The 93541-nt window shown below is 60.1% G+C and carries 102 protein-coding genes and 1 tRNA gene; 35 read left to right on the top strand and 68 right to left on the bottom strand.

What is annotated here, in order from left to right; translation table 11 throughout:
* Positions 1 to 2032: 2032 nt before the first annotated feature.
* From CK218_RS27505 to CK218_RS30810, 3 genes are all read left to right on the top strand, one after another.
* The gene (locus CK218_RS27505; RefSeq protein WP_095829532.1) at positions 2033 to 2221 is read left to right on the top strand and encodes a DUF3606 domain-containing protein; all 189 of its coding nucleotides are present in this window, start codon (positions 2033 to 2035) and stop codon (positions 2219 to 2221) included.
* A 260-nt stretch (positions 2222 to 2481) separates the two neighbouring features.
* A complete protein-coding gene (locus CK218_RS27510) occupies positions 2482 to 2781 on the top strand; it encodes a helix-turn-helix transcriptional regulator (protein ID WP_095829533.1) in 300 nt (99 codons plus the stop codon).
* A 660-nt stretch (positions 2782 to 3441) separates the two neighbouring features.
* A complete protein-coding gene (locus CK218_RS30810; protein WP_179294611.1) occupies positions 3442 to 3600 on the top strand; it encodes a hypothetical protein in 159 nt (52 codons plus the stop codon).
* A gap of 99 nt (positions 3601 to 3699) precedes the next feature.
* Here CK218_RS30810 and CK218_RS30815 read toward each other — a convergent pair whose 3' ends face one another.
* Both CK218_RS30815 and CK218_RS27525 read right to left on the bottom strand, forming a co-directional pair.
* Positions 3700 to 3876, bottom strand: a complete 177-nt coding sequence (locus tag CK218_RS30815; RefSeq protein WP_179294612.1) for a hypothetical protein — start codon at positions 3874 to 3876, stop codon at positions 3700 to 3702.
* Positions 3877 to 4898: 1022 nt separating this feature from the next.
* Positions 4899 to 5465 (bottom strand): recombinase family protein, encoded by a 567-nt coding sequence (locus tag CK218_RS27525; protein ID WP_095829536.1) that lies wholly within the window; start codon positions 5463 to 5465, stop codon positions 4899 to 4901.
* A gap of 511 nt (positions 5466 to 5976) precedes the next feature.
* Here CK218_RS27525 and CK218_RS27530 point away from each other — a divergent pair.
* Positions 5977 to 9306: an adenylate/guanylate cyclase domain-containing protein gene (locus CK218_RS27530; RefSeq protein WP_179294613.1), complete on the top strand. Its 3330-nt coding sequence runs from the start codon at positions 5977 to 5979 to the stop codon at positions 9304 to 9306.
* A gap of 238 nt (positions 9307 to 9544) precedes the next feature.
* Here the strand turns inward: CK218_RS27530 and CK218_RS30975 are convergent, their stop codons facing one another.
* Together CK218_RS30975 and CK218_RS27545 are read right to left on the bottom strand one after the other, a co-directional pair.
* On the bottom strand, positions 9545 to 9829 hold the full coding sequence (locus CK218_RS30975; protein ID WP_095829538.1) for a hypothetical protein: 285 nt from the start codon (positions 9827 to 9829) through the stop codon (positions 9545 to 9547).
* 627 nt (positions 9830 to 10456) lie between these two features.
* On the bottom strand, positions 10457 to 10663 hold the full coding sequence (locus tag CK218_RS27545; RefSeq protein ID WP_095829540.1) for a hypothetical protein: 207 nt from the start codon (positions 10661 to 10663) through the stop codon (positions 10457 to 10459).
* A 228-nt stretch (positions 10664 to 10891) separates the two neighbouring features.
* Here CK218_RS27545 and CK218_RS27550 point away from each other — a divergent pair, with 228 nt between their 5' ends.
* Positions 10892 to 11149 (top strand): helix-turn-helix transcriptional regulator, encoded by a 258-nt coding sequence (locus tag CK218_RS27550; RefSeq protein ID WP_095829541.1) that lies wholly within the window; start codon positions 10892 to 10894, stop codon positions 11147 to 11149.
* A gap of 156 nt (positions 11150 to 11305) precedes the next feature.
* Here the strand turns inward: CK218_RS27550 and CK218_RS27555 are convergent, their stop codons facing one another.
* On the bottom strand, positions 11306 to 11638 hold the full coding sequence (locus CK218_RS27555; RefSeq protein WP_143749711.1) for a hypothetical protein: 333 nt from the start codon (positions 11636 to 11638) through the stop codon (positions 11306 to 11308).
* 728 nt (positions 11639 to 12366) lie between these two features.
* Between CK218_RS27555 and CK218_RS27565 the strand changes: the two genes are divergently transcribed.
* From CK218_RS27565 to CK218_RS31245, 3 genes are all read left to right on the top strand, one after another.
* Complete coding sequence (locus tag CK218_RS27565; protein WP_245435212.1) at positions 12367 to 13041, top strand: DNA ligase; 675 nt, start codon at positions 12367 to 12369, stop codon at positions 13039 to 13041.
* Positions 13042 to 13877: 836 nt separating this feature from the next.
* Positions 13878 to 14027: a hypothetical protein gene (locus CK218_RS30825; protein WP_095829545.1), complete on the top strand. Its 150-nt coding sequence runs from the start codon at positions 13878 to 13880 to the stop codon at positions 14025 to 14027.
* 670 nt (positions 14028 to 14697) lie between these two features.
* Complete coding sequence (locus CK218_RS31245; protein WP_245435213.1) at positions 14698 to 15192, top strand: hypothetical protein; 495 nt, start codon at positions 14698 to 14700, stop codon at positions 15190 to 15192.
* A 451-nt stretch (positions 15193 to 15643) separates the two neighbouring features.
* Here the strand turns inward: CK218_RS31245 and CK218_RS31520 are convergent, their stop codons facing one another.
* Positions 15644 to 15868, bottom strand: a complete 225-nt coding sequence (locus tag CK218_RS31520; RefSeq protein ID WP_095829548.1) for a hypothetical protein — start codon at positions 15866 to 15868, stop codon at positions 15644 to 15646.
* Between the two features lie 102 nt (positions 15869 to 15970).
* Complete coding sequence (locus CK218_RS27600) at positions 15971 to 16180, bottom strand: cold-shock protein (protein WP_095829549.1); 210 nt, start codon at positions 16178 to 16180, stop codon at positions 15971 to 15973.
* Positions 16181 to 17069: 889 nt separating this feature from the next.
* On the opposite strand from CK218_RS27600, the gene CK218_RS27615 reads away from it, so the two are divergent.
* A complete protein-coding gene (locus tag CK218_RS27615; RefSeq protein WP_095829611.1) occupies positions 17070 to 17438 on the top strand; it encodes a nuclear transport factor 2 family protein in 369 nt (122 codons plus the stop codon).
* Between the two features lie 21 nt (positions 17439 to 17459).
* On the opposite strand, the gene CK218_RS27620 is transcribed toward CK218_RS27615, so the two are convergent.
* The 4 genes from CK218_RS27620 to CK218_RS27640 form a co-directional block, all read right to left on the bottom strand.
* Entirely contained in the window at positions 17460 to 17912 is a 453-nt protein-coding gene (locus CK218_RS27620; protein ID WP_095829551.1) for a MucR family transcriptional regulator, read from the bottom strand.
* Positions 17913 to 18182: 270 nt separating this feature from the next.
* Complete coding sequence (locus CK218_RS30390) at positions 18183 to 18425, bottom strand: hypothetical protein (protein WP_143749713.1); 243 nt, start codon at positions 18423 to 18425, stop codon at positions 18183 to 18185.
* Positions 18426 to 19178: 753 nt separating this feature from the next.
* The gene (locus CK218_RS30395) at positions 19179 to 19757 is read right to left on the bottom strand and encodes a hypothetical protein (RefSeq protein WP_143749714.1); all 579 of its coding nucleotides are present in this window, start codon (positions 19755 to 19757) and stop codon (positions 19179 to 19181) included.
* Between the two features lie 271 nt (positions 19758 to 20028).
* Positions 20029 to 21168 (bottom strand): radical SAM protein, encoded by a 1140-nt coding sequence (locus CK218_RS27640; protein WP_245435214.1) that lies wholly within the window; start codon positions 21166 to 21168, stop codon positions 20029 to 20031.
* Between the two features lie 328 nt (positions 21169 to 21496).
* Between CK218_RS27640 and CK218_RS27645 the strand changes: the two genes are divergently transcribed.
* Both CK218_RS27645 and CK218_RS27655 read left to right on the top strand, forming a co-directional pair.
* Entirely contained in the window at positions 21497 to 24589 is a 3093-nt protein-coding gene (locus CK218_RS27645; protein ID WP_179294617.1) for an adenylate/guanylate cyclase domain-containing protein, read from the top strand.
* A gap of 977 nt (positions 24590 to 25566) precedes the next feature.
* Positions 25567 to 26217 carry a recombinase family protein gene (locus CK218_RS27655; protein ID WP_095829558.1) on the top strand — a complete coding sequence of 217 codons (651 nt, stop codon included), beginning with the start codon at positions 25567 to 25569 and terminating at the stop codon, positions 26215 to 26217.
* Between the two features lie 117 nt (positions 26218 to 26334).
* Here the strand turns inward: CK218_RS27655 and CK218_RS27660 are convergent, their stop codons facing one another.
* The 3 genes from CK218_RS27660 to CK218_RS27670 form a co-directional block, all read right to left on the bottom strand.
* Positions 26335 to 26904, bottom strand: coding sequence for a hypothetical protein (locus CK218_RS27660; RefSeq protein ID WP_095829559.1), 570 nt, complete (start codon positions 26902 to 26904; stop codon positions 26335 to 26337).
* The gene (locus tag CK218_RS27665) at positions 26901 to 27941 is read right to left on the bottom strand and encodes a hypothetical protein (protein ID WP_095829560.1); all 1041 of its coding nucleotides are present in this window, start codon (positions 27939 to 27941) and stop codon (positions 26901 to 26903) included. The genes CK218_RS27660 and CK218_RS27665 overlap by 4 nt, the downstream gene beginning before the upstream one ends.
* 209 nt (positions 27942 to 28150) lie before the next feature.
* Positions 28151 to 28432: a hypothetical protein gene (locus tag CK218_RS27670; protein WP_095829561.1), complete on the bottom strand. Its 282-nt coding sequence runs from the start codon at positions 28430 to 28432 to the stop codon at positions 28151 to 28153.
* Between the two features lie 161 nt (positions 28433 to 28593).
* Between CK218_RS27670 and CK218_RS30835 the strand changes: the two genes are divergently transcribed.
* On the top strand, positions 28594 to 28749 hold the full coding sequence (locus CK218_RS30835; RefSeq protein WP_179294619.1) for a hypothetical protein: 156 nt from the start codon (positions 28594 to 28596) through the stop codon (positions 28747 to 28749).
* A gap of 1650 nt (positions 28750 to 30399) precedes the next feature.
* Here CK218_RS30835 and CK218_RS27685 read toward each other — a convergent pair.
* The 11 genes from CK218_RS27685 to CK218_RS27725 form a co-directional block, all read right to left on the bottom strand.
* On the bottom strand, positions 30400 to 30741 hold the full coding sequence (locus CK218_RS27685) for a DUF6074 family protein (RefSeq protein WP_095829564.1): 342 nt from the start codon (positions 30739 to 30741) through the stop codon (positions 30400 to 30402).
* A gap of 142 nt (positions 30742 to 30883) precedes the next feature.
* Positions 30884 to 31615 (bottom strand): hypothetical protein, encoded by a 732-nt coding sequence (locus tag CK218_RS27690; protein ID WP_095829565.1) that lies wholly within the window; start codon positions 31613 to 31615, stop codon positions 30884 to 30886.
* Positions 31616 to 31786 carry a hypothetical protein gene (locus CK218_RS30840; RefSeq protein ID WP_179294620.1) on the bottom strand — a complete coding sequence of 57 codons (171 nt, stop codon included), beginning with the start codon at positions 31784 to 31786 and terminating at the stop codon, positions 31616 to 31618.
* On the bottom strand, positions 31783 to 31989 hold the full coding sequence (locus CK218_RS27695) for a hypothetical protein (RefSeq protein WP_143749718.1): 207 nt from the start codon (positions 31987 to 31989) through the stop codon (positions 31783 to 31785). Before CK218_RS27695 ends, CK218_RS30840 begins: the two co-directional genes overlap by 4 nt.
* A gap of 164 nt (positions 31990 to 32153) precedes the next feature.
* A complete protein-coding gene (locus CK218_RS27700) occupies positions 32154 to 32411 on the bottom strand; it encodes a helix-turn-helix domain-containing protein (protein WP_179294621.1) in 258 nt (85 codons plus the stop codon).
* A gap of 577 nt (positions 32412 to 32988) precedes the next feature.
* Positions 32989 to 34371 carry a tyrosine-type recombinase/integrase gene (locus tag CK218_RS27705; protein WP_095829567.1) on the bottom strand — a complete coding sequence of 461 codons (1383 nt, stop codon included), beginning with the start codon at positions 34369 to 34371 and terminating at the stop codon, positions 32989 to 32991.
* A gap of 462 nt (positions 34372 to 34833) precedes the next feature.
* The gene (locus CK218_RS30845; protein WP_179294622.1) at positions 34834 to 34992 is read right to left on the bottom strand and encodes a hypothetical protein; all 159 of its coding nucleotides are present in this window, start codon (positions 34990 to 34992) and stop codon (positions 34834 to 34836) included.
* Between the two features lies 1 nt (position 34993).
* Positions 34994 to 35368 (bottom strand): hypothetical protein, encoded by a 375-nt coding sequence (locus CK218_RS27710; RefSeq protein WP_095829568.1) that lies wholly within the window; start codon positions 35366 to 35368, stop codon positions 34994 to 34996.
* On the bottom strand, positions 35365 to 35760 hold the full coding sequence (locus CK218_RS27715) for a hypothetical protein (RefSeq protein WP_143749719.1): 396 nt from the start codon (positions 35758 to 35760) through the stop codon (positions 35365 to 35367). The genes CK218_RS27710 and CK218_RS27715 overlap by 4 nt, the downstream gene beginning before the upstream one ends.
* Positions 35761 to 36144: 384 nt before the next feature.
* Complete coding sequence (locus tag CK218_RS27720; RefSeq protein ID WP_143749720.1) at positions 36145 to 36675, bottom strand: hypothetical protein; 531 nt, start codon at positions 36673 to 36675, stop codon at positions 36145 to 36147.
* Between the two features lie 146 nt (positions 36676 to 36821).
* Positions 36822 to 37058 (bottom strand): hypothetical protein, encoded by a 237-nt coding sequence (locus CK218_RS27725; RefSeq protein ID WP_095829571.1) that lies wholly within the window; start codon positions 37056 to 37058, stop codon positions 36822 to 36824.
* Between the two features lie 283 nt (positions 37059 to 37341).
* Between CK218_RS27725 and CK218_RS27730 the strand changes: the two genes are divergently transcribed.
* Together CK218_RS27730 and CK218_RS30850 are read left to right on the top strand one after the other, a co-directional pair.
* Positions 37342 to 37650 (top strand): hypothetical protein, encoded by a 309-nt coding sequence (locus CK218_RS27730; protein ID WP_095829572.1) that lies wholly within the window; start codon positions 37342 to 37344, stop codon positions 37648 to 37650.
* Positions 37651 to 37716: 66 nt separating this feature from the next.
* Positions 37717 to 37875, top strand: a complete 159-nt coding sequence (locus tag CK218_RS30850) for a hypothetical protein (protein WP_179294623.1) — start codon at positions 37717 to 37719, stop codon at positions 37873 to 37875.
* 7 nt (positions 37876 to 37882) lie between these two features.
* Here CK218_RS30850 and CK218_RS27735 read toward each other — a convergent pair whose 3' ends face one another.
* From CK218_RS27735 to CK218_RS30400, 17 genes are all read right to left on the bottom strand, one after another.
* Positions 37883 to 38605 (bottom strand): hypothetical protein, encoded by a 723-nt coding sequence (locus tag CK218_RS27735; RefSeq protein WP_143749721.1) that lies wholly within the window; start codon positions 38603 to 38605, stop codon positions 37883 to 37885.
* Positions 38602 to 39495, bottom strand: coding sequence for a hypothetical protein (locus tag CK218_RS27740; RefSeq protein WP_095829574.1), 894 nt, complete (start codon positions 39493 to 39495; stop codon positions 38602 to 38604). The genes CK218_RS27735 and CK218_RS27740 overlap by 4 nt, the downstream gene beginning before the upstream one ends.
* Positions 39495 to 39743 carry a hypothetical protein gene (locus CK218_RS27745; protein ID WP_143749722.1) on the bottom strand — a complete coding sequence of 83 codons (249 nt, stop codon included), beginning with the start codon at positions 39741 to 39743 and terminating at the stop codon, positions 39495 to 39497. The genes CK218_RS27740 and CK218_RS27745 overlap by 1 nt, the downstream gene beginning before the upstream one ends.
* 17 nt (positions 39744 to 39760) lie before the next feature.
* On the bottom strand, positions 39761 to 40141 hold the full coding sequence (locus CK218_RS27750; RefSeq protein WP_095829576.1) for a head decoration protein: 381 nt from the start codon (positions 40139 to 40141) through the stop codon (positions 39761 to 39763).
* Positions 40142 to 40564 (bottom strand): hypothetical protein, encoded by a 423-nt coding sequence (locus tag CK218_RS27755; RefSeq protein WP_095829577.1) that lies wholly within the window; start codon positions 40562 to 40564, stop codon positions 40142 to 40144.
* On the bottom strand, positions 40565 to 41161 hold the full coding sequence (locus CK218_RS27760) for a hypothetical protein (RefSeq protein ID WP_143749723.1): 597 nt from the start codon (positions 41159 to 41161) through the stop codon (positions 40565 to 40567). It abuts the gene before it with no gap.
* Between the two features lie 361 nt (positions 41162 to 41522).
* The gene (locus CK218_RS27765) at positions 41523 to 42536 is read right to left on the bottom strand and encodes a hypothetical protein (RefSeq protein WP_143749724.1); all 1014 of its coding nucleotides are present in this window, start codon (positions 42534 to 42536) and stop codon (positions 41523 to 41525) included.
* 154 nt (positions 42537 to 42690) lie between these two features.
* The gene (locus CK218_RS27770) at positions 42691 to 43080 is read right to left on the bottom strand and encodes a hypothetical protein (protein ID WP_095829580.1); all 390 of its coding nucleotides are present in this window, start codon (positions 43078 to 43080) and stop codon (positions 42691 to 42693) included.
* Positions 43077 to 44234: a DUF3631 domain-containing protein gene (locus CK218_RS27775; protein ID WP_095829581.1), complete on the bottom strand. Its 1158-nt coding sequence runs from the start codon at positions 44232 to 44234 to the stop codon at positions 43077 to 43079. The genes CK218_RS27770 and CK218_RS27775 overlap by 4 nt, the downstream gene beginning before the upstream one ends.
* On the bottom strand, positions 44234 to 44509 hold the full coding sequence (locus CK218_RS27780; protein ID WP_095829582.1) for a hypothetical protein: 276 nt from the start codon (positions 44507 to 44509) through the stop codon (positions 44234 to 44236). The genes CK218_RS27775 and CK218_RS27780 overlap by 1 nt, the downstream gene beginning before the upstream one ends.
* Positions 44506 to 44709, bottom strand: a complete 204-nt coding sequence (locus CK218_RS27785; RefSeq protein ID WP_095829583.1) for a hypothetical protein — start codon at positions 44707 to 44709, stop codon at positions 44506 to 44508. Before CK218_RS27785 ends, CK218_RS27780 begins: the two co-directional genes overlap by 4 nt.
* Positions 44699 to 44884, bottom strand: a complete 186-nt coding sequence (locus tag CK218_RS27790; RefSeq protein ID WP_095829584.1) for a hypothetical protein — start codon at positions 44882 to 44884, stop codon at positions 44699 to 44701. Before CK218_RS27790 ends, CK218_RS27785 begins: the two co-directional genes overlap by 11 nt.
* Positions 44881 to 45084, bottom strand: a complete 204-nt coding sequence (locus CK218_RS27795) for a hypothetical protein (RefSeq protein WP_095829585.1) — start codon at positions 45082 to 45084, stop codon at positions 44881 to 44883. Before CK218_RS27795 ends, CK218_RS27790 begins: the two co-directional genes overlap by 4 nt.
* Positions 45085 to 45159: 75 nt before the next feature.
* Entirely contained in the window at positions 45160 to 45900 is a 741-nt protein-coding gene (locus CK218_RS27800) for a hypothetical protein (RefSeq protein ID WP_095829586.1), read from the bottom strand.
* Positions 45901 to 45903: 3 nt separating this feature from the next.
* The gene (locus tag CK218_RS27805) at positions 45904 to 47181 is read right to left on the bottom strand and encodes a site-specific integrase (RefSeq protein ID WP_095829587.1); all 1278 of its coding nucleotides are present in this window, start codon (positions 47179 to 47181) and stop codon (positions 45904 to 45906) included.
* A 1394-nt stretch (positions 47182 to 48575) separates the two neighbouring features.
* Positions 48576 to 48749: a hypothetical protein gene (locus CK218_RS30855; protein WP_095829589.1), complete on the bottom strand. Its 174-nt coding sequence runs from the start codon at positions 48747 to 48749 to the stop codon at positions 48576 to 48578.
* 161 nt (positions 48750 to 48910) lie between these two features.
* Positions 48911 to 49357 carry a hypothetical protein gene (locus CK218_RS30400; protein WP_143749725.1) on the bottom strand — a complete coding sequence of 149 codons (447 nt, stop codon included), beginning with the start codon at positions 49355 to 49357 and terminating at the stop codon, positions 48911 to 48913.
* Positions 49358 to 49705: 348 nt separating this feature from the next.
* On the opposite strand from CK218_RS30400, the gene CK218_RS27825 reads away from it, so the two are divergent.
* Positions 49706 to 50407 carry a GNAT family N-acetyltransferase gene (locus tag CK218_RS27825; protein ID WP_095829590.1) on the top strand — a complete coding sequence of 234 codons (702 nt, stop codon included), beginning with the start codon at positions 49706 to 49708 and terminating at the stop codon, positions 50405 to 50407.
* Positions 50408 to 50495: 88 nt separating this feature from the next.
* Here the strand turns inward: CK218_RS27825 and CK218_RS27830 are convergent, their stop codons facing one another.
* Positions 50496 to 51161 (bottom strand): outer membrane beta-barrel protein, encoded by a 666-nt coding sequence (locus CK218_RS27830; RefSeq protein ID WP_179294624.1) that lies wholly within the window; start codon positions 51159 to 51161, stop codon positions 50496 to 50498.
* A 357-nt stretch (positions 51162 to 51518) separates the two neighbouring features.
* On the opposite strand from CK218_RS27830, the gene CK218_RS27835 reads away from it, so the two are divergent.
* Positions 51519 to 52205: an aspartyl/asparaginyl beta-hydroxylase domain-containing protein gene (locus CK218_RS27835; RefSeq protein WP_095829592.1), complete on the top strand. Its 687-nt coding sequence runs from the start codon at positions 51519 to 51521 to the stop codon at positions 52203 to 52205.
* 4 nt (positions 52206 to 52209) lie between these two features.
* Here CK218_RS27835 and CK218_RS27840 read toward each other — a convergent pair whose 3' ends face one another.
* The 3 genes from CK218_RS27840 to CK218_RS27850 form a co-directional block, all read right to left on the bottom strand.
* Positions 52210 to 52515 carry a DUF982 domain-containing protein gene (locus CK218_RS27840; RefSeq protein WP_095779214.1) on the bottom strand — a complete coding sequence of 102 codons (306 nt, stop codon included), beginning with the start codon at positions 52513 to 52515 and terminating at the stop codon, positions 52210 to 52212.
* Positions 52516 to 52701: 186 nt separating this feature from the next.
* The gene (locus CK218_RS27845; RefSeq protein WP_095829593.1) at positions 52702 to 52938 is read right to left on the bottom strand and encodes a hypothetical protein; all 237 of its coding nucleotides are present in this window, start codon (positions 52936 to 52938) and stop codon (positions 52702 to 52704) included.
* Positions 52939 to 53048: 110 nt separating this feature from the next.
* Positions 53049 to 53444, bottom strand: a complete 396-nt coding sequence (locus CK218_RS27850) for a hypothetical protein (RefSeq protein ID WP_245435215.1) — start codon at positions 53442 to 53444, stop codon at positions 53049 to 53051.
* 210 nt (positions 53445 to 53654) lie between these two features.
* Here CK218_RS27850 and map point away from each other — a divergent pair, with 210 nt between their 5' ends.
* Positions 53655 to 54482, top strand: a complete 828-nt coding sequence (map, locus tag CK218_RS27855) for a type I methionyl aminopeptidase (protein ID WP_095829612.1) — start codon at positions 53655 to 53657, stop codon at positions 54480 to 54482.
* Between the two features lie 64 nt (positions 54483 to 54546).
* On the opposite strand, the gene CK218_RS27860 is transcribed toward map, so the two are convergent.
* Positions 54547 to 55476 (bottom strand): LysR family transcriptional regulator, encoded by a 930-nt coding sequence (locus tag CK218_RS27860; protein WP_095829595.1) that lies wholly within the window; start codon positions 55474 to 55476, stop codon positions 54547 to 54549.
* Between CK218_RS27860 and CK218_RS27865 the strand changes: the two genes are divergently transcribed.
* The 3 genes from CK218_RS27865 (at position 55475) to radC (ending at position 57986) form a co-directional block, all read left to right on the top strand.
* A complete protein-coding gene (locus CK218_RS27865; protein WP_245435216.1) occupies positions 55475 to 56143 on the top strand; it encodes an NAD(P)H-dependent oxidoreductase in 669 nt (222 codons plus the stop codon). The two genes, CK218_RS27860 and CK218_RS27865, sit on opposite strands and share 2 nt — an antisense overlap.
* Positions 56144 to 56146: 3 nt before the next feature.
* Positions 56147 to 57070 (top strand): DMT family transporter, encoded by a 924-nt coding sequence (locus CK218_RS27870; protein WP_095802154.1) that lies wholly within the window; start codon positions 56147 to 56149, stop codon positions 57068 to 57070.
* 163 nt (positions 57071 to 57233) lie between these two features.
* Positions 57234 to 57986: a DNA repair protein RadC gene (radC, locus tag CK218_RS27875; RefSeq protein WP_095779209.1), complete on the top strand. Its 753-nt coding sequence runs from the start codon at positions 57234 to 57236 to the stop codon at positions 57984 to 57986.
* An 88-nt stretch (positions 57987 to 58074) separates the two neighbouring features.
* On the opposite strand, the gene CK218_RS27880 is transcribed toward radC, so the two are convergent.
* From CK218_RS27880 to CK218_RS27915, 8 genes are all read right to left on the bottom strand, one after another.
* Entirely contained in the window at positions 58075 to 58413 is a 339-nt protein-coding gene (locus CK218_RS27880; protein WP_067000080.1) for a hypothetical protein, read from the bottom strand.
* Between the two features lie 17 nt (positions 58414 to 58430).
* Positions 58431 to 58991 (bottom strand): ATP-binding protein, encoded by a 561-nt coding sequence (locus CK218_RS27885; protein WP_170950193.1) that lies wholly within the window; start codon positions 58989 to 58991, stop codon positions 58431 to 58433.
* Position 58992: 1 nt separating this feature from the next.
* Positions 58993 to 61359, bottom strand: coding sequence for a SpoIIE family protein phosphatase (locus CK218_RS27890; protein WP_095829614.1), 2367 nt, complete (start codon positions 61357 to 61359; stop codon positions 58993 to 58995).
* Complete coding sequence (locus CK218_RS27895; RefSeq protein ID WP_067000076.1) at positions 61356 to 62534, bottom strand: class I SAM-dependent methyltransferase; 1179 nt, start codon at positions 62532 to 62534, stop codon at positions 61356 to 61358. Before CK218_RS27895 ends, CK218_RS27890 begins: the two co-directional genes overlap by 4 nt.
* Positions 62531 to 63049: a ubiquinone biosynthesis methyltransferase UbiE gene (locus tag CK218_RS27900; protein WP_179294625.1), complete on the bottom strand. Its 519-nt coding sequence runs from the start codon at positions 63047 to 63049 to the stop codon at positions 62531 to 62533. Before CK218_RS27900 ends, CK218_RS27895 begins: the two co-directional genes overlap by 4 nt.
* 155 nt (positions 63050 to 63204) lie before the next feature.
* Positions 63205 to 64854, bottom strand: coding sequence for a bifunctional diguanylate cyclase/phosphodiesterase (locus CK218_RS27905; protein WP_095829615.1), 1650 nt, complete (start codon positions 64852 to 64854; stop codon positions 63205 to 63207).
* A 375-nt stretch (positions 64855 to 65229) separates the two neighbouring features.
* Positions 65230 to 65844, bottom strand: coding sequence for a DNA ligase (locus tag CK218_RS27910; protein ID WP_095829597.1), 615 nt, complete (start codon positions 65842 to 65844; stop codon positions 65230 to 65232).
* 648 nt (positions 65845 to 66492) lie between these two features.
* The gene (locus tag CK218_RS27915) at positions 66493 to 67650 is read right to left on the bottom strand and encodes an AraC family transcriptional regulator (RefSeq protein ID WP_245299691.1); all 1158 of its coding nucleotides are present in this window, start codon (positions 67648 to 67650) and stop codon (positions 66493 to 66495) included.
* 204 nt (positions 67651 to 67854) lie between these two features.
* On the opposite strand from CK218_RS27915, the gene CK218_RS30410 reads away from it, so the two are divergent.
* The 8 genes from CK218_RS30410 to CK218_RS27945 all read left to right on the top strand — a co-directional run bounded on the left by CK218_RS30410 (position 67855) and on the right by CK218_RS27945 (position 73844).
* Entirely contained in the window at positions 67855 to 68157 is a 303-nt protein-coding gene (locus tag CK218_RS30410; RefSeq protein ID WP_127214219.1) for a hypothetical protein, read from the top strand.
* Between the two features lie 93 nt (positions 68158 to 68250).
* Entirely contained in the window at positions 68251 to 68496 is a 246-nt protein-coding gene (locus CK218_RS30415) for a hypothetical protein (protein WP_143749085.1), read from the top strand.
* 241 nt (positions 68497 to 68737) lie between these two features.
* Positions 68738 to 69622: a cytochrome c oxidase subunit II gene (locus CK218_RS27920; RefSeq protein ID WP_095829598.1), complete on the top strand. Its 885-nt coding sequence runs from the start codon at positions 68738 to 68740 to the stop codon at positions 69620 to 69622.
* Between the two features lie 16 nt (positions 69623 to 69638).
* Positions 69639 to 71408 (top strand): cbb3-type cytochrome c oxidase subunit I, encoded by a 1770-nt coding sequence (locus CK218_RS27925; RefSeq protein ID WP_095829599.1) that lies wholly within the window; start codon positions 69639 to 69641, stop codon positions 71406 to 71408.
* On the top strand, positions 71405 to 72109 hold the full coding sequence (locus tag CK218_RS27930) for a cytochrome c oxidase subunit 3 (RefSeq protein ID WP_095829600.1): 705 nt from the start codon (positions 71405 to 71407) through the stop codon (positions 72107 to 72109). The genes CK218_RS27925 and CK218_RS27930 overlap by 4 nt, the downstream gene beginning before the upstream one ends.
* A 10-nt stretch (positions 72110 to 72119) precedes the next feature.
* Complete coding sequence (locus CK218_RS27935) at positions 72120 to 72839, top strand: heme-copper oxidase subunit III family protein (protein WP_067000053.1); 720 nt, start codon at positions 72120 to 72122, stop codon at positions 72837 to 72839.
* A gap of 26 nt (positions 72840 to 72865) precedes the next feature.
* Positions 72866 to 73258 carry a cytochrome C oxidase subunit IV family protein gene (locus CK218_RS27940; protein WP_095829601.1) on the top strand — a complete coding sequence of 131 codons (393 nt, stop codon included), beginning with the start codon at positions 72866 to 72868 and terminating at the stop codon, positions 73256 to 73258.
* Positions 73259 to 73370: 112 nt separating this feature from the next.
* The gene (locus CK218_RS27945; RefSeq protein ID WP_067325364.1) at positions 73371 to 73844 is read left to right on the top strand and encodes an aminoacyl-tRNA deacylase; all 474 of its coding nucleotides are present in this window, start codon (positions 73371 to 73373) and stop codon (positions 73842 to 73844) included.
* Between the two features lie 34 nt (positions 73845 to 73878).
* Here CK218_RS27945 and CK218_RS27950 read toward each other — a convergent pair whose 3' ends face one another.
* The 4 genes from CK218_RS27950 to tig form a co-directional block, all read right to left on the bottom strand.
* Entirely contained in the window at positions 73879 to 74703 is an 825-nt protein-coding gene (locus tag CK218_RS27950; protein ID WP_095829602.1) for a DUF2189 domain-containing protein, read from the bottom strand.
* A gap of 482 nt (positions 74704 to 75185) precedes the next feature.
* Positions 75186 to 75566: a cytochrome c family protein gene (locus CK218_RS27955; RefSeq protein ID WP_067000047.1), complete on the bottom strand. Its 381-nt coding sequence runs from the start codon at positions 75564 to 75566 to the stop codon at positions 75186 to 75188.
* A gap of 288 nt (positions 75567 to 75854) precedes the next feature.
* The gene (locus CK218_RS27960) at positions 75855 to 76361 is read right to left on the bottom strand and encodes a hypothetical protein (RefSeq protein WP_095780726.1); all 507 of its coding nucleotides are present in this window, start codon (positions 76359 to 76361) and stop codon (positions 75855 to 75857) included.
* Positions 76362 to 76557: 196 nt separating this feature from the next.
* Positions 76558 to 78042: a trigger factor gene (gene tig / locus CK218_RS27965; protein ID WP_067329599.1), complete on the bottom strand. Its 1485-nt coding sequence runs from the start codon at positions 78040 to 78042 to the stop codon at positions 76558 to 76560.
* 342 nt (positions 78043 to 78384) lie between these two features.
* Between tig and CK218_RS27970 the strand changes: the two genes are divergently transcribed.
* Positions 78385 to 78469, top strand: a tRNA-Leu gene (locus tag CK218_RS27970).
* 325 nt (positions 78470 to 78794) lie between these two features.
* On the top strand, positions 78795 to 79727 hold the full coding sequence (locus CK218_RS27975; RefSeq protein WP_095829603.1) for a hypothetical protein: 933 nt from the start codon (positions 78795 to 78797) through the stop codon (positions 79725 to 79727).
* A gap of 52 nt (positions 79728 to 79779) precedes the next feature.
* On the opposite strand, the gene CK218_RS27980 is transcribed toward CK218_RS27975, so the two are convergent.
* The gene (locus tag CK218_RS27980) at positions 79780 to 80361 is read right to left on the bottom strand and encodes a GDYXXLXY domain-containing protein (protein ID WP_095778412.1); all 582 of its coding nucleotides are present in this window, start codon (positions 80359 to 80361) and stop codon (positions 79780 to 79782) included.
* Positions 80358 to 81473, bottom strand: a complete 1116-nt coding sequence (locus CK218_RS27985; RefSeq protein ID WP_095829604.1) for a DUF2157 domain-containing protein — start codon at positions 81471 to 81473, stop codon at positions 80358 to 80360. Before CK218_RS27985 ends, CK218_RS27980 begins: the two co-directional genes overlap by 4 nt.
* 234 nt (positions 81474 to 81707) lie before the next feature.
* On the opposite strand from CK218_RS27985, the gene CK218_RS27990 reads away from it, so the two are divergent.
* The 3 genes from CK218_RS27990 (at position 81708) to trmFO (ending at position 83798) form a co-directional block, all read left to right on the top strand.
* Positions 81708 to 81848, top strand: coding sequence for a DUF1127 domain-containing protein (locus CK218_RS27990; protein ID WP_006335194.1), 141 nt, complete (start codon positions 81708 to 81710; stop codon positions 81846 to 81848).
* Between the two features lie 51 nt (positions 81849 to 81899).
* Positions 81900 to 82040, top strand: coding sequence for a DUF1127 domain-containing protein (locus CK218_RS27995; RefSeq protein WP_067000031.1), 141 nt, complete (start codon positions 81900 to 81902; stop codon positions 82038 to 82040).
* 348 nt (positions 82041 to 82388) lie between these two features.
* On the top strand, positions 82389 to 83798 hold the full coding sequence (trmFO, locus tag CK218_RS28000; protein ID WP_095829605.1) for a methylenetetrahydrofolate--tRNA-(uracil(54)-C(5))-methyltransferase (FADH(2)-oxidizing) TrmFO: 1410 nt from the start codon (positions 82389 to 82391) through the stop codon (positions 83796 to 83798).
* On the opposite strand, the gene CK218_RS28005 is transcribed toward trmFO, so the two are convergent.
* The 6 genes from CK218_RS28005 to yajC all read right to left on the bottom strand — a co-directional run bounded on the left by CK218_RS28005 (position 83799) and on the right by yajC (position 89566).
* Entirely contained in the window at positions 83799 to 84749 is a 951-nt protein-coding gene (locus CK218_RS28005) for a sterol desaturase family protein (protein WP_176477710.1), read from the bottom strand. It abuts the gene before it with no gap.
* Complete coding sequence (locus CK218_RS28010) at positions 84749 to 85174, bottom strand: hypothetical protein (RefSeq protein WP_095829606.1); 426 nt, start codon at positions 85172 to 85174, stop codon at positions 84749 to 84751. The genes CK218_RS28005 and CK218_RS28010 overlap by 1 nt, the downstream gene beginning before the upstream one ends.
* 79 nt (positions 85175 to 85253) lie before the next feature.
* Entirely contained in the window at positions 85254 to 86093 is an 840-nt protein-coding gene (locus CK218_RS28015; protein WP_245435217.1) for a phytoene/squalene synthase family protein, read from the bottom strand.
* Positions 86094 to 86101: 8 nt separating this feature from the next.
* On the bottom strand, positions 86102 to 86491 hold the full coding sequence (locus CK218_RS28020; RefSeq protein ID WP_067000016.1) for an Mth938-like domain-containing protein: 390 nt from the start codon (positions 86489 to 86491) through the stop codon (positions 86102 to 86104).
* A gap of 125 nt (positions 86492 to 86616) precedes the next feature.
* Positions 86617 to 89172 carry a protein translocase subunit SecDF gene (gene secDF / locus CK218_RS28025; RefSeq protein ID WP_095829607.1) on the bottom strand — a complete coding sequence of 852 codons (2556 nt, stop codon included), beginning with the start codon at positions 89170 to 89172 and terminating at the stop codon, positions 86617 to 86619.
* Positions 89173 to 89227: 55 nt separating this feature from the next.
* On the bottom strand, positions 89228 to 89566 hold the full coding sequence (gene yajC, locus CK218_RS28030) for a preprotein translocase subunit YajC (RefSeq protein ID WP_067000009.1): 339 nt from the start codon (positions 89564 to 89566) through the stop codon (positions 89228 to 89230).
* A 265-nt stretch (positions 89567 to 89831) separates the two neighbouring features.
* On the opposite strand from yajC, the gene CK218_RS28035 reads away from it, so the two are divergent.
* A complete protein-coding gene (locus tag CK218_RS28035; RefSeq protein ID WP_095780734.1) occupies positions 89832 to 90704 on the top strand; it encodes an ATP-binding protein in 873 nt (290 codons plus the stop codon).
* Between the two features lie 102 nt (positions 90705 to 90806).
* On the opposite strand, the gene CK218_RS28040 is transcribed toward CK218_RS28035, so the two are convergent.
* On the bottom strand, positions 90807 to 92330 hold the full coding sequence (locus CK218_RS28040) for a LysM peptidoglycan-binding domain-containing M23 family metallopeptidase (protein WP_095829608.1): 1524 nt from the start codon (positions 92328 to 92330) through the stop codon (positions 90807 to 90809).
* 359 nt (positions 92331 to 92689) lie between these two features.
* Between CK218_RS28040 and CK218_RS28045 the strand changes: the two genes are divergently transcribed.
* Entirely contained in the window at positions 92690 to 93403 is a 714-nt protein-coding gene (locus CK218_RS28045; RefSeq protein WP_095829609.1) for an outer membrane beta-barrel protein, read from the top strand.
* Positions 93404 to 93541 lie beyond the last annotated feature (138 nt).

Genomic DNA, 93541 nt, shown 5'->3' on the forward strand with positions numbered 1-93541 from the left:
GCGCCGAGCAGTGACGATCCGAGCCACCAAATGAGCCTCTATGTCGTCGATCGCGGCGTGGACAACGACTCGAATCCAACCGAGAACGACGGCAAGATCTATGAATTCCATTTGAACGATTGGCTGCTCGCCTGATCCGGCGGGGCGCCCTTCTCAGGCTTTTGGCACACCGGGCGAATAGATCAGCGCTCGGCGACGGTCGAGACATCCGCTCGGGACCGACATGCCAGCGTCGATCACCCGTTGCAACGTCCACCCGCCATGTTGGTGGTTCAAGTCGGGTTCGACCTTTTGGCTGAATTTCAATTTATTAGCAGATGCGAATATATTCGGTCGCCGGCCATCTGTGTCTCCTGCCGGCCAAGGCCCGGTGGCCGCGCCCAAACGCCACACCCAAAGGCTACCGGGCCGCAACCCGTGCGATTCTCGCAATAGCGAACGCGCCAAGAGCCCGCTCGCTTTCGGGGGGACGAGCGGGGCTCCGGGGTCTCGCGCAACCCAGCCGCGCGCTATCGCGCCGCGAACCCAACCTGCCCACGGTGAAATGTTCCAGCCTCACGCGACCGAAGTCGCACCTGCTGAAGCTTTGGTCCGCACCGCTGAAACCTTCGCCTCGCTACGGCATTTGATAAAGCCGGCGAGCATGGGGTTCCTTCGTTCGACGGCTTGAGAGAGTGGATAGGTGCCCGCCGCCCCTGTTGCCTGGGTGACGGGCATCTCTCGTGAGTAGACTCGTACCCCGTAAATGGGCCAAGGGCCCCAGCCGCTGATCACCGCTCAGTGCTGGGGCCATTCAGTGACAACCGGCGCGCCCGATTCAACCTTGATCTTCATAATCGGGTGCCCGCCTACGTCGCGTATTGTGCAGAGCAGATCGCGGCTCTCGTCCTTGGGATGGTGCGTCCCGACAACGAGTCTGGTCACGATTTCGCAGCCTCGAAGCTTGGCCGTGTCCTCGTTCGGGAGGATCACCCCACGCGCATCGTGGTAGACTTCGCCACCGTCGGATACATCGAAGAAAAATTTGGGCATAGCGGGCTATAACCTCGCATATGCGAGAAAGGTCCACTCACATTTAATACGGTTTGGTAAACGCGGCTTACCGTGGAGCGCCGGCGCACGTCCTCAGAAGAGCCCCGCCGCACGCGGGCAATGGATGGGGTGACAAGAACCACATACATCTCGGCCCTCCGGGGAAGAAATAACTTCGTACATCGTCGCCGGCCGTTTGAGTGTGCGCGACACCCCGAAGAAAAGCCCGCTCTGCGTTAACCCGCGGCGGGCTTTCTTTATTGCCTCTTCCCGCAGCCGAGAAAGCCGTCGGTGTGCTCCGAAATCTGATCCGCTTGCCCGTCGGGATGTTTCCAGTGCGACATTAGTCGGACCGGCTGGCGCCTTGGTCCCTACGCTGAAATCAAATCCTCGCCACAGCATTTGATGGAGCCGGCGAGGAAATGCGTCACCTTCCTCGTCGGTGGCAGCTAAGATAGATGCCCGCCATCCGTTGCCTGGGATGTCGGGCATCTGTTTGGGCGGGCAACGGATGGGGCGACAAGAACCATGTTCATCTCGGTCCTCCCGGGTCTAAATAACAGAGAGTCGCCCCGCTGCGGCAGAACGAAACGCGTGTCTCAAAAGAGTGACGTGCGCATGTGGCGCGAGGCTGGGAAACTTGCCGCATCGGGCGACTGTGAAGGGTGGCAAGCCATCGAACGGGAGCTTCGTAGCAAAGGTTTCCTGCGCGCCAAGCTCCTGCTTGATAATGATCGCGGTCCGCGACAAATTAGATGATCTCTGTAAGAGCGCACAGGAGAAACGTGCCGATGCCGACCGGGGCCTGAGTCCAGAAGCTCCCAGCCGATGTGATTGGCAACGCCGTCCGCGTCATACGCATCGTTACCAGGTCAACGGGCCTGGCTCCGTGTCGGGCACCGTTGACTCGCCTGACAGGCCTTGAACACGCCCGTTCAACCGGATAGAAGAACATTCTCGTCTCGCGCGTCTTTCCTTAGCCAGGAGAGAGGAACGACACATTGCGGACGACAAAAGCAAACGCGATTCGCGCGACCGTGACCGCGTGTCTGGGGATCAGGAATATAAGGCTGGCTACTTCGCCAGCAAATTCGGGCTCTCGATCCCTCAGGTCCGGGAACTGATCGCCAAGCATGGAAACGACCGCGAGACTTTAGAGCGTGAGGCAAAAGCGTGGGGCACTCAATGAGCCGCTCGACACGTTCAACGGCTCATCTCGGTGACGCGCCATATTCCAAATTTTCGAGGTAACCTCGAAAATTTAGCCCTGCATAGTCGCCGCTCGTTCACCACATCGCGGCATCGACATTGAAGGCCCACCGTGGGCGCAATCTGATCCACGCCTAGGTTCACCCGCCCCGCCTGCGATCTGATCGCGGGCTCACGAATATTTGAGGACCCCTGACGAAGCCGACGGCATATTTTAGGGCCGTTGAATGTTCAACGCCCATGCGCAGACGAGCTCTACTGTCGGGGGAACAATCAAAAGCCGCACGAGCTCTGTTGAGCTGGTCGCGAGTGCGGCTCGCTGCCAAAGCGCATATTAGCGAACCAACCATCGTCGATTTTGAGAATGGGTCGAGGAACCCGAATCCACGCCATGTTGCCGCTATCCGCCAAGCCTTGGAGGATGCGGGAATTGTCTTTAGCCCCGAAGGTCCATTGCTAACTCGCTCTGAGATCCCGAACGGTGATCGACAGACGGACAATAGGATGTGGCGGCGGCGGCAGACGAAACGCACGCCCTAGAAGCCTCACACTCCTTTGCGGTGAAGGTCTTTCGGGCCGGTGTCTGGCGAATATGTTAGGGTAATGCGCTTGCCGCCGCAGACCGCGCATTTCATCTTGGGTCGAAGATCCCGATTCCATCGCCAGAGCATCAGCGCCGAAGCGGTCGCGGAGCGCCGGCAGATCCAGCTTCTGATGGCGATGGCAGTCGAGGCATCCGCCGGTGACGGACATGGCCGCGTCGATCAGTTTCCGAAGTGTCCAGCCATCGCTCATGCCGGCGATATAGGCAGCGGATATTGAGACCGCCAGAAGGGCTGGAGCCCACTCCTGAGGGAGGGTCGAGTGGGCTCCGTTGCTTGCCTTTTAGACGGCTCGGAAGAATCGGAGGACGAAACCGCGCCGTCTAATCTATAACCGCTTTCGTGTCGCCAAGTTCCGCCCTTAGGCGGCTGCTAAACAAACCGGACTTATGCGCGGGATCGTTAGAGACTTCAGTCGCAAATCTGTTAGTTGCGAGTCCGCTCATATGGATGCAGGATCAATGCCCCCCACCTTCAAGCGGTGGGGTGGCCCGACCCGCGATATCCTGTGTCACCTAGGTTAAGCGGGCCGGGCCGCAGAGGTTCCTGGGGGTGCCGGATGCGTTCTCAGCCAAACAGTATTCTCGGACCAGACGACATGGCGATGCTTGAAAGAGTGCTCCAGAAGCTATTACCCGCAACTGCAGACGCCGCCGAAAGGGAATGGCTGGGCAGTCTGTTGATCGCGGCCTTCCAGAACGGGGCGACAGACGAGGCGGCGCTGGTTGCCACGATGGATAGGAAAGGCAAACCGTAAGCCCCGTCGGTAGGTGATGCCGCCATCCTGGTGCCTGGGGCGACGGGCGTCTGTCTGCTAACCGACAGGCCTTCGCAGTGCTGCTGTCGGTGGTTCGCGCTACAGCTTTTTCAGCAATCGCGCCTCTCGAAGGAGCGAAGCCGGGGCATTGCCGATCATGTCTACGAGTTCGCGCGCTTGGGCTTCGGTGATGCCGGTTTCCCGGGTTAGGAACTGCACGATCAATTGCTTATGTGCCCGCGCGCGGTCGCTAAGCTCTTGCCCGGTTTCGGCCATAGGAAAAGTCCCCAGTCGTCCGCAACGCGACTTGACCGGTTTGGTTCCGACAAAAAGCCCGTCGCGGAGAATGAGCGTTGGCATGAACAGCCGGGCCACGAAGCGCTAGAGACAGACGCCTAGAAGCGTAGCGCTGCCTGTCTCACTTCGGGACCAAATTGTTAGCATCCGCCTTGCATCAAAGAAATTGCCGGTTCCTCCTGATCTAGGATCTTTGGTAAGGCCGCGATCTTCGATGATATGGCCACTGCCCTCAGAGAGCCCCGCGTTGAAATTTGGGCCAAGGTCCGCGTCATTACCGGCAAGTTCGCGGGCTAACCCCAAAACAACAATTGCCATAGCCCGCCGTGACGCTATGGTTAACGCGGGGTTTTGGCTACCCACTCCCGGACCACCTCGGCCCGGCGGCGCGTCGACCACTTCCCCCCGAAGCAAGATGACTGCCGGGCCGTTCTACAGCCTAGGCGCGTGAGGGCGGCAGGGTCTAGGCCATAGCCCTGGCTATGTAAGTTGCCTGCCATTTGAGAGTGCAGAACGAAAAGAGACCAAGAGCGTGGTGACCTCCCATATGCCGAGGAGAAAGACGGCTCTGGTGCCCGGCCGAGTTGAGGTTCCGACATTCATCTGAAACCTTATGAACGGCCCCGCGTTGGCTTCTCACGATTTCGTTACCGCGGAGGTAAGATGCAAGGTGTGAAGCGGTCGCGCTGGACGGACACCTACGACCCAAACGAGTTCGCGGCAAAGCACGGTTTGACAACCAGGCAGGCTGAAATTGTCATTCAGAGCAATGGTCCATCCAGGCGCAAATGCGACTTGGCAGCCGAGGCATTTAGGGCCGCGCTTAAATATTGCCGTCACTCGCGAGAAAAAGGTGCGAGAAGATCCCCTCTCAAGTCGGGAAGCAATGAAGCGCCTCAGGGTTGAAGTTATGTCCGGGGGAGCCTGAGAGGAGCGGCGCTCATTCAACGCCGGCTCTTGAGAAACCGAAGCATGTCCGCGCCACACTTGCATACCGTTGGCTATCTAAGGCCAGCAGCCGCAAGCGCTCGGTAGACCGACCCCCGCCCGATGCCGAGAGACGTGGCGATCTCTGACACGGACTTCTGCTGCTGGAACAAGACGACCGCCTCACCGGCCCTTGCTCGCGCCGTCGGCTTCCGCCCTTTGTATTTCTTCTCTGCCTTCGCCTTCGCGATACCTTCCTTCTGTCGCTCTCTCATCAGGTCTCGCTCGAACTCAGCGAAAGCGGCGAACATGTTCAGCATGAGCCGACCGTACGCTCCGGTCGTGTCCAGCGTCTCCTTGCCGAACTGTAGGACCTTCAGACCTACACCACGTCCATGCAGGCCATCGACGAGTTCGCCCAAGGCGCGCGTATTGCGTGCCAGACGGTCAATCTTCGTGACCACCAGCGTGTCGCCCTTGCGCAGGAACTTCAGAGCACGGTCCAGTTCCTTCCGATCCCCAAGAGCCGATACCTGTTCTGAAAAAAGTTCCTCGCAACCGGCAGCCTTGAGATCACGGACCTGTGCCTCCAACCCCGCCACCTGTTCTTCCGTTGAAGTTCTCGCGTAACCAACCTGCATCCGACCCTCCGCTGTCCAATAGCACCTAGACTTTTGAGTCACATGTGCCCAAAAGTCAATACCAACCTTATTGGACGGCACATGAGCTGCGTTTCAGAACGGCGTGTGGACGTTTGCTAACATGTCAATGATCCTCGGATCGGACACGGCAATCCCCCTTGCCGCCGCTCCAACCGGCAAGTTTCAGACCATCGTATGATTTCCCGAAAGTCGGCATGGAGGATCGAAAGCAGCAATGACTTCTTTGGGCCGTAAGCAGACCGGCAGCTTCACGTTCCGAACCTTTCACGAGCGGAGATTTAGGTCCGCGCCGGCACCGTCGTGACGTGATCCAAAGCCCACAGCCGATCATTGCGATCGAGTCAACCGCTAAGCGGCCAAAAGCCGTCCCAGTGGTGACGAGGTCCGCCCTTGTTTTTGAGGCATTCGTCTCCCGAGGCAGAAGCAATCGGTATGCATCTGGGCTACGATGACGTGGGGGGCCGAGTTTAGCCTTGGGGGAGAACCTGTCATGGACATTGCCGCTTGGCTGCGAGGTATCGGGCTGGAGCAGTACGAACAGGTATTCCGCGATAACGCCATCGATCCCGAAATCCTGCCCGAATTGACTGATGCCGACTTGGAAAAGCTTGGTGTACTGCTCGGTCATCGCAAGCGGCTCCTCAAAGCAATTGTCGAGTCACAACCGACCACAAACCGCTCGAACCCGAACATTACCGAGAGGACGGTTCAGCCGCGCGCTGCAGGGTCCATCGCCGAGCGTCGGCAGTTGACCGTTGTGTTCGTCGATCTCGTTGGCTCGACGGCGCTTTCATCGCGTCTTGATCCCGAGGACCTACGTGAGATTATCGGAGCGTACCATCACTGCGCTGCCGATACGGTCACCCGCTTCGGCGGCTTCGTCGCCAAGTACATGGGCGATGGGGTGTTGGTGTACTTCGGGTATCCGCAAGCGCACGAGAACGATGCTGAGCAAGCTGTCCGCGCCGGCCTCGCTCTCATCGACGCTGTCGGGCGGCTCCAGCAGTCGGATCCACTGCGGGTCCGCATCGGCATTGCAACGGGCCAGGTTGTCGTCGGCGATCTGATCACCTCAGGCGAAGGGCAGGAGCGCGGTGTAGTGGGCGAAACGCCGAATCTCGCCGCCCGACTGCAAACCATTGCCCAGCCCAATGCGGTCGTGATCGCACCTCAAACGCGGCAGCTCCTTGGCGATCTTTTCGAATACCGCGATCTCGGTCCGGTCCGGGTAAAAGGCTTTCCAGAGCCGACCCACCCCTACCAAGTGGTTCGTGAGGGCACAATCGAAAGCCGGTTCGATGCGCTGCATGGGGCAACCCCTACACCGTTAGTCGGGCGCGAAGACGAAATCGAGCTGCTGCAACGCCAATGGCATTGCGCGAAAAGTGGTAAAGGCCGAGTAGTGCTGATGTCAGGCGAGCCGGGCATCGGAAAGTCGCGGCTCATAGTCACATTGCAGGAGGGTATCCAGAACGAGTCGCATAGCCAGTTGCGGTATTTCTGCTCGCCACACCACCAGGATAGTGCGCTCCATCCAACCATCGTGCAGCTCGAACGTGCCGCCGGGTTAGAGCGGGACGACACGCCTGAGAGGAAGTTGGATAAGCTCGCGGCGCTACTTGCGCCGATCTCGCAGGGTGACGGAGCGCTGGTGGCTGAGCTGCTGTCATTGCCGACGGAGGGCCGCTTCCCGTCTCTTCAGCTGACGCCACAGCGCAAGAAGGAGAAAACCTTCGAGGCGCTGCTGGGCCATCTCGAACGCCTGACGCGCAAAGGCCCTATCCTGATGCTTTACGAGGACGTGCACTGGATCGACCCCAGCTCGCGCGAGCTGCTCGACCTCCTCATCGAGCACATTTCGCGACTGCCGGTGCTGCTGGTCGTCTCCTTTCGCCCCGAGTTTCAACCACCATGGACCGGGCAGCCACATGTCACACTGCTCGCCCTCAGCCGGTTCGACCGTCGCGACGGGGTCGCACTAGTCCAACGGGTCGTAGGCAGCGGAGACCTTCCGAGCGATGTTGTAGCCGAGATCATTGAACGCGCGGATGGCGTGCCGCTGTTCGTTGAGGAGCTGACAAAGGCGGTGCTGGAGGGCGGCAACGCCAGCAACTTACTCTCCCGAACCGCATCGACGGCGTTGAACGTCCCGGCCACATTGCATGCCTCGCTGTTGGCGCGGCTTGATCGACTCGGCTCGGACGCTAGAGAGATCGCGCAGGTCGGCGCCGTTATCGGTCGGGAGTTCTCTTTTGAATTGCTGTCGGCCGTCACACAGCGGAATCAGGCTGAATTGAATGGAGCAATGGATCAACTTGTCACGGCCGGTCTCGCGTTCTGCCGAGGGCTACCGTCGTCGCCCACGTACGTCTTTAAACACGCGCTGATCCAGGATGCGGCGTACGGCACGTTACTACGCGGCAGACGCCAGGAGTTGCATCGGCGAGTCGTAGCTGCCTTGGAGGAACAGTGGCCCGAAATCGCGGAGACGCAACCCGAACTCCTCGCCAAACATTGCGCGCAAGCGCACTCGGTTGAACAAGGAATTGCTTACTATATCCAAGCGGGTCAGCGGGCCCTCGTGCGGTCAAACATGGCAGAAGCTGCAGCCCAGCTAAGAAAGGGGTTTGCGCTTCTATCAGATTTGCCCGATTCTGCGTCTCGAGACCGTCAGGAGCTCGAATTGCAGATCCTAAGCGGGCGGATGCTAATCGCGACAAAGGGCTATGATGCGCCGGTCGTAGCCGAGACTTACGCGCGGGCCCGCTCTCTTTGTGAGCAGCTCGGCAATCCACCGCAAGTTGTATCGGTGATGTACGGTCAGTTCGTGCATCGTCTTTTCAAGGGACCGCTGCCCGCCGCGCAAAAGGTTGCCGCCGACTTGCTGCATCTTGGCGAGAGTTCGCGAAGCGCAGCTGTGACGAGCCTAGCACACGGTCTCTGTGGCGCGGCCTGCTTCCAGCTGGGCGACTTCGTATCCGCGTGCGCGCATCTAAAGAGCGGGCTCGCTCAATTTGATCACAGTGACCGCCTTTTCTATTCGTCGCTATCGCTACAGGATCGCAAGGTTACACAGCTCAGTTACCTCTCCCTCGGGCAGTTGTGTCTCGGTTACCTCGACCAAGCGCGAGTCACAGGTGACGCAGCAGTCGAAGAGGCATGTAGCCTCAGCCATCCGTTCAGTTTGGCCCAAGCCTTGACCATGATCTGGGATGTCGATCGAGCGACCCGTTCTTCTGGAGAAGTCCAAGCGCGAACCGACACGATCATCTCCGTCTCGGAGGAGCACGGTTTTACATACTTTCGAACATGGGGAAACGTCTTTCGAGGATTGGCGATGGTTGAGGGCGGCCGGATCGAGCAGGGAATTGCGTTGCTCCGGGCCGGCGAAGCCGAGAGCCGAGCGACGGGAGCCGTGCAGTTCTTTCCTTATCTGCTAACTTTGCTCGCTTATGGCGAGGGCAAGGCCAACAAGCGCGAACGTGCCCTCAGCCATCTCATCGAGGCCGAGCGATTGATGGCGGAGTCTGAGGATCGCTTCTTCGAGTCCGAATTGCATCGCGTTCGCGGAGAGTTGCTGCAAGGGGGCAAAGGCTCCGCTCTTGCGGAAGACTGTTTTCGGCAAGCAATTGGTGTTGCACAAAGGCAAAATGCGAAGTTCTGGGAGCTGCGTGCTGCGATCAGTCTCGCTAGGCTCTGGGGCGAACAAGGTAAGCGCGCTGCGGCAGGCGACCTTCTTGGACCAATCTATGGCTGGTTCACCGAAGGCTTCGATACGCCGGTCCTACAGGAGGCGAAGGAGTTGCTGGCAGAACTCTGAGGGCCAAATCCACCCAATTTCGATTGCCGAAAGCTTCATCAGAGTCCAGCGCCAGCCGTCACTCATTCGTCGGTGGCCGAGGACCAATAGTGGCGCAACCACGACGTCCACCGGGGGTGGAGGAAACGTCTGCTTTCGGCGGATGCTGAACGCACGTAGATGTCCGACTTGAGGCGCAAAGCAGACACGAGCCCTCTGCCATCTACAAGTAGGCCGAAGGTGCAAAATATTGAACCCCTTACTCGTCCATCAGGTTGCGACCGATGAACCCGATCGGCGAGAGCCTCCGCTCCGGCTTTGGTGGGTCCCAATCCGGTCCGACTTCCTCGGCCAACGTGCGCATTGACCCGGCCCATCCCGCAAGCTTGGCTGTCCATTCAGCCGTCATGCGGTTGTCGATTGCCCATCCTTCGAAAACATCCGCTAGGTGCACCATATGCCGATAGCCGAGTTCGCTGCGCACCTCCGGCCAGCATGCCTCGGAAGCGTCTTCGAAAATCCGGCGATGCTTGGCCTCTTCCATTCTATTCAGTGCGAGGAGGTTGTTCGCAGCACGGCGCAGTTCCGTCCTTTTCTCATCGCTCAGTCCTTCGCCCGTCGCAGCGCGGATCTCGAGGTTTCGAGCCAGCGCAATCCTTTGCTGTGGAGTGAGACGGGCATCGGTTTAACCTTCGCGCGGTTCGGGGGGGCCAAGCCACTCATCTATTGATCGAGGGTTGCCGGTGTCGTCGACGCAACCGTTCCCCCGAAAGACGCTGCTCCAACGCCTGGTCACAGAAACACAAATACGCCTCGAGCGAGCACGAATCATCTGGGAAGTGTGAAGCAATCTCCCTCACAGCTCACTTTGCCCAAGTCTGATTCTGGGACGCGCATGGGACGGAAAACTTGGACAACAGGAGGCTTATGGTCCGCGTCAACATAAACTCTCCACCCGTTTGCATAACCCTTCTGGGACCCATGGCTATTGGCGCAATCGAAGTCGACGGTTGTTTTTTCACAACTGCCCCCGAAACAGATCGTGGCATGGGGTGGCGGTCCATCAAGTGAGCCATCGACATAATTGGCACACCCCGCAAACGCTCGACCGGAGACGCTTGCAGCCAATGCGGCGACAAGAGCTAGGCCAACGTTTTCATTAGCGTCTCCACTAATCGACGAGAACCTCACAGATGTGCTCGGCGTGGTGGCGCGCTCCGAACGGCGACCCTGCCACTTCAGCGAGGAACACGCGGTCGCGCATGTAGCCGCGGATGCAGCGCTGGTACGGCGAAAACTCCGCATAGGCCCAGATCGCCAGAAAGGCGCCGATGATGACGCTCGCCTCGATGATGCGATCGCGCGCGCGCCCGGTCATCAGTTCGGTTCCTTAATGAACAAGCTAAATCCGCTGCGCACGAACACAGTCCCGCGTTAATCAAAGCAGAGTCACGCTACAGGGCGCGAGCGGCGAGAGCAGTCAGACTAGGTCCTGCCCGAGCTTACAACGCCATTGCTTCAACTTGCGTCGACAGAATATCCAGTTTTTGGATAATATGAAATTCGGATTACCGCAACGTCGAAGCCAAATTTGCTCGACGAGCGGATGGCCAAAACCCTGCATTCGGACCGCCATCGGCGACTTGCTGAGCTGCTGACCGAGAAGCGAAAGCAGGCAGGATTGACGCAGGCAGCTGTCGCCAAAGCTCTCGATCGCCATCAACCTTTTATCGCTAACATTGAAAATGGCGATCGCCGTTTGGACCTAAATTTAGTTGAGTTTCTCGACCTGGCCAAGGTGGTGGGCTTCGACCCTTATGAAGTTTTGCGCCAAGTCGAGGCCGTCGACCCACTGAAGGATTAGAAGTTGCTCGGCCCGGACCTGTTCAACGGACGGCGCGGTTGGCTTCCGTCGAAAGAAGCCCTTGATGAGATCCTACGGCGCGGACTGACCCGCTGGACATGCGCCGTCCTCACGGACTGACTACCGGGCTTTGAGGGGCAAATTCCCGGTCCCCATTCAAGGGCACGCTCGGCGGGCATCGTTGCAATACGGGGCGTTGATGCCGTTGAAGCGGATCCGCTGCCCAGGGACTTCGATCGCGACGCCGTCGATGACGGAAGCCACGCCGGCGATTGATTGCGGCTTCGGCCCGAGCAAGTTCAAGAGGTTGACCTCCGGCAGGGTGTCGCTGTGTTGCAGTGCTGTTTGCGCGGCCAGCGCCCCGGCCGCAGCGACCGTGACGAAGATCAGGCACCGCGGCACACTTACCCAACGCAGGGGGCGCGAGCGCTTTGCGCCGGTGCGCTTGAGCCACTGGTCAGCCCGATTGTCGTGACGAGACCTGTCCACGCCCCACTCCCCGGTCGGAGAATGCGCCCAAATGCAGCGGAGGTCTAGCGGTAGGCGGCCGCACATTCACCTAAATCGGCCGAGAAATTGGGTGACATACATATCCACCACGGCGCTGACGCGCCAACGGTATAGTCGAGCGGCCACTCTCTCGCGCCCCAAAATCGTCTCTGCGTGTTCTGTCGCGAGTTTGAGTAGCGTTTCCGAGACTTCCTGCGCCGACCAGCCTCTATCAAGACAAGCTTTCACCAAAGCTTCAAACGCGGGATCGAGCGCAACCTCGCAGTTGACTGAGCGGTCGGGGCAACCCTCAGGAAGCAGGGGCGGTTCGATCCGTGGCATCGGGGCCATGCACCCAGAAAGCTCGAACATGGAAATTCGTTCCGCCTGTCACTGGTACCGAACGTTCACTTATGCTGCTAACTCTCGCGGCCGTGCGATATTGAATCAAACTCGAAGCGTTGCGTTGGGGTTCGTATGCGTAAGCCTGACGACAGAGCCCGGCTGTTCTTCGTTAAGCCGCGTGGAGCCGTTCCAGGTTGAGACACCGCCGGTCAGCCACGACTGGATCCATGAGATAAAATACGACGGCTTTCGAACTCAGTTGATCCTCGATTGGGCTGGCGCGCGTGCATTCTCCCGAAATGGGCACGACTGGTCGAAGCGATACTGGCCCATCGGTCGATGTCGAGAAGCTTCCCGCCGACTCTTTTATCCTCGATGGTGAGATGATCGCGCCGGAGCCGGATGGCCGGCCGAACTTCCAGGACATGCACTCCCGCATGACATGGAATGCCGAACAACTCGCCTTCGTCGCTTTCGACATACTGCATCTGAACGGCCAGGATCTTCGCTCCTTGCCGCTGATAGAGCGCAAGGCCAGGCTCTGGAGCCTGATCAAGCCGGCCAAGGACATCATCCAATACAGCGACCACGTTGAGGGCGGCGGCGCCGCGTTCTTCGAGGCCGTCGAGCAAATGGGCCTGGAGGGCATGGTGTCGAAACGACGCGAGAGTCCCTATCGAAGCGGGAAGGTCGACTCCTGGGTAAAAACAAAATGTTGGGATGTCGGTGACTTCGAAATCCTGGGCATCAAGCGGGAGCCTGGGAAGCCCGCAGCGGCGATCATGGCGCGCGGTGGCCGATATGCCGGCACAGCGTTCATAGCCCTGCCCAGCGGCCCCAGGGAGCGGCTGCGGGAGCGTGTTCAAGCGGCCAAGTCCTCGAAGCGAGCGCAGCGGGTGCCGAGCGCCTTCGCTGAGGATGTCGAGTGGGTGAAGCCTGGCATCACGGGCAGAGTGAAGTTCCTTCGTGGTGAGCACACGCTGCGCCATGCGACGCTGCAGGACTTTCGCGATGTCGCGAGCGACAGGTACAAACCCCCACAATTCAGCGGACGCTGAAACCTCGGGCGTTTCACACACTTATGATTCGCGGAATACAGCGTGCGGGGTATAAAATCGCTATTGCGCGGGGAATTGTTTTCGCCCCCCGCGACGTGAGGAAGCGATGGCGAAATCTTCTGTGTCCGCGATGGATGCTGAAATCCTGAAGAAGGCCTTCCTAAACGAAGTTCGGCATAACAAGATGCCAGAAGGCGAGCGGCGAGAGTTGGCCGCGAAAATAGTACGGGCGTATACCGGCTCTCAGACTGTCGATCCCAAATTGGTCGATTGGATGTGCGCAAAGATGACCTAGACCGGCGGGGCTTTGCTGTGGCCCGACAGCGCCGTCCTTATCTCCTCCAGCGTTTCGACTCCACTTTCAAACAGCATCATGATCTGCGCTGCCAAGGTCTCACGTTCCGGGCTGTGCAACGGCAGATCAGCCCGAGTTCCTCAAGCGCCGCAGTAAGGAATGGCTAGTTGTTCGGGTGTGGCAGATCCGTTGTGCCGCACCTCATGCTCCAAAAGCGCCGCTGTTAACCGTCCGGCGGAACTTGGCTCACTCAGCCCGGAACGATCCGCATTAACATTTGTTATAGGAGCATGGACGAGTCAGACTTTTCCAAAGGCATTCCTGTGCCCGTTTTTCTCGCTGCGATTAGACTGCAGTTGGCACTCGATAGGCGGGACGCGGACCCTCAATGCCAGGAAGATTCCGGCAACCGCGCGAGGCAGGATCCGCTTGCACCAGCGCGCCCCAGCCGGCCAGGAAGCTAAGCGAGCCGCCTTATCCAATTTTTCTTGAGAGCCTGAACATCTCGGCCTTTCGGTAGTTTGAAAGCCAGGAGGTTTCCATGAGCGACCACCCTGGCAATGCGGACCCACATGAGGGCGCCGTTGAAATCCTGTCCCGCCGATTGGCCAGAGAGACGGACATTACCGAAGAGCAAGCCCGCGAGCTGATCAAGTTGATCGGAACGGATTGGAATTCCCTGCTTCGATAGGCTCATTTCCTCAAGGCGAGGCATTGAGCGAACGCGGCGCAGAATTCTATGGCAAATGGATCACCGACAACGCAATGCGCGGCAGCGTTGGTGCCGATCTTATTTCGGTCGCCGAGTTGACGGCTAAGCTGTTCACGGATGCCAGGAAAGCGGTCATTTCCCGAGCACGAGATCGAGGAAGAGATCGGAAGTGCTTACGAAGCGATCCTGGGTGCAATTGTTGGCTCTGAAGGTATCAACGAAGCCGGGTGATCTTGTTGGCAGGCGATGCGCGGGTTTTCGACAAAGGGACTTCCATCGCTCCCGAGTTCAAAGAAAGATGCCCGCCACCCCAGGCAACGGGACGGCGGACATCTGTTCACAGCTCTCATGCCGCCGAGATAGGGAACACACACACGCTCGCCGGCATCGATCAAACTAGGCAATGCGCTTTTGTTGCAGCATAGGGACCAAATCGTCAGCAGGTGCGACTTCGGTCGCATCGGGGCAGAAGGGAACATTCCTCCCAGCGTCCCGGTTAAATGTCGCGGCGTGTGTCTCCGGCACGAGGTTCACCCGCCGCGCTGGGGCGCTCCCCCACGGGAGCCCGTTCGACCCCCTCAGGCGAGCGGGCTCTTGCCTCTGAGATTCCAACCTCACAGTCGGCATTCGCTCTCGCACTCTGAATTAGTTGATTGATCTGCTTGCGAAGGCTCAAGCCACCAATCATCTGACGAATGTCGTAGCCTTCGTTTTTGATCTTTGTACGCACCTCACCAAAATTGGCGTAAACGCCAGACTTGGCGAGTTCGAATGCGCGCTCAAGGGTCGTTTTCCTGTGATCCATAGCAGCGCTGAGCATACAGGAGTTTGGGGAAGGCTGCGCCTCAAATTTCAAACCGAGACACAACCAGCCTACATGACTGGGCATGGTAACGGCTGGACCCTTGAGGAGCTGATTGACGCGGGCATGTCTGTTACGGGCGGCTGCCTGGACTGCCATCGACATCAAAAGCTCGATCTGCCGGCGGTACGCGATCGCTTCGGCGCTGATGCTCCCGCGATGGAGTGGGACTTGAGGCCGAGGATGAAATGCGCCGTCTGCGGCGGCAAGCGGATCACGCTGACCTATTCGCCTGATACGAGCCCGAAAGACCTCAATAAGCGACAAGCAGGGCGGAACTAACTCCTTGGAACCTTCGCCCCTCCCCTAAGTTCGGTAGCTAGGCGGCGCTGCTATAGCGACGCGTCGGGACGGCATGTCGGCTTCCCATTCGGGAGATTGGAGCGGCTGACGCCCCTAGCGGAGGCCCCGGCAAAGAGCCCGTCCCATCACACCGGGCGGGCTCTTTCAATGTACTGACGCTTTATTGAAGAGCTTTTCAAATGAACAGCTATACCGTTGAAACGATGTCGGGGATGGACACGCGGTCTCTGTTGCCCACGCGAAAACGACCCTCACCGAAAGCAGCCGCCGAATGGGTGACCGGCCGAAACGTACAGGACCGGCGAGACGAGTCCGAATGGGTTCGCGTCACCGACGACACCAACCGAGCGGTCTACAAATTTGCCTTCAAATAGGGGGATCCCCACCGCCAGAAGACAACGTAGCCGGCCAGCGCAGCCATGAGACCGCACTACGATGCTGTGTTTTTCCGCTTCTGGACGGGTTTCCTTGGAGGAGTGATGACAGGTGCCTGGGATGCCTGAGCCAGCCTGGCAGCGCGCAACCGCTCTGTCTTGGCAGACCTTGCCGTCGCTTCAAGATCTACAATCTGCCGGGCGATGCGCGTGGTCGCATCGGTCTTGGCTTCTGTTCGGGATGGAACCGGCTTAAAGATACCAGCGGGAAGGGACTTCATTTTTCTCCTTAACCGAAAAGGCCGGCAAGCCCGACCTTCTCAAACGCGCCTCTGCGGCCAATGCCAGTACATCCGTGGTCAAAGGCCCCTAAGGCGCTGTGACTAGGCGGCTTGCAGGTTGTCGGCCGAGCTCTTGCCGGTGCGAGCATCCTTCACAACGTCAAAGCTAACCTTCTGGCCTTCGACGAGAGAACGCATTCCCGCGCGCTCCACGGCCGATATATGAACGAACACGTCCGGCTGGCCATTGCCCTGCTCGATGAAGCCGAAGCCTTTCGTGGAATTGAAGAACTTTACTGTTCCAGTGGTCATTGCGATCTCCTTTCAAATCGACGCAAAATTAGGCTCGCTCGGCAACTGCCAAACGATGCAATTTCGAAATTGAGATGGAAGATCGTAGGAGCGCAGATTGCGCCAGAACAACGTTCGTTCAGCAAGATCGATTTGGAAGATATAACGATCAATCTCATCGGAGGCAAGGCCTGCGAATTAATACTGCCCGCGAAGCGTCTGCGATATGGTCGGGAACGCGTTCGTGCGGGATATCGGTCATGCTTCCTACAGGAATCTCTCGCCTTCCGCCCGGTGCTCAAAGCAGAACCAATGCGGCGCCTGCTTTGGCTTTGCGAAACCCCAACCCGCATCCTTGCTGCACCCGTCGTGCTCGCAAACGTGGTGCTGCACGCCGGCCGGAGTGGCGTATTCGGGTCGCGGCAGTCTGATTTCGTCGCTGATGGGCAATAGTGAACGAAATGAGAACAAAAGAGTCAAGCGGCCCCTTGACCGAATGGGAATATGTTCTCAATTCGACGGCATGCCCCGAGGAACCTGAGAAGTGGCCGAGAGGCGCCCTGGACCCTGACGCACGCCCATGACGCCGGGCAGGTGGCGGGCATTCACTGCGCTCGCTGCAACGTCACACGCTGCTACAATCCGAACGAGTTGCGGGAGGTCATCGGCAACGTCACGATCGACGATGTGCGGGAGAAAGTCAGGTGCCAGCAGTGCAAGAGCCGGGAGTGGATGAGCGCGCAGCTATTCCACCCGACCGGCGAGCAAGCCCAGACGATCCGGTTTCGACGCCTGGTGCAAATCAGATGGGAGAAGCGGGTGATCTGGCGAGATGAATGAGGGCGTCCGATGCCTCTAGTCGCAATCATTAGCTATCACTAAACTGCGTCGGGCAGCGATGGAGGACACCATGTCGATCCGAGATGACCTACGGGAGATTTGGGACTTATATGTTGCGGCCTATCGATCAGGGGATGCTGCCGGCTGCGCTGCCATTTTTACCGATGATGCAGAAGTGCATTCACCTTACGGGCCTCCAGCGCGCGGCCGAGCGGGAATAGAGGCGTTGCATGGCACTTGGGTTCAACATGCCGGGCCCAACAAGACTCTTCAAGTGATCGAAGCGGGCAGTTCAGGAGATCTTGCCTGGACACTGGCCACCTACTCGGAAGGAGAGGCAGTCGGCAACGGCACCTCACTGAGTATCTTTGAGCGTCAGGCTGGCGGAGGCTGGTTGATCCGGATGTGCAGTCTGAACAGTACTGACGCCCTCGGCTGAAGCCCCGCCGCAATTCTGTCGTTAGGTGGCCTTTCGCCTCGCGCTAGCGTTCTTGACCGGCTTAGGCCCCGCTTTCCGGCCGAGTCCGCTCGACTTTGCCAGCGCCGATCTTTGGGCTGCATAGTTCGGCGCCACCATCGGATACTCGGGCTTCAATCCCCACTTCGCTCGGTACTGGTCGGGCGTCAGGCCGTAGTGCACGTGGAGATGGCGCTTCAGCGATTTGAACTGCTTACCATCCTCGAGGCAGATGATGTAGTCGGGAAACACCGACCGCTTCGGGCTGACCGCTGGCGACTGGACCGACGTGTCGGGTGCAACCGGTCCTCCGATCTTCGAAAGCGACGAATTCACGCTCGCGATGAGATCCGGGAGCGAGGCAGCCGGCACGGGGTTATTGCTCACGTAGGCGGACACGATGTCAGCGGTGAGCTCGATCAATTCGCTTCGGCTGTTCTCAATCTCTTCCGGCATGAAGTATCTCCGCCAGTGGCAACAAGTTTCGCAAGTCTTCTAGCCGGTTTTTGGCCAAGTGCAACAGCGCGAGGATTACCTAAACGAAGCCATTGCTACGCACCAGTTGCCCGTGGTGCCGCCGAAAGATCGTGTCGGTCGCCAAAGTCAGCGTGACGGTGCCGGAAGTCCCCTCGGGACCAAGCATAGATGATCGCCACTCCGATCGAGAAGCCGCCGGTGGCTGACCCGCCCCGCCCTGGACCCGGCAGCGTCATCTGCGCTTCTTCATCAGTGCTTCCTCTCATCTTCGTGCGGTTGGCCGGGCAGCGCCAGCGGCGGCTGGCCCTTGATCGCCCGCGCCTCGTTGATCATCGAGGCCACCTCAAACCGCAGTTCGTCGTCAGTGAGCTGGCTGAAGGTGCCATCAGGTTGACGTTTAGGCTCCGCTGGCTGTCGTGGCCGGTGATCTTCGCCTTGGCCGCCAAGCCGTCGCTGCGGCACCGTACTGCTTTTCCCGGTGCGCGGCGGCAATTATCTGATCGTACTCGGCGACCAACGATTCCCGCGTCACGACCATCTTGTCGGCCAGATCGTCGATAAGCTCCTTAAGCCGCGCCCGAATGTTATCCTTCCTCATCAGCCTCGCAGAGTTGGCGATGGCTGCCTCTTCGGTGCATTTGTACCCTGCTTTCAGGTATGCCTGATATCGGGCTTTCGCGCATGACTGGCATCAAGATCGATGGCACAAAGGTCGACTCCTGGAGCTGGCGAACCATCGTGCTAAGGCGCATCGCCGGTTCTTGGAAAATCATTCACGAACATGCCAGCTTCCCTATGGCAAATGGACGGAAGTGGGCTCGCTGTTACGGATCTCTTGCCGTAGTTCCGGAGTGCGCCCTCAAAAGGGATTCGGCTTTCACGCGGCAAAGGTCCGTAGGTGAACGGTCGATTTTTGGGCGCGTAGCTGCCATTTGTCGGTTCGACATCTGCCGCCCACACCACCTCGCCGACACCGCCGGGGTTGTCGGCTGGCACCATTTAGCCTGGACTATTCCAGGCCTGCACTTCGTAGGCCTTCGATATACCTGGAGCGGTCTTCAGGAACACGCATCTAACGTAAAAGGTCAGGCAGATTGTTGCGAGCCGGATCTAGCTTATTCGATGCAAATCACTGGAAGAGGGTATCGATCTCTACAACAATCTTCCCGTCGACTCAGCCTTGCAGATCAGTAAAGTTCCAAAAGCTTGTCTTTGATGAATCCACCCCTAGTAAACGTCCGCGATCTATTTTTTAGTTCGCGGTCGTTTTCGCGCCTGTGCCGGCTCGACCAGTCCCATACCGACCATGGGATTCTCTTTGGCGTAATCTCCAAGCTTCGTGGCACTAATCAAGGACGCAGGCTGGTATCTGAACTCGCTCCGGGATGGATCTTTCGACCAGTAAGCTCGAAGCTTTGTGATCGCTTCGGAAAGGTTAGGCGACTTTCGTATGGCTTTATTCAGAGAAGCTATCGCCGATTCTGATTCGTATGACCAAAAGGTTCTGTAATGATACCGGTAGCCAATTGACCAATACGTTCCTAAGTACCTCGCACCCTCAACATTTTCTACGTTCTGCCGAATAAAAGCCTCATTGTCTTCCAGGAATTGATGGAATGCCGGCACTTCCTGGTAGGGAATGCCAAATGTCCATTCAATCAGGACACAACCCAAGGCGTAAGAAACAGCCGGCTCGCACGGTGTAAATGAAATAGCCCCGTGCGTGCGAACTTCAACGACAACCGGCTGGACCGCCGGTGGCGCCGGAATGCCTTGCCGACGTACCAAGCGCTTGACCTGTTCGATAGTCGGTTTGCGTGCCACTAGCCAGTCCTCCTGGTCGCGAATTGTTTCTCCGGCCCTTCAAGCCGGTTCTACAGGCTCAATGACGCCCTGCTGAATGAGATCCTCAATGCCCCGCCGGAGTTCACTCCGCGCCACTTCACGGGAGCGCGAAGGTTCGATTGTAGCGAAATAGGTACGCTCCAGCGACCTCCAACTCCGCCCGTCGCACAATTCCATTATAAGCCACGCAGACGAATTGAGAGTGTATAGCCTCGGGTTCTCTGGGGTGAACACGATGCAGATACCCATCTCATCGACGGGGCGAATACGTAGATTTGCGACCTTTCGAAAGGAGACGCGACGGTAAGACACGTAAGTCGACTCCGTCATTCAATGTCGAGCAGAACGGATCAGGCGCCCCCCAACGGCCATGGAACGCATAGGCTGCCGAGCGGCATCCTCCGCGCGTTCCTTCAACGGCATCGCAGGTCGGGCACGACTTTTCGACCACACCGGAGCGCAGTTCTCGGTAGAGGGAATGCTCCCAAGTGTCGAGGAACGGCACCTCGCGAATATTGCCGTAATCGACGTACTCGCGGAGATAAGCGCAACCAATTGAGTGGCCGAATGGATCTACCGCAGCAGCCTGCCAACAGCAGTTCCGGTCATTGGGATGCCAGGACTTCATCACGGTAAGCCCCGGTGGCGGCGCAAGCGAGTTGAGCACATCCATCTGCTCTTGCAGAGACATCGCCAACTCATCCCAGCGGGACTTAGCTCGTCCCAGAGGATAGAGGCGCAGAATTCCTGCGCGGGGAACACCGAGTTCGTGTGCAAGCTCCAAATACTGTTGCAGCTCGTGCATATTTCTCCGGTTCAGGATCGTGAGCACATCAGTATCGATGCCAGCCTCAAGCAGGTAGCTTACCGCTTCGCAGGCTTTCTGGAAGCTTCCGCTAACTCCGGTGAAATAGTCGTGCGTCTCGGCTGTCGCTCCCATCAGGTCAATGAGCACACGTCCTGTGCCGATCTGCTTTAGGCGACGCGCCATCTCGCGATTGATGAGGGTTCCGTTGCTCCGCAACATAGTCATCATGCGGCGAGCGCAGTGTTCCAAAATTTGAAGAAAATCTTGTCGGAAAAGAGGTTCCCCACCTTCGAAATAAACCGAAATAAAATCTTTTCTGACCAAGTAATCGATAAACCTCTGCCATTCGTCAGTAGTAACTTCGGCAGGCGCCTCGCTGATCTGGCAATCTGCATAACAATGCTTGCACTCTAAATTGCACGTCTGGGTTATTGACAAGGTTATGCTTAGGGGTGAGTTCAGAACAGGTGGCAACTTCAGGTCCTCCTCCGCAAGAATAGCACCTCTCGTTGGGGAAATCCAACGCGCCGCCGCTGGCGCTCTGACGGGCAGCGCTGGAGTCAGCGCCTCGTTTTGCGTCAATCGGTGCCCCGAGCCTGGTTTCGGCTCAGAGTGCTCGCAATTCCAGGGCGTAAAAGATCGCGTTGATGATTTCACGCGACGACCAGGCGCGCGCGTTCGCACGTCGGCATAAACGGCTCGGTCAGAGTCCATTCGGAGTTTCTAACATAAGCCACCGCGGCTATGATGTCGCCGGATCCACATCGTGGTTCCAAGAGGGCTTCGACAACCTTTGGAGTCGCACGAACCCGGCCACAAACCCATTTCTCGGGAAGGGCACCCACAGGTCCATAAGCTGGAGACGCTCCATATGCGCTGTCCTCAGTGTCGGTTCGAGAATGGGGTTGGTATGCGGTTCTGCGGCAACTGCGGAGCACCCCTGACGAGCGCACCTTCGCCCCTGTCCGACGCCGCCGCACTCGCCTCCGCAGAGCGCAGGCAGATCACCGTCGTGTTTTGCGACATCGTCGGGTCAACTGCTTTGTCGGAGCAACTCGACCCCGAGGATCTCCGGGACCTTTTTGCTACCTATCGATCCACTTGCGATGAGGTTGTTCGCCACTGCGGCGGGTGGATAGCTTCATACTTCGGGGACGGTCTTCTCATTTACTTCGGCTATCCCGGTGCAAGCGACGACGATCCGGTAATGGCTGTGCGCGCTGCGATTGAAATCATCTCACGTTTCCAGCAACGTAGCACTGAAATGGTCGATTGCGCTGATGCCAGCTTCCAGGTTCGCATCGGCATTCATACCGGATTGGTGGTTGCTGGCGATCTCCCCAGCGGATCTGAACGGGAGATTTATTCTATCGTCGGCGAAACTCCCAATCTCGCAGCTCGTCTGCAAGCGCTCGCTGCGCCCCAGACGGTACTCATCAGCGATGCCACATACGCTCTGGTCAAGCATCGATTTGAATGTCTCGCTTTGGGAGAGCGCCACGTCAAAGGCATTTCGCGTCCGATTCGGGTCTATGTACCGTTGGCTGAATCAGCCTTCACGTGGCAGGATGCATTTGAAGTCCGAAACCTTACTCCCCTCGTTGGACGCACACGCGAGTTGGCACGCCTCAGAGAAGGTTGGGAGCGCGTACTGCAGGGCAAGGGTCAAGTGGCGTCAATTTGCGGCGACCCAGGATTTGGCAAGTCACGCCTCGTACATGCTTTTCACGCCAGCATAGCCGACGAGCATTCAATGCTTGCGTGTAATTGCGTGCCGCATTCGTCCGACAGCGCGTTCCTCCCGATTATTGATTTGCTGCATCGGCATCTTTCAATTGCCTCGTCGGATGGCGCGGCCGAAAGACTCGCGAAACTTGAAACGTCGCTAAAGCAATCGCCCTTTCGGGTGGAAGAAGCGCTGCCTCTGATTGCCTCTCTGCTGTCGCTTCCGACTCCTGCCGGATTGGACACGACCAACATGCTGCCTCGGAGGCGGCGGGAGAGGACGATTGAAATCCTGCTGACCTGGTTGCTTCGAGAGACGGAGCGTCGCCCAGTTATTCTTGTTGTTGAGGATCTCCATTGGGCCGATCCCTCCACGCTCGACGTCATCAAGCAACTTCTTCAGCTAGTTCCAACCGCGAAGCTATTTCTCCTCCTGACGTTTCGGCAGGAGTTCGTGCAACCTTGGGTCGATCCCTCTTACGCTATGCGATTTACGCTTTCGCGCCTCTCCTCTGGTGAGACCAACGAGATCATTGCCAACCTGACCAAAGGAACCGAGCTATCACCGGCGTTGCTCAGTCAGCTGATTGAACGGGCTGACGGCGTGCCGCTATTCGTGGAGGAATTAACGAAGACCGTTATTGAATCTGCGCAGGCCAGCGATAGCGCGGCGACTCCCGCCCTCCTCGACGAGGCTACTATCCCTGTAACGCTGCGCGACTCCCTGATGGCCCGACTAGATCGGCTGAATTCCATCAAAGCGACCGCGCAGATCGCGGCAACTCTTGGCCGCGAGTTTCCGTTCGAGTTGCTGAAGGCAGTCACGTTGGCTTCTGAGACAGAGTTGCTGAGCGCTCTATCCCAGCTGGTCGACCGCCAGATTCTGTTACAGCGTGGTATTCCTCCGCAGGCTTCGTATTCTTTCAAGCATGCACTCATTCAGGAGGCAGCCTACCAATCTCTGCTTCGAAGCTCACGGCGCCGCTATCATCTGCGGGCCGCCGAGGCGTTGGTTGTTCAGTTCCCGGATTTCGCCGAGCGGCAACCGGAGCTGATAGCTGGGCATCTCAACCTCGCTGGAGATACAGAGCGCGCCATAGACTACTGGCAAACAGCCGGCGAACGGGCACTGAGCCGCTATACAAACCTCGAGGCAGAAGCTCACTTCCGAAAAGCATTGGCTGCTATCATGAGCCTTTCTTCCTCTCGCCAGCGCCAGCAACAGGAAGCCTCGCTCTTGATCGGGCTTGGCACCGCGCTGACCGCGATCAGAGGTTGGGCCGCTTCTGAGGCTGAGCACATCTATGCGAGGGCGCGTTTGCTGTGCCAGACAATCGGAGATACGCCACAGCTCGCGGCTGCCCTTCGAGGTTTGCAGTCGTACTACCAGGTGCGAGGACCTGTTCAAGCGGCACGAGAAATCGGTGAACAACTCCTTGAGGTGGCAGACCGGGGTAATGATCGCTCAATCCGAGTCGAGGCTCGACGCGCCCTCGGCTGGTGTCTCTTCTGCCTCGGCGAATTCACGGCAAGTAGAAAGCAGCTCGAGGCTGCCATCGGCGACTACGATCCAGCGTTGTCGCGCAGAAACGTCGTTGCGTACGGATCCGATGCTGGTGTAGCTGGCCTTGCCAATCTTGCCTGGCTCGAATGGTGCGTGGGTAACTCCGAGTGTGCAGTTGAGCGAAGCCGCGAAGCAATCCGTTTGGCAGAAACGCTCGCGCATCCGCTAAGCCTCACCTATGCACTTTGTATGTCGGCAGCTGTCCATCAGGGCCTCCGTCAGCCAGAAATTGCTGAGGAGCTCGCGACGAGCACCGTTGCGATAGCTACCGAGAATAACCTTTTGTACTGGATGTCCTGGGGTACCATTCTTCGGGGCTGGGCCGTTGCCGAGCAAGGCTCAACCGATGCAGGGATCAACATGCTGAACGAGGGAATCCAGGCGTACGCCGCAACAGGTGCGGAGCTGTTTCGGGGCTATGCTCTCGGGCTTCTCGCCGACGCCTGCGGCAAAGCAGGGCAGCCAAGCGAGGGGCTTCGCCATATCAACGAGGCGGTCGTCAGCAGCACGGCCGTAAACGTGCACTTCTTCGACGCGGAACTCCACCGGATTAAAGCGGCCCTTCTTCTACAGTCGGGAAGTGGCCCCAAGGCAGCCACTGAGGCGCTTGAACGCGCGATAGAGACTGCCCGTAGTCAGGATGCGAAGATGCTCGAGCTTCGCGCCCTGAACGATCTGGTACAATTGCGCAGGCGAGCTGGCCCGTCCGTCTGACGATCAGACCGCGATCGCGACATTGTTGCTAGACCGCCCTGGTGTCAGCAACGCAGTGGATGCGCCGAGCCCGCCAATTGGGGTTCAGCCATCCCAGGCCTCATGAGGCCGAGCCAGCTGCACTGTCGAAACGAGAACTGCTCGACCTTGCCCCGGTCTGCCACAAGGCCGAGAGCCAGGTGCCGACCATCGCAAGGAGCGGCGCTTCGTGGCCCCTCCATCCGAAATTCCCCGAGGAAGAAGCGCAGCAATGTACGCTGAGGTATAGCCTATCGGTCAAGAGAAATGGGGTTCCTAAAAGCGTCCGTTAGGTCGCGGGCCATTTCCTCGACGCAGCTGCCTTCAATGCTGGCGTGGCACGCATCCAGGAAAAGGTCCGCGCGACTACTACTAATGACCAGCGAGGACACCTACATGATTGCGTGCCTGGTGCTTGATCCATGCTTGCAATTGCAAGCAGTTGTTAGAGGTCGTCTTTCCAAAGCCGATACGGCGCGGACATACGCCGTGACGGCGAAGGCGGTGGCGCGCTGGGGGAGCGCTTCCGGATCGAGGGAAGCGCCGGCATGCTCGACCGTTTCTCTGCCGTGCTCGCAGACGGCACGCGAGGGCTCAGATCGCATCGCTGGCGAGTGGGCGCGTGCGAGAGGCGTTGAACTGCTGGTATTTCCTGCCGACTGGAGCGCGAAGGCAGACATGCCGCGCTCATCCGCAACGAACGAATGCTGCGCGAGGGTAAGCCCGACCTAGTCGTGGGATTCCCGGACGGCGGCGGAACCTGGTACACATGTTCCCTCGCAGAGAAGCTCGGAATCACCGTTGTCAGGCTCGCCTGACCAAGAAACTTGGTTCCGACCACCGTCGACGCAGAGTTCGAAACGGGCAAAGCAAGCCGCCCCGTTAACGCTGCTTGCGACCGGGCGTAACATTGCCTAAAACGTAACAGCGCTACAGCGACGTTACAAAAGGGGCGGCAAATGAGGGTTTTCGGCTACGTTCGCGTCTCGACAATCGAGCAGGCTTCGAACGGTGAAAGCCTCGAAACTCAGAAGGCGAAGATCACCGGATACGCGATGATGCAGGGCTGGACCGTCGACGAGGTTTTCGTCGAAGGCGGCGTATCAGGCTCCGTTCCACTAGCAGATCGACCGCAAGGCCAGCGCTTGCTTGCAGCTGCCGGCAAAGGCGACATGATCATCACCTGCAAGCTCGACCGCATGTTTCGCAGCGCTTCCGACGCTCTCGGCACCCTGGAAGAACTAAAAGCGCAAGGAACCGGCCTGGTAATGATTGATCTCGGCGGCGACGTCACCGGCAACGGCATTTCCAAGCTAGTGTTCACCATCCTGTCAGCCGTGGCCGAGAACGAGCGCGATCGCATCCGAGAGCGCATCCGCGAAGTGAAGCGCCATCTTGCGTCGCAAGGGGTCTATGGCGGTGGTCGCGTTCCGTTCGGCTTCGACGAGATTGATGGCCGACTGGTCGAAAACCCCGAGCAGCAGAAAGCTCTTGCCGAAATGCGATCAATGCGGGCCGGTGGCAACAGCTTCCGGAAGATCGGCGACGCTTTCGGTCTCAAGGCCATGTCTGTCAAACGTATGCTCGATCGGCAGCGTAAGGACGTTTGATCGCCGCCTATTTTCAGGCGTGGGCCAATCTGCAGGCGCGCCAGCGTGCCATTGAGTAGAGGCGTCGTCGGTACTCTGTAATTTGGGTTGAGCGCCTATCGCGACGATGCGCAGGTTTCAGCTTTCCCACTCACCTGTTGTTGGCTTCGGGGCTTCTCGCATCGCCTGCCGCATGTCTGCGACAGATTTCTGCGCCTCACGCCCGGCCGATTCCAAAGCCTCTTTGTCGGCCGCGGCATCGATCAAAACCTTCTGCAGTCTAACTATGTCGTAGTCGCGCCAAACGACGTGCCCCATGCGGACCACCACGAGAACCATACCTCCGGAGAGAACGCCTGAGATCGATCTCTGCAACCAATGTTCCCAGTTTGCCGTGGCCGGCAGTGTCTCAATCACCAACGCTATCAGAATCGCTACAAGCAATGCGTTGATCGCCAGCAACGACAAGTAGTCCTTCTGCAGATCGACAATCTTCGAGGTTAGCCTCTTTCGGCCAGCCGGTTCCAACGTTTTCCAATCAAGAGTCGGCATCCCGCGATTCAGCCGCACCAAGACGGCAGCAGCCATAATCGAGAGTGCAACTGTTGCCGGCTGAAACGCGACGAATAGAGAACCCAAGGGAATTCTCCAGGCGGCTAGCCCGCCGGCCGCCAGCACGGCTAGCGCCGTGAGTAGGCGAAACTTCATATCGGAAGCTTTCCGTCCTTTACGTAACGAGCGTAAACCTCTTGCAGCTGATCGGCTACATTGTTGAAATCGAGCAAGTTTGAACCCTCGTGCGGGAGGTCAAACGGCATCGTCGTACGCAGGATTGCATCTCCATCAGACAACTTTCCATCGCGACCTTCAATCTGCACGGTAGCATCGGTAAGGTCCGCCATGTCATTAGCCAAATTGCGCATATTGGCTTTAGATTCCTCAGTGCGCCTGCCTCGCACCTTTACCGAGGCGTCCACGGTTAGATATTCTTCGGGACCGAGACTTTCCACCAGCGACTCTGTACGGGCAGAGCCAAGCAAAGCGCGGACAATCGGAAGCGCCTGTTGAAACTCCACGAACCTATCAGCAACCTTCCGGGCTGTGCGCACGGCTCTAGATACCTTTTCTTCCTCGTCAACGGTGTCGACCTTGTATGATCGCGTAGCGTTGCCCTTCACTCGAAGGGTTCTGATGTCACCGATGTCGCGAGGAACCTGCGACTTGTCGAATTCGGCCTGCAGAACCAGTTCCGACCCCCGCGGCACACCTTTCGGATGACTTTTCAGAAGCCAGTCGAAATAGCCGCGGATGTGATCCGGCATCATGCTTTGGGTTTTGACATAAAAGAGATGGTTCCCAATTGACAGCCAGTAGGCCATCCCTCGCAAAAACTGAGACCCATCCGGCGCCTTGCGCTCATCAAGATCAAAGACTTCCGCTTTGGTCTTATCCGAAAGTTCGACTGTCGATCGCCTTAGCCGTAGAAGCGCCTGCAGTCCCGCTGTGTCGACCAGGCACACCTCTCCAAATACGGCAGAAGACAGGTCCGCCACCTTGTTCAGTACCAATTGTCTTGACCCGGTGCTGTCCAGCTTCTGGACGCGATCAACAACGCGGTTCCACAAAGCGATGCCATTGCTATCGTGTTGGCTCAGAATTGCCCGGCAGAGCTCTTCCAGTCTTCGCGTTTCGCCAGTTGGCTGCACAAAGCTTCTGTAGTGAACTACATGATAAGCGGTAGCCATATCCCCTCCCCATTCTTCCTTCTATTTGCAGGTGAAAGTGTGGAGAGTCTAGTGGCTATCCAGCCCGCGCCTTGTCAGTTGGAACGTTCATTGTTCGCTGTGTTGCACCGCGTCGGCCGTCATGAAGGAAACGCCTGCACCGCTGAATGGCCAAGCGAATGCTGCCTCGCCGGTAAGACGGCGCCTGGCGCCCATGGATTTTCCCTCAGCTAGTCTCCTGCCGAAGCAGACGAGGAAGCCGGCGCTGGACCGGTTGCGGCCGGCGGCAGCGCGGCAGTCAGTGTGCTGTTGGCCTCGGCAAGCTGGGCGGCCAATGTCGTGACTTGGGCCTTCGCCCCGTCGAGATCCTGCTGAGCGGTGGCGAGATCGGACGACAGCTTGCGATCTGCGCATCCTTCGTGACCGACAAGGAAAGTTCCGTGGCGACTTTCCTTCGCCGGCGTGACTGCCCGCTCCATCTGCTTCGAAAGCGCTGAATAGTCGACGGGCATGGGATCACTCCGCAAGCAATTGAAGATGCGGCGAAAGAATGCAATAGCAATCATCGGTCGCGCCTGTCTTGTCAGCTCAGGCTCATGTATAGGTTCTTTCGACGAAACGCGGGAACCAACGCTGCCAGACGAGGCGTCCAATAGACGCGGAGAGCCCTACCGTGGGTGAAGGCAGACATTCCGCGCTGATCCACAACGAACGAATGCTGCGCGAGAGCAAGCCCGATCTGATCGTCGGCTTCCCGGGCGGCGGCGGGACCGAACACACGTGCTTTCATGCACAGAAGCTCGGAATAGCCGTTATTAGGCTCGGCTGACCTCGAAGAGGCGTCGCCCGCGGACTGCTGTCCTCCCGCTTCGACGACTGACGCCTTTCAGCTCGTCGGCTGTCTGTGCGAAAGCACGCAATGTCGCCTGTTCCAGGACCAAAGCCTTTTCGTAAAGCCTATTGTAGGTCCGCCAATGCATTCCCGTTGGCTTGTCGAACAGCTGGAGCGGCAGGTTTGCGGATCCTCCAAGGCGCTGGCGCAATTTTCGGGCTTTGGAGAGACACCGGGTGCGAGGATCCTCGCTCTGAGAACGATAAGAGAGGTCCAGACACAAGCGGCACCGAAATTGCTCGCCAGCGTAAAGGGTTGCGCACCTTCGACCGCAGCAAGGGCAGATGAACCAGTGCCGCTCCCCGCCGAAATGCTGTTCCGTCGAATCAAGCGCGATGACCTCGCGGATCTGCTGCCACGCCTGGGCCGTTCCTCGACGGCGATGGGTCAACTCCAGGCTGCCCTCGCCCGTGAAAATTCCGATGGAACCCGAAGGACGGCCGCCGACATCCCAGGTCAACTCTGCTCGACGGCCGGGCGCCAGCAGCCCGCCCTTTCGTAAGTCCGAGATGCGAAGATCCAGCAGGTCTTCACACTTCTGGCGGGTTCCTGCCCACGTGCGATTGCCCGATCCCGCGCCACCCATACGATCCTCCGATTTTCTCGAAATAATGTGGAAGTTCGATCGACTATTTATCCCGCACGGACTGAAAGAAGGCTGGTTGCGGAGTTCGCTCCAGACGGAATTCCTCGCTTGCACTGTGCATGTCTGATCTGCAGTGCCTTCTTCAGGCAACCAGCCGAATAGGCAGAGATCGCAGAGCTCCTTCATTCCGGGAGAAGGACAGCAGAAGGCACGAAGACACCGTTCCAGCCTCTTCTAGGCAATTGCAGGGCCGCAAGAGTTCGACCACCGGCCTGAGTCGAAGCGGAGCGCCACGCCAATTTCTCCTGATTGGCTGGGCAGAAGCAGTCGGCACTGTTTATCGCCGCTTCCTTGCTGCATCGCCCCGCGCCATTTTTTGGAACATGCCAAGCCGCGCCCGTATATTCCGCTCTTTCATGCGCCCGATGGAGATAATGCCGTCACCATAAGCACTGTGCGGCCTCCCCGTCGAAGGATAGGAACCTTTGCGCCCCTCTTGGCTCAAGCTTGTTCGCCTTGCGTCGGCTCGCCAGGTTCCGCGCCATTGCCTCCGTCTCGGCTCGTGCCGGCTCTGACCGCGGCCTCTTCCGGCCTTCAGATCGACGCGAAGGGGACCGTCGCTAATCCGAATGCCGGGTTCCAATTCTCGCTCCGCCTCAACCTCCCTGACCGCATGTCCGGTTTACACACTAGGCCGCAGTTTCGGTTTTCGCGGTTAGTGTGATCCCGATCGTGCCTGGCTCGTCACGCAACATGCCCGCCGGCGCCGATTAATTCGATGAGTGAGACGAATGATCTCGGCCTGGATGGCAGCTTGGAAAGGCGCCGAGATGTTGGTCCTGCTCTGCCACGCCAATGCCGGCGCCGACATTTGCCGGATCAGGGCGTCCGTCACCTGGTCTCGGTAAGACTGGGCCGAGCGGAGGGTCGGCTTGGCGAGCGTCTTTTCTCCCGTCGAACGGATACAGCCTAGCCTCCGGACCATTGGAAGACGACGACGGTCATGCCGCGCCACCGTAGCTGCGCCGTTGCCTTTCGGCCTCGGCGGCTCGCCTCATTTCTGCCTGAACGGCTTCGGCGAAACGATCGACGTATGCCCGAATCTCAGCATCGGCCAGCCCCTGCACCTGAAGCCGAGCGTATAGGCGCTGGCACTCCATCCGCCAGAACCGCACCGCACGTTCGCCCTGCCGGCGCTCAAGAATGCGCGCAGTCTGCCGGATAAAACGAATCTCCGGATCGATCGGGAACGGAATAATCTCGGCCTGTGTACATACGTGCGTACATACTTTTTCGTCATTGTGTCTGCACATTTTCGTCACGCTGCTTTCCTCCTCGCACACGTTCGTCGCAACTCCCAGGGACCCAAGCCCCTGGCACCCCTGCTGGGGGATGATCCCCCAGACCCTCTCGCGCGGTCGGCTTCGCCAGCCGCGAGTGGCAAGGAGCGAGGAACGGGAGATGGCAGTGCGTCCCTCTGGAGGATCATGCCGCAGGCTTCGATGACACAACTGGGTCGCCGTCCGTCTTGGCATCCCTTTGCACAGGTGTGTCGCCGTTCCTAGGAACATCTACTCGCGACGGACTTGTGCAATCGGTCCTCGCCTTCCTGTAGAACCACGTCCGTCGGCTGATGCCCTCGGCGTTCCAAGGCTCCAGATGCTCAGCGGACTCGGCCTCGTAGGACTCGCGATCTTTGCAGCCGCGCGCCTTTCTGCCCTCCGCTTTCTTGCTTCGATCGCGGTCCCGCTTCCGCTCTTTCGCGAGGTTCGCCCGCTCCTCCTTGGAAATGTCGCACGCGCCGATCGTCTTAAGCCGAAGCCGATCACGCTCGGCCATCGTCACCGCCAGAAGCCCGGCGACACCGTCCGCAGTCATCATGCGACTGTGACGGCTGGCTTGAGCGAGAATATCGGTGAGTTCGGCATCGAGCACCCACGGCGCCCATTTCCGGCACCAATTGAACATGTCCTGCGCCGATGGGGAAAAGGCCGCGGCCTTGACGTAGTTGAGGCAGGTTTCGCGATCGTCGGTATCTTCTGGATCCGGGATCATGCCGCCGTGGCGATCCTTGATGACCTTCTCGACTTCACGCAGGCGCAGAAGCTGAATCGAAAAGGGCTTGGTTGTCTTGTGAGCCGGCTTCTCTTTCAAGATGACGTCGCCGAGCATCAGGCGCTCGGAGCCGTCCTTGTTGAGTTTGACGACCGGCCGCACCTACGTGGCCCTCCGCAGTTCATGGCTCTGACGAATGGCCTCGATCGCTTCAGCGGCGCTCAGGCCAAATGTCTTTCGCAACGCCGGGAGAAGCGGCTTCGGCCGGGCCTGGAAAGGTGTGGCGACCAGGAAGCGGGCGGCCGCGTCGATCTTGGAGGGGTGCTTGGTCATGCCGCTCCCCTCTTTCCGCCGCTCGGGCACACCATGCGTGCGCTGACGATGGCATAGGCCACGATCTGCAGCTCACGCTTTTCGCCGGCTTGCGTTGTCAAAGTGCTGCGCTGGACGCGGCCTGACGCGCTGAGCAGGCCACCGTTGCCGTGCCGGAGGAGATCGTCAGCCACGCTGCCTAACGCAACGATGCCGATCCACAAGGGTGCAGCATCGTTGTCATCGAAGCAAACGACGTGCCTGCCGTTCTCGCGTCTACCTGTTCTACAAGACGCCATGACTTGCCATAAAAATCAGTCGGGATGGAAGCTGTCGCCGGTCTCGGCGAGGATCTGGGCGATGCTCAGCCCGCCGGAGGAAGGGAGCGTCATCCGGTCACCGTCAGCGTGCCGTCGCCCTTCGCCGAGGCCTTATTGTCATTGATACCGTCTCTGTCTTTCAGGGACCGGGCGGGCAACGCACGAAGGAACGCTTCCAGGTCTTCACGCAGGATGACCGTGCGCCGGCCGAATTTTCGGGCTAGAAGCTGTCCATTGCCGATTGCGGAAAAAATCAGCGTGCGGCCGATGCCGGACACTTTCGCTGCTTCCTCGACGGAAAAGCCGAGTTTCTCGATTTCGTTCATCACGACGCTCCGCGAGCCGTTAAAGATCGCGGACGACGGTAGGGAGGGAGCGCCGAAAAAATTCTGACGCGCAAAAAAAGTTCCGTGGAAATTAAAAAGCGCCCGCATGTGGGGCTGGATTTCTATCTGCCGCTGGAGATCTTTGCGCTCGGAAGCCCGCTCAGCCTTGGCGGATCTGCCAGCCTCCTTAACTCTATCGCGGCGATTGGCGTCGATAGGCTTTGGTCAAGTGGGATCGTGCCAGGCTCATGGCATCACGCTCACGCTTGGAAATCTCCCCGTCGGCCTGGAACATGGCTCTGGCTGCGGCCAGCACTTCGTTTGAATCGCCTCGAGGTGACCAGGATCCGCAGGGCTGCCCTATCGGAACACTGCCGCTCAGTAATGACGCGATCGGCATCGAGGATTAATGCGATGTCTTTCCCGTAGTCCCGCGGACGGCCACTCCTGTGGCGCTTGTGCGGCCGAAAGCCCTGCTCGGGTTTCACCAGGAGTGCCGTTAGGAGTCCGATGAAGCCGTCGGCGGTTGGCTCGATGCCGAAGTGCACCTACAGCAGTCTCAACTTGTCCAAGTCGGTCACGACCGACCTGCGATCTGGATGACATTTCCATTGCTCTGGGCCGGCACCAGCGGAACCACTGCCGCCGCCGCAAGGTCTTCGAGGCCATCGGCAATCCATCGGCCATAGTGGCGCTCGATCATTGGCACAGACGTGTCGTGCAGCGCAGCGACAAGCCGTATCGGCAGATTTGCCCTGATGCCTCGCACGATCGAGCTGTGCCGCAGGCTGTAGGGGATCACGGTCGGCATCTTTGCCCTGGCCCGGATCTCATGCCAAGGGCGCTGCATTTCACTGGCGAACTGCCATGCGCCACGGCCGGCGCGCTCCCATCCAATCGAGCCCGCAACCTGCTTGCTGCGCCACCGCTCCATCAAGATCTCATCATTGCCCCTGCCCGTCGTTGCCGGCAGCAGCGCGTCCATCACATCCTTCCCGACCGGCACCGGTACACTGGCGATCTTGCCGCCACGGCCCTTGCGGGAGCTTGGAACCATGAGGCGCGACTGTGCCCGCTGCACGTCGCCAACCTTCATGCGGCTGATCTGGGAGAACCGGGCACCGGTTGCCGCAAGCACGACCACCAGCCGAAACAGATCGCCATTCCAATTCCCTTCGATGTCGATTTCACGAGCGGCGGCGAGCAACTTGCCGACTTGCGCGGCTGATAGGATCTGATTGTCTCGGGCAAGCGGCGCTGCTTCGTCGGTGTCCATCTTCTCAGCCTTGAGGCCATGCTTGATGACCGCCGGCAATGTCGGATCCAAACGCTCCCGATGCGCAGCATAGGCGCCGTTGAAAGCGGCCTTGAGGTCGTTGATGAGGCGCTGCTCGGTCGAGCCCTTCAAATCGCCTGGCAGCAACTTGCGCCAGTTCAGAAGGTCACTTTCCTTGAGAGCATGCAGGCCGACATCGGCCAGCGGCGCCGCAGCCACGGCTTCCCGACTGCCTCGCTTGTCCTGACCGAGTATATAGCGCCGCAATCGTTGCCCGGCATCTGAGCGCACCGGGCGGCCCTTCCTGCGGCTTTCCCTTGCATCTCGCTCGGCAATGTAGCTTTCGACAGCAAGGCGCACGGTCAGCACAGGACCGGCAGCTGCAGCCTTCGCTTCCTGTCTGGCCTTGGTGACGATCTGGCGAGCCTGAGCTTCCGCCTGAGCGAACGTTAGCACGCCGTCCGTGAGCTTGTCGTTGACGTCGTTTGCTGGCCCGACTGGCGCCTGCAGATAGTTCGCGCCCGGCCCATGGTTACGCCAGCGAGCGAACCAGACCCCTCCCCGTTTGCCCCGGCGATACCAGACCGCAGCATCGGCATCGAGGCGACGAGCGTATTCGCCAGCAGGCAACTTTGAACGTGCGCTGGCAGTAGTGATCGGGGCTTCCCTGAGGATCTTGGCCATCGTGTTTCCGCCTTGCGGTTTTGAAAACACGTCGAATATAGGTCGAATAAACCCCGGTGTACAGCAGCGAACGGAAATGAATGAAAAGCCCAGAAATGCTGGATTTCAGCGAACCAGCGCGAACGCAAAAGCCTCGAAAATCATGCCCTTTCACGGCGGTAACAGGGGTTCGATTCCCCTTGGGCGTACCAGATTTTTCAAGCACTTAGCTCCTTCTTTCCCCGCTCTGTCCAATTTTTGGCCAATATCGGGCATCGAATCCGAAGGCGGAACAGGGCGAGCAAGGCGAACACCGGGCCTAGGTGCGCCTCTCTAGGCAACCGCAACAAGCGCAACAGCCGCAACAAAAAGGCCCGGAAGCCGAAGCCGCCGGGCCAAGAGAGCCCCAAAGAAAGCTCAGGTGTGACGTATTTCAACTGTATCCCGTAGGCCGGTTGAACGCCACAAACGTGGAGTTGCCTGTCAGCGAACCGACACCAGCATCACAAACCCGACTTGGTGATCGATCTGCACCCGGTAGGGGACGTCGTGAAAGGCCTGCATCTTCTCGGCGAGGATGCGAGCCAGCACTTCGATTTCCTCACCCTTCGCCTTTGCTTCGGCCATGGTCTTTTTGAACATATCAGTCGCCATAGGCCAGTACCTCGCCCATATCGCCGGCATCCTCTTCGCGATCGCTGCGAGAGCCGACAGCCCAATGAAGCTGACAGACACGGTTGAGAGCCCCAAGGCTGGGCTCTGCCGTGCCGTCGTCCTCGTGGTCGCTGGTGTCGGCCTCCCGGTCATCGTTGTAGCCGGACCAGCCGCCGAGGTAGGGCTCATCGTCCGCGCCGTCCTCCAGGTCTTCGCGGTCGGCTTCCATCAGGTCGAGCGCGGTGACCAGCGACATGGCACGGTCGAGCAGATCATTAAGCTGTGCCTCGATCGCTTGACGCCATGTGCGAGGGTCTACGCCAGCCGGGCAGCCGAAGGGCTTCAGTCGGACAATGGCGTTCATAGCCCGCCCTCCCGATCGAGGAAGGCCAGCGCTGCCTGCAGGGTGTTCTCCGCACTCACAGAAACCATGCACTTCTCTCCAAGGGCATAGCGGATCGCCTCAGCTACCCCGCGAAGGCTCGTCGCTGGCGGGCAGTCCTTCCAAAGTCGATCGGCCGCCGGCCCGTAGGTGGCCATGACGAAATCTTCCTCATTCTCTCGCGTTAGCATCTCGTCGGGGATGGCCGCGAATTCATCCGACTTGGCATAATATTCGGCGATCAGGTCGGCGAGCGGGTCGGATATGGTTGCTGTTGCTGCCAGAGCCACGGGCAGCGCCGTAGCGCCTGCCATGGCCGGCAGCGATGCTAGAGCGCCGAGAGCGGCGCGACGTGTCATTGCCTGAGAGTTCATTCCGAAGTCCCCACGGTAAGACCGGCTTCTGAAGGCCGGCGGATCAAACTTCCCGTCTGGGATTTTGATCCATCATCGGCGGACGGCGCCGAAGCCGGGGGTTCAGAACCAGCCGTGAGACTGGCGCGACGCTTTTAAGGTTTCCCTCTGGACAGCACGGCGCCCCCCGGCCATAACGGTCGGGTCTGGAGCCGCGCCGCCAAGCGCGTCCAATTCAAGCCGCAAAAGCTTGCGACTTGGTTCATCCGAGAGACTTTCCTGCCAAGGAAAGTTGTGTCCCCGCCAAGGGACCGTTCGGAGATATCACGGTCCGGGTTCTGAAGCCCACGGACACGCTGCGCTGATTTGCTGAAATCGTCAAGCACTCCCCATGGGGGAGCCGGCCTACCCTATTGTTGTCGCCGCCCCAGCGTCGAGAGACGGTCGATGCATATGCTTCGGCCATGGAATAGCAACGCCAGGTGTGGGCGTTCCCAACTGGAACTCCAACCAGATCAGGCATTTTCGAGTGTATTCGAAATAGAGTTCCTGCTTTTCCAGAACGTCGAGCGAGAGCGTCGACCATCGGATCGAATCCTTTTCGCGCCAATTGATGCTTTCGGTCCGCGTGAAGGCCAGCTTCCCGTCGACGCCCGTCCATTGGGCATGGGCATATTGATTGCGGATCTTGCGGCAAAGATTTATCGCGCCGACCGCCTCGCCGAATTTGGTGCCGAAGCCCTTCGCTTCCAGGATGTGCTTGGCCAAGCTGTTCGCTATCTCAATCCGCGCCTGTTCGCTGGAAACCTTGTTGAGCGCTTCCAGCACCGCAAACTTGTCACCCACCGCTAGGCCACAAACATGGCCCAAGCAGATATCAAGCTCGCCGTAGCCAGCGACGAGCAGGCCAACAAGCGCTGCTTCCTTCGGAAACATGTGAAGCGCGGGATTGAACATTCCCGAGGGGATAACAGATTCGGTGCCCTGCTAGGGTGTGATCGGAGCATCTTCCGGTGGGTTATGTTTCAACCCGCCGGAGCTCGTTGTCCGGGTCGAACTGCCAATCCCTTACGGGATCACGGTTACGACAGTTTCTTCGGGCTCGTATCTGGCGAATAGGTCAGCGTGATGCGCCTGCCGCCACAGACCGCGCATTTCATCCTCGGCCGAAGATCCCATTCCATGGCCGGAGCATCAGCGCCGAAGCGGTCGCGTAGCGCCGCCAGATCGAGTTTCTGATGACGATGGCAGTCCAGGCAGCCGCCTGTGACAGACATGCCCGCGTCGATCAGCGTTTGAAGTGTCCAGCCGTTGGCCATGCCCAGTCATGTAGGCCGGTTGTGTCTCGGATGGTAGGAATGTTCCCTTCCGCCCGATGCGACCGAAGTCGGATAGGCTGATGCTTTGGTCCCAACCCGGAAACCTTCGCCTTGCTGCAACATTTGATAGAGCCGGCGAGCAATGTCCCTTCATCGTCCGGCAGTGCAAGAGAGTGAATAGATGCCCGCCATCCCGTTGCCTGGGGTGGCGGGCATCGTCTTGACCGGACAGACATTAGCATCTGCTTGACGAACCTATTGGCCACGTCGGAGTTGTATCGGCATGGCAAAGGGCAGCATCAACATAGGCGACGAGGTCGCAATTACCGCCAAGGTGCGCAGACGGGTCACCGAGGACCGGGTGAGCGTCTCGATCCCGTCCTATGGACAGCCTCATTCGATTGTCGATCGGATCTCGAAGGTGAAGCAGGGCCAGGAGATCGAGCTTCGAGGCGACGTCACCCGCGTCGACGAAGGCAAGGTGACGATCAACTTGGGCGTGCCCGTCACGGTGAATGCCGATACCGTCAGACTTGTGACGCCCTACAAGCCACCGACGAGGAAGAGGCCGCTCGTCGACAAGCCGACATGAGCCTGGCGCCTAGACGCCATCCGAATGGGGATTCACAGCGAATCCGTTTCGATCTAAGATTCAGGAATGGAACACGCTTTCGATGACATCGCTGCAGCCCTGAGAGCCTCGCCAGCGCGTCTGCGGGACCGCTACGGCGCCTTTGTGCTGCGCCTGGCCGAAAGCCTCGCCACGGGCCTTGCTATCGGCGTAGGCTTCGCGATCGTTCACGCCTTCGCGGGCTGAATGCCGATCAGGCGCTCAGCGCCTCCAGTTCCGTTTCGTCGACCGCCGGATAAAGTCTGATCGAGCGGATAAACCCGTCTGGCCATGCGTCGAAGCGACCGCCAATGCGCACGACCGAAAGGCCATTGGTGGCAAATCCTTCCGCGGCTGAGTAACCGACATCGGCAGTGAGCGCGGCCGAGCCGTTGAAGGATGCGGCGTAGCGCCATGTGCCGCCGCCGAGATCGCGCCCGAGCGTCACCGCGAAGCGATTGGTGCCGGAGGCCAGCGCCTCGGCGACGTGATCGCTGAAGAAGAGCGATCCGAAATCGCCGACGAAAAAATCATCGTTTGGCGTGGTGCCGCTGAAATTAGTTCGCTCGACCTGCAGCGACCAATCCGGGCTCGGCAGGTCTTCGAACGAGATCAGGAAATGCGAGTTCGAGAAGGCGCTGTTCGTCGTCTGCGAGAACTCGAAAAGGATGGTCATCCCGGCCGCAAGCCCGCCTTCGAACTCGGCAAAAAGCTGGCCCCTCGCCGTCGGCAGATTGTCCGTGGTGATCTGCATCCCGTCGGCGGTGATGTAGGCTGGGTCGAAGCCGCCGCCGAGCAGCGTCGCAATTGCGCGCTGCGCCGAGCCGGCGAAATAGTGACCATTGACGAAATCGAGGAAGACAATGGCATCCGCCGGCACCCAGCCCGGCCGAACCTGCCGCCTCGTTAGCGGTTGAGCTGCGACACCTGGCATCATGGGGCGACGTCCTCGCGTTCGGTGAGAATCCAAAGATTGCCGGGCGTCGTCGGCGCGTCCGAGGGGTCGGGGACGAGTGCCGCGCCGATTCCCTTGTAGGTCCGGCCCTTGTAGGCGACCCGGATGGCTGACACATCGATCGACAGGGGTGAGAAGGTATAGTTCATCCCGTCCCCTGCTTCGGTCCACACGTTGGTCACTCCGTATTTGCAATAATAGGTCCCGTTGTCGTATGGGGTCCGCCCCACCGTTCCATCGGTGCCGCCGAAGAAGCCCGTGCCCTGCAGCGGCCCTTCCGTGAAGGTCGTGCCGCGCATCTGCAGCGTGGCGCCGGAGACGCCGTGGAACACCTCGCCACCGCCGCGGGTCGGCACAGTAATGGGTAGGGCCTCACCGGAGATCGGCTGATATTCGGCGCGCGGCCACCAACTGAAGATGGTATGGGTCGTGCCGAGCGCGCACATGACCACTGTCCAGGGCTCCAGCGAGTGCACCTCCGGCAGGCTCGGAAGGCCCGTGACGTCGTCCATGTTGGTCGGAATCCACCCGCTCTCGCCATTGCGCTGCCGGTAGCAGCCGTAGCCAGGGCCGGGATGCGTGGCGCCCAAATATTCGTATTGAAACCCGGAAACGAACTCCACAGAGTTGGGCGTGGTCGGGTTGGCATCGAGCGGCGATTCTTCCGCGACAGCCGTCCAGTCCCAGGGCTGCTCGCCGTGCACCACCTCGCCAATCGCGGCGGCCGGAAAGGGGTAATCCTTGACCACCGAGCGGCGCGCGATGTCGATCCTGAAGGCGATGTAGCGATCGGTGTTCCAATGCACGCCGGTGATGCGGCTGAAGGGACCAAGATCGACGGGATGCGCTACGGAGCCGTAGGACTGTGCCATCAGCGCCGCTCGATCTGCTGCAGCACGTCGCGAAACAATTGCGCCGACCATTCGTGAAAGTGTTGAGCGGCCCGCAAGCCATCGATCAGCCGATCCACGTGGCCGCGCTGCCGGACGTCGGCGAGGATAGCCACGCGCTCTTCAGGCGACGCTGTCATCCAGGCTTCGGCCTGTGCAGTCAACACGTCGAGCTTGCCGGCATCGGCGAGAGCAGCGCGCAGTTCGGTCAAATCATCCATTTCCAGCAAGCAAACCTCCATTTCAATCACCGCGGCATGATCCAGAGCTTTTTCAGGCTGGCGACCGTGGCGACCTTCTCGCCGCCCGCAGTCGATTCCGCGGGGTACGTCAAATAGCCGTCCTTAAGTTCGGCGGAGCGCGCGATATAGGTGCAATTCGCAACATCGCCGCCGCTGGCGTCGACTGCTTCGAACATCACGCCGGCAACATCGGTTGCCAGGACATCGCCCGACAATTCGCCCGTGGCTGCGATGAGCTTGCCGCCCTGAAGCTGCACGACCTCGCCGGCCTTTAAAACCTGCCCAGATGCAACGGTGGCCAACTCGCATGCATGGAACGGGCTGAGGTGATACGACATCACAAAATCCGCGGCGCTCCGGACTGTCTTTTCGGTGAAGGCGGACATCTAGGCTCCGAAACCGTGCGCTTTGTTCACCCGGGCGATGATCTTGTCCCAACCGAAATCGGGCTTGGCCTTCGGCATCGTATCGACCAGCTCGCTGATCGCGGCGGCTTCGGCTTGTAGCTGCTGGACGGTCGGTGACTTATTCCCGGCGGAGCAGGAGCCAATGAAGCGCGGCGATGTGTCGGTCTTCCTGTCCTTGGCATGAGCGTTCAGCGTCGCCTGCAGGGACTCATCTGGATATCGGCCGCGAAGGGCCACGACCGCTTCCTTGTGCTGGTCTGAGAGGCTTAGGAAGCATCCACGGTTCGAAGTAGCACCGAAGAAGGCGATTGCGTCCCCTTCGTCGCGGAAGGCAACTGTGGCGACGTCGCGGGCGTCGAGCGCCTGGCGCCAGTTAGCGGGGAACGTGCTGGGGATTGTCATCTATTTGCCTTTCCTGTTGCGGCGAGACGGTGCCGGCTCTGCGGCTGCGGCGTCCTCGCCAGGGGATGACCGCGACAGAAGCGCGGCGAGGTCGTTGTCGGATGAAATGATGATGCCCGAGCGCCGGGCCTTGTCGGCGGCCGCGAGCAGAAGTTCCTCGCCCTCAGCGCGGAGGCTGATCAGCCAGTTTTGGAGGTTGCCAGCGATCACCTTGGCGTCGGCCACGTTGCGGGCTCGCAAGTCGTCATGCAGCCAGGTCGCGATCGGTTTGATGTGGAGGTGCCACCAGCAACACAGCACCGCGACGACGGCGTCTTGATAGGCGATCTCGCCCGCCGTGGCTTCCCTGGTCGCGTTCTCGAGTTCGATGCGGCGCCTCTGTGCACGAATCAAAGCGATTTTCTCCGTGCGAAGCTCGTCGTCATCGTCCTTCGCCGCGGCCGAGAGATAGGCTAGCACCGAGTCCCGCAGTGGGTATTGGTTGCGGCCATCACGGCGAAACACGCCTTCCTCGACCAACTGGCGAACACGCCGGTCTGTGAGGTCGAGGACATCGCCCAATTGCCGTCCCGTGACTGTCAACGTCATGAAATTCATGGGTTCAGCCTCGAAACGGAAACGGCAGTGAAGTTTTGAAATCTGGCGCTAGAGCTTCGAAGTGCTTCGCCGACCCGCATACGGTTTAAGTCCGTAAAAATCCTTTGGCTTATGGATGGTGGGATGCCCGGGCGGCCCAGCCGGTGGTGACCCCGACCAGACCGCCCTTCATCGTCAGAGCAACAGTCGTCGCTGCTACCGTGACGAATAGGTGCGGGCCTCGGGAAACCGCTGTCCAGGCTGTAAGCCCGAGGCCCTATGCCCATGGCGGACTGACAGGAACGCCAAGGCAATTGGAGAGACCGGGCAACTCCCGCTGCCCGGCCGAGTAGCGAAGGATCAACCCACTGCCACATGAAACTTAGTCGTCCTTACCCGCGGGCCCGACGATGGCGAGCAGCGCGCGGGGATCGGTGTCGATGCGATAGGCCATGGTGTCGTTGCCTGCCGCGACGAGTGCGCAGTCGGCACGCTCGGCATCGAGCAGCGCCTCGGCGATCTGCTCAAGCTTCTTTGCCCTGGTCACATCATCGAGTGCGTTGTCGTCGTCCGCGACCTCGGCCAATTCCTTGTCCAATGCGGCAAGCAGAGCGTCGCGATGCACCCAGGTGAATAGCGCCATGGTGTCGACGAGTTCGGTGCGGGCGTTGCCGATCATGCTGGTGCGCGCCTCGTCGTTGAGCATGAGGCCCATTGACGGAATGGTGAGCATGGTTTTCGGCCAGCCGACAGGTGCGCCATATTCGACGGCACCGAACAGATCGGGCCGGCCTTGCTCGGCAAGGGCGTCGACCTGGGCGCGGATGGCTGCCTTCACCTTGGCTGAGGGAATGGGTGCTGCCTGCACTTGCTGCCGATCGGCGCGCAGGGTGTCGATGGTTTTCCGTGCGGCGTCGAGGCTGGATGCTTTCTTCACGGTGCCGGTGAACGGCGTCAGCGGTTCGGAGACGGAACCCAGGTAGCGCTCGGCCGACTGCACGAGATTTGCGACATGGGTCCAGCGATGGTTCCTTGCATCGCGCTTCTCGGTGATCCGCTTCACCTCGTCGAGGGCAAGCGCAAGCTCGGCGCGGGCAACCTTCACCGGGTTGGATTCTTCGGATTGGATCTCGGTGCCGTAGCGCGCCGCAACGTTGGGGTCGGTCAGCTCCCGAAGCCGCTGCTCGCAGTCCTGCTTGAGCTTGATCGCTGCCATGTAGGCGTCGGTGGCGCTGCGCGTTGTGGCCAGGAGGTCGTCGCGCTCGTCACGCATTGCGATCAGCTTGGCGCGCGCCTCGTCGGGCAGGAGGTCCGCGACGTCCTTCGGCGCCTGACCGGGAATGCGGAAATTGTGCATCCCGAAAACGGCGCTGCTCTGGGTCGATCCATCACCCATGATTGGGCCGTGCCCGGCGGCACTGGATGAACCGGCATGGGCATAGCGAGCCTCAGCAACAGATCCGCGGGATTTCGACAGCCATGACATTGGGCAGGCATCTCCGAATTGAGAGTTCGTTTCTGGATTTGAGAATCGCCCAGGTCAGCGGACATCAAAAGGGGGGTGTCATGTCCGATATGATCCTGCGGATCTGGCGTTGGCCGATCACGTGCGGATGCGCGTGAAGGGCTCGCCAAAGATGCTCTTGAAGCCGGCCTGCATGGCGATCGGGACAGACATCGAGCGTTCGCTCACGAAGCCAGGATGATGCGGCATAGCGCTGAAGCTCGATCGCCAGGGCCGGCGCCGGCAGGTTGAACGTCGTCGCCGCGGTGCGAATGGCTTCGTCCCGTTCCTCGATCAGGATGGCGCGTTGAACATGCTCGGGAAAAAATGGCATGGCATCGGCGGGATCGATCGGCCGGCCTTCCCGTACACAGGCAGCGATGCGCCGGAGCCGTGCCGCCGGTTCGGCTGAGGAGATGCGGGCCGGAAGCGTCAAGGGCCGCCTCCCAAGTATTTGAAGACATGCGCCGGCGCCTCCGCTGTTGCGCTTGTTGCGGATGTTGCGCTCTCCATGGGAGGCGGAGAGAGATACCTCTGCCAGGCGTCAACGAAATCGGTCCTTTGATATCCTCTGGGTGTAGCAGTGCCGATCCGGACTACTTTAGGTTTGATACCGTAAGGGCGAAGCTTGTTAGCCAACCCCCTGTCATCCAAGGGTTTCCCCTTCATATCTGCCCAGGGAGACTCATCGAGGTCGCAAAGCCGGCGAAGGATGCTTTCCGTAGCAAGAACGTCGTCGTACCCGAAGACGGTCTTCACATCCCCCAAGAGTTTGACGCCAAGGCTGGGTGTGCCCTCCTTAGAGAGCGCAACAAGCGCAACAGCCGCAACACGAGCCCTTTCCGGCCAGTGGCCGCCGGCAGCATCGGCTATCGCCAGAAGCGGTTCCCAGACATCCGCATCACGGTCCTTGATGCCTGGAGGCATTTCCGGCCAGTCCTGGCCGATGTCGGCCGACATGAACGAAGCCCAGCCGGCGAGCCTGTCCTTGACCTCGTCGCCTTCCGGCTTGTGCACGCGGCGCCTATAGGCCTCGACCGTTTCTTCTGGCGAACGGCGCCGCATGCGGATGATGACGGAGCGGGTAAGGATGGTGTCGGGCAAATCGCCGAGGCCGGCGAGTGCCACCGCGCAGTAGGCTGGAATTTCTTCCGTCTCGACGATCTTGCCGCGAACGACGCACCGGCCGGCGACGGCGCCGCGGCGATGACCGGCATTGAGCAGGCCTCGAATCTCCTCGTTGTCCTTGGCCTTCGGCCCGAAGATGGTGTCGATCTCGTCGAAGAGGATGGTCGGCGCGCCGGCCTCGTCCGCGACCTTGCGGAAGAGATATGCCGGCGTGACGTTCACCGCCTCGACAGGACGCGGCACCAGAAGCTCGGAGATTTCGAGCGCCCTGGTTTTCCCAGATCCAGGCTCGGGAGACAGGAAGGCGATGCGTGGCGTCGATTCCCACGCATCCATCATATGTGTGTGCGCTATCCAGAGAACATGCGCGACGTGCGCCTCTTCCGATGGGTAGGCAACGAAGCGACCGACGAAGTGGTAAACCTCGTCGAGGAGGTCGGCGGCGAAGGTATCTTCCTCCATCAATACGACCTCCTCGAAATGCGGCGATATTCTTTCGCGGCCTCAGCAATGTGCGTTGGGGTTGCCGGCGGCACTGGCCGCCAAGGCCTGTCGTTCAACTCGGCCACGATGCCCGCGACGTAGCTGTAGGACCGGGCTGTCGGATCGTGCTCGAAGCCCGCATCATCGAAGCGAAGCACCGCGCATTGAAGGTGGCAGCGCGCCACCGTCAGATGGCGGACGGCGGCATCGATGTAGAGTTCGTCAACGCTGCGGAGGTTGGGTCGAATGGTCATGCGGCGCCCCCATTTGCATAGGCGAGCCGGGCTGTTGCGATGGCCACCGACATCGACACAGGGAAACGCTGGCGGATCCGGAGCGCTTGAAAGTTGGTCAGTGCCTCGGTATTGTCGCTGGTATCGATTGCCGCCAAGCTTTTCGATATTTCCAGCGAGCCGGTCTTGAAAGAGGCCGGTTTTCGCTTTTCAGGAGACATTGGCGCCTCCCTTGATTTGGTTGTGCTCGCGGATTGCCGCACAGGCCTGAATGGGATTGAGGCCGAAGCGCTCTTTCAGTTCGAGCACTGCCGGCCTGGGCCTCATATTCTTGGGAGTGGCGGCGAGCCATGCCGCCGCGGACAGAATGAGTTCGATCTCGCGCTCGCCGGTCATGCGGCCTCCGACGGCTTGTCGGCTGCTTCACATGCCTTCCGCCAATCTGCGGCAGCCTCTTTCGAGATCAGGACACGGGCGCCCACCTTCATGGTGCGCGGGGCGTGGCCGTCGTTTAGGAGGTTATAGAAGGTCGCGCGACTGATGCGGTGCGCAGCGCAAAACTCGGGGATGCTGTAGGCTTCGAATGCGTAGTCCATTCGTGTGCTCCTGTGTTGATACAGGGCCAAGATGGACGCGCGTTTTCAGTGTCGCTAATTGTCGATGGTGGGAGTTTATTTCCTCGGAAACTCCGACAATTCTCGACGGGCGCGGCGACAGGTATCGCGCGAAGCGTCGAACCTTGCGACCATTTCTTCTTCTGTCATCACGGCGAGCGCCGTCTGGTCAAAGGCCCGCATAGCTGCCTTGACCCTTTCGAGCTGTACTGGTTTCGGTCCACGCTTCCGCGTAGACGACTCAACCCATGTTGACTTGTCGGCGTGAGCGGCTGGCGCTTCAATGCTGGCCGTGGTTGACGTTACGAGGTTGGCCAGTCGAACCCTTTCGAGAATCGGATGGCCTGCCGGCACATCGGCCAGGAATGCGCAGCGAAGCGCGCAGAACTCACCCACCTCTCCCTTCGCTGTCGCTTTGATCATATCCAGCGTCAAGAATGGCCAATAGCGGCCGGGAATGATCTCCTCGCCGCTTTCAGCATTTCGATGGCCAACAGCGAACCATCTCCCCTCGGCAGCTTGGCTGCTCATAAGCCGAAGAACTGCGGCCTGCACCTTGCCAACCCTCTCTTGAAGTGCTGCGGCGCGCTCCTCATACAGAGCGCGATCCTCGGCTGACACGCTCGTCATTTGGGCGGCGAGCTTCCAAATGGCCTCTTCGGCCCGCATCTGCTCTCTGTAGCCGTAAACGGCCTGGCTCGCTGGTATGCCCGACGCGGCGTCCACGTCGGTGAGAACTGCCGCATCGGCCATAACAGCCTGATAGATTTCGATCGGTGATTTCCAGAAAGACGCCATGGCTTAAGCGTCCTGCTGCATTGGGCGGACATTGTCAGCCTTGACGGTGCCGAACCGCGGTGCGCCTGCCCTTACCGCATCGGCGATATAGGAAGGCGAGAGGTGCCCGTAGTGCTTTTCGACCATCCGAGTGTCGGTATGCCCCAAGTTCTTCGCCACGACCATTAACGGCATGCCATTCATGACGGAGAGGCTTGCCCAGGTATGACGCAACCCGTGGAAGCCGATCGCAGGCGATATCTTGGCGTTCTTGCAGGCCTCTTTCATCGGCCGGAACTGGTGCGACTTCTCCCACACGCCGCCGGCCTCCGTCGTCAGGATCAAATCGCCGCGGTTCTTGCCGCGCACCAGTTGTGCGAATAGGTCAGCGCCCTCGTCGGTGAGGATGATGTGACGCGCCTTGCCGGACTTGCTCTCGCGGATCGTCAACGTTGACACGTCGGCGTTGAAGTCTTCTCGCTTAAGGCGAGCGAGTTCGCTATAGCGAGCGCCTGTCTGTAGCGCGGCCTGTACGAGATCCCGGAACTTGCCCGACGCGGCATTCACAAGCCGCTGAGCCTCGGCGATCGAAAGATAGTGGACGCGGGCGCTGTCGACATCTTCGAATGGCTCAACACGGCGCCACTCCCTGTCCGATGCAGCCTTCCCTTCCCTCCAAGCATAATTGAGCGCGGCTTTGAGCGTCGTGAGAACGCGATTGGCGGTTGCCCGACGTTGCCGAACCGATTCCGAATCCTCACCGAGTTCTCGAAACTGCTGCTCCTTGCCTTCCTTTGTACGTACACGTGGTGCCGTCGTTGCCACGCCGCTATGCCATTTTCTGATCCGCTTGGCGTCGAGCTTGGCGAGGTCGATTTCGCCGAGTTCGGGAATGATCAGTGCCTCGGCGCGCCAGCGAGCATCCCTGGATGATTTCCGGTTGCCTTCCATCCATAGGAGGTAGTCGTCGATCGCATCCTTTACGGTGTAGACGCCGGCCACCTTGCCGCCGTCGCCAGACATCGCTTTGTGGACTTCCCTCGCCTTATCTTGGGCCTGCCAGAACGTCAGGACCGTCGACCCGTTCGCGTCCAACTGGTCGTCGGCGTCGGCGATCGTCTCGACGCGGTAGTCCTGATTGCCGACATACATGCGGACCACCCAGCGACCGGCGTCCTTGCCCTTGCGATAGCCGACGTGAAGGCCAGGGCCGATGCTGCGATAATACGGCTTGCCCCGTGGCTTGAGCTTCTTTCGCGCATCCTTGCTGTCTAAGGTTGCGTCCCGAACTCGTTTGGCCATGATGTTCCCGCCCTGCCGTGTCCAACAATTTGTCCAATATACCGGCTTAGACCGTATTGGACAAGCATAAACATAACTGGACGCAAACCCTTACGGCGCAAGGCTTTCAGGAAATTCGGATGGACAGCGCTAGACCGCTTAGAAGCCCTTTCACGGCGGTAACAGGGGTTCGATTCCCCTTGGGCGTACCAGCAACTGTCAGGGAGTTAGCACCCTCTCCCGGCAAATCATCCAATAAGCGTCAAATAGCGACTGCGTATTACGGCCGACGGTGACCGCGAAATGGCCCGCTCTGAGAATCCGTGGCGGCTCCTGTCATCCGTTCGCGCTTTTCATAACGTGAACGCCTTCCAGCGCTCCATCGAGTCAGACATTATGGCTCAAGGAGTGCGAAACCATATAGCGCCCACAACTGCTCACATTCTCTCGCCCTGAGGCTCGGTGTTCCTGCTTTTCCGTAAAACACCATCGCTCCGCGAACTCCGTATCCAAGCACGGATGCATTCGCAACGAACTGGATAGCTTGCCCCAGGCGCATGGTGCCGATCTTGGCATCAGTCTTGTTGGCGAGGTCGACGACTCCAAGGATCTCAGCGTCAGTGTTCCTGGCTTCGAGAACAGCATCCGAAGTCGCACTGGTGACGCTAAAAGGCATCGTATTAGCCTCTGCTAATAATAACAGCGAACTAACGCGTCTTGTTCCCGAGGATCGACAGGCCCGGCCACCGAGGTCGCTGGGAATTGCCTCGTATTTTAGCGACATCTGAAACAAAGGGATTTCGCGAGCGTTTAAAGCTCCACAAAGGAGCTTCGACGATGGACCCGGCTACGGCAGCGGTGATGGTTTTGCTTTTGTGCAGCCCAGGCGAGGCTTCGATCTGCAAACCGCTTAATACGCCGCCTCGGGTTTTCGCCTCCCTCAACGAATGCCGTGTCACATTGGAAGCTGAACTCGCTGGCGCTCCGAGCGGAAGAATGGTCGGCCGATGCCAGGTGGTCGATCCGACCATCACGGGCTCTTTGCCAGCCGGCTATACGACAATTACGGTTACGCGCGGCGACAGCAATGTCAGGTATATTGTTCCGCACAAGGAATAGCCGGGCCACCTGAGCAGCCGAACCTCGTCCGAAGAGTATCGATCAGCAGCCCGTCTCTTTCCGCCGCCAAACATTCTCCACCCGAACCAAGACGAAGCCAGTGGAGTGGTCGATATCAATCCGGTAGGGATCGCCGTGCAGGGTTTCCATCGGATGGGCTAGGAATCGCGCAGCAAGATCGACTTGGGCCAGCTTCGCCTTGACCTCTGCGGCTCCGTCGGTGATGGCATCAGCACGCTGCGGATTTGTCCTTCCTGCCCAACAGGCGGCTTGAGCCGGCTCTACGCTGAATTTCGTCAGATACCGTCCCAAGTGTTGGAAGAAAGATACTTGGTGGTCGGCATAACTGCCCAGCCAAGATCCATTTGCATTTCGCGTGGCGGGCCGTTCAGCATCCGCCTCGCTTTTTGGGCATCATGCGCATATTTCAGGGCCACTCCCATGCGGTTGAGCGTTTTTAAGATCGGCATGGCTCATCATCCTTCCATGTGCCGAAGCCGTCCCGCGAACGATCTTCGGCTGCTTTCGATCGGTACTAGATGGTCGATGATTGTTTCCGACGCGTCGCACGCAAGCTCACCGGCTGTAACCAAACAGTTGCCCCTGAAACGCTCTCACACAACCAAGCTGGTCAGAAGGTTTTGAGGTGATCGGAGTTGTCCCAGGCATCCCACGCACAGGGAGCGTGTGCCGTTGCCTCCTCGAAACAAAGCCGAAATTGCACACCATCAGATCGAAACATGATCGCTGCAAAAACGGCGTCGACCGGCACTGTCGGAAATGAGAGCAAAGGGAAACTCAAATGACCAACATCGCTCGTAATGCGATTCTGGCTACTGTCGCGGTTTTCAGCTTGGTCGGTGCGGCTTATGCTCAGCAGCAGACCATCACTTCTTGCAGCAATCACAATGGCTACTGGAACCAGTGCCTGGGTGCCGCAAACAACGGCCACCAGAGCGGCGGCCGCGGACACGATCGCCACTGATTGACGATCGGGTTCCAACAAATGCCTCGCTGGCAAGTTGCCGGCGGGGCTTTGTGCGTCCTGGCAATTTTTTTGACACAGCACGTCGCGCATTGCCCAAGCGTCAGCGGAGCGGGTTCTGAGTTGCACGCCGGACGCATGCAGCCGACGGCTCCGGTGATTGAACAGCACAGATATGCGGTCTTATCGGCGCGGATCCGCTAGGAAGCAGCGTCAAACACCACCGCCGCCTTGCCGGTTCTCACCCGCCATACCGCTCAATAATCTTCCTTGGCTGTCGTCAGCCCCCCGCCCGGCGCCTGGAATGAATTGCGTACGCGCCGGATCGACCCGGAAGAACGGCTCCGAAGGCCTTTCCAATAGGTCCGGCGGAATTGAATCCTCCCCTTGGCGGGAGTTTGATGACATTGTCCGGTCAGAGTCTTGATATGAGTGCCGCAGATGCCCAAGATGCCTCACGCCGGCCAACGCGTAAGTTTGCCACCAATAGCCGCAGCTCAAAAACCGATGTTTGTTGACCGGTCCGGCGAAACTTGCCGGATCCGCACCTTGCGGCCGAATGAAGTGAATGAGCGCTTCACAAGGTGGCTTGCCGATCCAGCCGTCAGCGCCGGGTTGAACATGGCTGGCACGGCAATGGGGCTCGAATCGTTCCGCACGTATGTCAATAGTTTCGACAATGTACGGCGTAACCTGCTGGCCATCCGCCTGCTCGACCAAGACCCGATCGGCTTGATCATGATCGAGATTGATCCACGTCACCGCATTGGGTCTCTGCACATCATCGTCGGGGATAAAGCACAGCGGAAGCTCCAGATTTCAATCGAGGCCACTCGTCTCGCAATCTGGCATCTGTTCGTCGAACGCAGATTGGAAAAGCTGATGTTTGAGCCGCTGGCTCGAAATCAAGCAGCAGTGACAGCTTGCCGGCTTGGAATGCTGCGCCAAGAGGGGACGTTGCTGTCCCACCGACTCGACATAAAAACGGGTGAACGCCTGGATCAGCTTGTCTTTGCGTTGACTGTGGACGAGTTCAAGAAGCGCGTGCGAGTTGTTCCGTCCCTTCCGGTTTTTGAGGGACCCGGCTTGTCGCGCCACTTCGTGCGCGAGACAGCCAAGTCATTCGGCCGCAACTTTTCCTAGTGAATGTCGCGCCCAAAGTGCGCAGCGCTTTTGGGGGACCGACAGGCGTCAAAATCAAAGACTTGAAAGCGGGACGCGCTTTTACTCGCTAGAAGCGGTAGGAAATGCCGAAATTCAAGGTGCCAAACGACGGTTTGAATGTCACCTGATCGGCGCCATTGCCGCCCACGTGAACATTGTTGAACACGTAGTGGACGTATTCTGTCTTGAGCGCCCAATGCGGAGCGAAAGCGTATTCGACACCTGCACCGAATGCCCCGCCGACTTTGGTCGTGTTGACTGCGTCCGCCCCGCCCAAGATTCCGGTTGTCGATGAGGAAGTCTCAAAACGGGAAACGGCAACGCCGGCTGTGCCGTACAGCAAGAACTGATCCGACGCCAAGAAGCCCGCACGCGCGCGAGCAGACGCTACCCAATCCAAATCGTAATTGTATGAGTGGGTCTTTCCGCCGAAGATCGGGTCCACCACGACATGAGACGAATTCTGGTTGTGAAAGCCCAGGAAATCGAAACTTGCGACGCCGCCGTAGACGAATTGGCCTGCCTGCCAGTCGTGGCCGACGTAGACGCCACCTATGAAGGCCGTGTCGCTGAAATCCGAACTGCTGACGGCCGAAGGCCCATCGAACCCGGGATGCGAAAACCCGGCTCCGATCTCCGCGCCAGCGTAATATCCCGTCCAGCTACCGTCTTGAGCGTTCGCTGGCGCTGCCAGGGCAGCCAAGGCGACCGACGCATAGAAAATCTTGATCATGAAATCATCCCCACCCGTAAGCTCACCCATAGCCGACGTGACAGCGAAATGCTGTAGCGGCGCTACCACACTAGGTTTTGGGGTGCGCTGCCCGATTCATGTTCGATAGGGACAGGCTAGGAAGATTTGGACGGCGCGTTTCAGGCATGGCGTATCGGAAGTGTGCCGCTGGCGCTGAGACGCCACGATCGACAGCACGACGCCCGAAGTCATCGAGGCGTCACGACTGGTCCGCAGATGACATCCAAGACGCAGTGATACAAAACCGAACCTCTGCCTGACGCCTCGGAACAAATCTCCGTGACCCATAGCTGAAAGCAATCGTGCACTATATTATAACATGGTCGAGGCGATGCGATGTCGAACGTCTACGATCTTGGAAGCGATCTGGTGCGTCGTATCTATGAAAAACGCATAGATGCACCGGCGATTCTTGATGCCTCCACGCATTTTCCCAACGCGACAAAGTTCGCGGCCGTCTGGCAGAGTATTCGCGATGAAGTGCTGTCGGTGCAACTGAACCGGGTGCCGCGTTTTCACGACATCATGCCGGAACAGGCCGAGATTTCGGCCAATGACGGCCTCGATTGGCGCATGTTCGTGCTCAAGGCCTACGACATGACGATCCCGGAAAACCTTGGGAAGATGCCTACCCTCAGCCGGTTGCTGTCCGAGTGCCCCGAGGTCAAATCGGCGGCTGTTTCATTCCTGGCGCCGCGCAAGCACATCCCGCCCCACCGCGGCCCCTTTCGCGGCATCATGAGATTTCATCTCGGCCTTGTCATTCCGAAACTGGCGGACGGCCGCCCGGCAACGATCATGATGATCAACCATCAGGAAAAGCGGATCGCCGACGGCGAATGTCTGCTGTGGGACGACACTTTCGAGCACGAGGTCATGAACAGCGCCGATCAGGCGCGTATCGCCTTGTTGCTTGATGTGTGGCGCCCGGAGATGCCGCTGGACATGGAGATCCTGTCCAGGTTGATCGTTCGCGGCGTGCAGGTGGGAATGCACTACAGAGGGGTATCTTTCGCCGGTTAAAGCGTCACGCCCTCGCTTCGCGAAATCCTCTTGCGCTGCCGCCGCGCTTCAGCGGCAACATCATGTCCCTTGCGAGCAAACCGCTGACGCGGCAGAAGGCCATGAAGGCCCGGCAGGCTTCCTCGGCGCTTGCCACATCGACGGTCGCGCCGAAGCAGGCGTTAAACGCGGCGTCATAAACCTTGCCCTGCCGGCGCTTCGGCCAGTTCTGCAGGAAATCGAGCGCCTGCTCGACGCTGTAGATTTCCTCGACCGGCAGGCCGGGCGCGGGCGTGATGCGCACCGGCACCTCGAATTGCAGTCTGTCCATTCCCTGTCTCCCGAACTGGCGAAGTCGGAGCAACGCCGTTCGTTCTGAAAAGTTCTTTGCCCGGTTTTTGACGCAGGAATGTGACCTCAGTGCGGTGCGGGCCCGGCGACTGCCGCGGCAGATCGGCGCTCTGGCCACATCGTTCGACCGGGCGATGCAACCGGCATCGCCCTGTCGAGGTTGCGTCTACTGGTTCGCCGGGTCCATCTCCGCCTCGTAGGCCATGCGCGAGACCACCATCAGCAGATTGGCGGGCGGCACGGCGAAGATGACGCCGAGCACGATCGCCACCGTCCTTTCCACGCGAAGCGTTGCGGCTACAGCCCAATAAACAGTGCCTATACAGATGACTGCCTGGACGGCGAGAAACGCGGCTGCCGAAGCAGCGCGCGTGAGTGTCTTGAATGTCTTGATACGTTGCATCGAGAAATGTCCAATGGACGCGCCACGCAACCTGCCGACGGCCGGTAGCCGTCGCCAGGTCGCGGCGCGAAAGGAATAGTTGAGGTGAGAAAGGTCTGCGACCGCCTGGCTCAGGCGGTTGGTGGCGCGCGAGGCTGATTGGTATGCGAGAGCGGCGCGGCCACAAAGGCAGGCGTGATGCCGCCCTCCGCCGGCAAAGCCCCGCCAACGACAAGGAAATCGGATGCCGGAGCGAGAATGCCGGGATTGCCGCTGACGAGCTTTACCGGCAGCGGCCGGCCGGCGCGGGCTTCGAGGGCCTGCGCCTTGCCGGCGATCCTCAGCCAGGCAAGCGTTTCGCCCTGCCGCATCGCGCTGATGCCGGCGCCACCCGGGGCAGACGCTGTCGAGGCGGAGACCTCAGCCTGGGCGAAGCTCACCAGCGCAAGCGCAAGCAGCGCCATCAGGGCCGAGCACGCGGTCCTGCTTGGCAGCAGCGTCGATCTTGCGCGTTCCGGTGCCGTCAACGGGCGTAAATCTCCTGCATCCTGACCCGGCTACCTCAAGGGATGGTGCAAGGAAAGCTTTGCGACACCCAGACGCGCCCGCCCAGCGAATATTCCCGCGGCAAACCGGTTGCAGGCACTTCGTCCTTGAACCTTGCGGCTTCCAGTGCCAAATCTGAAGAAAATTTCCGCACCGGCTCGCGTCAGGAGCCAACCCGCGAACGGACAAGAATGGTTACCTATCTCGACGCCGCAACGGCCCCCTTGAGAAACACCGGCCAGATCCGCCTCTATGGCGAGGAAGGGTTTGCGGGCATGCGCAAGGCCTGCGATCTCACCGCGCGCTGTCTTGACGAGCTTGTGTCGATGGTGAAGCCCGGCGTCACCACCGAGACCATCGACCGTTTCGTCTTCGAGTTCGGCATGGATCACGGTGCATTGCCGGCCACGCTCAACTATCGCGGCTACACCAAATCGTCCTGCACTTCGATCAATCACGTGGTCTGCCACGGCATTCCTGACAACAAGCCCCTCAAGGACGGCGACATCGTCAACATCGACGTCACCTACATCCTCGACGGCTGGCACGGCGATTCCTCGCGCATGTATCCGGTCGGCACGATCAAGCGCGCCGCCGAGCGCCTGCTCGAGGTGACTTACGAATGCCTGATGCGCGGCATCGCCGCAATCAGGCCGGGCGCTCGCACCGGCGCGATCGGCGCCGCTATCCAAACCTATGCCGAGGCCGAGCGCTGCTCGGTGGTGCGCGACTTCTGCGGCCACGGCGTCGGCCAGCTTTTCCATGACGCGCCGAACATCCTGCATTACGGCACCGCCGGCGAAGGCGTCGAGATGCGGCCCGGCATGATCTTCACCGTCGAGCCTATGATCAATCTCGGCCGCCCGCATGTGAAGGTTTTGTCTGACGGCTGGACGGCGGTGACGCGCGACCGTTCGCTGTCGGCGCAGTACGAGCATACGATCGGCGTCACCGACACCGGCTGCGAGATCTTCACGCTCTCGCCAAAGAAGCTCGATCGGCCCGGCCTGCCGGCCTAGTCTGCCGCAGGCAACGGCATCGGCACGGTCTGATGTCCATAACAATTGGCAAGGCGCGCCTAGGCTATCGAAGCCCGGCAGCATCACCAAGCCCGGCTCCGGTCAGAAGTGCGGACTTGAGGCACCTGGCTCCTGGCAGCAAGGGTCTGTCGAGCCGTCGGGCAAGATAGACCCAACTCTTCGTCGTCCCATTTTCGCCAAGCGCAGCGGCTGAAAGCTGCACGAGCCGCTCGTCGACAAGATCCCGCTCGATCAACCAAAGTGGAAGCCGCCCCCAACCGATGCCTGCTCTGATCAAAGCCAGTTTCGCCTCTTGGCTACCGACCCGCCACTTGCGCTGGGAGAGCACGCCATAGTCGCGGCCATGGGAGCGAGGAGAAGGGTCCATCAGGACGATCTGGATGTGATCGGCCAGCTCTGGCGTACTCACCCGGCCTTTCTTCGCTATCAAGGCCAGAGCGTGCCCAGCACCGACGACCGCCGCCATCGACAGAGGCGCGAGGGAATCGAATTCCAGGCGCGGATCGCGCAGGTCTTCGCCCACCGTTATCGCGAGGTCGACCGTGCCCTGCAGGAGGCAATCGATCGGTTCCCCAAGGGTACCTGTCTGCAACCGGACGCCAACCGTCGGATAGGTGGCGTGGAGGGCTTCAAGAGCCCTGCCGACGGCCGGCAATGGAACAAGCGTGTCCACCATCAGCGCAAGCTCGATTTCAATGCCGCTGCCCATGCCCTGCGCCTTCGCGCGCAGCAGATCGGCGCGTAGAACCAGCGAGCGACAGTCGTCCAGCAGGGCCCGCCCGTCCGAGGTCAAGGTCGGCCGACGAGTCGACCGGTCGAACAGCACCGTCTTGAGTTCGGTCTCCAGATTGGCAATCGCGTGACTTACCGCCGACTGCGCGCGATCGAGCCGCATCGAAGCCAGTCGAAAGCTACCCGCGTCCGCCACGGCCAGGAACATCCGCATCTGATCGAGAGTGAGCGCGTCGAGCATGATCGATCAATTAGATCAGAAAATGCTAACGTTTAGCAATCCCATCGATCATCCCGGTGTGTCATCACTTCCTGACCTCAGACAGGAGAGCGAAGTGACTGAACGGCTCAAGCTCGCACCGCTGATCGGCAGCACGCGGGAACGACGCTATGGCGACAAGGTCGGAAACTGGTTTGCCCAAGAGGCGCAGAGACTGGACGAATTCGAACTTTCGCTCATCGATGTTGCAGACATTGATCTGCCCAGCCGGCACTTGGCGGAGCCGACACCGGCGATGAAGGCATTCACCGGTAAGCTCGCCAAGGCAGACGCCTTCGTTGTCGTCACCCCCGAATACAATCACAGCATGCCCGGCCATCTTAAGCACGCTATCGACCAGGCTACTGAAGAGTGGCACGCCAAGCCGGTCGGCTTCGTTTCATACGGTGGCGTTTCCGGCGGGTTGAGGGCCGTCGAACATCTTCGGCAGGTATTTGCCGAGCTTCACGCCGTCACCGTCCGGGACGCAGTAAGCTTTCACGGGGTGTGGGAGCATTTTGCCGATGGTGCGGGCCCGCTCGATCCGAAGCGCAGCTCCGGCGCTGTCAAAACCATGCTCCACCAACTCAAGTGGTGGGCTCTTGCGCTGAAGGAGGCGCGTTCGCGCGCCCCCTATACCGTAGGCTAACACATGGATTCGCAACGCATCATTGCAGGCGCCCTCATGACCATAGCCATGACGCTGGTCGGATCCGGCGTGGTGGCCTCGAAAATCATTGCCGGCGGCATGCACCCTTTCCTCGCCGTTCCCCTGCGTTTCCTGATTTCGACGCCGATCCTCTGGGGACTCGTCTTCCTGACAAGCACGCCGCGGTCGCGGCTCTTGGCAAAGGAATATATGATTGTGATGATTCAGGCGGCCGCGGGCAGCGCCGGCTATAGCATTCTGATGATCCTCGCCTTGACCTTGACGACGAGTGCCAATGCCAGCGTCATCCACGGCCTTTTGCCTGTATTGGCTGCCCTCGTTGCAACGCTGGCCTTGAAGGAGAGGCTTGGCGCCAAGCTATGGATCGCCGTCGGCGCTGTCACGGCAGGCGCACTTCTTGTCAATGTCGCCTCTGCCAAGGGCTTTGGCCTCGATCTGAAGCTGCTGGCGGGTAACCTGCTGGTGGTCCTCGCTGTTTCCGGCGAAGCACTGTTTGCGATCCTGAACAAGAGAATCAGCAAGCCGCTGGCGCCGCTCTATCTCGCGGCGCTGATGAGCAGCATTTCGCTGGTGCTGACCTTGCCGCTCGCCGCCGCCCTTGTCGCGTTTAGCACCGTTGCAGCAGCACCTGCCGCCCTATTGGCGACAGTCTATATCAGCATTTTTCCCACCGTAATCGGCTTCTGGCTCTGGTATTCAGGAGCCGCGCGCGCAAGCGGCGGAGAGGCTGGCGTGTTCATGGCAGTGCTGCCGGTCGCGGCACTCGCGCTCTCGTTTCTTCTTCTCGGCGAGACCATCACGACGATCCACATTCTCGGAACCGCCCTTGTCGTCCTCGGCATCGCTGTTTCGGTCAGCGGGGCAAGAACGGTGAAGAAACAGGCTGCCGAAGGTGCTCATGTTTAACGCTCGCCAATAGGCGATGCAGCCCTCATCGTCACGGCGTCTTGATATGTCCCAGCAACGCTCCCGGCTACTTTCCTGAAATGATCGAGAACCGTTTCGCGTTTCAGAATCATGCTTTAGTCTCTGGCAAAGGTCTTCTTTCGATCAGCGATGTGGGCGGGCGATGGGAAAAGTCGAGGACGAGCGGGCGTTTTTCTCTGAAGCCTGGGTAGAGCCGCCGAAGAAAGAGGTGGCGCCTGTTGAGAAGCCGCACTACCACGGCCATCGCGATCGTCTGCGCGAACGCTTCTTGGCCGGCGGTCCGGACGCCCTGCCCGACTATGAACTGCTTGAGCTGCTTCTCTTCCGGCTGATCCCGCGCGTCGACACCAAGCCGATCGCCAAGGCGCTGATCGCGCGCTTTGGTTCGCTTGCCGAAGTGCTCGGCGCGCCGGCGTCCCTGCTCGAGGAAGTGAAGGGCATCGGGCCGACGGTGGCGACCGATCTAAAAGTCATCGCCGCCACGGCGCAGCGCATGGCGCGCGGCGAAGTGCGCGGCCGCGAGGTTCTGTCGAACTGGACGCAGCTTCTCGATTATTGCCGCTCGGCCATGGCCTTCGAGGCCCGCGAGCAGTTCCGCATTCTCTTCCTCGACAAGAAGAATGGGCTGATCGCCGACGAGGTGCAGCAGACCGGCACGGTCGACCATACGCCTGTCTATCCGCGCGAGGTGGTCAAGCGCGCGCTCGAACTTTCCGCCAGCGCGATCATTCTGGTGCATAACCATCCGTCCGGCGACCCGACGCCCTCGCGCGCCGACATCGACATGACCAAGCAGATCATCGACACGGCCAAACCGCTCGGCATCGCCGTTCACGACCACGTCATCATCGGCCGCAAGGGCAACGCCTCGATGAAGGGCCTGCTGCTGATCTGACAGTCCCGAAAATCAGCTGGACACCGATCAGGAAATCATCCCCGGGCGGGCACGTCGCGGGCGATGGCTCGATCGAGACGCGTTGACGTTAGTTCATCAAAAGCACCAGAGCGGGATGCAGCTTCTTCAGGTTCGGCAATGATTTCGATTGCCAGGGTATGTCGGGCGTTCCGCGCACGACAAGTCGAACATCGGGATGCTTGCGCACCTCGATGGTAAATTTCGCCAGCAGGTTGATGCCGGAAGAGTTGAGAAAGTGAAGGTCCTTCAAATTGAGTGTGATGGAAGCGGGATTTGAGGCAAGAACACTGGTCGCCAAAGCCGTGATCGGCGCACCCGCCTCGGAACTGGCAAGCCGCATTGCACCGTCGAAAAAGATATCGCTTCCCTCAGTCCACACGCGGTAGTCGTCTGTCTTGATTTCCATATCTGGCTTCGCTTCATCTAGTTGTGAGTTTGCGAGATCGGAATGGAGGCATATGTTTCCAGGCAAATACGATCGTTTTCATCGGCGGGGCTGAATATCCAGGCCAAGCGTGCGCCATAGTCGCTCATCAACGTCAGCAATCCAAGCCCGGAACTCCCCACGTCGGGGTTCGCGGCATTCGCCTCAATCCGCTGTATCAGCAGGTCCTTTGGGTCGCCAACCGTGATGTCCGCCAGAAGGCTTTGGAACTCGGACGCGATTTCACCATCGACGTCATTCGACACCTTCAGCTTGAAGCACTCCGAATCCATCGACGCCTCAACCACGATCTCGCCTGGTGCTCGGAACTTGACGGCGTTTTCGATGAGTTCGTTGACCAGATATCCGATGCTATGCCGCACCTCCATGTAGTCATTGCGCGACGACTGAAAGCGCAACGCGAAAAGATCGGCAATGAAGTCCGAGGTCGTGGCGCAATGACGCCAACTCAAGTCGAGAGGTCCGTCGAACAGCCGCACGCGACTGACGCTCCCCTTCATCCCTATTGCAATGTCAGGCGTACCGAACAGCGCTGTCATCCTACGTATGCCTTATGATCACGAGTGTGATGTCGTCGTGGATCTTCTGGATTCCGATATGGGCCATCAAATCCTCGATGATCCCGGTCTTGATGTCCTCGGCGCTCCTGCCATGGCGCTTTTGCACGCTCTTGCAGAGGCGATCGAACCCGAACAGTCTTCTGTCTTCATCTTCCGCCTCGGTCACACCGTCGGTGTGCAACACGATTACGTCGCCTCTCCCGAACACGATGTCTCGCGTGTCAACGAACTGCGAGATGTCGTTCTCCAGGCCAACGGGCAGACCCAGATCAAGCGTGTCGATACGTTCGACGTCCCCATCCGCACGCACGACCAGAATGTCCTCGTGCTGGCCGGATAGCGTTACCCGCCCGTCCTCAAAGTCGAGAAAGGCCAGCGAGAGATGCTTGTCGGTGTTCGTCCGCTCGATGTTCTTGTAGATGGCTCTGTTCAGACGAACCAGAAACTGGCGCGGATCGCCTTCGTTGGCCTCCTGCAGCGCGCGTGCAACGGATTGGACCATCAGCATCAGCACGCCGCTCTCGAGACCATGACCGGTCACGTCGCCGATGCCGATCTTGACCCGTGATCCGTTCTGCAGGACGTCGTAGTAGTCCCCGCCGACCTCGTCGGCCGGCCGCATGTAGGCCGCGATCTCCAGCCCCGGAATCGCTTCGAGTTCGAACGGTTTCGGCAGGACCATCATCTGGATTTGCCTGGCGACCGCGAGTTCGGCGCCGAGACGGACGTTCTCGTCCCGCAGCTTTTCGTTGAGCGCGGAAATCTCCTGATTTGCGTCGCCGAGTTCCCTGGTTCGTTCGTCGACGAGTTGCTCGAGGTTTTCCGTGTGAAAGCTGATCTGCTCGGCCATACGGTTGAAGGCGACTCCGACCGCTCCAACCTCGTCGCGCGTTGGAACGCGAACGCGGACCGAATAATCTTTGGACTGTAGCCTCTGGGCGGCGCTGGCAAGCGCCCTGAGGCCGGCCGTGATCCGCTTCGAGATCCCGAGCACTGCCGCAAAGACAATCAGAAGCGAAACGACGATGGCGGCGACCTGAAAGAGCAGGATACGATTGGTCGCGCGGGAAATACTCTTTTGCGCGGCGACCAGGGACGCATAGATTTCGCGTTCTGGAACGACGATTCCGACCGACATCGTTTCAGACTTGATCGGTCCCGAGCTCCACAGATTGGTCGGCTTCAATCTTTTGAGGACAACTATGTAGGGTACGTGTTCGCCCTTGTTGTCGAGCATGATATGCTGAATGACACCGTCATTGTTCTGGTCGAGCGGCAGCGACGCGATGGCCGGCTGCGTGCTTCCCCGCAGCGACCTCTCCAGCCCGGTGACGCCCTGCGTGCCCGCATCGTTGGACGAAGTCAGGCCGATAATCGCCTCGCCCGATGGATTGATCGCCACTACATTGCCGGTCGACATGGTGAGGAAGCCGAACCCGGTTTCGGCGATCTTGACGCGCTCGACGACTTCCGCGAGTTGATCGAGAGTGATGTCTGCACCCGCTACACCGGCGATACCGGTACGGTCCCGCGTCCACAGCGGGTGGAAGAAACTGACGATCAGCTTTCCCGTGATCGCATCGGTGTAGGGCGCTGTCTGAGTGATGTCGTCGGGGACTGGACGCGAGGCTGGATCCCTCGCCCATTGCTGCCATGACCCGTAGATCCCCGGAAAGAAGAACTCCCAGAACTCCGCCTTGTTGTGGCCTGGATAGAGTCGATCGAAGGTCTGCGCCTGGTCCGTATACGGTACCGTCCTGAAGATCGGCCGTTCCTTCGGACCAATATAGTACATCTGCAGTTTTGGCGATCCGCTGGCCATAAGGGTCGGCGCGACGAGATCCAGAACGGTACTGTCTTCGATTTCCTGCTCAACGCTCGGCAGCGGCGTGTGGTCGGCGCCCAGCAGGTAGCCCCAGACGCTAATCACGGAAGGCGCGCCCGGCAGGTTCTGCGCCCAATCGCCCTGTGCGTCATAAACGACCTTCACCGAGCCGGGTGCTTCATGCGAAAGGGTTGCTCCGACCTGTCGCTGCCGGCTCGGATCGTCGGTCTGGGCCTGCAGGACGCCGGCCAGCGCTTTCACGTCCCCATGAACTCGATCGAGCAGGAGGTCGACGCTTAACGCTGTCGAGTCGGCATAGGAGCGAATGTATTCCTGGTTTGCGGTGGTCAGGCCCTCACCGACTTCCGACGTGGCGTCGCGCGACAGCTTCTGAACGTTCCAGAGCGCCAGGCCACCGCTCAGCAGGAGGTCGAAAAGCACGGCGCCGCCAACGACCAATACGAATTTCGCCCGGAAGGAGCGCAGGCCGAAGCGCGGTGTAGGCTGATCGTCGGCTTTCATTGCGGCCTTCGCCCCGATGCGACCCAGATCGGCCAACCCGCATAACCCTTGGGGTGCAGCGCAGCGAATATGTGATCCTGGAAGCCCTGCCGGAACCGTGCAACGAACTCCGGCCCGTCGCCGCGTTTGGTTGCCATCTCGCCGGCATACACATCGGCCCAGGCTACAATGACATCGGCGAAGTCCTGCGCATCTCCGTCCAGGTTGGTGACCGTGAAGGTCTCGACACGTATGTCGTCGAATCCGGCTTCGATCAGATATCGGCGACTCTTGGGCCCGAGCTCAACGTCCATTTCGAAATGCGCGAACAGCTTCGCCACTTCATTGTATGTCCAACGGATGCTTTCGGCGCGCGGCTCGCCGAGGCAATGCGAATTCTTCTCGTTGGTGATGTAGACCCGCCCGCCTGGCTTGCATATGCGGTAGAGTTCCTTGAGGATGAGTTCCGGTCGATTGAAGATTTGAAGCGAATGTCGGCAGGTGACCAAGTCGAACTGCTCCTCGTCGAGCAGCATTTCCGAGGCATCGCCATAAGTATATTCGATGCCCCGGATATCGAACTCCCGCATCACGCGTCTGGCGTAGTCCAGGCTTGATATGGAGTGGTCGAGGGCGACAATCCGCGACGGCTGGAACTCTTTCTGCACGAGCACGGCGAAATCGCCGATCCCGCAACAGATGTCGGCCATAACGATCCCGGGTCTCATGCCATGCCGCGGCAGGATTGCACGCTCGTGGCGCCAGGTCATCTTTGTCTGCGTGCGCAGGATTGGAACGAACCCGCCTTCCTCGAGGAAGCCCTGCCCTGGATAGAATTCGCTGTCATACTCCTCGACCGTGATGTTCGGTTCGATTCCGCTCAGCCGACCGAATTTTCGCGAGGTCCATCCGACGACGCTCGACGTGATGACAACAAATTTGAGATCGGGTCGAGCGCGACAGGCATCGATGATGATCCTCGAAAAAGCGTGAAATGCGGCGTTGTTCATCTGCGCCAAGCGTCTGACATTGACGTAGAGAACGCCGCGTACTCGGCCAATCGCATCGCGAAGCAATGCCAGGCTGGGCCCAAGCTCATCGATCGCCTGAGGCCGGACCACTCCAGATATGGAGAACTCCTGGTTGTTCGCATCGTATTGCGCCTTGAAGCGCGGGTGCGGGTTGTAAGGGCTCAATGTTGCAGGCCCTCAAGCGGAAGATCCACGACGAGCGTGATCGCATCGCCGTCGGCCTCCTCGACCCTGAGTGCCGCGTTGTAGTCGACAGCTAGTTCCAGGAGTACCACCTCCCGGCTGGGCGCCAGATCCCCAGACACAGAATTGAGATATCGCTCCTTGGCCTCAAATCCCACGACTTGCGAAACGGCTTCTTCGTAGAATTGGCGCTCCTCCGGCATGCAGGGAAATGTCAGCTCGATCCTGTCCGTCGCGCCATGGCGAGACACCCTGCATGCCAGTTCGCCGTCGGCGTGGCGGGTACGAAAGGCGACTTCCAGTAATTCGTTGAAGGCAGAGGAAAAGAGATTCGAATGCCGCACCGAGTCTGATCTGTTTTGACTGATCATCCGGGCGATGTACGTCGAGACATAATCGCAGTGTTTCCAAGCGGAGACAAAAGTCTTGATTTCCATGTCGATCTGGATCATCGGCTCAAAAGTCGGTTCGCCAACCGGGTCATGAACAGATCCCATCCGCATCCTCTCCTATTCCATCCGTATTTGAGCCCAGGTGACGCGATGAACTCCGGGACGGAAATTTGACCGCCTCGTGATGAGCCAGTCCCGCATTGCGCGGCATCTAGCTCGATCGTTTTTACAGGCCTCCGATTTACAAACGGTGCAAGTGGCTAGCGCGCCCGATTTGATTCCTCCATCGCTTCCAGCCCCTTCGGCGGCGACCGCCTGATGAAATCGCCGGTTGCCTCGGATCCGAGCGGCCGTCCCATGAAATTGCCTTGCAGGTAATCGCAATTTTCCTTGATCAGCCACCGTGCCTGCGCCGCCGTCTCGACCCCCTCGGCGGTGACGCTAATTCCCAGGCCGTGCGCCAGACTTATGATCGATCGCACAATCGTTTGACTCTTCAGATCCGTCTCCAGGTCCGCGATGAAGTATTGATCTATCTTCAAGGTATCAAACGGAAAATTCTTAAGGTAGCTCAAGGATGAATAGTATGTTCCAAAATCGTCGAGCGAGATTCGTATTCCCAGGACGTTCAACGTATTCAATGTATCTATATTGTCGATAGTCTTCTCAAGAAGAACCGTTTCGGTTATCTCGAGTTCAAGCCTTTCAGCCCGGATTCCAACTGCGTCGATGATCTGAGCGACCGTGTCCGTCAGCGAACCGCTCAGGAACTGAGCCGGCGACAGGTTGACTGCGACTGTCAGCGCGGAAGGCCAGGCCAATGCCTGGCGACAAGCTTGCTCGAGCACCCATCGTCCAATTTCGTCCATCAGACCGTCCGCTTCGGCGATCGGAATGAACACGCCGGGCGGAATGATTCCTATCTCGGGGTGCCGCCACCGCAGCAGCGCTTCGAAACCAATCACCGACGAAGGAGGCCTGATGAGCGGCTGATAGTCCAGGTAAAGCTCGCCCCGCTCCAGCGCGGTTCGAAGGCTGCGCCTCAGATTTTCGCGTTGCTCAAGCAACAACAGCATCGAGCGATTGAACGTTCGAGCGCAGCCGCGACCATCCGTCTTGGCTGCGTAAAGAGCAATATCTGCGGCTTTCATCAGCTGCTCGCCATCGGTCCCGTGCTCCGGCCCGAAAGCGATTCCGATACTTGAACCGACGAAGACGGGAATGCCGTTGATGACGAAAGGGTCCTTGAACGCGTTGACCAGCGATGTGGCGAGGCGCTCGGCTTCCGCGGGCTGCTCCTTGCCCAATTGGATGACGGCGAACTCGTCGCCGGCATACCGGTACGCAGATTCGCCGTCCTCCAGCGCGTCGCGGATTCGACCTGCCGCGAGTTGCAGAAGCGTGTCGCCTGCCCCATGGCCGAGCGTGTCGTTGACCGCTTTGAAATCGTCAAGATCGATTTGCAGCAGGGCGGCTTTTGGCTGAGATCCGCCGATGGCCGCCAGCGCTTGCTGCAGCCGCTCACCGAATCGCCGTCGATTCTGCAGTCCGGTCAGCACGTCGTGCGTCGCCTGATGGAGCAGAATCATATGCTCCTGCTCCTGCGCCGCGCTGCGCTCCCCCTGCTCCCGGGATTCAATGATTCCCACGCCATCTGCAGTGCCGAAGACGAAAACGGAGCGGGGCGCTTCGCCCGATGAGCGCGGCAGGTCAATGCTTGCCGCAGAGCCGCCCTGGAACACCCGAAGAAATTCGTCGCGGCACCTCGTATCGAGGAAGCTTGGATAGATCTCCCAAATGGCGGCGCCTGGCACCACCGCACCTCCGTACAGGCGTTTAAGCCTGGCGGCGTAGTGAGTTAGGCGGAAGTCGCTATCATAGAACGATAGAAGTTCGGTCGTATTCGCCAACAGGTTAGCGAGAAGCGCTTCGCCGGCACGTGAACCATCGCTTGAGGAAGACTCCTCATTCTGCGTGCCGACGCCTGATGCCTCTGAACGCAAAAGCCACCTCCGTAGGCGGTGAAAATTAGCGTCCCCCAGTTTAGAAATAGCATAAGTAACAAGCTTGGCAAACTTTCAACTCGCTATTTCAACAAGCGCGGCATGCGCTGTAATTGCAATGGCTGCTCCGCTGTGATTGGCGGCAGGTTATTCCACGATGGTGGTTCATTCATTGTTAATAAATCGCGGATCGACAGATAATCGGCGTCGCGCCAGGCCTGATTCGAAATATTGCGACCCACAGGACAGAGCGGAGTTCGCGGCCTGGGATCGATCACAGACCTAGTGTTTCGAAATCGGCTTTCTCAAAAATCTGGTTTTCAGCCATGTTTTCGACGGTCCGCTCTGGTAGGGGCTATCGGCGCGTTTCGAGATGACGCCGTCGAGCTCGGTTTTCTCGGTGGCGCGAAAGATCGCGAGCGCGTCGCCCTCAAAATGCTCGCTGTATTGGATCTTGCCGAGGCCAGGCTCAACCAGTCGCCACAGCGCTTGCTTGCGTTGCAGCAGGGGTAAGGGGATAAGATTGCGACCGTCGAGATGGAGGATGTCGAAAGCGACGAACACCAGCCGGCTCGGCTCGTTCCAGATCGCGGCTTCCAGCTCAGGAGAACCGGGCGAGCCCCGCTCGCCTGAGACAATCACCTCGCCGTCGAGAATGGCAGCCCGGCATGGCAGGTCGACAGCTAGCGCGATGGGCCAGTATTTAGTCGTCCAGTCGCGTCCGTTCTTGTTGTAAAGACGCGCGCCGTTCTTATCAATGATGATTTGCGTGCGGTAGCCGTCGAATTTGGCCTCGTGGACCCACCCTTCATCTTGGGGCGGCCGCTCGACAAGAGTTGGTATCTGCGGCGGAATGAACTCCAGCCGTTCGTCGTCGACCTTGTCACGCTGACTCAACTACGCCACCATCTTTGCCGGATAGCGGTGGCGCGAGCGGCACAGGCGATCTGGTATCCATTTGGACACCTGCCGCCTGTGCCTTGCCCCCACTAAGCCATTCTGCGACGGAATGAACACCGGCCAGCCGCCCCCCGGCCATTGGCACGCTTACTCAACTACGCCACACCTTCGACGGATAGCGGTAGCGCGAGCGGCATAGGCGATCCGATGTCCCCCAACTTGGACATCTGCCGCCTGTGCCGAGCCCCCACTAAGCCATCAACCCCCCACTAAGCTATTTTGCGGCGGAATGAACACCAACCGGCCGCCTCGGCCTTGGCACGCTAACTCACTTACGCCTTTGACGGTTTGCGGCGGCGCGGTCGGCACAGGCGGTGCGATATTCCCCCCAACTTGGAAACCTGCCGCCTGTGCCGAGCCCCCCGCTAAGTCACAGCGAACATCTACGAATAAGGCCGCGCTGTCGTTAGCTGCGCATCCAGATACTTATCCGGGCGTACATATCTCGATCGGCACGGCATCTCTCGCCAGGGATTTTGCCCAATGGGGTACCGCCAGCCAAGGATCGCTTGCCCGGCAAGGATTGTCGCCGGATCCAGTATCACTCCGGGCATACTGATGAAACGTCCGCCGCGGATGCTATGATCAGCTTCCAAGCGCCTTGAGCCATCCTTCAAACGAGGAGGTCTTCTCGTGCTCGCCAAGCGAAACAGAGTGGGCGGGGCGCGGCAACACCGTCGTCCTGCGCCCTTCGCGGGGGCTGTAACCGAACTCCTTGCTGAACGCCCGGCTGAAATTTGCCGCTGAACTGAACCCGAAGGCCTCCGCAATTTGAACGATGCGCCGGCTGTCCGCCGGATCGCTGAGCGCAACATGGGCCGCTAGAAGTCGGCGACTTTGAATGTAATGGAGCACCCCACCGCTCGGTTCGAACAGCTGGTAGAGACGAGATCGCGAAACACCGAGCGCCCGGCACATTGAATCCGGCGTCAGATGAGCCGCTTCCAGGTTGTTCTGGACGTATCGACGGGCCCGCTCCATCAGCGCGACACTCGCCAGTTGTTCGGCCGCAGCCGCATGTTCGGCCGGCGGCGCTAGGCACGCAATGATCATGCTGCGGGTTGCGTGTACGATGCGAGGCAGGTCGTCAGCGGTGAGGCTGCGCAGTCTTGTTACGATGCCGTCGACATAGTCGATCAAAAGGTTTGCAAAATTGCCGGAAAGAATTGAATTGTTGTTTGCGTCGAGGGTTGCCGCCGCGTCGGCGAACAAATCACGCGGCAAATATAGAACGAGACTTTCGGATTCGGTCATCCTCCCGCGAAACGGGTAACCTAGCGACCTGATCTCAAGTTTGCCCGGCTGGCCCTCCGCGACACGGCGATTGACCTCCGTCCAGGACCGGCCGGTATGTGGCAAGACGACATACCAATGATCGATCGAGCTGGACCGAAGCTTTGCGGCGGAACGGATATAACTGTGCGCCGGCGTCCGCTGTTCGACGATCAGCATGCCGCCGAGATTCCAAGCCTTGTGCGCTGCGGGGAAGCCGTCGTCCAGCGATTTGTCATCCGGCAGCCTGACCTCGACAAGCGGTGCCACATGCGCTTGCCAAGCGGGGAATTGATCCTCTGCTGCCAGTTCGAGTGTTGAAAAGGACAGCGGTTCCAGTGCCGGCGCGATTGGCCGAGCCGCCTCGTTGTCGGGTTGAACGTCGCGAGGCCAACGCCGTCGCTCACGCTCCGGTACAGGCCCGGTATGCGCCTCGTCTTGCTCCTTAGCGTCCATCGCGCGTGGTGCCATATCCGATTCCGGTATGCCCATGCCCGCGCAATCATGTGGTGTATCCCGGGATCTGGCAAGCCTGTGGACCGCATCGTCGATCACGCTGGGTTACAATAAGAAATGCATCCCGAGATAAGTTTCTGGATACGAGGCTAACGACACACTTCAGACCGGCGCCTATAGATTCCGACATCGTGAAAGCGACGTTGAGGAGACCAGGTAATGAATGAAAAAGTCAAAGGAGAAGCTCGCCGCAAGATAATTCTTGATGGATATGTCAACAACGAGCCATTGAAAGACATTGCGGCAAAGCTCGGATGCTCACTGGCGAGTTTGAAAGTCAGCGCCAGCAAACTTGGCTGCACTCGCGCCCCGAAAGAGGCGGCTGACTTTCGACGCGGCTTCCGTATACCCGACAACAAACGGCAAGACTATTACCAGCTCATGCGGGTCGGCCAATATAGATCTCGGGACTGCGCACAGATTTTGGGATTATTGACAACACAATCGCCGAGCATGGAGTAACGTTACTAGAAGCTGGGGACAACATCTTTTCAAGCCTCGGTGACAAGGCCCCGCCGCAAAGCACGGGCGGCGGGCGCTGAAAGGTTCGCTCAAATGCTGCGTCGGCGTTTCAATCGCACCTGCCTTAGCCCTCTCGATCTGGCCGTTTGCGAACGCGTGTTCAATCAGGTCTGCGCAGATGAACAGCTCGATCCTTTGGACCCGGGCGCCGAAATTCTAGCGGTATTGGTTGTGGCCATCTTTCGAAATGCTCACACCAGCGAACGCGAACTGCTGGAGGCGGTCAAATCTCGCCGGCAAAAGGCCAGGGCAGCCGTCCGCACGCCTAAAATGAACTAGTTGATCTACCCGCCAGCGGCATCGAGCCGGCCATTCAGCCCTCTGCACATCGTCCGTAAGGGCAATGCTTCGACGAAGGGCCCGCTGCGCCAAGGCCCCCCGCCCCAAAAGGTCCGGGCGCGCAGCAACGTTTTGCACATCAGCTAGTCGGCTCTGGAATTTCAACCGGAAATCGAGCATGATGCGGCTTGGTATTGGCGTTGGATGCTTCGCGCTCCCATGAAATACCGGAGGACGGGACATGGCCATCGCGCTTGTACTCGTTTTGATCGTCGTGGGCTCGGTGTTGTTCCACTTCCTGAGCCCATGGTGGTGGACGCCGATTGCCTCGAACTGGGACTATATCGACCACACCATCATCATCAGCTTCTGGATCACCGGCGTCGTTTTTGCCGCCGTTGTGCTCTTCATGGCGTATTGCGTGTTCCGCTTTCGCCATCGCGAAGGCAATCGCGCGGTATACGAACCGGAGAACAAGCGTCTCGAATGGTGGCTGACGATCGTCACTGCGATCGGCGTCACCGCCTTGCTCGTTCCCGGCCTGTTCGTTTGGAGCCGCTTCGTCAACGTGCCGAGCGATGCGGCCGAAATCGAGGTCGTTGCCCAGCAATGGCAGTGGAGCTATCGCCTGCCGGGCAAGGACGGCAAGCTCGGCACTTCGGACACCCGTGAAGTAGCCGCTGAGAACCCGCTAGGCATCGCCCCAAAGGATCCCAACGGCCAGGACGACGTCGTGGTCGAGGCGGCGGACCTGCACTTGCCGGTCGGCAAACCGGTCAAGATGCTGCTGCGTTCGATCGACGTGCTGCATGATTTCTACATCCCGGAATTCCGCGCCAAGATGGACATGATCCCGGGATCGGTCACCTATTTCTGGTTCACTCCAACAAGGACCGGAACCTTCCAGGTCCTGTGCGCGGAGCTCTGCGGCCAGGGACATCCGCTGATGCATGGCATGGTGTTGGTCGACACCGAGCAGGATTACCTGACCTGGCTCGGGCAGCAGCAGACTTTTGCGCAACTGTCGGCGCCTCAGCAAACGGGCTCGGCGAACCCGCTGCCAGGAAAGACAATGGCGTCCGCTTTGGACGTCGGGGCAAAAGTCGAAACTGTCGAGGCCCGCTGAACAGGGAGGTGCTCCCATGGTCGACGTCACACCCGCAGATGCCGTTCCCCCCGCCGAAGTCGGGGAAATGGAACTGTACCATCCGCACAGTTGGTGGACGAAATACGTCTTCTCGCAGGACGCCAAGGTCATAGCGATCCAGTATTCGGCAACGGCAACGGCGATCGGCTTTGTAGCGCTGTTCCTGTCCTGGCTGATGCGCCTCCAGCTCGGCTTCCCCGGCACGTTCGATTTCATTACTCCGGAGGCCTACTACCAGTTCATCACCATGCACGGCATGATCATGGTGATCTACCTGCTCACCGCACTCTTCCTCGGCGGCTTCGGCAACTATCTCATCCCGCTGATGGTCGGCGCCCGCGACATGGTCTTCCCCTATGTCAACATGCTGAGCTACTGGGTCTACCTGTTGGCGGTGCTCGTTCTCGTCGCAAGCTTCTTTGCGCCCGGCGGACCGACCGGCGCCGGCTGGACGCTCTACCCGCCGCAGGCGATCATGACCGGCACGCCGGGTGGCCAGGACTGGGGCATCATCCTGATGCTCTCTTCGCTCATCCTGTTCATCATCGGCTTCACCATGGGTGGCTTGAACTATGTTGTGACGGTGCTGCAGGGCCGCACGCGGGGTATGACCTTGATGCGCCTGCCGCTCACCGTATGGGGCATCTTCACCGCCACCGTCATGGCTCTGCTCGCCTTCCCGGCGCTGTTCGTTGCTTGTGTGATGATGCTGCTCGACCGCGCGCTCGGCACCTCCTTCTTCATGCCGGCGATCGTCGAGATGGGCCAACAGTTGCAGCACAGTGGCGGCAGCCCGATCCTGTTTCAGCATCTGTTCTGGTTCTTCGGCCATCCGGAAGTCTACATCGTGGCCCTGCCGGCCTTCGGCATCGTGTCCGACCTCATCAGCACGCACGCGCGCAAGAACATCTTCGGCTACCGAATGATGGTCTGGGCGATCATCGCGATCGGCGCCCTGAGCTTCGTGGTCTGGGCGCACCACATGTATGTCAGCGGCATGCACCCCTATTTCGGCTTCTTCTTCGCCACGACGACGTTGATCATAGCCGTTCCGACCGCCATCAAGGTCTATAACTGGGTGCTGACCCTGTGGCGCGGCGACATCCACCTCTCGATACCAATGCTTTTCGCGCTCGCCTTCATCGTCACCTTCGCCAATGGCGGGTTGACGGGGCTGTTCCTCGGCAATGTCGTCGTCGACGTTCCCCTGTCGGACACGATGTTCGTCGTTGCCCATTTTCACATGGTGATGGGTGTCGCCCCGATCCTGGTGATCTTCGGCGCGATCTATCACTGGTATCCGAAGGTCACCGGACGGATGCTGGACGAGGCGCTCGGCCAGTTTCACTTCTGGGTCACCTTCCTCGGCGCCTACCTGATCTTCTTCCCCATGCACTATATCGGCCTGATTGGTGTACCGCGCCGCTACGCCGAACTGACCGACATGACGATCATGACGGAGTCGGCCCATCATCTGAATTCGTTCATCAGCATCATGGCCTTCTTGGTCGGCTTCGCCCAGATGGTGTTCCTGTTCAACCTGATCTGGAGCATCCGTCACGGCCGTGACGCCGGCGGCAATCCGTGGCGGGCAACGACGCTCGAGTGGCAGACGCCGCAGACGCCGCCGGCGCACGGCAATTTCGGCAAGGAACTGCCGATCGTCTATCGTTGGGCCTATGACTACAGCGTGCCGGGCGCGAAGGAGGATTTCATTCCGCAGAACGTGCCGGGCTCCTTCATCCCATCGAGGGAGCCGGCATGAGCGTCATCCTGGTCTTCCTGCTGGTGATCGCCGGCTTTGCCGGATGGTGGCTTTCGCACCAGCGGCTGACCGCGAAGCCGTGGCTCGAGCAAGGCTTGGCCGGGGATTTCGTCGGCCTTGAGCGATCGGCCCTGCCCACCGCCAAGATCGGCCTCGGTGTCTTCCTCGCGGTTGTCGGCTGTCTGTTTTCGCTGTTCACCAGCGCCTATTTCATGCGCATGGGTCTGCCGGACTGGCGGCCTCTGCCGCTGCCGCGCCTGCTCTGGCTGAACACCGGCGTGCTGGTGCTGAGCAGCGTCGCGCTGCAATGCGCCGTGATCGCGGCGCGCAGAGGCCAGACGGACATGGTCAGGCTCGGTCTTGCGACGGCCGGGCTGACCGCCCTCGCCTTCCTGATCGGCCAACTGATCGCGTGGCGGCAGCTGACCGATGAGGGCTACCTGCTGGACTCCAACCCGGCCAACAGCTTCTTCTATCTGATCACCGCCATGCACGGCCTGCACATACTGGGCGGGCTGGTCGGCCTTGGCAGGACGAGCATCGGCGCCTGGACGGGCGCCCGGCCGCAACGGCTTCGCCTCGGGATCGAGCTCTGCGCGATGTACTGGCATTTCCTGCTTTTCGTCTGGCTCGGCATCTTCGCCGTTCTGGCCGGCTGGGCGGCGACATTCGTGAGCATTTGCCAACGGCTGCTGACCTAGGAGACTGGCGATGGCCGAGACGACACTGACGGATAGCAGCCAGTTGGATCGCCCCCAGGGCTGGCGCGGGATTGCCGCCGACTGGGCTTCGGATCAGCGCGCGTTCAAGAACGTGTCCTGGGGCAAGGCCATGATGTGGATCTTCCTGCTCAGCGACACCTTCATCTTCGGCTGCTTCCTGCTCTCCTACATGACCGCCCGCATGTCGACGCGCGTGCCGTGGCCCAACCCAAGCAAGGTCTTCGCGCTGCACATCGGCGGGTCGGAGGTCCCGCTGATCCTGATCGCCATCATGACCTTCGTGCTGATCTCAAGCAGCGGCACCATGGCCATGGCGGTCAATTTCGGCTACCGCCGCGATCGCCGCAAAACCGCGATCCTGATGCTTTTGACCGCCGCGCTCGGCGCAACCTTCGTCGGCATGCAGGCCTTCGAATGGACCAAGCTCATCACCGAAGGAGTGCGGCCCTGGGGCAATCCCTGGGGAGCCGCGCAATTCGGCTCATGCTTTTTCATGATCACCGGCTTCCACGGCACGCACGTCACGATCGGGGTCATCTTCCTGATCATCGTGGCGCGAAAAGTCTGGCGCGGCGATTACGACATCGGGCGTCCAGGTTTTTTCACCAGTCGCCGGGGCCACTACGAGAATGTCGAGATCATGGGACTCTACTGGCACTTCGTCGACCTGGTCTGGGTGTTCATCTTCGCCTTCTTTTATCTTTGGTGAGAGGCAGGCTTTGCTGAGAGGACGAAATGGCTGAAGCAACCGCAAACGGTCTCGGACAACAGGCACTGCACTCCACCCACGACGCGGCGACCGCGGGCAAGTCGGACACGCATCAGGAACACCCGATCAAGCTCTATCTGGTGGTCTGGGTGTGGCTGTTCATACTCAGCGCCTGCTCCTATATGGTCGACTATTTCGGCCTGCACGGCTATGTCAGATGGTCGCTGATCCTGATCTTCATGATGCTCAAGGCAGGACTGATCGTGGCCGTCTTTATGCACATGGCCTGGGAACGGTTGGCGATGATGTATGCGATCATCCTGCCGCCGATATTGGTGCTGGTCTTCGTGGCGATGATGGTCTTCGAGGCCGACTATACGCTGCTGACCCGTATCGCGTTTTTCGGGCCCGGTCCCTGACGCGCGGTTCGGACAAAACCGCAGCCTAATCAGCCCGAAATGACCGGTGCCTCGAAACAACCGGCGGTTTGGTTTTGATATGCGTCGTGAACTCAAGCAAAGGACGCGGAAAATGACGATAGCGAACAGACTGAGGAATTTCATAGACGGCAAGGGAATCCCGTACGATACCGTCGCGCACCATCGGACTGCAACCAGCAGGCAGGCCGCCATTGCCGCTCACGTGCCCGGCAGCATGATGGCCAAGTCCGTGGTCGTTCACCACGAACTCGGCTATGCGCTGGCCGTGGTCCCAAGCACTCACAGGATCGAACTCGCCAAGCTCCAGGACGTCATGGACAAGCGCCTCGGGCTCGCTTCCGAAGACGAGGTGGTCTCGCTCTTCGATGATTGCGATATCGGCGCCGTGCCGCCGATCGGCGCGGCCTATGACGTGCCGGTCATTTTGGACGAAAGCCTCGGCGACGCCGCCGATATCTACTTCGAGGGCGGCGACCACAAGACCCTTGTGCATGTCAGCGGCAAGGATTTCCGCGACCTGACCACAGGCGCGCGTCGGGCACGCTTCAGCCACCCGGCCCTGTGAGAGCACCGGCACTCCAGCCCGTGCTCGACAGGGTCTACGAGTTCGCCGGTCTTGGGGCGGCGGCCGGCGCTTCCACGACCTTACGATACACGTGCCAGGTGGCATGGCCGAGGACTGGCAGCACAACCGCCAGCCCCGCGAACACCGGCAGTGAGCCGACGATCAGCCCAACGGCGACGATCAGTCCCCAGACGGCCATTACGATGGGGTTCGCCAGCACTACGCGTACGGAAGTGTGAATGGCTTCGTAGGCGCCGACATCGCGATCAAGCAGCAGCGGAAAAGCCACCACGGTGGTGCACAACACGACCACGGCGAAGACGAATCCGATGGCGTGACCAAGCACGATCAGGGTCCAACCGCGCCCGGTGGCGAATATCTCAGCGATGAAACTGGACAGCGATGCCGGGGGCGCGGGACCGAACAGCTGCTCGTAGAAGATTTTGGCGGTCAAAAGCCAGGCGATGAAGATCGCGAACAGCATGATCCCGACCGCGGCGATGGCCGGCAGCGCCGGGGAGTTCCTGACCTCGAAGGCATGGCGCCAGGATGCATCGAGCCCGGCTTCCCGTCTGCGGCTGATCTCGTAAAGACCGATCGCCGCGAATGGGCCGATCAGCGCAAAACCGGACACCAGCGGAAACAGCAGTGGCAGCGCGTTCGCTCCCGATGTCCAGGTAGCAAGCACCACGCCGACGAGCGGATAGATCATGCACAGAAACACGATGTGCGAAGGTTTCACCATGAAATCGTCGACACCGCGCCTGAGCGCGTCGAAAAGATCGGAAATGCCGATCTTTCTCACTCTGGTATGCTCGAGCGTTTCGCTAGCGCCTGCAATGACGTGAAAGCTTGCCATGACCAATCCTCCAGACCAGGGTCCGGCAAGGTCGCGGATTCGCGGTGCTACCGCTCTGCATGTTGGCCACGCAAAACCGCGACCTGCACCGGCAGCCAACATACTCCATTGCGCCCGATTTGTCTCTTTTCATTGGAACGAGGGTGCGGTGGCCGGCCAGAGCGCCACGCTGGTTCGAGAGGTTTTTTTGCGGTATTCTTATACAGCTACAACGCAGCGCCTCCGGTACGCGCAAAGGAGGCTGGATCACTTTGATTGGCCCGTGATCCGTTCCCGATTTCCGGGTCATGCGCCTGGTCGAAGGCGAACGTCATGGACACGCGAACGCTTCTCATACTCGGCCTTGGCATCGCCATTCTGTTGGTGCTGGGATTCTTTGCGCTGCCTGCATGACAGGGCCGGCGGCGGCATTCCAGCAGCGTCATGCCGGCCGCCCTCGGTCGGAGCGAGCCGGCGCCACCGACGGGCCTGGAAGGGCCCGCTTACTTCGAAAACTGTTTCAGGTAAGCAATGACGTTGGCTACGTCCTGATCGTTCTTGAGGCCGGGAAACACCATCTTCGTCCCTTTGATCATGCCCCTGGGGTCTTGAAGATACTTCGTCAGCGTGGGCTCATCCCATTTGATGCCGGATTTTCCGGCCTCGATCATAGCAGGGGAAAAGGTGAAACCGGGATGCGTGCCCGCCGTGCGCCCGATGACGCCGTGCAGAGACGGGCCGACCTTGTTCTGGTCCTGGTCTGCAATGTGGCAGACCTTGCACTTGGTGAAGACCTTCTCGCCTGCGGCTGCATCCTGCGCCCGCGAAGGGCTTGCAATGAAGATCGTGGCCGCCGAGGCGATGAAAAGTGCGATTGCGCGCATGGCATTCCTCCCTGATCGATCGTCATCTGCGCCGGACGATCCGCACCACGCCAGCTGCGCTGGGGCGCCTGCACGGTACAGCGGAATATCCGTGGTCCCACCAATGGAATTGCGGCATCTACATACCACGGTATCAAGCCGATGGGTAGAAACGGCAATTTGTGCGAAGGTGCACGTCGCCCAAGCTGCGCAGCGGTTCTGGCAGAACGACATGCATCAAAACACGGACCTAAAGCGCGTCGCCTGAGTCCGGCTCCTCGCGACGCCCTTTAGGCCGTGTACTGAGACTCACGGCGGATCGGTATTGCAGCTTGCAGCCATCTGTCCGATCGCCTCGGACAGTCCGGCGAGTTCGAAATCGGCCTCGCCGCGTCCCGACAGCAGGCCGAAGCGCCATGACAGCAACAGCCGGCTCGCCGAAACCAGCCGCTTGATGCCATCGGCTCCGTCCCTGACCAGCATTTTACCGCGTGGGCCGACAGACCAGCTTTCATCGAACTTGCCGCCGCCATCGACCATGACCGACATGGTGATCTTGCGGCTGGCGGAGACTGAATCGTTGAGTTGCAGCCATTCGCTCCAGCGCGGTTCGCCGTCCGGTCGACAGGCCAGCGTCAGCACCGGACTGTAGCCCAGCGCGCCGCCGCCGGTGATCAGCTTGTTGGTGGCGTATAGCGACGCGGTCACCTGACCGTCGTTGCCTGCGTCGACGCGCCAGTTGCCGAGATCGGGTCCGGCCTCTGCCACACCGGCCGCGGCAAGCAAGAGCGCCGCGGTAACCACCACGCCCCTCATCGTGAATGCCACACCCACCGACGCCTCCAAACGACCCTGCGCAATGTGATATCGAGCAGATAATCATCAATGTTCGGTATCGCCAGCAGCGTGCATTCATCTGAAGCGGGTGGTGTTGCCCCGCAGCAACAACAGAGAACATGAACGAAAAAGGCCGCCTCGTGGGCGGCCTTTCGAAATCAGCTTATCGCCGGTTTTATTCGGCGTCCTTGGCGGCCTTCTTCTTCGGTGCGGCCTTCTTCTTGGGCTCTTCCGCCTCACCGGCTGCTTCGCCGGCCTTGGCCTCGGCTTTCTTGGAGGAAGCCTTCTTCGCCGGCTTCGCCTTGCTGGCGCTCTCGGCCTCCTCGTCGTCCGCCATCAGCTCTTCCTTGCTGACCTTCACGTCCTCGACCGAAATCTGGCCCAGCAAATAGTCGACGACCTTTTCCTCGAACATCGGCGCGCGGAGCGAATTAATCGCCTCGGGGTTGCTGCGGTAGAACTCGAAAGCTTCCTGCTGCTGGTTGGCCGGGAAGCGGCGAACCTGCTCGAACAGGCCGCGCTGCAGTTCATCGTCCGACACGGTGACCCCGGCCTTCTCGCCGATCTCCGCAAGAACCAAGCCGAGACGCACGCGACGTTCGGCCAGGCGCATATATTCGGCGCGCGCCTCTTCCTCCGTCGTTTCTTCGTCGGCAAAGGTACGGCCGGCGGCTTCGAGGTCGCGGTTGACCTGCGCCCAGATGTTGTTGAACTCGGCCTCGACGAGCTTCGACGGTGCCTCGAAGGAATAGGCGGCATCGAGCTGGTCGAGCAGCTGGCGCTTCACCTTCTGGCGGGTCATGGAACCGAACTGGTTCTCGATCTGGCCGCGCACGATCTCGCGCAGGCGCTCCAGCGATTCCAGGCCAAGGTTCTTGGCCGTCTCGTCATTGATCTCAAGCGCGCCGGGCTTGGCGACTTCCTTGACGGTGACGTCGAAGGTGGCTTCCTTGCCGGCCAGATGCGCTGCCTGGTAGTTCTCCGGGAAGGTCACCGTGACCTGCTTCTCATCGCCCGCCTTGGTGCCGACCAGTTGGTCCTCGAAGCCCGGGATGAACTCTTTCGAGCCCAGCACCAGCGGCTGGTCGGTGCCGGCGCCGCCGGCGAACGCCTCGCCGCCGATCTTGCCGACATAATCGATGCTCACGCGATCGCCTTCGGCGGCCTTGCCCTCCTTGGGCTCGTAGCTGCGAGCCGATTCAGCGACCCGCTTCACCTGGTCGTCGACCTCCGATTCCGGCACGTCGTAAACCTGACGCGTCACCTTGATGTCGGAGAAATCCTTGACCTCGATGGCCGGGATGACCTCGTAATTGAGGCGGAACTCGAAGTCGGCGCCGCCGGCCAGGATCTTCTCCGCCTCCTTCTCGTCCTCGGTCATGATGACTTCAGGCTGCATGGCGGCCTTTTCGCCGCGGCCCGAGATGATCGAGCGGGTCGAGTCGTTGAGGATCTCGTTGACCACCTCGGCCATGAACGACTTGCCGTACATCTTGCGCAGGTGCTGCACCGGTACCTTGCCCGGGCGGAAACCATTGATCCGCACCTTGCCGCGGGCGTCGTTCAGCCGCGCCATCAGCTTGGCTTCCATGTCACCGGCCGGCACGGTGATCTTGATCTCGCGCTTGAGACCGGAGTTGAGCGTTTCGGTGACCTGCATCCTAAAACCTTTGTTTTCACCAACGAGGCTGCCAAACGGTCCTTAGCCGTTCACAGCCTGCCGGTATAATCTTGCCGGAAATGGCTTTGGTACGGAACCTGGTGATTTGACCGCCAATGCGGCTCAAACTCTCCTGAACTGCGCTTCCAAAATGTGAAGAAGTCTTTGTTTTTCCTACTTCTTCTTGCATTCGGCAGAAGCGGATAGTCGCGTCCCGTCACATTCGACACGCCTTTTGTCACAGGCTAGGCTAATTTTCAACCATCTTCGCGATTACGAGAATGACGGTGACTTGGACCCCGACATTGACAGAATGATGGCTACATGGGATTGCCGGGGAACGCGGATGTGGCGGAATTGGTAGACGCCCTGGATTTAGGTTCCAGTGCCGAAAGGCGTGGGGGTTCGAGTCCCTTCATCCGCACCACCCTTCGCCTGCGAGCTTCTGGTGGTAGGCCACCCCATGGTCGTCAGAGCGAAGGGTGTCCTCCGAACCTTTGGCAGGAAGGACCGGAGCCATCAACTCCTGGCGGCGCACGCAAGGCTCGAGCAGACAATCCGCTTTTTCGTGTGCAATTCCCTTGAAATAGCGCGTCAACAGGTTCTTAGTCGCAGCAACAGGCAGGTTGGGGCTCTGTCAGGTTGTGCGCCTAGTTTCTCTGGTTCTGGCGGTTGGGTCGGCTGTCGCGGCAGCGACATGTCACGTTGAGGCCTTGGAGTACACTTCGGTTTCCTCTCCGGGCCAGCAGCCAATGCTTCTTGTATCCGGTGAGTTTGGCGCCAATGAATCCCTGAACGCCTTCAGCAACGCGGTTGCGAGCAGCAGGGCCAGGATGATCGTATTCAACTCCCGCGGCGGCAACGTCGGCAGTGCGATTCGCTTGGGGCGACTGATCCGCGCGGCGGGGTTGGATACTTTTCAGCTTCGCCAATTGCAGTGCGCTTCAGCCTGCTCACTGGCCTTCCTGGGCGGCGTCCACCGCGTTGCCGAACCAGGTTCCATCGGCGTTCATCGGCCGTCCCTCAAACCGGCCGACGGGATGTCAAATGAAGACGCGGAGGCCCGTTTCCAGTTCGGCACGGCCGCAATCATATCCTATGTGGTCGAGATGGGAGCGGATCCCAAGCTGATGGAATTGGCTTCGAGCTATGACAAGCATGACATACGGTACCTATCGGCCAGCGAAATGGCAGAGTTGCGTGTGACCAATGCCGCAGCGAACCAGCCGCAAGCGGATGCATTGCAGGTATCAACGACGCCGGATCCTGCGTCCGTGTCCGCTCCTGCGCCCGACGCCAGGCAACAGCCGGAAAGCGTTGCGGTCGCCTTCGTCAGGGATCTCATCGAGCATCATGGCGATAACAACGATTTCGCTCTTGCTCAGGCTCGGGCGTCCTACGCTCCCACGGTCGACTATCATGGCAAGTTGACGAACCTAAGTTCGATCATTGAGGACAAGAGGAGCTATTACCAGCGATGGCCTGAACGCGGATACAACGTCCGCAATGACAGCATTGCGGTCAGCTGCGCCAACGATCGCTGCAACGTCTCAGGCATCTACGACTGGATTGTGCGCAGCCCCTCGACACACAAGCAGGAGAAAGGCGTAGCGGACTTCAGCTATACGATATCGATCGGTCCCTATCCCAAAATCATCGCCGAGACGGGCGATGTCCGGCCATAACCAGGACCGTCGTTAACCCGGACCGTCGCGCTGACGCCCAGGCCCGAACACACTAATAAAGCGGCTCCTCGAACAGCGTCTTGTCGCCGTCCATGAGCGCCTTGATCTGCGCCTTGCCATCGGCGGAGAGCGCCAGCTTGACGCCGAACGGCCGCACGCGCATGTCGTTCTGGATCGCCATCCCCTTGCCCTCCGGCAGGTAGAAACGCTCGATCCCGTATTCCGGCGTGATCGTCATCTCGGGTGAGCGCAGATCCCAGCCATCCGCTACATGCCCGACAATGTCGGCCTCATCGGAAGCGGCAGGCGCCGGCGCCTGATCGAACCATGCCGCGCTCGGCTGCCAGTAGCCGTCCACAGCCTTCTTCAACCTGACGACGATCTCGGAGTCGTTGCTGGTGAACTTGCCCGGCGGAATGTTGGCGATAAGCTTCACCGGGATGCGCGAGATGTCATAGCCAAGCGAGATATAATCGCCGCGCAGAAGATCGCGCGGGTCAACGGGCTCAACCTTGAGCAGGACCTCCTTGCCGTTGCGCAGGATCGCCGCGCGTCCGGCGATGATCCAGCCCAGCAAGCCGATTTGGACAAGCGCCGTCACCAGCGCCGCGATGATCAGTCTTTTGCCGCTCATGCCGCTGCTCCTCCGGCGGGCGTCTTCATTCGTTTTTCAACGCGGATGATGACCAGCGCCAGTATTCCCAGCAGCACGGCCGCGGACAGGAAGAAGCCCGCCGTGTCGAGCATCGACTGCAACATCACCACATAGATAATGGCGAGCTCGAAGGCAAAGCCGGCATACGCCACCCAGCGCAAGCCTCTGCTTTCACGGCCGCCGAGCATGATCGCCGCGACGATGCCGGCAAGCGCGGCTGCCGAGGCAATGGCAAAGCCGCTGTTGTAGCTCGCCTCATCGGCCAGTTCGAACTGGACCATTGCGAGGCCGGCAAGAAAGCCGATGAGCGCATGCAATGGCAGCCTGCCGCCGAGTTGCACGACGCTGTCGACGGGTTCGGCGACAAAGATCGCTGCCGCGAACAGCAGCATCGAGACGAGCACGAGCGGAATCGCGACCTGGAGCGTGTTGTGGTCGATCGCCAGCAGCAGGAGATAGAATACGATCGAAAGGATGATGACGTGCCGCGCCGCCTGGCTGCGTGTCCAGAATGAGATGGCGAACAGCACCAGCACGATAGCGGCGAAGAGATGCGGGAACTCGGCACGGCGGAAAAATCCTCCCCATTTAAGGAACAGCCAGGCATCGGCGATGCCGACGGAGGCGACGGTGAGCGGGTTCGAGCGCAATGCGACCGCCGCCAGCGCCGTGCCGGCGCACCACGTCAGCAATGCCGAAGCCTCGTCGCCCGACAGATGATACATCTGACCGATCAGCGCGATTGACCCGCCAAAGGCCGCGGCGGCGATGATCCATAGCGCCTCACCGATCGCCGCATGGTCGCGTGTCTTCAGAACGGCGCCAGCGACATAACCGCCGAGGATGACAGCAAACAGCGCCGTCACGCGCGCCAGGCGCGGAATGGCTTCCCAGTTGGCGGCGACGAAGATCAGGATCGCGGCACCGAACAGTAACGCCGCCATCATCGCCAGGATAGAGTCGAAGCTCAGCGAGGCGCGATCGTTGGCGGCAACGTCACGCGTTAATGCGTCCGCCGTCGGCGCGTCGATCAGGCCCGCCGCCCGCCAGCGGGCGATATCGGCCCTCACCTTCGTCGCATAGCCCGCCATCCGTTCCCCCCGAGCTTTGGCCATTTTACAACCGCGCGCCGCAAATCGTTGACGCAACGGCATTTTCCGATTCGGTCTTGCTTATGGCGCAAGCGTGAATCGCCGTTAATGTTGCATTGCACAATTTGCATTGCTGCCATGCACCAATGGCACTTTTAAACCGATATGACCCCGCCTATTTTCCGTTCGTACACAAACGGAATGATCCGAACCAAAGACGAAACGAGCACTACCATGAACCTGATCCGCAACTACCGCAACTGGCGCCGCTACCGGGACACCGTTTCCGAGCTGAGCCGCCTGTCAAACCGTGAACTGACCGACCTCGGCATCAGCCGCAGCGACATTCACTACGTCGCTCGCAAGGCGGTCTAATCCGCTTCGGACCGCGAATGGTCCGAACCAGTTTTTGAGAAGAGCAAGACAATGAACCTGATCCGCAGCTACCGTAACTGGCGCGTTTATCGCGAGACGGTTTCTGAGCTGGGTCGGCTTTCGAACCGCCAGCTCAATGATCTCGGCATCGTTCGCGACGAGATCAAGATGATCGCCCGCAAGGCGGTTTGACAAGGAATCTCGCCAGGGTCGACCTCCTCCCCGACCCTGACGGATACGGTCAGCCTTTACCTCCTCCCGAAGGTTGACCACCGAAACGGCGCCCGCCGGACCTCCTCCCCCGGCGGGCGTTGTTCTCCGAAAGGATCCGCCCCTTCAATTGGCGGAAGGAATTTCGTCAAAGCCGACCTCCTCCCCGGCAATGACGAATATGGTCGATCTTCACCTCCTCCCGAGGATCGACCCCCAAAACGACACCCGCCGGACCTCCTCCCCCGGCGGGTGTTGTTGTTTTGGAGGTAGTCGGCCCGTCGAAGCCGGCAATTGCATTCGCCGCGCCAAGCGACTATCTCGGCGCTCATGAGCAAAGATCCCGTTCACGTCATCGGCGGCGGCCTCGCCGGCTCCGAAGCCGCATGGCAGATCGCAGAAGCCGGCGTGCCGGTCGTGCTGCACGAGATGCGCCCGGTGCGCGGCACCGACGCGCACAAGACCGACGGGCTCGCCGAGCTCGTCTGCTCCAACTCGTTCCGCTCGGACGACGCCGAGACCAATGCAGTTGGCTTGCTCCATGCCGAAATGCGGCTCGCCGGCTCGCTGATCATGAGCGCCGGCGACGCGCACCAAGTCCCGGCCGGCGGCGCTTTAGCCGTCGACCGCGACGCTTTTTCCGAGGCAGTAACCGCAAAAATCGAAGCGCATCCGCTGATTGCCATCCAGCGCGAGGAAGTGTCTGGACTTCCGCCGGCGGATTGGGACCAGGCGATCATCGCCACCGGTCCGCTGACCGCGCCTTCGCTTGCGCAGTCGATTGCCGAAGCAACCGGCGCCGATGCGCTCGCCTTTTTCGACGCCATCGCGCCGATCGTGCATTTCGACACCATCAACATGAACACCTGCTGGTACCAGTCGCGCTACGACAAAGTTGGCCCCGGCGGCACCGGCAAGGACTACATCAACTGCCCGATGGACAAGGAGCAATATCTCGCCTTCGTGGCGGCGTTGCTGGACGGCCAAAAAACCGAGTTCAAGCAGTGGGAAGGCACGCCCTATTTCGACGGCTGCCTGCCGATCGAGGTGATGGCCGAGCGCGGCGTCGAGACGCTGCGCTACGGGCCGATGAAGCCGATGGGGCTGACCAACGTCCACAATCCGTCGGTCAAAGCCTATGCAGTGGTGCAGCTTCGCCAGGACAATGCGCTGGGCACGCTCTACAACATGGTCGGTTTCCAGACCAAGCTGAAGCATGCCGAGCAGGTCCGCATCTTCCGCACCATTCCCGGACTGGAGAATGCCGAATTCGCCCGCCTCGGCGGCCTGCACCGCAACACTTATATCAACTCGCCGACGCTGCTCGATCCGTCGCTGCAGCTGAAGTCGCGCCCCGGCCTGCGTTTTGCCGGCCAGATCACCGGTTGCGAAGGCTATGTCGAAAGCGCCGCGATCGGCCTGCTCGCCGGCCGCTTCGCCGCGGCCGAACGGCTCGGCCGGGCGGCCTCACTGCCGCCGTCGACCACGGCCTTCGGCGCGCTGCTCAACCATATTACCGGAGGCCACATCGTCTCCGACGACGAGCCGGGCAAGCGCTCCTTCCAGCCGATGAACGTCAATTTCGGCCTGTTCCCGCCGGTCGAGGCTCCAAAGTCTGAAGGCAAGCGCCTGCGCGGCAAGGACAAGACCGTTGCCAAGCGCCGCGCGATCACGGCGCGCGCATTGGCCGATTGTCGCGTGTGGCTGGGCCTGCCTTCGCAGGCGCAGGCAGCGGAATAGCTACTCCGCCGGCTCGGCACTCGCCGCCGGCAATCCCGGCTTTCCTGCTTCGGACGGATTCCTCCGCACATAGGCCGCCTTCAACGTCTCCGACGTATCGCGCGAGCCGTCATGGCTCCAGCCTGGCGGCCGGATCAGATAGCTGAGACGCTGGCCGAGCGTCAGTCCCGGCATCATCGCATCCTTGAACATGCCGATCCATTCATGGAAGGCGACCTTCAGCGGGTTGAAGGTGCCGATGTTCTTGACAATGCCGTAGCGCGGCCGGTCCTCGTCCAGTTCCGCGACGAAAGTGCCGAACATGCGGTCCCAGATGATCAGCGTGCCGGCATAGTTGGCGTCCAGATAGCGCGGATTGGTGGCGTGGTGGACGCGGTGGTGCGAGGGCGTGTTGAAGACGAATTCGAACCAGCCCCACATCTTGCCGATCGTTTCGGTGTGGATCCAGAACTGCCAGACGAGGTTGAAGCCGAAGACGAAGGCAATGACGGCCGGATGGAAGCCGAGCAGCACCAGCGGCGCCTGCAGCACGAACATGAAGGTGAAGAGGCCGGTCCAGCTTTGCCGGAGCGCCGTCGAGAGATTGTAATGCTGGCTGGAATGATGGTTGACGTGCTCGGCCCAAACCCAGCGCACCCGATGCGCGATGCGGTGGTAGACATAGTAACGCAAATCATCGAGCAGGAAGGCGGCGACAAACACCCAGATCGACAGGCCGAGATTGAAGAAACGGAACTGCCAAAGCCACAGCAGCGCCCAGTAGGATACGACACCGAGCAGCAGGCCGGCGACGACATTGCCCGTCCCCATCATCAGGCTGGCCAACGTGTCGCGCGTCTCGAACGATCCCTTGGCGCGGCCGGTGCGTACCAGCCAGAGCTCGATCAGGATCGCCGTGACGAAGAACGGGATGGCAAGCTGGGTGACCTGCGGGAAATTGTAATCGTCCATCACGCCGCCTCTCGGATCTGATCGTGCCTCAGCAGCACCGCCCCCACGCTCAGCGCGTCTGCCTCGTCGGCGAAGGCAAATCGCCCGCCTTTCCAGGTGAAATCATCCATTTTCAGCGACAAGACATTACCTTCCCGCACCAGGGCGAGCACATCCCGCGGCGTGACGATGCGGGTTAGGAAACAGTCGCCGATGCTCTGGACGATGCCGCAGCGCTGCGGGTCGAGTTCCAGAATGGCGGCTTGCCTGTCGGATGTCAGCCTGACCGCCCCAGGCTTTTCGTCTGGAAAGTCTTCGGCAAAACGTGCGAGCGCGTGTTCAGCCCCGGCAAGCGTCGCGGTCGTCGTACCGCCGGTGAAATGCACGGCCGCCACCGACAGCGCGATGCCGAACACGACAAGGACGACCAAAACTGGCAGGCTCATGGAAAGGCGGTCCTCCGCTGGCTCGCATTTCTCTGATGCGAGTCCACGCGCAGAACCCCTAGCATGGTTGACGTTTACGTCAAAGGGGCGTCCAGCCATGCATGGCATGACGCAAGAGCAGCCAGTGCCGGCGCAAGGTTGAGAGGGTCGAAGTGCCCCCGAGTGGAGACCGACCCGGCTTTTCCATCCTGTCGAGATAGGCATGTGTGAGCGCCAGCGGCAGGAAGGCGGGGCGCAACGTCCCGGGGAGAGCCGACGCGCCCTTCTCGAAAGCGCCGAGATGCTCTCGCGCCAGCGCGATCATCGCCGCAACCGCGCGCTCGGCGGCAGCATCGCCCGCTCCTTTGACGAACTCTTCCGGCGAGGAGCCGGCGGCTGCCAGCATATCGGAGGGGATAAAGCACTGTCCACGGCGACGGTGCAGCGGCAACAAAAGCAGCAAGCCGGTGATGGCCTGCGCGCAGCCCGCCCTGCCCGCCAGTTCGGCAAAGCGCGGCGCGGCATTCGGATCGAGCACCATCGCCGCAAGCTGGATGAGCGCCGCGGCCGTCTCGCCGCAATAACCCTCCAGGTCGGTCCGCGACGGCATCGGGTCGTTGTAGAGATCGAAGATACGCGCTTCGAGCATGTTCTCGAAAGCGGCCTTCGGCAGATGGTTGGCGGCAATCGCCGCCCTCAGCGCGTCGGCGGTCGGATGACCTGTCTCCGCCTCGCCCTCGGCCGAGATGACATCACGCCACCATTGCAGCCGGACCTCGCCCGGCAGCGGCTCGTGGATGCGGTCGCGAACGCCGGCGACCTCGGCATTGAAGGCATAGAGCGCAAGCAACGCGTCACGCCTGTCGGCGGGCGCGTAGAGCGCGGATAGATAGCGATCATGGTCTGCGACACGCACCGCATCCATGACGATGTTGGGCATGCCGACCATCAATCGACGGCAATGAGCGCTGCTGCCACGGCACGGTCCTCGGCCAGCAGCACATTGTAGGTGCGCACGGCCGCGCCCGTCGACATCGGGTCGGCCGAAATGCCGGCCTCTTTCAGCGCGGAGCGCAGCGCCGCCGGCAGCGGCCGCAGATCCTTGCCGGTGCCGACCAGCAGGATTTCCACTTTGTCGGCCTGGGCGAACAGCTTGTCGAAGTCGGAGGCCTTCAGCGCCGACGGATCGGCCGGCTCCCAGCCATGGATACCGGACGGCAGGCAGAGCAGCGAGCCTCGATGGGACATGTCGGCAAAGCGGAACCCGCCATTGCCATAGGCCTCGACCGGCGCCCTGCCCGGGAAATGCGCCTCGCGGATGACGATGCCTTTGGCCATGGGGCTAGAGCATGATGCCGAAAAGGGTGAAGCGGTTTTCGGACGACATCATGCTCTATCTCTTTGATTAGAGCGGATTCAGATGTCAGGTCGACTCGACCTGAGATCATCCGGCTCTGACGGCTTCAGGTCGCCACGGCCTTGCCGTTCGCCGGCTTGGTCTCTTCGGCGGTTGCGGCCTGCGGCCTGAGCTTGAAGAGGATCAGCAGCGGCGCGGCGATGAAGATCGACGAATAGGTGCCGAACACCACGCCGAACAGCATCGCCAGCGTGAAGGAGCGGATCACCTCGCCGCCGAACAGCACCAGTGCCAACAGCGCAAGGATGGTGGTCACCGAGGTCAGCGTGGTTCTGGACAGCGTCTCGTTGATGGCGTTGTTCAACAGCTGCGGCAACGGCATCTTCTTGTATTTTCTTAAGTCTTCGCGGACGCGGTCATAGACGACGATGGTGTCGTTGAGTGAATAGCCGATGATGGTCAGGATCGCCGCCAGCGACGACTGGTTGAATTCCAGTCCGGTTATGACGAAGAAGCCGATGGTCATCACCACATCGTGCACCGTGGCGATGATGGCGCCGACGGCGAACTGCCACTCGAAGCGGAACCACACATAGAGCAGGATGCCGACCAGCGCGATGAGCATGGCGATCGTGCCTTGCTTGGCGAGCTCGCCGGAGACCGTCGGTCCGACCACCTCGACGCGGCGGAAGTCATACTGGTCCTGCAGTTCGCCGCGCACCTTGTCGATGACTGTCTGCTCGGCATTCTCGCCGGCGTCCTGCGTGCCGACGCGGATCAGAACGTCGTTCGGCGCGCCGAACTGCTGCACCTGGATCTCGCCGATGTTGAGCTCGGAGAGCCTGTTGCGGATGTCACCGAGATCGGCGTCGCCCTGCTTGGACTGCACCTCGATCATCGAGCCGCCCTTGAAGTCGATGCCGTAATTGATGTCGATGGTGAGGAACCCGACAACTGACAGGATCGACAAGATGCTGGACAAAGCGAACGTCCAGCGGCGGATACCCATGAATGGGATCCTGGTGCCGGGCGGAATGAAGGTGACCGGCGCGCGCGGCAATTCCTTCGGACGGGCGCGGCGCAACCAGATCGACACCAGCATGCGGGTGAAGGTGAAGGCGGTGAAAACGGTGGTCAGAATGCCGATCGCATAGGTGATGGCGAAACCCTTGACCGGTCCTGTGCCCAGCCAGAACAGCACCACGGTGGCAATCAGCGACGTGACATTGGAGTCGACGATCGTTGCCAGCGCCTTGGCGAAGCCGGTGTCGATCGACTGGATCACCGAGCGGCCAAGTCGCCGCTCCTCTCGAATGCGTTCATAGATCAGAACGTTGGAGTCCACCGCCATGCCGATGGTGAGCACGATGCCGGCGATGCCGGGCAAAGTGAGCGTGGCGCCCAGCAGCGACAGCAGCGCAACGATCATCGCCACGTGGACGGCCAGCGCGATGTTGGCGAGGAAGCCGAGGAAGCCGTATGCGACGAACATGAAGGCGACGACGAGGATCGAACCGATCACGCCCGCCACCTTGCCGGCATGGATGGAATCCTGGCCGAGGCCTGGACCGACCGTTCGCTCTTCGATGACCGTCAGCGTTGCCGGCAGCGCGCCGGCGCGCAGCAGCACGGCAAGGTCATTGGCGCTCTGCGGGGTGAAATTGCCGGAAATCTGCCCGGTACCGCCCAGGATCGGCTCACGGATCTGCGGCGCCGAAATCACCTGGTTGTCGAGGACGATGGCGAACAGCTTGCCGACATTCTGCGCCGTCGCCTGGCCGAACCGTGTCGCGCCCTTGGAATCGAAACGGAACGAAACCACTGGCTCGTTGGTCTGCGAATTGTAGGTCGCCTGCGCGTCGACCAGATTTTCGCCGGAAACGATGACGCGGTTTTCGATGAGATACGGGACCGGCGGATCGTCTTGCGAGTAGAGGACGGAAGAGCCTGCGGGCGGACGGCCCTTCAGCGCATCCTGCACAGGCATCGACTGGTCGACCATCTGGAAGGTCAGCTTGGCGGTCTGCCCGAGGATTTCCTTCAGTCGCTGCGGATCCTGCAGGCCCGGCACCTGGACAAGGATGCGGTCGTCGCCCTGCCGCTGCACGATCGGCTCGGTCGTGCCGAGCTCGTTGACTCGCCGCTCGACCACTTCGATCGACTGCGACAGAGCCGTCGAGGTGCGGTATTTCAGGCCGGCGTCGGTGACCGTGAATTTGAGCAGGCCGGGCTCGGAGTCATCCAGCGACATTTCCTGGATGGAGCCGCCGCTGAACAGTCCCGCCGCCACCGGATCGGTCAGCGGCTTCAGGACTTTCTTGGCCTGGTCGATCTGAGTCTGGTCCGTGATGCGAACCTGCACGGTGCGGCCGGAGCCGGAAAGGCCGGTGTAGTTGATCTTGGGATTGGCCTCGCGCAGCAGCGTCCTGATCTCGTCGCGCGTCGTCTCCATCCTATCCTTGATCAGATCGTTCTGATTCATTTCAAGCAGGATGTGCGAGCCGCCCTGAAGGTCGAGGCCGAGCGTCATCTGCCGCTTTGGCACCCAGCTCGGCAGTTGCGCCAGCATGCTTGCCGGAAACAGGTTGGGCGCGGCGAGGACCACTGTGACGGCCACGGCCAGCCAGATCAGGATCATCTTCAGGCGCGAGAAATAAAGCATTCGTTCTTATCCGTTCAGGCGTACAAGCGGCAGCGTTCCGCCATCAAGGTGGTGATTACTTCTTGGCGTTCTGGTTCGCCACCGGCTCGCCCTTGACGCGCACGTCGGAGATCGTCGAGCGCAGCGCCGTCACCTTGGTACCGCCGCCAAGGTCGATCTCCAGCTCATTGTCGTCGATCACCTTGGTCACCTTGCCGACGAAACCGCCGCCGGTCACCACCGTATCGCCGCGGCGCACTGCGGCCAGCATTTCCTGGCGCTTCTTCAGCTGCGTGCGCTGCGGCCTGATGATCAGAAAATACATGATCACGAAAATCAGGACAAACGGCAAAATGCTGATGAACATATCGGGCGAGGTGCCGACGCCTTGGGCGTATGCCGGTGTGACGAACATCAAGAAACTCCTGGATGGTGAAATACCGCCGGGACGGCCCCGCGAAATTTGGGCGGAATATAGTCGGTAAAGTTGCCAATGCAACTGCGCGACCCGCCGAATCCGTTGCTTTTCCAGCCGTTTGGCGCGTGCTAGAGCGTCGCAGCCGGAAGCCGGTTAGAGCCGGCCGAAAAGATCGTGCTACAACAGAAGCTTGCAGTTGGTTCTTGGTGCGCAGCCACGGATCCGTTTCGCGTTCCGTGATTGCCAAAGCGAAAGACCGGAAATGACCGATAGCCTGGATGCCCTGAACAAAAAGCTCGACCGCCTGATCGACGCGGTCTCCCGTCTCGCCCCGCCAGCGGTTCCCGAGACCGACCTCGGCGTGGCCGATTGCTTCGTCTGGCAGGCCGATCCCGGCTACTTGGAGCCGGTCCACAAGGTCAATCGCGTCGACATCGGCCTGATCCGCGGAGTCGACCGGGTCCGCGACATCCTGCTCGACAACACCGAGCGCTTCGCGTCCGGCTTCGCCGCCAACAATGTGCTGCTCTGGGGCGCGCGCGGCATGGGCAAGTCGTCGCTGGTCAAGGCCGTGCACGCCAAGGTCAATGCCTCGGACAAGCTTGACCGGCCGCTGAAGCTGATCGAGATCCATCGCGAGGACATCGACACCCTGCCCAAGCTGATGAGCCTGTTGAAGGCGGCGCCCTACCGCTTCATCCTGTTTTGCGACGACCTTTCCTTCGACCATGACGACACTTCCTACAAGTCGCTCAAGGCGGCGCTCGAAGGCGGCGTCGAGGGCCGCCCGGCCAACGTCATCTTCTACGCCACGTCGAACCGTCGGCACCTGCTGCCGCGCGATATGATCGACAATGAGCGTTCGACCGCCATCAACCCGTCGGAAGCGGTGGAGGAAAAAGTCTCGCTCTCCGACCGCTTCGGCCTGTGGCTCGGCTTCCACAAATGCTCGCAGGACGAATATCTCGACATGATCGACGGCTATGTCCGTTACCATGCCCTCGCGATTGATCCCGAGACGTTGCGCGCGGAAGCCTTGGAATGGGCAACGACGCGCGGCAGCCGCTCCGGCCGCGTCGCCTGGCAGTTCACCCAGGATCTTGCCGGACGGCTCGGCAAGCCGCTGAAGGACTGATAGCCCATATCACCGGCTGCCCTGAAAAAGCCCGCTCCTGGCGGAGCGGGCTAAGCCGGCGGGCCGGACTGGAGGTCAGGCGGCCCGCAATTTGTTCTTGTTCTATTCGAGATAGCCGCTCGGATCGACCGGGGCAGAGTTCTTGCGCACCTCGAAGTGCAGCTTCGGCGAGTCCGTGGTGCCGCTCATGCCGGACAGCGCGATCTCCTGGCCGCGCTTGACCTTCTGGCCGCGCTGCACCTCGATCGAGCTGGCGTGGCCGTAGACGGTGACCAGGCCGTTCTCGTGGCGCACCAGCACTGTGTTGCCGAACTCCTTGAGGCCGTCGCCGGCATAGATGACGACACCGTTTTCGGCCGCCTTGATCGGGGTTCCTTCCGGCACCGCGATATCGACGCCGTCCTTGCCGGAGCCGAAGCCGGAGATGACGCGGCCGCGCACCGGCCAGCGCATCTTGCCGATGCCGGTCGCATCGGGCGCCACTGCATCGTCGTCCTCGGCCTGCTGGATGACCTTGGCGTCCTTCTTCGGCGGCGTGTAGGAGGCGAGCGTCTCCGACGGTGTGGTCTTTGCCGGCGGCTGCGTGGTTGCCGTCGTCACCGGATCGACGGTCGGCTTGGTCGCGACAGGCTTCGCGGCAGCGACGGCAACGGTGCCGCCGGCCGGAACCTTGAGCGTCTGGCCGATCTTCAAGAGGCCGTCCTTCATGCCGTTGGCCTGCTTGAGCGCCGTGACGCCGACGCCGGTCTTGCGGGCGATCGAAGACAGGGAATCGCCCTGCTGAACGGTGTAGGTACCGCCGGCGCCGGCCGGCTTTGCCTCGGCCATCTGGGCGGGCGTGGCGCTCTTCGAACCGCTGGCCGCCGCCGATGCATCGACCTGCGCGGCGGATTTGCCGTCCTTGAGTTTTGGCTGCTGCGGCAGCACGGCAACCTTCTCCGGCGCGCCGGCGGGCTGCTTCGGTGTGTTGGCGGGCTTGGTGCTGTCGGCAACCTTCGGCCCCCCCTTGCTCGAATAGGCATAGGCCGGAATGACTATCTTCTGGCCGGTTCTGATGCCCTTGTTGGCATCGAGCCCGTTGACCTTGATGATCGCATCGGCCGGCACATGATATTGCCGAGCGAGACCGGAAATCGTCTCGCCTTCCCTCACCACGATCTCGGTCGCGTGTGGCGCCGCGCTTGCGTTGCGCACCGCGTCGGGCTCGGCGGTCTTGAACGGCTTGGCCGGCGCGACTGTGTTGGTGGCCGTCCTGTCGAGATGCGGCGCGGCAGGAGCCGGCGCAAGTGCCGGGGCCGAGGCGGTGCGTATCGGCTTGGCGGTGGCCGGCGCCGAGGGCGGCGGCAATTGCTGGGACGTCACCGGTTCGAGACTGGAGCGGCTCACCGACTGGGTGTGACTGCCGTCGACTGGGGCCGGCGCGACCGTATCGCCCGGATAGGGCTGGTCGACATTCTGCTTGTTGATGATGGCGCGCTGATTGTTGGTGGACGATGTGAAGACGTCGTCGACACCATTGAAGCGCATCGCCTGGGAGCTGCAGCCTGCCGCGGCACCGGCGATCATGAGGACGGCGCAGCCGCGCGCCAGATTGCGTCCGTTTGCCTTCAAACCATTGAATTGCATCGCACTAACCCGCACAGACCCGGTACAAACTGGTCATGATTAAAGCGCGTTAATGTTACTGGCCGGTTAACCCATTAGAATCCGCCGAAAATTTTCTTAAAACATTTTTCGACAGGCGCGACGAAGTCCGGACAGATCGTGCCGGCCGAGACGAGACGGACGTCTCGGGAACCGGCGAATCGCACGAAATGAGACCGGGCGAGCAGCGGCACCACTCTCACTCGACCACGCCTGCGCTGCCAAAGCGGTGCCTGCCAGAATCGTCCAGGCTTCTGGAAATATCCTTGCTGTTGCGCCGAGGTAACAGCATTTTTCGGTTGAGTTCGGCTAACGTGGATGCAACCGGGAGGGGTACCCTGATGAAACGAGTTCTGATCGCCGCAGCGGCTTTTGCTGCTGCTCTAAGCGCCGTTGCGCACGCGTCCGCCGCCGATCTCGCCGTTCCTGTCCCTACGAAGACCGACGTTGGGTATGATTGGAGCGGCTTTTACATCGGCGCCAATGGCAGCTGGGGCTCGAGCCACTCCTGCTGGACCTCAGCGTTTTTTGGCAGCGAAGGTTGTCATAACGCCACCGGCGGGACGGCCGGCTCTCAGCTCGGCTACCGCTGGCAGCGCAGCGATTGGGTCTTCGGCCTGGAGGCTCAAGGGAATTGGGCCGATTTGAAAGGTTCCAACGTCGACATCGTTGTTCCCGTCTTCATAAATCGGTCCCATGTCGACTGGTTTGGCTTGCTGACCGCCCAAGTCGGGTACAGCGTCGACAACGCCCTATTCTACGTCAAGGGAGGCGCGGCCGTGACTCACGACCGTTTCTATGTTCTCTTTTCACCCGACACGCCCGCCGGCGAGACAGACGATCAGACCCGCTGGGGCGGTGCCTTGGGTGCCGGTCTTGAATATGGCTTTGCCCCGAATTGGTCACTCGCGATCGAATACGATCACCTGTTCATGCCCGACAAGACCACCACCTTCACGGTCGTTGGCGCGCCCGGGGGCCCCTTCAGCACCGAGCGCATCGATCAGGATGTCGATCTCGTTGGTTTGCACCTGAACTACCGCTGGGGTGGCTGACTACAGTGATGGGTCGCAGGCGCGTTCGACGCGGTTAGCCGTCGATCGCAGGGCTGGCGCGCTAGAGCGGGATGAAATTGTTGGGAGTCGTTGAGGATTCCCAAATCAGCGGGTTTATGATTCACCATTCATGCTGGG

This window comes from Mesorhizobium sp. WSM3879, from assembly GCF_002294915.1.
In the GTDB taxonomy this organism is placed as follows: domain Bacteria; phylum Pseudomonadota; class Alphaproteobacteria; order Rhizobiales; family Rhizobiaceae; genus Mesorhizobium.

Bases quoted from the DNA above. Each gene is read 5' to 3' on its own strand.
- CK218_RS30845 (WP_179294622.1), bottom strand. From the start codon at position 34,992: ATGTTCAAAAAGACCATGGCCGAAGCAAAGGCGAAGGGTGAGGAAATC.
- CK218_RS27840 (WP_095779214.1), bottom strand. From the start codon at position 52,515: ATGGACAGACTGCAATTCGAGGTGCCGGTGCGCATCACGCCCGCGCCC.
- CK218_RS27940 (WP_095829601.1), top strand. From the start codon at position 72,866: ATGGCTGAAGCAACCGCAAACGGTCTCGGACAACAGGCACTGCACTCC.
- CK218_RS27705 (WP_095829567.1), bottom strand. From the start codon at position 34,371: ATGGCCAAGATCCTCAGGGAAGCCCCGATCACTACTGCCAGCGCACGT.
- CK218_RS27760 (WP_143749723.1), bottom strand. From the start codon at position 41,161: ATGAATTTCATGACGTTGACAGTCACGGGACGGCAATTGGGCGATGTC.
- CK218_RS27800 (WP_095829586.1), bottom strand. From the start codon at position 45,900: ATGGCGTCTTTCTGGAAATCACCGATCGAAATCTATCAGGCTGTTATG.
- CK218_RS31520 (WP_095829548.1), bottom strand. From the start codon at position 15,868: ATGAAGTCCCTTCCCGCTGGTATCTTTAAGCCGGTTCCATCCCGAACA.
- map (WP_095829612.1), top strand. From the start codon at position 53,655: ATGGTTACCTATCTCGACGCCGCAACGGCCCCCTTGAGAAACACCGGC.
- CK218_RS27870 (WP_095802154.1), top strand. From the start codon at position 56,147: ATGGATTCGCAACGCATCATTGCAGGCGCCCTCATGACCATAGCCATG.
- CK218_RS30400 (WP_143749725.1), bottom strand. From the start codon at position 49,357: ATGCGCGACGTGCTGTGTCAAAAAAATTGCCAGGACGCACAAAGCCCC.
- CK218_RS27945 (WP_067325364.1), top strand. From the start codon at position 73,371: ATGACGATAGCGAACAGACTGAGGAATTTCATAGACGGCAAGGGAATC.
- CK218_RS27750 (WP_095829576.1), bottom strand. From the start codon at position 40,141: ATGTCCGCCTTCACCGAAAAGACAGTCCGGAGCGCCGCGGATTTTGTG.
- CK218_RS27660 (WP_095829559.1), bottom strand. From the start codon at position 26,904: ATGAAGTTTCGCCTACTCACGGCGCTAGCCGTGCTGGCGGCCGGCGGG.
- CK218_RS27730 (WP_095829572.1), top strand. From the start codon at position 37,342: ATGGCAAAGGGCAGCATCAACATAGGCGACGAGGTCGCAATTACCGCC.
- CK218_RS27645 (WP_179294617.1), top strand. From the start codon at position 21,497: ATGCGGTTCTGCGGCAACTGCGGAGCACCCCTGACGAGCGCACCTTCG.
- CK218_RS30815 (WP_179294612.1), bottom strand. From the start codon at position 3,876: ATGGCCGAAACCGGGCAAGAGCTTAGCGACCGCGCGCGGGCACATAAG.
- CK218_RS27835 (WP_095829592.1), top strand. From the start codon at position 51,519: ATGTCGAACGTCTACGATCTTGGAAGCGATCTGGTGCGTCGTATCTAT.
- CK218_RS27725 (WP_095829571.1), bottom strand. From the start codon at position 37,058: ATGGCCAACGGCTGGACACTTCAAACGCTGATCGACGCGGGCATGTCT.
- CK218_RS30850 (WP_179294623.1), top strand. From the start codon at position 37,717: ATGGAACACGCTTTCGATGACATCGCTGCAGCCCTGAGAGCCTCGCCA.
- CK218_RS27615 (WP_095829611.1), top strand. From the start codon at position 17,070: ATGTCGATCCGAGATGACCTACGGGAGATTTGGGACTTATATGTTGCG.
- tig (WP_067329599.1), bottom strand. From the start codon at position 78,042: ATGCAGGTCACCGAAACGCTCAACTCCGGTCTCAAGCGCGAGATCAAG.
- secDF (WP_095829607.1), bottom strand. From the start codon at position 89,172: ATGCTTTATTTCTCGCGCCTGAAGATGATCCTGATCTGGCTGGCCGTG.
- CK218_RS27510 (WP_095829533.1), top strand. From the start codon at position 2,482: ATGCGCAGACGAGCTCTACTGTCGGGGGAACAATCAAAAGCCGCACGA.
- CK218_RS27975 (WP_095829603.1), top strand. From the start codon at position 78,795: ATGCTTCTTGTATCCGGTGAGTTTGGCGCCAATGAATCCCTGAACGCC.
- CK218_RS27845 (WP_095829593.1), bottom strand. From the start codon at position 52,938: ATGCAACGTATCAAGACATTCAAGACACTCACGCGCGCTGCTTCGGCA.
- CK218_RS27670 (WP_095829561.1), bottom strand. From the start codon at position 28,432: ATGCCCGTCGACTATTCAGCGCTTTCGAAGCAGATGGAGCGGGCAGTC.
- CK218_RS27830 (WP_179294624.1), bottom strand. From the start codon at position 51,161: ATGATCAAGATTTTCTATGCGTCGGTCGCCTTGGCTGCCCTGGCAGCG.
- CK218_RS27715 (WP_143749719.1), bottom strand. From the start codon at position 35,760: ATGAACTCTCAGGCAATGACACGTCGCGCCGCTCTCGGCGCTCTAGCA.
- CK218_RS30415 (WP_143749085.1), top strand. From the start codon at position 68,251: ATGCTGCGTCGGCGTTTCAATCGCACCTGCCTTAGCCCTCTCGATCTG.
- CK218_RS27950 (WP_095829602.1), bottom strand. From the start codon at position 74,703: ATGGCAAGCTTTCACGTCATTGCAGGCGCTAGCGAAACGCTCGAGCAT.
- CK218_RS27930 (WP_095829600.1), top strand. From the start codon at position 71,405: ATGAGCGTCATCCTGGTCTTCCTGCTGGTGATCGCCGGCTTTGCCGGA.
- CK218_RS27655 (WP_095829558.1), top strand. From the start codon at position 25,567: ATGAGGGTTTTCGGCTACGTTCGCGTCTCGACAATCGAGCAGGCTTCG.
- yajC (WP_067000009.1), bottom strand. From the start codon at position 89,566: ATGTTCGTCACACCGGCATACGCCCAAGGCGTCGGCACCTCGCCCGAT.
- CK218_RS27600 (WP_095829549.1), bottom strand. From the start codon at position 16,180: ATGACCACTGGAACAGTAAAGTTCTTCAATTCCACGAAAGGCTTCGGC.
- CK218_RS30975 (WP_095829538.1), bottom strand. From the start codon at position 9,829: ATGGAAGAGGCCAAGCATCGCCGGATTTTCGAAGACGCTTCCGAGGCA.
- CK218_RS28005 (WP_176477710.1), bottom strand. From the start codon at position 84,749: ATGGACGATTACAATTTCCCGCAGGTCACCCAGCTTGCCATCCCGTTC.
- CK218_RS27990 (WP_006335194.1), top strand. From the start codon at position 81,708: ATGAACCTGATCCGCAACTACCGCAACTGGCGCCGCTACCGGGACACC.
- CK218_RS27780 (WP_095829582.1), bottom strand. From the start codon at position 44,509: ATGACCATTCGACCCAACCTCCGCAGCGTTGACGAACTCTACATCGAT.
- CK218_RS27795 (WP_095829585.1), bottom strand. From the start codon at position 45,084: ATGGACTACGCATTCGAAGCCTACAGCATCCCCGAGTTTTGCGCTGCG.
- CK218_RS27880 (WP_067000080.1), bottom strand. From the start codon at position 58,413: ATGGAAATCAAGACAGACGACTACCGCGTGTGGACTGAGGGAAGCGAT.
- CK218_RS30810 (WP_179294611.1), top strand. From the start codon at position 3,442: ATGGCGATGCTTGAAAGAGTGCTCCAGAAGCTATTACCCGCAACTGCA.
- CK218_RS27805 (WP_095829587.1), bottom strand. From the start codon at position 47,181: ATGGCCAAACGAGTTCGGGACGCAACCTTAGACAGCAAGGATGCGCGA.
- CK218_RS27545 (WP_095829540.1), bottom strand. From the start codon at position 10,663: ATGACCGGGCGCGCGCGCGATCGCATCATCGAGGCGAGCGTCATCATC.
- CK218_RS27785 (WP_095829583.1), bottom strand. From the start codon at position 44,709: ATGTCTCCTGAAAAGCGAAAACCGGCCTCTTTCAAGACCGGCTCGCTG.
- CK218_RS27740 (WP_095829574.1), bottom strand. From the start codon at position 39,495: ATGGCACAGTCCTACGGCTCCGTAGCGCATCCCGTCGATCTTGGTCCC.
- CK218_RS28040 (WP_095829608.1), bottom strand. From the start codon at position 92,330: ATGCAATTCAATGGTTTGAAGGCAAACGGACGCAATCTGGCGCGCGGC.
- CK218_RS27955 (WP_067000047.1), bottom strand. From the start codon at position 75,566: ATGCGCGCAATCGCACTTTTCATCGCCTCGGCGGCCACGATCTTCATT.
- CK218_RS27550 (WP_095829541.1), top strand. From the start codon at position 10,892: ATGGCCAAAACCCTGCATTCGGACCGCCATCGGCGACTTGCTGAGCTG.
- CK218_RS27710 (WP_095829568.1), bottom strand. From the start codon at position 35,368: ATGAACGCCATTGTCCGACTGAAGCCCTTCGGCTGCCCGGCTGGCGTA.
- CK218_RS27900 (WP_179294625.1), bottom strand. From the start codon at position 63,049: ATGGGATCTGTTCATGACCCGGTTGGCGAACCGACTTTTGAGCCGATG.
- CK218_RS27620 (WP_095829551.1), bottom strand. From the start codon at position 17,912: ATGCCGGAAGAGATTGAGAACAGCCGAAGCGAATTGATCGAGCTCACC.
- CK218_RS27935 (WP_067000053.1), top strand. From the start codon at position 72,120: ATGGCCGAGACGACACTGACGGATAGCAGCCAGTTGGATCGCCCCCAG.
- CK218_RS27735 (WP_143749721.1), bottom strand. From the start codon at position 38,605: ATGATGCCAGGTGTCGCAGCTCAACCGCTAACGAGGCGGCAGGTTCGG.
- CK218_RS27665 (WP_095829560.1), bottom strand. From the start codon at position 27,941: ATGGCTACCGCTTATCATGTAGTTCACTACAGAAGCTTTGTGCAGCCA.
- CK218_RS27915 (WP_245299691.1), bottom strand. From the start codon at position 67,650: ATGGCACCACGCGCGATGGACGCTAAGGAGCAAGACGAGGCGCATACC.
- CK218_RS27755 (WP_095829577.1), bottom strand. From the start codon at position 40,564: ATGACAATCCCCAGCACGTTCCCCGCTAACTGGCGCCAGGCGCTCGAC.
- CK218_RS27700 (WP_179294621.1), bottom strand. From the start codon at position 32,411: ATGAACGAAATCGAGAAACTCGGCTTTTCCGTCGAGGAAGCAGCGAAA.
- CK218_RS27565 (WP_245435212.1), top strand. From the start codon at position 12,367: ATGATCGCGCCGGAGCCGGATGGCCGGCCGAACTTCCAGGACATGCAC.
- CK218_RS30855 (WP_095829589.1), bottom strand. From the start codon at position 48,749: ATGCCGATCTTAAAAACGCTCAACCGCATGGGAGTGGCCCTGAAATAT.
- CK218_RS28020 (WP_067000016.1), bottom strand. From the start codon at position 86,491: ATGGCCAAAGGCATCGTCATCCGCGAGGCGCATTTCCCGGGCAGGGCG.
- CK218_RS27980 (WP_095778412.1), bottom strand. From the start codon at position 80,361: ATGAGCGGCAAAAGACTGATCATCGCGGCGCTGGTGACGGCGCTTGTC.
- CK218_RS27790 (WP_095829584.1), bottom strand. From the start codon at position 44,884: ATGACCGGCGAGCGCGAGATCGAACTCATTCTGTCCGCGGCGGCATGG.
- CK218_RS30825 (WP_095829545.1), top strand. From the start codon at position 13,878: ATGAGCGACCACCCTGGCAATGCGGACCCACATGAGGGCGCCGTTGAA.
- CK218_RS27885 (WP_170950193.1), bottom strand. From the start codon at position 58,991: ATGACAGCGCTGTTCGGTACGCCTGACATTGCAATAGGGATGAAGGGG.
- CK218_RS27825 (WP_095829590.1), top strand. From the start codon at position 49,706: ATGCCCAAGATGCCTCACGCCGGCCAACGCGTAAGTTTGCCACCAATA.
- CK218_RS27860 (WP_095829595.1), bottom strand. From the start codon at position 55,476: ATGCTCGACGCGCTCACTCTCGATCAGATGCGGATGTTCCTGGCCGTG.
- CK218_RS27720 (WP_143749720.1), bottom strand. From the start codon at position 36,675: ATGTTTCCGAAGGAAGCAGCGCTTGTTGGCCTGCTCGTCGCTGGCTAC.
- CK218_RS27985 (WP_095829604.1), bottom strand. From the start codon at position 81,473: ATGGCGGGCTATGCGACGAAGGTGAGGGCCGATATCGCCCGCTGGCGG.
- CK218_RS28010 (WP_095829606.1), bottom strand. From the start codon at position 85,174: ATGAGCCTGCCAGTTTTGGTCGTCCTTGTCGTGTTCGGCATCGCGCTG.
- CK218_RS27525 (WP_095829536.1), bottom strand. From the start codon at position 5,465: ATGCAGGTTGGTTACGCGAGAACTTCAACGGAAGAACAGGTGGCGGGG.
- CK218_RS27530 (WP_179294613.1), top strand. From the start codon at position 5,977: ATGGACATTGCCGCTTGGCTGCGAGGTATCGGGCTGGAGCAGTACGAA.
- CK218_RS27960 (WP_095780726.1), bottom strand. From the start codon at position 76,361: ATGAGGGGCGTGGTGGTTACCGCGGCGCTCTTGCTTGCCGCGGCCGGT.
- CK218_RS27890 (WP_095829614.1), bottom strand. From the start codon at position 61,359: ATGAAAGCCGACGATCAGCCTACACCGCGCTTCGGCCTGCGCTCCTTC.
- CK218_RS27920 (WP_095829598.1), top strand. From the start codon at position 68,738: ATGGCCATCGCGCTTGTACTCGTTTTGATCGTCGTGGGCTCGGTGTTG.
- CK218_RS27995 (WP_067000031.1), top strand. From the start codon at position 81,900: ATGAACCTGATCCGCAGCTACCGTAACTGGCGCGTTTATCGCGAGACG.
- CK218_RS27925 (WP_095829599.1), top strand. From the start codon at position 69,639: ATGGTCGACGTCACACCCGCAGATGCCGTTCCCCCCGCCGAAGTCGGG.
- CK218_RS28045 (WP_095829609.1), top strand. From the start codon at position 92,690: ATGAAACGAGTTCTGATCGCCGCAGCGGCTTTTGCTGCTGCTCTAAGC.
- CK218_RS28035 (WP_095780734.1), top strand. From the start codon at position 89,832: ATGACCGATAGCCTGGATGCCCTGAACAAAAAGCTCGACCGCCTGATC.
- CK218_RS27865 (WP_245435216.1), top strand. From the start codon at position 55,475: ATGATCGATCAATTAGATCAGAAAATGCTAACGTTTAGCAATCCCATC.
- CK218_RS28015 (WP_245435217.1), bottom strand. From the start codon at position 86,093: ATGCCCAACATCGTCATGGATGCGGTGCGTGTCGCAGACCATGATCGC.
- trmFO (WP_095829605.1), top strand. From the start codon at position 82,389: ATGAGCAAAGATCCCGTTCACGTCATCGGCGGCGGCCTCGCCGGCTCC.
- radC (WP_095779209.1), top strand. From the start codon at position 57,234: ATGGGAAAAGTCGAGGACGAGCGGGCGTTTTTCTCTGAAGCCTGGGTA.
- CK218_RS30840 (WP_179294620.1), bottom strand. From the start codon at position 31,786: ATGACCAAGCACCCCTCCAAGATCGACGCGGCCGCCCGCTTCCTGGTC.
- CK218_RS27765 (WP_143749724.1), bottom strand. From the start codon at position 42,536: ATGGGTGATGGATCGACCCAGAGCAGCGCCGTTTTCGGGATGCACAAT.
- CK218_RS30410 (WP_127214219.1), top strand. From the start codon at position 67,855: ATGAATGAAAAAGTCAAAGGAGAAGCTCGCCGCAAGATAATTCTTGAT.
- CK218_RS27775 (WP_095829581.1), bottom strand. From the start codon at position 44,234: ATGGAGGAAGATACCTTCGCCGCCGACCTCCTCGACGAGGTTTACCAC.